Annotated in this window: 104 protein-coding genes, 2 tRNA genes and 2 pseudogenes (1 of these 108 only partly in view); 54 read left to right on the top strand and 54 right to left on the bottom strand. The window is 63.0% G+C overall.

The features are described 5' to 3' along the window. The 12 genes from hscB to der form a co-directional block, all read left to right on the top strand. Positions 1-524, top strand: the 3' portion of a protein-coding gene (gene hscB, locus ECTHA_RS0103165) for a Fe-S protein assembly co-chaperone HscB (RefSeq protein ID WP_035369086.1). The gene continues 22 nt to the left of window position 1, outside the view; 524 of the gene's 546 nt are visible here — the last part of the coding sequence; its start codon lies beyond the left edge, outside the window; it ends in the stop codon at positions 522-524. A gap of 51 nt (positions 525-575) precedes the next feature. Continuing rightward, a complete protein-coding gene (gene hscA, locus ECTHA_RS0103160; RefSeq protein WP_025282030.1) occupies positions 576-2,447 on the top strand; it encodes a Fe-S protein assembly chaperone HscA in 1,872 nt (623 codons plus the stop codon). A 22-nt stretch (positions 2,448-2,469) separates the two neighbouring features. Continuing rightward, entirely contained in the window at positions 2,470-2,808 is a 339-nt protein-coding gene (gene fdx / locus ECTHA_RS0103155; protein ID WP_025282029.1) for an ISC system 2Fe-2S type ferredoxin, read from the top strand. 21 nt (positions 2,809-2,829) lie between these two features. Continuing rightward, positions 2,830-3,024 carry a Fe-S cluster assembly protein IscX gene (gene iscX / locus ECTHA_RS0103150; protein ID WP_025282028.1) on the top strand — a complete coding sequence of 65 codons (195 nt, stop codon included), beginning with the start codon at positions 2,830-2,832 and terminating at the stop codon, positions 3,022-3,024. A gap of 133 nt (positions 3,025-3,157) precedes the next feature. Then, positions 3,158-3,589: a nucleoside-diphosphate kinase gene (gene ndk / locus ECTHA_RS0103145; RefSeq protein WP_025282027.1), complete on the top strand. Its 432-nt coding sequence runs from the start codon at positions 3,158-3,160 to the stop codon at positions 3,587-3,589. Positions 3,590-3,704: 115 nt separating this feature from the next. Continuing rightward, positions 3,705-4,823: a dual-specificity RNA methyltransferase RlmN gene (gene rlmN, locus ECTHA_RS0103140; protein ID WP_025282026.1), complete on the top strand. Its 1,119-nt coding sequence runs from the start codon at positions 3,705-3,707 to the stop codon at positions 4,821-4,823. Beyond that, the gene (gene pilW / locus ECTHA_RS0103135) at positions 4,820-5,587 is read left to right on the top strand and encodes a type IV pilus biogenesis/stability protein PilW (RefSeq protein ID WP_025282025.1); all 768 of its coding nucleotides are present in this window, start codon (positions 4,820-4,822) and stop codon (positions 5,585-5,587) included. The genes rlmN and pilW overlap by 4 nt, the downstream gene beginning before the upstream one ends. Further along, positions 5,574-6,572 (top strand): helix-turn-helix domain-containing protein, encoded by a 999-nt coding sequence (locus ECTHA_RS0103130; protein ID WP_025282024.1) that lies wholly within the window; start codon positions 5,574-5,576, stop codon positions 6,570-6,572. The genes pilW and ECTHA_RS0103130 overlap by 14 nt, the downstream gene beginning before the upstream one ends. A gap of 68 nt (positions 6,573-6,640) precedes the next feature. Then, positions 6,641-7,951, top strand: a complete 1,311-nt coding sequence (gene hisS / locus ECTHA_RS0103125; RefSeq protein ID WP_025282023.1) for a histidine--tRNA ligase — start codon at positions 6,641-6,643, stop codon at positions 7,949-7,951. Then, a complete protein-coding gene (locus tag ECTHA_RS0103120; RefSeq protein ID WP_025282022.1) occupies positions 7,951-8,586 on the top strand; it encodes a YfgM family protein in 636 nt (211 codons plus the stop codon). Before hisS ends, ECTHA_RS0103120 begins: the two co-directional genes overlap by 1 nt. A 17-nt stretch (positions 8,587-8,603) precedes the next feature. After that, positions 8,604-9,761, top strand: a complete 1,158-nt coding sequence (gene bamB / locus ECTHA_RS0103115) for an outer membrane protein assembly factor BamB (protein WP_026623496.1) — start codon at positions 8,604-8,606, stop codon at positions 9,759-9,761. Between the two features lies 1 nt (position 9,762). After that, complete coding sequence (gene der, locus ECTHA_RS0103110) at positions 9,763-11,163, top strand: ribosome biogenesis GTPase Der (RefSeq protein ID WP_026623495.1); 1,401 nt, start codon at positions 9,763-9,765, stop codon at positions 11,161-11,163. 6 nt (positions 11,164-11,169) lie between these two features. On the opposite strand, the gene ECTHA_RS20010 is transcribed toward der, so the two are convergent. Both ECTHA_RS20010 and ygfZ read right to left on the bottom strand, forming a co-directional pair. Continuing rightward, positions 11,170-11,325, bottom strand: coding sequence for a hypothetical protein (locus ECTHA_RS20010; RefSeq protein ID WP_169738270.1), 156 nt, complete (start codon positions 11,323-11,325; stop codon positions 11,170-11,172). 19 nt (positions 11,326-11,344) lie between these two features. Continuing rightward, a complete protein-coding gene (ygfZ, locus tag ECTHA_RS0103100) occupies positions 11,345-12,403 on the bottom strand; it encodes a CAF17-like 4Fe-4S cluster assembly/insertion protein YgfZ (RefSeq protein ID WP_025282019.1) in 1,059 nt (352 codons plus the stop codon). Positions 12,404-12,635: 232 nt separating this feature from the next. On the opposite strand from ygfZ, the gene ECTHA_RS16935 reads away from it, so the two are divergent. Then, a complete protein-coding gene (locus ECTHA_RS16935; protein ID WP_025282018.1) occupies positions 12,636-13,076 on the top strand; it encodes a GNAT family N-acetyltransferase in 441 nt (146 codons plus the stop codon). 86 nt (positions 13,077-13,162) lie between these two features. On the opposite strand, the gene ECTHA_RS18860 is transcribed toward ECTHA_RS16935, so the two are convergent. Further along, complete coding sequence (locus tag ECTHA_RS18860; protein ID WP_158407557.1) at positions 13,163-14,206, bottom strand: Z-ring associated ZapG family protein; 1,044 nt, start codon at positions 14,204-14,206, stop codon at positions 13,163-13,165. A gap of 434 nt (positions 14,207-14,640) precedes the next feature. Here ECTHA_RS18860 and ECTHA_RS19295 point away from each other — a divergent pair. After that, a pseudogene (locus ECTHA_RS19295) lies at positions 14,641-15,481 on the top strand (protein YgfX). Between the two features lie 165 nt (positions 15,482-15,646). On the opposite strand, the gene ECTHA_RS0103075 reads toward ECTHA_RS19295, so the two are convergent. The 6 genes from ECTHA_RS0103075 to ECTHA_RS0103050 form a co-directional block, all read right to left on the bottom strand. Then, entirely contained in the window at positions 15,647-15,892 is a 246-nt protein-coding gene (locus ECTHA_RS0103075; RefSeq protein WP_025282015.1) for an FAD assembly factor SdhE, read from the bottom strand. 7 nt (positions 15,893-15,899) lie between these two features. Beyond that, positions 15,900-16,682 (bottom strand): succinate dehydrogenase iron-sulfur subunit, encoded by a 783-nt coding sequence (locus ECTHA_RS0103070; RefSeq protein ID WP_025282014.1) that lies wholly within the window; start codon positions 16,680-16,682, stop codon positions 15,900-15,902. Between the two features lie 27 nt (positions 16,683-16,709). After that, positions 16,710-18,500, bottom strand: a complete 1,791-nt coding sequence (gene sdhA, locus ECTHA_RS0103065) for a succinate dehydrogenase flavoprotein subunit (RefSeq protein WP_025282013.1) — start codon at positions 18,498-18,500, stop codon at positions 16,710-16,712. A gap of 3 nt (positions 18,501-18,503) precedes the next feature. Next, positions 18,504-18,884, bottom strand: coding sequence for a succinate dehydrogenase, hydrophobic membrane anchor protein (gene sdhD / locus ECTHA_RS0103060; RefSeq protein WP_025282012.1), 381 nt, complete (start codon positions 18,882-18,884; stop codon positions 18,504-18,506). Between the two features lie 14 nt (positions 18,885-18,898). Further along, on the bottom strand, positions 18,899-19,279 hold the full coding sequence (gene sdhC / locus ECTHA_RS0103055) for a succinate dehydrogenase, cytochrome b556 subunit (RefSeq protein ID WP_025282011.1): 381 nt from the start codon (positions 19,277-19,279) through the stop codon (positions 18,899-18,901). A 282-nt stretch (positions 19,280-19,561) separates the two neighbouring features. Beyond that, a complete protein-coding gene (locus ECTHA_RS0103050) occupies positions 19,562-21,196 on the bottom strand; it encodes an alpha-D-glucose phosphate-specific phosphoglucomutase (protein WP_025282010.1) in 1,635 nt (544 codons plus the stop codon). A gap of 80 nt (positions 21,197-21,276) precedes the next feature. Between ECTHA_RS0103050 and ECTHA_RS0103045 the strand changes: the two genes are divergently transcribed. The 4 genes from ECTHA_RS0103045 to iscU all read left to right on the top strand — a co-directional run bounded on the left by ECTHA_RS0103045 (position 21,277) and on the right by iscU (position 24,036). After that, positions 21,277-21,729: a DUF1249 domain-containing protein gene (locus ECTHA_RS0103045; protein ID WP_025282009.1), complete on the top strand. Its 453-nt coding sequence runs from the start codon at positions 21,277-21,279 to the stop codon at positions 21,727-21,729. Positions 21,730-21,852: 123 nt separating this feature from the next. Next, positions 21,853-22,335, top strand: coding sequence for a Fe-S cluster assembly transcription factor (locus tag ECTHA_RS0103040; protein WP_025282008.1), 483 nt, complete (start codon positions 21,853-21,855; stop codon positions 22,333-22,335). A gap of 6 nt (positions 22,336-22,341) precedes the next feature. After that, entirely contained in the window at positions 22,342-23,565 is a 1,224-nt protein-coding gene (locus ECTHA_RS0103035) for an IscS subfamily cysteine desulfurase (protein WP_128571919.1), read from the top strand. Positions 23,566-23,601: 36 nt separating this feature from the next. After that, positions 23,602-24,036: a Fe-S cluster assembly scaffold IscU gene (gene iscU / locus ECTHA_RS16915; protein ID WP_025282006.1), complete on the top strand. Its 435-nt coding sequence runs from the start codon at positions 23,602-23,604 to the stop codon at positions 24,034-24,036. A gap of 108 nt (positions 24,037-24,144) precedes the next feature. Here the strand turns inward: iscU and ECTHA_RS0103025 are convergent, their stop codons facing one another. Genes ECTHA_RS0103025 through ECTHA_RS0103010 form a run of 4 tightly spaced genes read right to left on the bottom strand, consistent with a single transcriptional unit; the run spans position 24,145 to position 28,768 of the window. Continuing rightward, the gene (locus ECTHA_RS0103025) at positions 24,145-26,172 is read right to left on the bottom strand and encodes a transglutaminase TgpA family protein (RefSeq protein ID WP_244875612.1); all 2,028 of its coding nucleotides are present in this window, start codon (positions 26,170-26,172) and stop codon (positions 24,145-24,147) included. Then, the gene (locus tag ECTHA_RS0103020) at positions 26,169-27,167 is read right to left on the bottom strand and encodes a DUF58 domain-containing protein (RefSeq protein WP_025282005.1); all 999 of its coding nucleotides are present in this window, start codon (positions 27,165-27,167) and stop codon (positions 26,169-26,171) included. The genes ECTHA_RS0103025 and ECTHA_RS0103020 overlap by 4 nt, the downstream gene beginning before the upstream one ends. Before the next feature lies 1 nt (position 27,168). Continuing rightward, positions 27,169-28,110, bottom strand: coding sequence for an AAA family ATPase (locus tag ECTHA_RS0103015; protein ID WP_051582556.1), 942 nt, complete (start codon positions 28,108-28,110; stop codon positions 27,169-27,171). A 55-nt stretch (positions 28,111-28,165) separates the two neighbouring features. Next, positions 28,166-28,768 (bottom strand): GNAT family N-acetyltransferase, encoded by a 603-nt coding sequence (locus ECTHA_RS0103010; RefSeq protein WP_025282003.1) that lies wholly within the window; start codon positions 28,766-28,768, stop codon positions 28,166-28,168. A gap of 104 nt (positions 28,769-28,872) precedes the next feature. Between ECTHA_RS0103010 and acuI the strand changes: the two genes are divergently transcribed. Next, positions 28,873-29,856 (top strand): acrylyl-CoA reductase (NADPH), encoded by a 984-nt coding sequence (gene acuI, locus ECTHA_RS0103005; RefSeq protein ID WP_025282002.1) that lies wholly within the window; start codon positions 28,873-28,875, stop codon positions 29,854-29,856. A gap of 21 nt (positions 29,857-29,877) precedes the next feature. Here acuI and ECTHA_RS0103000 read toward each other — a convergent pair whose 3' ends face one another. The 7 genes from ECTHA_RS0103000 to ECTHA_RS0102970 all read right to left on the bottom strand — a co-directional run bounded on the left by ECTHA_RS0103000 (position 29,878) and on the right by ECTHA_RS0102970 (position 33,709). Continuing rightward, a complete protein-coding gene (locus ECTHA_RS0103000; protein ID WP_128571918.1) occupies positions 29,878-30,807 on the bottom strand; it encodes an ATP-binding protein in 930 nt (309 codons plus the stop codon). Positions 30,808-30,936: 129 nt separating this feature from the next. Further along, a complete protein-coding gene (locus tag ECTHA_RS16910; protein WP_128571917.1) occupies positions 30,937-31,245 on the bottom strand; it encodes a hypothetical protein in 309 nt (102 codons plus the stop codon). Between the two features lie 177 nt (positions 31,246-31,422). After that, a tRNA-Cys gene (locus ECTHA_RS0102990) sits at positions 31,423-31,496 on the bottom strand. A 77-nt stretch (positions 31,497-31,573) separates the two neighbouring features. Continuing rightward, a tRNA-Gly gene (locus tag ECTHA_RS0102985) sits at positions 31,574-31,649 on the bottom strand. 123 nt (positions 31,650-31,772) lie between these two features. Beyond that, positions 31,773-32,120: a hypothetical protein gene (locus tag ECTHA_RS0102980; RefSeq protein ID WP_025281999.1), complete on the bottom strand. Its 348-nt coding sequence runs from the start codon at positions 32,118-32,120 to the stop codon at positions 31,773-31,775. A 66-nt stretch (positions 32,121-32,186) separates the two neighbouring features. Next, positions 32,187-32,984 carry a type II secretion system protein N gene (locus tag ECTHA_RS0102975; protein ID WP_025281998.1) on the bottom strand — a complete coding sequence of 266 codons (798 nt, stop codon included), beginning with the start codon at positions 32,982-32,984 and terminating at the stop codon, positions 32,187-32,189. 41 nt (positions 32,985-33,025) lie between these two features. After that, the gene (locus ECTHA_RS0102970) at positions 33,026-33,709 is read right to left on the bottom strand and encodes a pirin family protein (protein WP_025281997.1); all 684 of its coding nucleotides are present in this window, start codon (positions 33,707-33,709) and stop codon (positions 33,026-33,028) included. 236 nt (positions 33,710-33,945) lie between these two features. Here ECTHA_RS0102970 and ECTHA_RS0102965 point away from each other — a divergent pair, with 236 nt between their 5' ends. From ECTHA_RS0102965 to pufB, 3 genes are all read left to right on the top strand, one after another. After that, positions 33,946-34,965, top strand: a complete 1,020-nt coding sequence (locus tag ECTHA_RS0102965; RefSeq protein ID WP_026623493.1) for an esterase/lipase family protein — start codon at positions 33,946-33,948, stop codon at positions 34,963-34,965. An 852-nt stretch (positions 34,966-35,817) separates the two neighbouring features. After that, complete coding sequence (gene pufA / locus ECTHA_RS19290) at positions 35,818-36,003, top strand: light-harvesting antenna LH1, alpha subunit (RefSeq protein ID WP_084306670.1); 186 nt, start codon at positions 35,818-35,820, stop codon at positions 36,001-36,003. A gap of 61 nt (positions 36,004-36,064) precedes the next feature. Next, complete coding sequence (gene pufB, locus ECTHA_RS0102960) at positions 36,065-36,202, top strand: light-harvesting antenna LH1, beta subunit (RefSeq protein ID WP_025282887.1); 138 nt, start codon at positions 36,065-36,067, stop codon at positions 36,200-36,202. 145 nt (positions 36,203-36,347) lie between these two features. On the opposite strand, the gene ECTHA_RS0102955 is transcribed toward pufB, so the two are convergent. Beyond that, complete coding sequence (locus ECTHA_RS0102955; RefSeq protein ID WP_025282888.1) at positions 36,348-38,375, bottom strand: CocE/NonD family hydrolase; 2,028 nt, start codon at positions 38,373-38,375, stop codon at positions 36,348-36,350. Further along, the gene (locus ECTHA_RS0102950) at positions 38,372-39,715 is read right to left on the bottom strand and encodes an ATP-grasp domain-containing protein (RefSeq protein WP_025282889.1); all 1,344 of its coding nucleotides are present in this window, start codon (positions 39,713-39,715) and stop codon (positions 38,372-38,374) included. The genes ECTHA_RS0102955 and ECTHA_RS0102950 overlap by 4 nt, the downstream gene beginning before the upstream one ends. 227 nt (positions 39,716-39,942) lie before the next feature. Between ECTHA_RS0102950 and ECTHA_RS0102945 the strand changes: the two genes are divergently transcribed. Continuing rightward, positions 39,943-40,896, top strand: coding sequence for a histone deacetylase family protein (locus ECTHA_RS0102945; protein WP_025282890.1), 954 nt, complete (start codon positions 39,943-39,945; stop codon positions 40,894-40,896). 25 nt (positions 40,897-40,921) lie between these two features. Here ECTHA_RS0102945 and ECTHA_RS0102940 read toward each other — a convergent pair whose 3' ends face one another. Further along, positions 40,922-41,728 carry an inositol monophosphatase family protein gene (locus ECTHA_RS0102940; protein WP_035369075.1) on the bottom strand — a complete coding sequence of 269 codons (807 nt, stop codon included), beginning with the start codon at positions 41,726-41,728 and terminating at the stop codon, positions 40,922-40,924. A gap of 55 nt (positions 41,729-41,783) precedes the next feature. On the opposite strand from ECTHA_RS0102940, the gene ECTHA_RS0102935 reads away from it, so the two are divergent. Next, a complete protein-coding gene (locus ECTHA_RS0102935; protein WP_238984783.1) occupies positions 41,784-42,485 on the top strand; it encodes a hypothetical protein in 702 nt (233 codons plus the stop codon). 15 nt (positions 42,486-42,500) lie between these two features. On the opposite strand, the gene ECTHA_RS0102930 is transcribed toward ECTHA_RS0102935, so the two are convergent. Together ECTHA_RS0102930 and ECTHA_RS0102925 are read right to left on the bottom strand one after the other, a co-directional pair. Further along, positions 42,501-43,433: an AEC family transporter gene (locus ECTHA_RS0102930; RefSeq protein WP_025282892.1), complete on the bottom strand. Its 933-nt coding sequence runs from the start codon at positions 43,431-43,433 to the stop codon at positions 42,501-42,503. A gap of 114 nt (positions 43,434-43,547) precedes the next feature. Continuing rightward, positions 43,548-45,548: an acetoacetate--CoA ligase gene (locus ECTHA_RS0102925; RefSeq protein WP_025282893.1), complete on the bottom strand. Its 2,001-nt coding sequence runs from the start codon at positions 45,546-45,548 to the stop codon at positions 43,548-43,550. A 200-nt stretch (positions 45,549-45,748) separates the two neighbouring features. Here ECTHA_RS0102925 and ECTHA_RS0102920 point away from each other — a divergent pair, with 200 nt between their 5' ends. Both ECTHA_RS0102920 and ECTHA_RS16905 read left to right on the top strand, forming a co-directional pair. Next, positions 45,749-47,026, top strand: a complete 1,278-nt coding sequence (locus ECTHA_RS0102920; RefSeq protein ID WP_128571965.1) for a hypothetical protein — start codon at positions 45,749-45,751, stop codon at positions 47,024-47,026. A gap of 64 nt (positions 47,027-47,090) precedes the next feature. After that, positions 47,091-47,945, top strand: a complete 855-nt coding sequence (locus ECTHA_RS16905) for a class I SAM-dependent methyltransferase (protein WP_025282895.1) — start codon at positions 47,091-47,093, stop codon at positions 47,943-47,945. Between the two features lie 10 nt (positions 47,946-47,955). Here the strand turns inward: ECTHA_RS16905 and ECTHA_RS0102910 are convergent, their stop codons facing one another. The 7 genes from ECTHA_RS0102910 to ECTHA_RS16900 form a co-directional block, all read right to left on the bottom strand. Beyond that, positions 47,956-48,852 carry a hydroxymethylglutaryl-CoA lyase gene (locus tag ECTHA_RS0102910; protein ID WP_025282896.1) on the bottom strand — a complete coding sequence of 299 codons (897 nt, stop codon included), beginning with the start codon at positions 48,850-48,852 and terminating at the stop codon, positions 47,956-47,958. Between the two features lie 10 nt (positions 48,853-48,862). Next, positions 48,863-49,342: a MaoC family dehydratase gene (locus ECTHA_RS0102905; RefSeq protein WP_025282897.1), complete on the bottom strand. Its 480-nt coding sequence runs from the start codon at positions 49,340-49,342 to the stop codon at positions 48,863-48,865. Continuing rightward, positions 49,339-51,351, bottom strand: coding sequence for an acetyl/propionyl/methylcrotonyl-CoA carboxylase subunit alpha (locus ECTHA_RS0102900; protein WP_025282898.1), 2,013 nt, complete (start codon positions 51,349-51,351; stop codon positions 49,339-49,341). Before ECTHA_RS0102900 ends, ECTHA_RS0102905 begins: the two co-directional genes overlap by 4 nt. A gap of 62 nt (positions 51,352-51,413) precedes the next feature. Next, entirely contained in the window at positions 51,414-52,214 is an 801-nt protein-coding gene (locus ECTHA_RS0102895; protein ID WP_025282899.1) for an enoyl-CoA hydratase/isomerase family protein, read from the bottom strand. A 14-nt stretch (positions 52,215-52,228) separates the two neighbouring features. After that, positions 52,229-53,836: a carboxyl transferase domain-containing protein gene (locus ECTHA_RS0102890; protein ID WP_025282900.1), complete on the bottom strand. Its 1,608-nt coding sequence runs from the start codon at positions 53,834-53,836 to the stop codon at positions 52,229-52,231. Positions 53,837-53,890: 54 nt separating this feature from the next. Next, on the bottom strand, positions 53,891-55,057 hold the full coding sequence (locus ECTHA_RS0102885; protein ID WP_025282901.1) for an isovaleryl-CoA dehydrogenase: 1,167 nt from the start codon (positions 55,055-55,057) through the stop codon (positions 53,891-53,893). 139 nt (positions 55,058-55,196) lie between these two features. Further along, positions 55,197-55,712 (bottom strand): MerR family transcriptional regulator, encoded by a 516-nt coding sequence (locus ECTHA_RS16900; RefSeq protein WP_025282902.1) that lies wholly within the window; start codon positions 55,710-55,712, stop codon positions 55,197-55,199. Positions 55,713-56,123: 411 nt separating this feature from the next. Here ECTHA_RS16900 and ECTHA_RS0102875 point away from each other — a divergent pair, with 411 nt between their 5' ends. The 11 genes from ECTHA_RS0102875 (at position 56,124) to ECTHA_RS0102825 (ending at position 69,199) form a co-directional block, all read left to right on the top strand. Beyond that, the gene (locus tag ECTHA_RS0102875; RefSeq protein ID WP_025282903.1) at positions 56,124-57,821 is read left to right on the top strand and encodes an AMP-binding protein; all 1,698 of its coding nucleotides are present in this window, start codon (positions 56,124-56,126) and stop codon (positions 57,819-57,821) included. Between the two features lie 194 nt (positions 57,822-58,015). Next, a complete protein-coding gene (locus tag ECTHA_RS0102870) occupies positions 58,016-58,819 on the top strand; it encodes an ABC transporter ATP-binding protein (RefSeq protein WP_025282904.1) in 804 nt (267 codons plus the stop codon). After that, positions 58,809-60,788: an AMP-dependent synthetase/ligase gene (locus tag ECTHA_RS0102865; RefSeq protein WP_025282905.1), complete on the top strand. Its 1,980-nt coding sequence runs from the start codon at positions 58,809-58,811 to the stop codon at positions 60,786-60,788. The genes ECTHA_RS0102870 and ECTHA_RS0102865 overlap by 11 nt, the downstream gene beginning before the upstream one ends. A gap of 3 nt (positions 60,789-60,791) precedes the next feature. Next, a complete protein-coding gene (locus tag ECTHA_RS0102860) occupies positions 60,792-61,679 on the top strand; it encodes a branched-chain amino acid ABC transporter permease (protein WP_035369072.1) in 888 nt (295 codons plus the stop codon). Between the two features lie 5 nt (positions 61,680-61,684). Then, entirely contained in the window at positions 61,685-62,758 is a 1,074-nt protein-coding gene (locus tag ECTHA_RS0102855; protein ID WP_025282907.1) for a branched-chain amino acid ABC transporter permease, read from the top strand. A 47-nt stretch (positions 62,759-62,805) separates the two neighbouring features. Continuing rightward, a complete protein-coding gene (locus ECTHA_RS0102850) occupies positions 62,806-64,053 on the top strand; it encodes an ABC transporter substrate-binding protein (protein ID WP_025282908.1) in 1,248 nt (415 codons plus the stop codon). A gap of 73 nt (positions 64,054-64,126) precedes the next feature. After that, positions 64,127-64,963: an ABC transporter ATP-binding protein gene (locus ECTHA_RS0102845; protein WP_051582555.1), complete on the top strand. Its 837-nt coding sequence runs from the start codon at positions 64,127-64,129 to the stop codon at positions 64,961-64,963. Between the two features lie 35 nt (positions 64,964-64,998). Further along, a complete protein-coding gene (locus tag ECTHA_RS0102840) occupies positions 64,999-65,820 on the top strand; it encodes a universal stress protein (protein WP_025282910.1) in 822 nt (273 codons plus the stop codon). A 27-nt stretch (positions 65,821-65,847) separates the two neighbouring features. After that, positions 65,848-66,597, top strand: a complete 750-nt coding sequence (locus ECTHA_RS0102835; protein WP_025282911.1) for an electron transfer flavoprotein subunit beta/FixA family protein — start codon at positions 65,848-65,850, stop codon at positions 66,595-66,597. A 1-nt stretch (position 66,598) separates the two neighbouring features. Further along, positions 66,599-67,540, top strand: a complete 942-nt coding sequence (locus tag ECTHA_RS0102830) for an electron transfer flavoprotein subunit alpha/FixB family protein (protein WP_025282912.1) — start codon at positions 66,599-66,601, stop codon at positions 67,538-67,540. 21 nt (positions 67,541-67,561) lie between these two features. Continuing rightward, positions 67,562-69,199 carry an electron transfer flavoprotein-ubiquinone oxidoreductase gene (locus ECTHA_RS0102825; RefSeq protein WP_025282913.1) on the top strand — a complete coding sequence of 546 codons (1,638 nt, stop codon included), beginning with the start codon at positions 67,562-67,564 and terminating at the stop codon, positions 69,197-69,199. Positions 69,200-69,362: 163 nt separating this feature from the next. On the opposite strand, the gene ECTHA_RS0102820 is transcribed toward ECTHA_RS0102825, so the two are convergent. The 3 genes from ECTHA_RS0102820 to ECTHA_RS0102805 form a co-directional block, all read right to left on the bottom strand. Beyond that, on the bottom strand, positions 69,363-70,115 hold the full coding sequence (locus ECTHA_RS0102820; RefSeq protein ID WP_025282914.1) for an MBL fold metallo-hydrolase: 753 nt from the start codon (positions 70,113-70,115) through the stop codon (positions 69,363-69,365). Between the two features lie 276 nt (positions 70,116-70,391). Continuing rightward, positions 70,392-72,083, bottom strand: coding sequence for a dihydroxy-acid dehydratase (ilvD, locus tag ECTHA_RS0102810; protein ID WP_025282915.1), 1,692 nt, complete (start codon positions 72,081-72,083; stop codon positions 70,392-70,394). A gap of 116 nt (positions 72,084-72,199) precedes the next feature. Further along, on the bottom strand, positions 72,200-74,845 hold the full coding sequence (locus ECTHA_RS0102805; RefSeq protein WP_025282916.1) for an AMP-binding protein: 2,646 nt from the start codon (positions 74,843-74,845) through the stop codon (positions 72,200-72,202). A gap of 189 nt (positions 74,846-75,034) precedes the next feature. Between ECTHA_RS0102805 and ECTHA_RS0102800 the strand changes: the two genes are divergently transcribed. From ECTHA_RS0102800 to ECTHA_RS0102760, 9 genes are all read left to right on the top strand, one after another. Continuing rightward, entirely contained in the window at positions 75,035-75,493 is a 459-nt protein-coding gene (locus ECTHA_RS0102800; protein WP_025282917.1) for a small multi-drug export protein, read from the top strand. A gap of 127 nt (positions 75,494-75,620) precedes the next feature. Continuing rightward, the gene (locus tag ECTHA_RS0102795) at positions 75,621-76,148 is read left to right on the top strand and encodes a hypothetical protein (protein WP_128571966.1); all 528 of its coding nucleotides are present in this window, start codon (positions 75,621-75,623) and stop codon (positions 76,146-76,148) included. A gap of 398 nt (positions 76,149-76,546) precedes the next feature. Next, complete coding sequence (locus ECTHA_RS0102790; protein WP_025282919.1) at positions 76,547-77,464, top strand: hypothetical protein; 918 nt, start codon at positions 76,547-76,549, stop codon at positions 77,462-77,464. A 70-nt stretch (positions 77,465-77,534) separates the two neighbouring features. Next, the gene (locus tag ECTHA_RS0102785) at positions 77,535-79,298 is read left to right on the top strand and encodes a hypothetical protein (protein WP_128571967.1); all 1,764 of its coding nucleotides are present in this window, start codon (positions 77,535-77,537) and stop codon (positions 79,296-79,298) included. Next, positions 79,298-79,729, top strand: coding sequence for a hypothetical protein (locus ECTHA_RS0102780; RefSeq protein ID WP_026623488.1), 432 nt, complete (start codon positions 79,298-79,300; stop codon positions 79,727-79,729). The genes ECTHA_RS0102785 and ECTHA_RS0102780 overlap by 1 nt, the downstream gene beginning before the upstream one ends. After that, positions 79,726-80,433 (top strand): C39 family peptidase, encoded by a 708-nt coding sequence (locus ECTHA_RS16895; RefSeq protein WP_025282922.1) that lies wholly within the window; start codon positions 79,726-79,728, stop codon positions 80,431-80,433. The genes ECTHA_RS0102780 and ECTHA_RS16895 overlap by 4 nt, the downstream gene beginning before the upstream one ends. A gap of 38 nt (positions 80,434-80,471) precedes the next feature. Further along, entirely contained in the window at positions 80,472-81,623 is a 1,152-nt protein-coding gene (locus tag ECTHA_RS0102770; protein WP_025282923.1) for a transporter, read from the top strand. A 219-nt stretch (positions 81,624-81,842) separates the two neighbouring features. Continuing rightward, the gene (locus tag ECTHA_RS16890; RefSeq protein ID WP_025282924.1) at positions 81,843-82,553 is read left to right on the top strand and encodes a hypothetical protein; all 711 of its coding nucleotides are present in this window, start codon (positions 81,843-81,845) and stop codon (positions 82,551-82,553) included. 82 nt (positions 82,554-82,635) lie between these two features. Then, complete coding sequence (locus ECTHA_RS0102760) at positions 82,636-83,298, top strand: MOSC domain-containing protein (protein ID WP_025282925.1); 663 nt, start codon at positions 82,636-82,638, stop codon at positions 83,296-83,298. Between the two features lie 463 nt (positions 83,299-83,761). Here the strand turns inward: ECTHA_RS0102760 and ECTHA_RS19285 are convergent, their stop codons facing one another. From ECTHA_RS19285 to ECTHA_RS16880, 3 genes are all read right to left on the bottom strand, one after another. Beyond that, positions 83,762-84,490: a rhodanese-like domain-containing protein gene (locus ECTHA_RS19285; protein WP_035369069.1), complete on the bottom strand. Its 729-nt coding sequence runs from the start codon at positions 84,488-84,490 to the stop codon at positions 83,762-83,764. Between the two features lie 807 nt (positions 84,491-85,297). Next, positions 85,298-86,071: a hypothetical protein gene (locus ECTHA_RS0102750; protein ID WP_026623486.1), complete on the bottom strand. Its 774-nt coding sequence runs from the start codon at positions 86,069-86,071 to the stop codon at positions 85,298-85,300. 11 nt (positions 86,072-86,082) lie between these two features. Then, positions 86,083-87,000: a YiaD family glycine zipper/OmpA-like lipoprotein gene (locus ECTHA_RS16880; RefSeq protein WP_084306664.1), complete on the bottom strand. Its 918-nt coding sequence runs from the start codon at positions 86,998-87,000 to the stop codon at positions 86,083-86,085. A 1,255-nt stretch (positions 87,001-88,255) separates the two neighbouring features. Between ECTHA_RS16880 and ECTHA_RS0102735 the strand changes: the two genes are divergently transcribed. Beyond that, on the top strand, positions 88,256-88,951 hold the full coding sequence (locus tag ECTHA_RS0102735) for a hypothetical protein (protein WP_026623485.1): 696 nt from the start codon (positions 88,256-88,258) through the stop codon (positions 88,949-88,951). A gap of 139 nt (positions 88,952-89,090) precedes the next feature. Further along, positions 89,091-89,306 (top strand): hypothetical protein, encoded by a 216-nt coding sequence (locus tag ECTHA_RS0102730; RefSeq protein WP_025280999.1) that lies wholly within the window; start codon positions 89,091-89,093, stop codon positions 89,304-89,306. 227 nt (positions 89,307-89,533) lie between these two features. On the opposite strand, the gene ECTHA_RS0102725 is transcribed toward ECTHA_RS0102730, so the two are convergent. The 6 genes and pseudogenes from ECTHA_RS0102725 to ECTHA_RS0102695 all read right to left on the bottom strand — a co-directional run bounded on the left by ECTHA_RS0102725 (position 89,534) and on the right by ECTHA_RS0102695 (position 94,010). After that, positions 89,534-89,773, bottom strand: a complete 240-nt coding sequence (locus tag ECTHA_RS0102725; protein WP_128571859.1) for a hypothetical protein — start codon at positions 89,771-89,773, stop codon at positions 89,534-89,536. Positions 89,774-89,795: 22 nt separating this feature from the next. After that, the gene (locus ECTHA_RS18840; protein WP_051582554.1) at positions 89,796-90,440 is read right to left on the bottom strand and encodes a DUF1826 domain-containing protein; all 645 of its coding nucleotides are present in this window, start codon (positions 90,438-90,440) and stop codon (positions 89,796-89,798) included. Positions 90,441-90,526: 86 nt separating this feature from the next. Further along, positions 90,527-90,811: pseudogene (locus ECTHA_RS0102715) on the bottom strand (GTP-binding protein); the annotation flags it as partial. A 46-nt stretch (positions 90,812-90,857) separates the two neighbouring features. After that, positions 90,858-91,262 carry an RNA polymerase-binding protein DksA gene (gene dksA / locus ECTHA_RS0102710; RefSeq protein WP_025281003.1) on the bottom strand — a complete coding sequence of 135 codons (405 nt, stop codon included), beginning with the start codon at positions 91,260-91,262 and terminating at the stop codon, positions 90,858-90,860. Between the two features lie 278 nt (positions 91,263-91,540). Beyond that, entirely contained in the window at positions 91,541-92,782 is a 1,242-nt protein-coding gene (locus tag ECTHA_RS16865) for an SAM-dependent methyltransferase (protein ID WP_051582553.1), read from the bottom strand. 103 nt (positions 92,783-92,885) lie between these two features. Then, complete coding sequence (locus ECTHA_RS0102695) at positions 92,886-94,010, bottom strand: acyl-CoA desaturase (RefSeq protein WP_156946805.1); 1,125 nt, start codon at positions 94,008-94,010, stop codon at positions 92,886-92,888. A gap of 41 nt (positions 94,011-94,051) precedes the next feature. On the opposite strand from ECTHA_RS0102695, the gene ECTHA_RS20195 reads away from it, so the two are divergent. After that, complete coding sequence (locus tag ECTHA_RS20195) at positions 94,052-94,234, top strand: hypothetical protein (RefSeq protein WP_156946803.1); 183 nt, start codon at positions 94,052-94,054, stop codon at positions 94,232-94,234. A 49-nt stretch (positions 94,235-94,283) separates the two neighbouring features. Here ECTHA_RS20195 and ECTHA_RS0102685 read toward each other — a convergent pair whose 3' ends face one another. Continuing rightward, positions 94,284-95,054 (bottom strand): ceramidase domain-containing protein, encoded by a 771-nt coding sequence (locus ECTHA_RS0102685; protein WP_025281005.1) that lies wholly within the window; start codon positions 95,052-95,054, stop codon positions 94,284-94,286. 193 nt (positions 95,055-95,247) lie between these two features. Between ECTHA_RS0102685 and ECTHA_RS0102680 the strand changes: the two genes are divergently transcribed. Next, positions 95,248-99,894, top strand: coding sequence for an acyl-CoA dehydratase activase-related protein (locus ECTHA_RS0102680; protein ID WP_025281006.1), 4,647 nt, complete (start codon positions 95,248-95,250; stop codon positions 99,892-99,894). Between the two features lie 414 nt (positions 99,895-100,308). After that, entirely contained in the window at positions 100,309-100,443 is a 135-nt protein-coding gene (locus ECTHA_RS20500) for a hypothetical protein (RefSeq protein ID WP_274520788.1), read from the top strand. 232 nt (positions 100,444-100,675) lie between these two features. On the opposite strand, the gene ECTHA_RS0102665 is transcribed toward ECTHA_RS20500, so the two are convergent. The 3 genes from ECTHA_RS0102665 to ECTHA_RS0102655 form a co-directional block, all read right to left on the bottom strand. Beyond that, positions 100,676-102,772, bottom strand: a complete 2,097-nt coding sequence (locus ECTHA_RS0102665; RefSeq protein ID WP_025281007.1) for a hypothetical protein — start codon at positions 102,770-102,772, stop codon at positions 100,676-100,678. After that, complete coding sequence (locus tag ECTHA_RS0102660; RefSeq protein WP_025281008.1) at positions 102,769-105,189, bottom strand: hypothetical protein; 2,421 nt, start codon at positions 105,187-105,189, stop codon at positions 102,769-102,771. Before ECTHA_RS0102660 ends, ECTHA_RS0102665 begins: the two co-directional genes overlap by 4 nt. Before the next feature lie 467 nt (positions 105,190-105,656). Then, on the bottom strand, positions 105,657-107,081 hold the full coding sequence (locus tag ECTHA_RS0102655; RefSeq protein WP_025281009.1) for a dihydrolipoyl dehydrogenase family protein: 1,425 nt from the start codon (positions 107,079-107,081) through the stop codon (positions 105,657-105,659). Positions 107,082-107,319: 238 nt separating this feature from the next. Between ECTHA_RS0102655 and ECTHA_RS0102650 the strand changes: the two genes are divergently transcribed. Beyond that, on the top strand, positions 107,320-107,676 hold the full coding sequence (locus ECTHA_RS0102650; protein ID WP_025281010.1) for a hypothetical protein: 357 nt from the start codon (positions 107,320-107,322) through the stop codon (positions 107,674-107,676). An 82-nt stretch (positions 107,677-107,758) separates the two neighbouring features. Here the strand turns inward: ECTHA_RS0102650 and pgl are convergent, their stop codons facing one another. The 6 genes from pgl to ECTHA_RS18835 form a co-directional block, all read right to left on the bottom strand. Continuing rightward, a complete protein-coding gene (gene pgl, locus ECTHA_RS0102645; RefSeq protein ID WP_169738269.1) occupies positions 107,759-108,541 on the bottom strand; it encodes a 6-phosphogluconolactonase in 783 nt (260 codons plus the stop codon). Next, positions 108,513-110,033: a glucose-6-phosphate dehydrogenase gene (gene zwf / locus ECTHA_RS0102640; RefSeq protein ID WP_025281012.1), complete on the bottom strand. Its 1,521-nt coding sequence runs from the start codon at positions 110,031-110,033 to the stop codon at positions 108,513-108,515. The genes pgl and zwf overlap by 29 nt, the downstream gene beginning before the upstream one ends. A gap of 35 nt (positions 110,034-110,068) precedes the next feature. Continuing rightward, complete coding sequence (gene gnd, locus ECTHA_RS0102635) at positions 110,069-111,046, bottom strand: phosphogluconate dehydrogenase (NAD(+)-dependent, decarboxylating) (protein WP_025281013.1); 978 nt, start codon at positions 111,044-111,046, stop codon at positions 110,069-110,071. Continuing rightward, positions 111,031-112,197 carry a transaldolase gene (gene tal, locus ECTHA_RS16860; RefSeq protein WP_025281014.1) on the bottom strand — a complete coding sequence of 389 codons (1,167 nt, stop codon included), beginning with the start codon at positions 112,195-112,197 and terminating at the stop codon, positions 111,031-111,033. Before tal ends, gnd begins: the two co-directional genes overlap by 16 nt. After that, positions 112,194-113,558: an NAD(P)/FAD-dependent oxidoreductase gene (locus tag ECTHA_RS16855; RefSeq protein ID WP_025281015.1), complete on the bottom strand. Its 1,365-nt coding sequence runs from the start codon at positions 113,556-113,558 to the stop codon at positions 112,194-112,196. Before ECTHA_RS16855 ends, tal begins: the two co-directional genes overlap by 4 nt. 74 nt (positions 113,559-113,632) lie before the next feature. Continuing rightward, complete coding sequence (locus ECTHA_RS18835) at positions 113,633-114,079, bottom strand: DoxX family protein (RefSeq protein ID WP_025281016.1); 447 nt, start codon at positions 114,077-114,079, stop codon at positions 113,633-113,635. Between the two features lie 341 nt (positions 114,080-114,420). Here ECTHA_RS18835 and ECTHA_RS0102615 point away from each other — a divergent pair, with 341 nt between their 5' ends. Next, on the top strand, positions 114,421-114,708 hold the full coding sequence (locus ECTHA_RS0102615) for a transposase (RefSeq protein WP_025280892.1): 288 nt from the start codon (positions 114,421-114,423) through the stop codon (positions 114,706-114,708). A gap of 50 nt (positions 114,709-114,758) precedes the next feature. After that, positions 114,759-115,060 (top strand): IS3 family transposase (locus tag ECTHA_RS20005; protein ID WP_169738268.1); only part of this gene is annotated, 302 nt, incomplete at its 3' end.

Below are 115,060 nucleotides of genomic sequence, written 5' to 3'. Positions count from 1 at the left end.
ATTATTTTGAGCTGTTTGGTCTTCCTCAGCGGTTTCGGGTGGATCAGCAGGCCTTGATGTCGGCCTATCGCGAGTTGCAGTCTGCGCTGCACCCGGACCGTTTTGCCCACTCGGACGACCAGGCTCGTCGGCTGGCGGTGCAGGGAGCCTCCCATGTGAACGAGGCCTACGCCACGCTCAAGGATGACGGGCTGCGGGCCCGTTACCTGCTCGGTCTCAAGGGCGCGGGTGTGGACGTGGAAAAGGAATCTGCCCATGACCCTCAGTTTCTCCTGGAGCAGATGGAACTGCGCGAGGCTCTGGAGGAAGTGGACCAGGCCGCCGATCCTCTGGCAGCGCTGGACGCCCTGAGCTCGGACATCGAAACGCGCTACACGCAGATGCTGGACGCCTTCGAGGCCGCCTTTGAAGCCAACGACCTGGAGGCCGCCCGGCAGGAAGTCCTGAAGCTCCGCTTTTTCGACCGCCTGCGCGAAGAAGTTGCGCGCATCTCCGAGCGGCTTGAAGACCAACTGCTGGGCTGAGCCCACGTAGGTCCCGGGCCGCGACGCACTCCAATCACGGGTTCTATCGCCATGGCGCTATTGCAGATTTCCGAACCGGGTATGTCTCCCGACCCACACCAGCATCGACTGGCGGTGGGTATCGACCTGGGGACCACAAACTCCCTGGTGGCCACCGTGCGCAACGGCGTGGCCGAGACCCTGCCCGACGAAAAGGGTCGCCACCTCATGCCCTCGGTGGTGCACTACCCCGACCAGGGGCCGCCCCAGGTGGGGCAGGAGGCCCGTGGCTACTCGGCCCTGGATCCGCTGAACACCCTCTCCTCCGTCAAGCGCCTGATGGGGCGTGGCGTGGGTGACCTCAAGACCGTGGCCGGGCATATTCCTTACGACTTCGTGCCCGGCGATGGCGGCGTACCACGTATCCGCACCCGCCAGGGTGATGTCACCCCCGTGGAAGTCTCGGGCGAGATTCTCAAGGCCCTGCGCGCCCGGGCCGAGGCCTCCCTGGGTGGCGACCTGGAAGGGGCAGTGATCACCGTGCCTGCTTATTTTGACGATGCCCAGCGTCAGGCCACCAAGGATGCCGCCCGCCTGGCCGGTCTGAACGTTTACCGCCTGCTCAACGAACCCACCGCCGCCGCCATCGCCTATGGGCTCGACAAGGGACAGGAAGGCGTGATTGCCGTCTTCGACCTGGGTGGCGGCACCTTCGATGTGTCCATACTGCGCCTCAACAAGGGCGTTTTCGAGGTGCTGGCCACCGGTGGCGACAGTGCCCTGGGTGGTGATGATTTCGATAGGGCCATTGCTGGCTGGATGATGCAGGAGGCCGGCATCGAGGGTGATACCGGCCACCACCGCATGCGTCAGATCATGATGGATGCCTGCGCGGTCAAGGAGGCCCTCTCCGAGCGGGACGAGGCCAGGCTCAAGGTGGCGGTGTCGGATTCCGACTACTGGTCCGGCTGCATCACCTGCGAACAAATGAACTGCCTCATCGATCCCCTCATCAACAAGACCCTGGCCGCCTGCCGCCGCGCCATGCGCGACGCCAAGGTGAAGCCCGAAGAGATACTGGACGTGGTCATGGTGGGCGGTTCCACCCGGGTGCCGCGGGTACGCGAACGGGTGGGCGAGTTCTTTGGCCGTACCCCTCGACTGGACATCGACCCGGACAAGGTGGTGGCCGTGGGTGCCGCCCTGCAGGCAGATATCCTGGCCGGCAACAAGCCGGGTGACGACATGCTGCTGCTGGACGTGATCCCCTTGTCCCTGGGCATCGAAACCATGGGCGGTCTGGTGGAGCACATCATTCCGCGCAATACCACCATCCCCGTGAGTCGTGCCCAGGAATTCACCACTTTCAAGGACGGGCAGAACGCCATGGCCCTGCATGTGGTGCAGGGTGAGCGGGACCTGGTGGATCACAACCGCTCCCTGGCCCGGTTCACCCTCTCCGGTATCCCCGCCATGGTGGCCGGGGCCGCCCGTGTACGGGTGACCTACCAGGTGGATGCCGACGGCCTGCTCAGTGTCGACGCCCGGGAAATGGTCAGCGGTGTCCGGTCCAGTATTGAGGTCAAGCCCTCCTATGGGCTCACCGACAACGAAATCGAGACCATGCTCACCGACTCCCGCAGCCATGCCCAGGAAGACATGCTGGCGCGGCGCCTGCGCGAACAGCAGGTGGAGGCCGATCGTGTCCTGGAAGCCCTGGACTCCGCCCTGGGGGCCGATAGCGAACTGCTCAGCCAGGAAGAGCTCAAGGACATCCGCAAAGCGCGCGAACAATTGGTGACCGCTCGCGAGGGCGATGACCACGAGGCGATCGCCAGGGCCATCAAGGGCCTGGAGAAGGCCAGTGAGGATTTCGTGGCCAAGCGCATGAATCAAAGCGTGCGCAAGGCCATGTCAGGCCATCGCGTCGAAGAATTCGAATAAACCACCCGGAGCCGAGCATCACATGCCCAACATCATCTTCCTGCCCCATGAGGAGATCTGCCCCGAAGGGGCATCCGTCGAGGCCGAGGCCGGTACCAGCATCTGCGACGCGGCCCTGGCCAATGGCATCGAGATCGAGCACGCCTGCGAAAAATCCTGTGCCTGCACCACCTGCCATGTCTACGTGCGCGAGGGCATGGACTCCCTGGAGGACCCCACCGAGGACGAGGAGGACCTGCTGGACAAGGCCTGGGGCCTGGAGCCCGACTCCCGCCTGTCCTGCCAGGCACGGGTGGCCGACAAGGACCTGGTGGTGGAAATCCCCAAATACACCCTCAATCAGGTGTCCGAACACCACTAAGGGAGGAATGCTGCCATGTCGCTGAAATGGACCGACACCCTGGACCTCGCCATCGCTCTGCAGGACGCCCACCCGGACGTGGACCCCAGGAACGTGAACTTCGTGGATTTGCGCAACTGGATCATGGCCCTGCCCGAGTTCGACGACGACCCCGATCGCTGCGGCGAACGCATCCTGGAAGCCGTGCAACTGGCCTGGATGGAAGAGGAAGACTAGAAAGCCCCACCCATGAACCGCATTGTCTGAACACCCCCCCACAGGGTAATATTCGCTCTCTACATCCTCTCCCGGCGGAGGCCCCGTGGCCCCCGCCGCCTTCGTGTTTCCATATCATCGCTGGAGTTGCCGAATGGCCGTTGAACAAACCCTTTCCATCATCAAGCCCGATGCCGTTGCCAAGAACGTGATTGGCGAGATCTACAGCCGTTTCGAGAAGGCTGGCCTGACCATCGTCGCCGCCCGCATGATGCAACTCAGCCGTGAACAGGCCGAAGGCTTCTATGCCGTGCACAAGGATCGCCCGTTCTTCAACGACCTGGTCAGCTTCATGATCAGCGGCCCGGTCATGGTGCAGGCACTGGAAGGTGAAGACGCCATCGCCAAGAACCGCGAACTGATGGGCGCCACCAACCCCAAGGAAGCCGCCCCCGGCACCATCCGCGCCGATTTCGCCGTCAGCATCGATGAAAATGCCGTGCACGGCTCCGACGGTGCCGACACGGCCAAGCAGGAAATCGCCTACTTCTTCAAGCCCGAGGAAGTCTGCAAGCGCATCCGCTGAAGTCAGCGAAACGCAAGCAGTCAAAGCCGCGGGTACCCCTGGGGTGGCCGCAGGCCCCGGGGGCCGGGACCCGGCCCCCGACCACAACCCCGGCCCGATGCCGGTGGATCGAGCCATGACCGAAAAGGCCAAAATCAATCTGCTGGGCATGACCCGGCAGGAACTGACCGACTTCTTCGCCCAGCGGGGCGAAAAACCGTTTCGTGCCGTGCAGGTGCTCAAGTGGATCCACCAGCGCGACTGCACCGATTTTGCCGCCATGACCGACCTCTCCAAGGCCGTGCGTGGCTGGCTGGCCGACGAGGCCGAAATCCGCACCCCCGAAATCGTCCTGGAACAGTGTGCCGCCGATGGCACCTACAAATGGCTGCTGCGCCTGGATGACGGCAACTGCATCGAGACCGTGTTCATCCCCGAGGATGGCCGCGGCACCCTTTGCGTATCCTCCCAGGTGGGCTGCGCCCTGGACTGCAGCTTCTGCTCCACCGCCCGGCAAGGCTTCAACCGCAACCTCACCTCCGCCGAGATCATCGGCCAGTTGCAGGTGGCGCGCGGCCGACTGCAGCCGGAAGAGGGACAGAGCCGGGTGATCAGCAACGTGGTACTCATGGGCATGGGTGAGCCCCTGCTCAATTTCGAGCCCGTCGTGGCCGCCGTGTCTCTCATGGTGGAAGACAACGCCTACGGCCTGAGTCGACGTCGGGTGACCGTGAGTACCTCGGGCATCATTCCCGCCATGGACCGCCTGCACGAGACCCTGCACGTGGCCCTGGCGCTGAGCCTGCATGCCCCCAACGACGCCCTGCGTAACGAATTGGTGCCCATCAACCGCAAGTATCCCCTGGGACCCCTGATGGATGCCTGCCGCCGCTATGTGGGCAAGGGCGGCCACCACAGTCGGATCACCATGGAATACGTCATGATCGATGGGGTGAACGACACGCCCGGACATGCCCGCGAACTGGTGCGCTTGCTGCGGGACGTGCCCTGCAAGATCAACCTGATCCCCTTCAATCCCTTTCCGGACGCTGGCTACCGCCGTTCCAGCGAGGCGGCGCTGAGCCGCTTCCGGGGTATCCTTATTCAGGCCGGCTACACCACCATCACCCGCCGCCCCCGCGGGGATGACATCGATGCGGCCTGTGGCCAGTTGGTGGGGCGGGTGGAAGATCGCACTCGGCGTGCCCTGCGCTACGCCAGGGTGCCGAATGCCTCCGGAGTGACCCCGCCATGATCGCCTCACGCACCATCCTGGCCATTGCCCTGCTGGCGACCCTTGTGCTCTCCGGGTGTGCCACGGCGCCAGAAGTGCGTGACCAGCAGCGCCGTGCGGCCGGCGTGAATGTGGAACTGGGCCTGCACTACATGCGGCAGAATCAGCTCCAGCAGGCCAAATCCAACCTGGATCGGGCCCTGCAGCAGGACCCGGGTTCTGCCCAGGTGCATGCCGCCTATGCGTTGCTGCAGGAGCGCCTGCGCGAACCCGAACTGGCCGATCGGCATTTCCGCCGGGCTCTGGAACTGGAGCCCGACAACGCCGTGGCGCGCAACAACTATGGTACCTTCCTGTGCCGTCAGGACCGTCTCAAAGAGGCCGAGGAGGCTTTCACCAGGGCGGCCGATGACCCTCTGTATCCCACGCCGGAAGTGGCCTGGACCAATGCGGGCATCTGCGCTCTCAAGTACCCGGATGAGGAACTGGCCGAGCAGTATTTTCGGCGTGCCCTGCAACAAAACCCCAACCATGCCGGCGCCTTGTACGAGATGATGCGCCTGGCGGACGAGAATGACCGTCACCTGCAGGCACGTGCCTACGTGCAGCGACTCATGGAAGTGGTGGATCCCACGGCGGAGATCCTCTGGGTCTGTTATCGTGCCGAACTGGCGCTGGGTAACCGCGATGCCTCGGGACGGTGCGCCCTGCGCCTGAAGAACGATTTCCCGGATGCCGAAGAAACCCAAAGAGTGCTGGAACGCGAAGCCCGTGGCAGACGATAAGATGCAGGACAACTCCAAGGTGTCACAGCCACACGAACAGGCCAGCCCCGGTGAACTGCTGCGGCGTGCCCGCGAGGCGGCCGGGATGACCCGGGACGACCTGGGTGGCCGCCTGCAGCTCCACCCCAGAACCATGGCCGCACTGGAGGAGGATCATTTCGATGCGCTCCCCGAGCCACCCTTCGTGCGTGGGTATCTGCGTGGTCTGGCCAAGGTGCTGGAGATTGACCCGACACCCCTGGTGGAAGCCTACGAGAGCAGTGTTCGTGGCGGTGTTGAACCGTCTGCCGAGAAGCCCCGGGCCGTGACCCGGTCGACTGCCCAGGGGGCGCCCGAACGTCACGCTCAGGCCAACCCGAAGACCGCGCCAGCATCGGCTCGACAGGTGCCCCTGGGCCCGCTCTGGATCGTCCTGGGGGCGGTGCTTCTGGTGGGCGTGCTTGCCGCGGTGGTCTGGTATGTGAATACCCTGGAGGAAACCGAAGCCCCGGATGCGACGGCCTCCGCGCCATCGAACCTGCAGGAGGCGCCGGGTGATGAGCTGGAGGTCATCGCGTCGTCGCCCTCATTACCGGAAGCGCCGCCGCAGCCCGCCAATGCCCGGCCTGAATCCCCGGAGCAGCGTGCCTCCGCGGAAGCCCAGGAGGCGCCTGTTCCCGCTGACCCCGAACCTGCGCCGGCGCCCCCGGAGCCAGTGTCCGATGCGCAGGAGCGCTCACCGCTGGACCTGCCAGCCGGACAGGGGCGGCTGGAACTGCGCTTCGAGGAAGACTCCTGGGTGGAAATCTCGGGTGCCGATGGTGGGCGCCTGCTGGTGGGCCTCATGCGCCAGGGCAGTGAACGCCGTATCGAGGGCGCCACGCCCATCCGGGTCTTTCTGGGCAACGCACCGGGCGTGCGCCTGGAATACAATCACGAGCCCGTGGACCTTGAAGGCCGGGTGCGTGGCGACAACACCGCCCGCTTCACCGTAGGGGACTCCTGAAGCCCCCCGAACGCCCCGGTTCCCCACCCATCCCCAATTTCTTGATCCATCCAGTTTTCGGACAGTGAATGAGTAGGCAGATCAAATCCATCCGCGGGATGCACGACATCCTGCCGGAACAAACAGGCGCCTGGCAGTGGTTCGAGGCTCAGGTGCGTGAGACCTTGAGCGGCTACGGCTACCAGGAAATCCGTATGCCCATCGTCGAGCAGACGGACCTGTTCGCCCGGTCCATCGGCGAGGTGACGGATATCGTCGAGAAGGAGATGTATACCTTCGAGGACCGCAACGGCGACAGCCTGACCCTGCGCCCCGAGGGCACCGCGGGCTGCGTGCGCGCTGGCGTGGAAAACGGACTGCTGCATAACCAGCAGCAACGCCTGTGGTATGCCGGCCCCATGTTCCGCCATGAGCGGCCTCAAAAGGGCCGCTATCGGCAGTTCCACCAGATCGGTGTGGAAGCCTTTGGCATGGAAGGACCGGACATCGATGCCGAATTGATCCTCCTGACCGCCCGCTTGTGGCGGCGCCTCGGTCTTCGCAATGTGCGCCTGGAGATCAACACCCTGGGTTCCAGCGAGGCGCGCGCCGCCTATCGCAACCAGTTGGTGGATTACTTCAAGGCCCATGGCCAGGTGCTCGACGATGATGCGCGGCAGCGCCTCGAGACCAATCCGTTGCGCATCCTGGACAGCAAGAACCCCGACATGCGGGAGATGATCCAGGGTGCCCCGAGCCTGCTGGACCATCTGGATGATCAGTCGCGGGAACACTTCGACCAGTTGCAGGACTTGCTGCGCGCCGCCGGGGTGGACTTCACCATCAATCCACGGCTGGTGAGGGGGCTGGATTATTACTGCCGCACCGTATTCGAGTGGATCACCGATGCCCTGGGTGCCCAGGGTACCGTCTGCGCCGGCGGCCGTTACGATGGCCTGGTGGAACAACTGGGTGGGCGCCATACCCCGGCAGCGGGTTTCGCCATGGGTATCGAACGGTTGCTGAGTCTGCTGGAAGCCGATGGCGGCCTGCCACTGGCTCCCGTGCCTCACGCCTACCTGATGCTGGCCGGGGCAGGCACGGGCTCGGCCGGGGTTGAACTGTCCGAGCAATTGCGTGACCAAGTCCCCGGGCTGCGTCTGCAGGTGAACTGCGGCGGCGGGGGCTTCAAGGCCCAGATGCGCCGCGCGGATCGCAGCGGTGCCCGATTGGCCCTGATCCTGGGCGAGACCGAGCTGGCCGAGGGCCAGGTCACGGTCAAGCCGCTCCGGGAAGGACAGACCGAACAGCATACCGTGGCCATGGGCGAACTGGCACACCATCTGGCCCGGATCCTGGATCTGACCACGGCTGAACCTAGAACGATGGAGAATGACTGATGGCACTACCCACCGATGAGGACCGCATTGAGGCCATCAAGAAATGGTGGAGCGAGAACGGCACGGCAGTCATCCTGGGCCTGATACTGGGCATCGGCAGCCTTGTGGGATGGCGGATGTGGACCGGCTATGTGGAGAACCAGTCCATCCAGGCCTCCGAGATCTATCTGTCCATGCAGGGCCTGGCGCGGATGAATTCCGAGGCAGCGGTGGAGCAGGGCCAGATCCTGATGGATGACTTCCGGCGCACGCCCTATGCCACCCTGGCGGCCCTGGATCTGGCCCGCATGGCGGCTGAGGCGGATGATCTGGAGCGGGCCGAGGAACACCTGCGCTGGGTGATTGACCGCACCCGGCACGAGGACCAGAAGCATCTGGCTCACGCGCGACTGGCACGGGTGCTTATCGCCGGCGGCCGCTATGAGGACGCTCTGGATACCCTGAAAGGGGACATCCCGGAGGGTTTTCTGGCGATCGTGGAAGAACTGCGCGGCGATGCCCATCGGGGGCTGGGTGAGACCAGCGAGGCAAGGGCGGCCTATGACCGGGCCATTCTCGCCTCCGCGGGCGTGGCCGATTATCTGCGCATGAAGCGGGATGATTTGAGTGAGTCCGATGCAACAGGTGCCCAGTGAGCATTGAGATGGTCGGTATGAAAGCCTGGAAACAAACCCTGGTCATGCTGCTGGCCGTCTCGCTGCTTGCCGGTTGTGGCCTATGGACTCGCGACACGGCGGAGCCGCCGGCGCCGCTGCCGGACTTCGAGGCAGAAGTGGAGCCACAAGTTCTCTGGTCCCGCAATACCGGGGCCGGATCGGATGGACAGTATCTGCAACTGTCCCCGTTCCTGGGTCCGGAGTCCGTGGTGGTGGTTGATGCCCGTGGACGTGTGAGCGCCCATGCCCTGGACGACGGCGATCGCCTCTGGCGGGTGAACCTGAATGAACGCATGACCGCCGGTGTGAGCGGTGGAGGTGAGCGGATCATGGTGGGCACGGGCAAGGGGCACGCCATTGCCCTGAGCCTTGAGACCGGCGAGGAATTGTGGCGGCGCACCCTCACCAGCGAGGTCAAGGGCATTTCCCGGGTTGAACAGGGCGCCGTGGTCTTTCGCACCAATGATGGACGCTTGCATGCCCTGGACGCCCGCACCGGCGAAACCGGCTGGACGGCGGGGCGAACCACGCCTGCACTGAGCCTGCGGGGCGCCGGAAGGCCGCTGATGCTTTCCGGTCGCGTGGCGGCCGGTTTTGATAACGGTCGGGTGTTGATGCTGGGCCTGGGTCGGGGCAATGTCCTCTGGGAGGCCACCGTATCCACCCCCAGTGGTCGCTCCGAGCTTGAACGCATGGCAGATGTGGATGGTGAACTGGCCGTGGCCGATGGCGTGCTCTATGCCGCTGGTTACCAGGGGCAGGTCATGGCGCTCTCCCTATCCGATGGGCGCGTCCTCTGGCAACGGGATCTGTCCTCCTATCGGGGCGTGTCGGTGGCCGGTCAAATGCTCTTCGTCACCGATAGCGAAGGTCATGTGTGGGCTCTGGATCGCCGCAATGGTGCCACCCTGTGGCAGCAGGACCAGCTTCGCCTGCGCAATGTCACCCTGCCCGTGATCCTGGACCAATATGTGGTGGTGGGGGATTACGAAGGGTATCTGCACTGGATCTCTCCCGAGGATGGCGCCCTGGTGGGGCGTGCCCGGGGAGATCGTCAAGGCATCATGGGCGTGCCCCAGGTGCGCGACGGGGTGATGTATACCCTGGGCCGGGGAGGGCGCCTGAGCGCCTTCACCCTGCCATTGGAGGAATGAAATGAAACCCGTCATCGCCCTGGTGGGGCGTCCCAATGTGGGTAAATCCACCCTGTTCAATCAACTCACCCGTTCCCGGGATGCCCTGGTGGCCGATATGCCGGGGCTGACCCGGGATCGCCAATATGGTGTGGGCCGCGTAGGTGAATTCGGCTACATGGTGGTGGACACGGGGGGACTGAGCGGCGAGGCCGAGACCCTGGACACCCTCATGGCCAGGCAAACCCTGCAGGCCATCCAGGAGGCCGATGTGGTGCTGTTCCTGGTGGACGCCCGGGACGGCCTGAGCGCGGCCGATCAGACCATTGCCGAGGAGTTGCGCGGCTTCAACAAGCAGTTGCTGCTGGTGCTGAACAAGACCGACGGCATTGATGCCAACAGTGCCGCCACCGACTTTTTCTCTCTGGGCCTGGGTACACCGGTGCCCATTGCAGCCGCCCATGGGCGGGGTGTCAACCGCCTGATGGATCGGGTGAGGGAACTGCTGCCGGAAGCGGAAGACCGGGACGAAGATGAGGAGCGCTGGCCGGGTATCCGCATTGCCTTTGTCGGCCGCCCCAATGCCGGCAAGTCCACCCTGATCAATCGCATACTGGGAGAGGAAAGGGTGCTGGCCACGGATCTGCCAGGCACCACGCGGGACAGCGTTTACGTGCCCTTCGAGCGTGACGAGCAGATTTACACGCTGATCGACACCGCCGGTGTGCGGCGTCGCTCCCGGGTGCACGAGGCGGTGGAGAAATTTTCCGTCGTCAAGACCTTGCAGGCCGTGGAGGCTGCGCATGTGGTGATTTTCCTGCTGGATGCCCGTCAGGGTATTGCCGAGCAGGATGCTCATCTGTTGGGCATGGTGATGGAGGCCGGTCGTTCCCTGGTGCTGGCCATCAATAAATGGGATGGGCTGACGCCGGATGACCGCGACCAGGTGCGAATGGAGCTATCACTGAAGCTGCCGTTTCTGGATTTTGCCGAGAGGCGTTTCATCTCGGCCCTGCACGGCAGCGGTGTGGGGGATCTGTTCGGGGCAGTGCAACGCGCCCACGAATCCGCCAGTGCAGACGTGAGCACCTCATTGCTGACCCGCCTGCTGGAAAGGGCCATCGCCGAACATCAACCGCCTCTGGTGCGGGGGCGCCGCATCAAGCTGCGTTACGCCCACCAGGGTGGGCGTAACCCGCCGGTGATCGTCATTCATGGCAATCAGACGGATCAGCTTCCGGGTAGCTACAAACGCTATCTGACCAACTATTTTCGCCAGCACCTGCAATTGGTGGGCACACCCATCCGCATGGAATTCCGTACCGGGGAAAATCCGTACAAGGACAAGCGCAACACCCTCACGCCCCGCCAGCAGCACAAGCGCAAGCGCATGATGCGCCATGTGAAGAAGAAGGGGCGTTGAGGCCCCTCAGACGAATCGTAGATAGCCCGCCACGAACAGCACCGCCAGAAACGCTGCCGTTCCGTAAAGCGCATTGGAGATCTTGCGGTTGTTGGGGCGGCTGTAGAAGGCCGCCCACAGCAGCAGCAGGATGAAGACGAACAGAAAGAAGAGGAATCTCACGGTCTACTCCGACCCGGTCTCAAGTGGCCGCAGCCAGATCGAATGAATAGGGCAGGGGCTGGACCCGGGCGACGGGGCCGTCTGTGGAGTCCAGGTGGGGTTCACCTGCCTCGGCACTGGCCACCTGTAACACCGCCAGGGCCTCGATGCCGCCATCGGGGTGGGGGTAGGCCTCGACGATACGTCCCACCGGTTGCGTGGCGTCCACGGAGGCGTCGTGCAGCGTGGCTCCCGGGGGCGGAGCCTCGTTCACGGGCAGGTGCAGTCGGTACATGCGGCGCTTGAGTTTGCCCAGGTGCTGGGTGCGGGCCACCACCTCCTGGCCCGGGAAACAGCCCTTGTTGAAACTGACACCTCCCAGAAGCTGCAGGTTCGCCATTTGAGGCAGGAATGCCTCAGCGGTCTGCGGGTATACATTCGGCACCCCGGACATCACGTCCAGCAGCCCCCAGCGGTCGGCCCCCACGGGTGCCGAGCGCACGTTCAGGTTTTGCCATAGGCGCGTCATGGCATCCAGTTCCCCATAGACCTCGAAGCGCGGATGCAGGCCTGGCACCCTCAGCACCGTGACCCCCCGTTCGTGGATCACCTGATCCACCGCCTCAGGTGGGGCCTTGCCCAGAGTTGCCTGGAGTTGTTCCACCGCATGCGGGCCGGACACCCCGACACGCACCAGGGCGTCACCCGCATCCTCCAGCGTGACCTTGGCGCGCAGGATGAACATGGACAGGCGCTTGAGCGTGGATTCCACCTGTTCCCGTGGCAGGCGCAGGTAATAGGTTTCACCGCGCTTGAACAGACGGAAGCTGGCCAGCATCCGGCCCTTGGGGCTGCAATAGGCGCCCAGGCGGCTGGTATGTTCGTTCACATCCGGCACATTGGTGCTGAACTGGCCCTGCAGGAACTGAACGGCTTCTTCACCATAGGCCCCGATCAGCCCGTGATGTGACAGGTCACAGATCACGTCGCCGGTGATTGCCACGCTCATTTCCCGCTCAGGGTTGCCAAAATCCGAGACGCGCTGGTCGTCCATCTCGGCACCCGCCTGCAACAGGAAGTCCTTCCACTCGGGTTTCATCGGAGTCTATGCCTCGTTGACAGGGTTCAATTGACAGCCGTCATCTTACTAAGGAGCCCCAGGGTAAAGCCACCACCAAGCCTCATATCTTGAAGACCCGCCAGTCTTGAAGACCCGCCAGTGGGTCGGCCGACGGGTGGCAGTGGTGCCGGACTCCCCGATACACTGTTACGACCAAGTCACACAGGTCATCGTTCAGAATCGCGAGGACTTATCTCGCGGGAGATCATCCATGATTCGTGAAGCAACCGCAGACGACTTTGCCCGCATCAGGCAAATCCGCGTGGAAGCCGCTGCCCAGGCGCACTGGTTTCTGCCAAGGGAGTTCTGGGAGCAGCAGGTGGAGCAGATGCCCGAGGTGCCGCCGGAAGGGGCGGAGATCTGGGTGCTGGAGCAAAGTGGCGAGCTGCGAGGATTTTGCTGGTTGCAGGACTCACGGCTGGAGGTGATGGTGGCCACCTGCTGCCAGGGCGTGGGGCTGGGGAGCCGGCTGCTGGATTTCGTGAAGGATCGTCGGCCGGCCCTGAAAGCTGTCGTGTTCGCCGACAATGATCGCGCCGTGGCCTTCCTGCGCCATCACGGCTTTGAGGTGCTCGAACGCCATGAGCACGCTGATACCGGCAAGGATGAACTGACCATGCAATGGCGCTCCCGTCAACCGGCCTCAGCGTAAACGATACGATCCCTCAACGAGACGAGGCCCCGACAATGCGGGGCCTCGCTTGCAAGGGCCGGAATGGCCCGGTCAGACCTTTCTGATTACTTTCTGCGGCCTCTGCCGCCCTTCACGCGGATGCGATCGGGCTGGCCCGGCTCCTTCAGGACGCCGGTGGCGCCAGGAATGGTGCCTGGTTTGCCGGCTGGTCTGAAGGTCATGGTGCTGCGTTGCGCAGGACGGCTGGCCTGGGCTGCGGCCGGCTTGGGTGCGGCAGCAGCAGGCTTGGGTGCCGGCTTGGCGGCGGCGGGTCGGACCGGTTGCGGCTTGGTCGCTGCTTTTTGAGCCTCGGGCTTGAAGGCCGTGGCGCCGCGCGGATCAGGCTTGCCAGCCGCACCAGGCTTCTGGGACATCCGGGCAGCGGCGGCTGCCGGTTGTCTGGCAGCCGCAGCAGCAGGCTTGGCGGCCGCTGCGGGCTTGGCGGGGGCCGGCTGTCTTGCGGCAGCGGCAGCCGGTTTGGCAGCTGCAGGTTTGGCAGCCGCGGGCTTGGCGGCGGCCTGTTGCTCAGGCTTGAACGCCGTGGCACCACGCGGATCCGCTGCCTTGGCTGTGGCGGCCGGCTTCTGCGGCGGCTTGGCTTGAGCCTGAGCGGACGGCTGGGGCTGCGGCTTGGCCGGCTGCGCAGCAGCGGCTGGCTTGGCCTCGGGCTTTGCTTCCGGCTTGGCTGCCGGCTTGGCCTCGGGCTGGGTGGCGCGAGCGGTGCCAGGGATGGCGCGGCGTTGTTCCTCGCGGGACAGTTCCAGCAGGGCCGAAGCGCGACGCGGCAGGAACTGTTGTGACGGGCCCTCGCCCAGGCGGTCGTAGCTATCCACCAGGTGCTCGTAAAGATCGCGGTAGGAGCGGGCCATTCCCGTGAACAGGGTGGCGGTCTTCTCGAAGTGCCTGTTCACCTGTGATCGGTAGCTTTCCAGTTTGCGGCGCTGATTTTCCACCTCGGACTGCAGTTCCAGCACACGGCCGGCATCCCCCTGCTGACGCCCGAACCAGAAGCCCAGTAGACCAGCGCCAACAAACCCGGCCACGGTGAGGACGTTTCCACCGAGTGTAATGAAGTCGCGTAAATTCGCGGCTATCTCTGATGATGACATAGATATCTCCTGCAAATAGGCCGCCGATGGCCCCGCGCCCAGACGGGGATCCGCAGCGGCGGTTAGCCCGCGGCGTCCTTGGACGACCGCACGTTGATTGCTCCACTGAGTCGCAGTTTTTATGATGCTATCCGGCATGCACATTATGCACAAGAATCGCCACTTATGCTGCACCCTGATTCACTTTAACTGGTTGTTGGCCCAGTAAAAAGATAAGGTATGGTGCATCCCCCTCAGTGCATTCTTGCGGGTGTTCATGCCGGCCGAAACCGGCTGCCCCATGATGGCTGGGTTGCCGGACTCCGCATGGGGACATTGCGCGGGGGGGCTCCGAGTGTCAACAGGGATGATTGATCATGGACAGGAAGCAGGAGAATAAAGCCCTTTGCGTGACTGTGGGTCGCTCGCTGTGGGTGAGGATGGTGATGGGTGCCATGTATGCGGCGGCTTCAGGAGCGGTGCTCATCAGTGGCACCCCAGGTTCTGTGAAGGCAGCACTTGTGCTGTTTCTGGTGGGCAGCATCCTCAGCGCCTGGATCGGGCATCGCCAGGGACGTGCTGGAACGATCGAGGTGCTGGGGTGTCATGGCGATGGGCAATGGTGGATGAGGCAGGCTGGCGATCAGCCGATTCGGGTGTGCATACTGCCAGACACGGTGGTGCTTCCCTGGCTGGTGTTGTTGTCCATGCGCTGTGAGCGGGGCCGTTATCACCGTCTGCCGCTGATGGCAGACGCTGTGGATGCAGACGACCTTCGACGACTCAGGGTTCGACTCAGGGCCGGGGTTGCCAGTCCGTCAGCGGTGGCGCCAAGGCGGCGCGTGGTGGTGATATTGAATCGACTGACAAGCCGGTGGGCCCGGCGGGAGGGTGTTGATGGCGGATGATCCCAAGCCCCTGGAGGCTTTGCTGCATTCGGATCCCGGTCACGTTTACACGGAAGCTGAACTGGACGCCATCGAAGAGGTGGATGCTGAGCTGGCCCTGCGCCTGGATCGCGCCCAGACCATCGCAGCACGGGAGCGGGAAGTCCTGCCCGCCGAGGGGCCTGTGGAGCCTGAGCAGGTGGCCCAGGCAGTGGAGGAGGCGCGGCGCATCCTCATGCAGGATGGTGGCGATATCGAACTGGTGGGCATTGAGGAGCGCATCGTACGGGTGCGTCTCAAGGGCGCCTGCGTGGGTTGCCCACGGTCTGCTCTGGACCTCAAACAGGTGGTGGAGCGCCTGGTGCGTGCCCGCGTCCCCGGCGTGGCTCAGGTGGTCAACACCTTCTGAACCGTCTGGTCTTGCTCCCTTGTGGGAGCGGCCCTGGCTGCGAAGGAGTTCTCAGGCCCGGCGCTGCTGTCGCGGCGATTCGCCGGCAGGCCGGCTCCCACGGGGCGTTTTTTTGTGGGAGCGGCCCTTGGCCGCGAATGCCCGGGCCCCGGAAAGCCCGGGAGCTCAGCGGTTCAGGAATTGCTCCCGAACCCGCTGAATCATTCCCCGGATCGCTTCCACCTCCACCGGCTCGCCATACAGCAACCAGCGCTGCAGATCATCATCCTGCTGGTCCAGCACCTGCTCGAAGAGGGCCAGTTCCTCGCTGGACAGGCTCTTCCCCTGGCTGAGCACGAAGCCCTCGAGCATCAGGTCCAGTTCCTTGGTGCCGCGCCGGCAGCGCCAGCGCAGTCGTGACAGTTCGCTCATGCCTGCATCACTTGCGCAAGACCATTTTCTTCTTGATCTCCGCAATGGCCTGGCCCGGGTTCAGGTCCTTGGGGCAGGTGCGGGCGCAGTTCATGATGGTGTGGCAGCGATAGAGCTTGAAGGGATCTTCCAGTTCGTCCAGGCGCTCGCCGGTGGCCTCGTCGCGGCTATCCACGATCCAGCGCTGCGCCTGCAGCAGGATGGCCGGGCCCAGGTAGCGGTCGCCGTTCCACCAGTAGCTGGGGCAGGAGGTGGAGCAGCAGGCGCACAGGATGCATTCGTACAGACCATCCAGCTTGGCCCGATCCTCCACTGACTGCAGGCGCTCCTTGTCCGGGGGCGGCGGGGTCTGAGTGCGGATCCAGGGTTTGATTGAGGCGTACTGGGCATAGAAGTGGGTCATGTCCGGGATCAGGTCCTTGACCACGTTCATGTGTGGCAGCGGGTAGATGCGCACATCGCCCTTGATGTCCTCAATGGCCTTGGTACAGGCCAGGGTGTTGGTGCCATCGATGTTCATGGCACAGGAGCCGCAGATGCCCTCACGGCAGGAACGGCGGAAGGACAGGGTGGGGTCGATCTCGTCCTTGATCTTGATGATGGCGTCCAGAACCATCGGTCCACAGGCATCCAGATCCACCTCGTAGGTGTCCAGGCGCGGGTTCTCGTCGTTATCCGGGTTCCAGCGATAGATCACGAAGCGCTTGATGTTGGTGCTGGAGGCACCCTCGGCCTTGAAGGTCTTGCCCTTCTGCACCCGGGATTTGATGGGCAGTATGAACTGAGCCATGGTCTTGCGTTCTCCTGAATCCGGGAATCAGTAGACCCGTGCCTTGGGGGGCACGACGTCCACATCGTCGCTGAGGGTGTACAGATGCACCGGGCGGTAGTCGAGGCGAACCTTGCCCTGTTCGTCCACCCAGGACAGGGTGTGCTTCATCCAGTTCTCGTCGTCCCGGTCGGGACAGTCCTCGCGGGCGTGGGCACCACGGCTCTCCGGGCGATTCACCGCGGAGCGGATGGTACTCACGGCGCAGCCCAGCAGGTTTTCCAGCTCCAGGGTTTCCACCAGGTCCGAGTTCCAGATCAGGGAGCGGTCGGTGACGCGCACATCGCCAAATGAGGTGAAGACCTCGTCCATGCGATCACAGCCCTGCTGCAGGGTTTCGCCGGTGCGGAACACGGCGGCGTAGCGCTGCATGCACTGCTGCATGTCATCGCGGATGGAGGCGGTGGAGCGTGCACCGTCGGCGTAGCGCAGGCGGTCCAGGCGTTCCAGGGCCTTGTCGGCGGCACCGTCAGGCAGGGGTTTGACGGCGGCGCCGATATCGCTGACGATCTCGCTGGCGCGGATGGCGGCGGCACGACCGAACACCACCAGGTCCAGCAGGGAGTTGGAACCCAGGCGGTTGGCGCCATGCACCGAGACGCAGGCCGCTTCGCCGATGGCCATGAGGCCTGGCACGATATGGTCCGGGTTGCCATCCTTGAGGGTGACCACCTCGCCACGGTAGTTGGTGGGGATGCCACCCATGTTGTAGTGCACCGTGGGCAGCACCGGGATGGGTTCCTTGGTCACGTCCACGCCGGCAAAGATGCGTGCGGTCTCGGCGATGCCCGGCAGGCGCTCGTTGATGACTTCCGGCCCAAGGTGTTCCAGGTGCAGGTGAATGTGATCCTGTTTGGCGCCCACGCCGCGGCCTTCGTTGATCTCCACGGTCATGGAGCGGGAGACCACGTCGCGGGAGGCCAGGTCCTTGGCGTTGGGGGCATAGCGCTCCATGAACCGCTCGCCCTTGGAATTGGTGAGATAACCCCCTTCGCCGCGCACGCCTTCGGTGATCAGGCAGCCGGCGCCATAGACGCCGGTGGGATGAAACTGCACGAACTCCATATCCTGCATGGGCAGCCCGGCGCGCAGCGCCATGCCCATGCCGTCGCCGGTGCAGGTGTGAGCCGAGGTGCAGGAGAAATAGCTACGCCCATAGCCGCCCGTGGCCAGCACCACCAGGTGGGCGTTGAAGCGGTGCAGGGTGCCGTTCACCAGATCCAGCGAGAGCACGCCACGACAGGTGTCACCGTCCATGATCAGGTCGGTGGCGAAGTGTTCGATGTAGAACTCGGCCTGATGGGCCAGGGCCTGCTGATAAAGGGTGTGCAGGATCGCGTGGCCCGTCCGGTCGGCGGCAGCACAGGTGCGCTGGGCGCGACCTTCACCGAAGCGGGTGGTCATGCCGCCGAAAGGGCGCTGATAGATCTTGCCGTCCTCCGTGCGGGAGAAGGGCACGCCGTAGTGCTCCAGCTCGATGATGGCCGGGGCGGCCTCGCGGCACATGTATTCGATGGCGTCCTGATCACCGAGCCAGTCGGAACCCTTGACCGTGTCATACATATGCCAGCGCCAGTCGTCCTCGCCCATGTTGCCCAGGGCTGCGGAAATGCCCCCCTGGGCGGCCACCGTGTGGCTGCGGGTGGGGAAAACCTTGGTGACGCAGGCGGTCTTGAGGCCCTTTTCCGCCATGCCGAAGGTGGCCCGCAGGCCGGCCCCGCCGGCACCGACCACCACCACGTCATAGGCATGGTCGATAATCTTGTAGTCGCCCTTCATCAATCAGCTCCCGAAAGCAATGCGCAGTATGGCGACGATCCCGGTGACCGCCAGCAGCAACATGAGGAATTGCATGGCAATGAGGCTCGCGAACTTTTTGCCCTCACCGTGCACGTAGTCCTCGATGATCACCTGCAGTCCCAAGTAGGCATGGTGGAACAAGGCCCCCACGGTCAGGATCAGCAGAACAGTATTGAGGGGGTTTGCGACCCAGGCAGAGGTGGCTTCAAAGCCGGCGCCGGCCAGGCTGCCCAGGCTGAAGATCAGCCAGAGCATCAGCGGTACCATGGCGATGGAGCTCACGCGCATGACGAACCAATGGTGGGTGCCGTCCTTTGCCGAACCCAGGCCGCGCGCCTGGCTCAATGGTGTGCGAAGACTCATGATGCTCTCCCCGATCAGATGAGTACGAAGATCCAGAAGATCGCCGTGAGAATGAGGGTGGCCACCAGGGCGAGGATGCCGCTCAGGTAGACCTGCTTGATCTCCAGGCCGCGGCCGGTGTCCCAGATCAGGTGCCGGATGCCGGTGCCCAGGTGGTAGAACAGGGAGAGGGTTACACCGAACAGGACAAAAAGCCCAAGGCCGCTATGCAGCAGGCCCTCGGCACGGGCAAAGGCCTCCGGGCCCGCGGCCAGGGAGACGAGCCAGTAGATGAGCAGAAGACTGGCCAGGCTGAGAATGACACCGGTGGCGCGGTGCAGGATCGAGAGGACCGATGTCAACTGCGGCTTGTACACCTGCAGATGGGGTGATAACGGTCGGTTATCGTTTGGCATGGATCGACGGCTCCGCCTGGGTGCGCCCGATCAGGGGGCGGTTAACGGTGAATGGCTGTCCGCCCGTAGCGGCATGGCCGGGAGCGGGCGGGGCACAGCGTTCGCTTGAAGGTACTGAAGGGGTGGATGTCACCCGGCCCGGGGAGAAGTCCACGGGCGGGTATCCAGAATGTCGCGCTGCATCAAATCCGCTTATAGATAGCAGGTCTGCCGGCGCGCTGCAAGGCGGGGTTATAAAATTCCCTTGGATTATATGCTTTTAGCCAAGCCTGCGGCGTTGGCTCAGGTGATGACAGTGGGTGCATCGCGGCCCGTATGGGTCCGGATGCCGGCAATCTCCTCGGCAATGTCGATCAGGGGAGCCAGTGCCTCCTGGGTGTCCTGATCGTGGCGTTCCGGATCGGCCTCGTAGCGCTCCACATACAGGCGCAGCGTGGCACCCGCCGTGCCGGTGCCGGAAAGCCGGAACACCAGCCGCGCGCCATCGTTGAACAGCACCCGCAGGCCCTGACCCTCGGCCACCAAGCCGTCCACCGGATCCGTGTAGGCAAAATCATCGGCCAAGGCTACGGTGAAGTTGCCGAAACGGCGGCCCTTGAGGGAGTCGAGTTGTTCGCGCACCTGATTCATGGCCGCCTCGGCCTGAGCCACATCCACGCCCTCATAGTCGTGACGGGTGTAGAAGTTGCGCCCGAACTGGCGCCAGTGATCACGCACGATATCCGCCACCGACTCACCGCGCACTGCCAGCAGATTGAGCCAGAACAGCACGGCCCACAGGCCGTCCTTTTCCCTCACATGGTCCGACGACGTGCCAAAGCTCTCCTCGCCGCACAGGGTGGCCCGGCCAGCATCCAGCAGGTTGCCGAAGTACTTCCAGCCTGTGGGGGTCTCGAAGCACTCGATACCCATCTTCTCGGCCACCCGGTCTGCCGCCTGGCTGGTGGGCATGGAACGGGCGATGCCGCGGATGCCCTTCGCGTAGCCGGGCACATGATGGGCATTGGCAGCCAGCACCGCCAGGCTGTCGCTGGGGGTGACGAAGAATTGCCGCCCCAGGATCATGTTGCGGTCGCCGTCCCCATCGGAGGCGGCGCCGAAGTCGGGGCCGTCATCCGTGTACAAGGCATCCACCAGGTCCTTGGCATGGACCAGATTGGGATCGGGATGTCCCTTGCCGAAATCTTCCAGGGGCTGGCCGTTCATCACCGTGCCGGCTGGCGCACCCAGCATGTCCTCGAGGATGCGTCGTGCGTAAGGGCCGGTCACCGCGTGCATGGCGTCAAAGCGCATGGAAAACCGGCCATCCTGGAACAGGGCCTTCATGCGGTCGAAATCGAACCGGGACTGCATCAGTTCGGCATAGTCGTTCACCGAATCCACTACCGACACCACCATGGGGCCCACAGTGGTGCGCCCGGGTGTGTCCAGGTCGATATCCGGGATGTCGGCGATGCGGTAGTGGGTGATCTCGCAGGCCCGCTCATGGATCTCGCCGGTGACTTTTTCCGGAGCCGGGCCGCCGTTGGGGGTGTTGAACTTGATGCCGAAGTCCTCGTCCGGCCCACCGGGGTTGTGGCTGGCGGAGAGAATGAGGCCGCCCTGCGTGGTGTATTTTCGGATCAGGCAGGAGGCCGCGGGCGTGGACAGGATACCGCCCTGACCGACGATGACCCGGGCCACTCCATTGGCCACGGCCATGCGCAGGATGATCTGGATGGCCTCGCGGTTGAAATAACGGCCGTCACCCCCCAGGACCAGCACGCCGCCCTTGAGGCTGGGGCGCACGTCGAACACCGCCTGGACGAAGTTTTCCAGATAATGGGGCTGCCTGAAGACCTTCACTTTCTTGCGCAGACCGGAGGTGCCCGGTTTCTGGTCGGAGAAGGGGGTGGTTTGCACACGATGGATCTTCATGGACACGGGCCTTCCTGCATGAAATGTGGGGATAAAGTTAGCAAATACTGGGCGCCCTGTCCCTGTGCTAACATCCCGCCATGTTGCTCGAAGCCTCCAAACCCGCCTATCTGGATCCCATGCCCCGCAGCTTTGCGGCGCTGATGGATCTGTATGAGGTGAATTACATTCGCCTGCGGCAGTTATGCCCCGAGCCCCAGTCGCTGGATTGCCCCAGGGTGTCCAGCGTGCCCGGCGTCATGGATCTGCACCTGGAGGTGCTGGAGTGCTGCCCTTATACCACCACGCTGCTGCTGACCTATCACTTTGACGTGGAGGGTGACCGGTCCACTCGCCGCAGTCCCAACCTGCGGGTGAGGGTGTATCACGATGCGCGGCAGGTGGAGGTGCTGGGTCGCCACAGCCGGCGTACCGGTGAGGAGGTGAGCCTGGGCGATCATCCGGACTGGCAGGCCCTGCAGTGCCGCTGGCGTTTCAATCGCTTCCTCTACAAATGGCTGGGTTACTGTCTGCGCCAGGGGCATCGGTTCTGATGCCCGGCTGATTTTTTTCGCCTTAATTCTTGACTGTCTGACTTGGTTATTGTAAAACCATTCTAAATCCTGACTATGCAGCTCAGGAATTATGAAGCCTGACAACCGAGGAAGGGGCCAGTCATGAAACTCTCGACGAAAAGCCGCTATGCAGTGACCGCCATGCTGGACCTGGCCATCCACGACAAGATTGGCCCGGTGACACTGGCGGATATTTCCCAATCCCAGGGGATCTCCCTGTCCTACCTGGAGCAACTCTTCGCCAAGCTGCGCAAGAACGGCTTGGTGGAGGGGGTTCGTGGCCCGGGCGGTGGTTACCGACTGTCGCGGCCATCGGACGAAATCACCGTGGCGCGCATCATCACCGCCGTTGACGAAAACGTGACCATGACGCGCTGCGCCGGCAAGGGAACCTGCCAGGATGGTGAGCGTTGCCTCACCCACCAACTGTGGGATGACCTGAGTGAGCAGCTGTACAGCTTCCTCGACGGCATCACGCTGGATCAGTTCTCCAATCGTCCGGAAGTGCAGCAGGTGGCGCAACGTCAGGATGCCCAGCACCAGCGCGCCCACCACCACTTCATCTTCCGCCGCACCGCTGCTTGAGGAGGAATCATGGCCTTGCAACTGCCCATCTATCTGGATTACGCCGCCACCACACCCATGGACGAGCGAGTGGCGGAGACCATGAGTCGTTTTCTCACTCGCGAGGGGACCTTCGGCAACCCGGCCTCTCGCTCCCACAGCTTTGGCTGGGAGTCTGAGCAGGCCGTGGAGCAGGCCCGGGAACATGTAGCCGCCCTGGTGGGGGCCGACCCCCGGGAAATCATCTGGACCAGCGGCGCTACCGAGGCCGACAACCTGGCCATCAAGGGGGCTGCGCACTTCTACCAGAAAAAGGGTCGCCATATCGTCACCCTGAAGACCGAACACAAGGCCGTGCTGGATTCCTGTCGCCAACTGGAACGTGAGGGCTTCGAGGTGACTTACCTGGAGCCTGAGCCCAGCGGCCTGCTGGATCTGGACAAGCTGGAGGCTGCCCTTCGTGATGACACGGTGCTGGTTTCCATCATGCATGTGAACAACGAGATCGGCGTCATCCAGGATCTGGAGGCGATTGGCAATCTCACCCGGTCGCGGGGCATCGTCTTCCATGTGGACGCCGCTCAGTCCACCGGCAAGGTGGAGCTGGACCTTTCCAGATTGCCTGTGGACCTGATGAGCTTCTCGGCCCACAAGACCTATGGTCCCAAGGGCGTGGGCGCCTTGTATGTCTCCCGCAAGCCGCGAGTGCGTCTCGAGGCCCAGATGCATGGTGGCGGTCACGAACGGGGTCTGCGCTCCGGCACCCTGGCCACCCATCAGATCGTGGGCATGGGGGAGGCTTTCCGTATCGCTCGCGAGGAGATGGGCGCTGAGAACGAGCGTTTGCGCATGCTGCGCGATCGCCTCTGGGCAGGTCTGTCGGAGATGGATGAGGTGTATCTCAACGGCGATCTGGAAAGCCGCGTGGCGGGCAACCTGAACGTCTCCTTCAATTTTGTGGAGGGGGAGAGCCTGATCATGGCCCTCAAGGATATCGCCGTGTCTTCGGGTTCGGCCTGTACCAGCGCCAGTCTGGAGCCGTCTTATGTGTTGCGCGCCCTGGGACGGGATGATGAGTTGGCGCACAGTTCCATCCGCTTCTCCGTGGGGCGTTACACCACCGTGGAGGAAGTGGACCACACGATCTCGCTGGTCAAGTCGGCGGTGCAAAAACTGCGCGACCTGTCTCCCTTGTGGGAGATGCACCAGGAGGGGATCGACCTGAAATCCGTGGAGTGGGTGGCCCATTGAGGCCTGATACACGCACGAACGAAGAGGTGAAATGACATGGCCTACAGTGACAAAGTGCTTGACCACTACGAGAATCCCCGCAACGTGGGGGCAATGGACAAGAGCGATACCTCCGTGGGCACCGGCATGGTGGGTGCCCCCGCCTGCGGCGACGTGATGAAATTGCAGATCAAGGTGAATGATGTCGGCGTGATCGAGGACGCCAAGTTCAAGACCTACGGCTGTGGCTCGGCGATTGCCAGTTCCAGCCTGCTCACCGAGTGGGTGAAGGGCAAGACCCTGGAGGAGGCGGGATCCATCAAGAACACGCAGATCGCCGAGGAACTGGCCCTGCCACCGGTGAAGATCCATTGCTCTGTGCTGGCTGAGGATGCCATCAAGGCGGCTATCGATGATTACCGCCGCAAGGGGGGGCCGGCCGTCGGGGTGGGTGAACCCGTCGCACCGGAGGGGGAGCGGATTCCGGCGTAGGGGGTGGTTGTCTGCTGTTGCGCCCCTCACCCCAGCCCCTCTCCCCCCGGGGAGAGGGGTTTTCCCTACCCAGCGTGAAAGCGCCCTCTCTCCCCAAATGCCATGGCGCTATTGCAATGTTCGCCGTGGACGCACTTCCCTCAACAGCCGTCGCAGACGACGGAACCGCTCAGGATCCGGCCGGCTGCCATACCTCAGTGCCACATATTCCTGTGTGAATGCCATCACCGGTTCTGCCAGATCGGGACGCTCGCGGCCCACCCGCTGTGCAAAGGCCATCGGTGGCTCATGGGCAGAGCGGGTCAGCCCCCAGCGACCCAGGCGACGACAGAATCGGCGATAGACCAGCGATAACGGATCGGCCACCGGCAAGCGGTTGCGCCACAGGAAGATGGCCGCGAACACCAGCACCACCAGGCCGATCAACACCACCATCAGGGTGATCATGCCGCGCCAGTCCAAGCGGCCCAGGCCGAGGCGTTCCAGCAGTTCCGCCTGTCGCTCCGGCCCGAACGCCAGCACCCAGCCACTCCAGTAGTAATCGAGACTGTCCCGCCACAACTCGAACTGCAGGCGGATGGCCCCCCAGTCCAGGCTGCGCAGCATGTAGTCCGGCAGGCCTGCGTCGTCGGACAGGGCAGCGCGCACCCCCTGCTCAATGCGGTCCGGCGCCACGGCGGCCGTGGGGTCCACACGCACCCAGCCCCGATCCTCCAGCCATACCTCCGCCCAGGCATGGGCATCCGATTGGCGGATCAGCAGATAATCCCCCATGCGGTTGTATTCCCCGCCTTGATAGCCCGTGACCACCCGCGCCGGAATGCCGGCAGCGCGCATCAGCACCACAAAGGCGCTGGCATAGTGCTCACAAAAGCCCGCCCGTGACTCGAACAGGAATTGATCCACCGGGTCCCTGGGGAGGCTCGGCGGCGACAGGGTGTAGAAGAAAGGCTCCTGGTTGAAGTGACTCAGGGCCGCCCCCACCACGGCACCGTCGTCCTCGTGGGCCTCCCGCCAGCTCCGGGCCAGCGCCCGCGCCCGGGGTGCCGTGCCATCGGGCAGCGCCAGGGCCGCACTGCGACGGTGGTCACTCAATACGGGTTCCAGGGGCATGTTGGGCAGGGAAGACACGCTGTACTGGATCAGACTGCGCACCGGGCGCCGCGACACCAGGTCGTGGTCAGCGGTCATGCGGGCGTCCTGGGGCGTGGTCAGGGGAATATCCAGGGCCAGCAGCCAGCGTCCGTCATGGGGCTCCAGATTGACCGTGTAGGTGAAGATGTCGTCTTCATCGATGGTCACGGGCTGGGGCGTCGCCTCGCCCCGGTCACGACCGAAGCGCCAGGTGCGGCCGTCATACTCCCAGAATACCGGGCCGCGCCAATAGCGCAGATTCTGATCCGGGATGTCTCCGGCAAAGGACACCCGAAAGGCCGGAGCATCGGATTGCAGCAGTTCGCTGATGGAGCCGGGCGACATGCTGTCGGACAGCCCGGTGATGCCAGCAGACTCATCCTGGGGCATGCCCCACAGCGGCCCGGGCAGGCGTGGAAACAGCAGGAACAGGATGATCATCAGTGGCAGGGCCTGGGCCAGCATCAAACCGGCCAGGGAGAGGGATTCCCGCCAGGGCTGGGCCCCGTCACCGGCATTGAGCCGCACCAGGGCCGCCGTGGTGGCGAAGACCGCCGCCACCATGTACAGGGCCAGCGGGATCTCCTGGGAGTAGAAGAAGTTGGTGATCACCACGAAATAGCCCAGGAACACCCCCAGCATGGCGTCCCGGAAGCCGCGCGTCTCCAGCAGCTTCAGGCCCGTCATGAGGATCAGCAGGGCCACTCCCGCATCGCGGCCGAACAGGGTGCCATACTGGGTGACCACCAGGCCGGTGGCCACCAGGGTGAGCAGCACCAGCAGCCAGCGACCCGGCATGGGCATGCGCCCCCAATGGGCCAGGGCTCGCCAGCCCATGGCCAGCGCCGCCATGGCCACCACCCAGGGTGGCTGGTTGAACAGGTGCGGCAGCATGGCGAAACACAGGGCGAAAATCAGCCAGGGCAGCGCATTGGAGCGTTGCGGCAGGCGTTCCTCCCGGGGCAGGGCGCCCATGGCGGGAGCGGGCGTGAACAGTCTCATGGACTTTCCCCCGCAGGCAGTGCGAAGCAGGCCAATTGCTCCAGGCAGCGTTGCCGATGACGCTCGCCCGTGGCCGGCTCGATCTCCACCCCGGGCATGCGCAGACCAAAGCGCAGTTTCTTGCCGTGAGCCTCCAGTACCAGATGACAAAGCATGGAGAGGCGTGTCTCCACGTCGGCGGCGGGCAGGTGTTCCCAGTCCAGCCAGGTCTGGCCACCCTGAAGCTCGTGGAACTCCTTGGTGTACATGTCGCCGGTGCGGGCCAGGGCCTTCCAGTCCAGTCGCCGGGGAGAATCCCCGGGTGCATACGCCCGCACCCCGGTGAACTCCTCGCCTGCCCGGTTGCGTGTGGCTTGGGGTTCGGTGTCCTCACCGTCGCCGCTGGGTGTCTGTTCCACCGGGATCGGCTGCGGGTAGATCAGTACGGATTCGTCAAAATTGAGCCATGACCAGGCCCGAAACAGCCCCAGGGGGTAGCGGGTATGCAGCCGCAGTCGACCCGGTCGCAGTACACCCCGCCGCCGTGCCCGCAGGTTCAATGTGACCGGGGTGTTCTCCCGGGCCCCGACCGAGAACTCGGTGGGCGATTGTTCCGGGGCCTCCAGCAGCAGCCCGCGCCGCGATACCCGGCTGGGGTTGTCCACCGTGTAGGTGAACTGCGCGGTCTGCCCGGCAAAGACCGGTGTGGCCGGCTGACGGGTGATGCGCAGGCCGAGCAGATTGCGGTGGGTGTGCCACATGGAATTGGCCCCCAGGGCGGCCAGCAGGAAGGTGAGCATGAAGGCCATGCTGTTGCTGTAGTTGATGGCCCCCAGGAGCATCACCACCAGCACCAGGGCAAACGTGTAACCCTGACGGGTGGGCAGGATGTAGATGCAGCGCCTATCCAGAGTGAGTTGCCTGCCCTCGGGGCGCTGGCCCCGGGTGATCCAGCGGATTGCCCTCTCTCTAAGGCCCTGATGAGTGCGACCAAGCCAGGCAGTGGCAGTCTTCATGTCAGGGTACCGGAACCGCCTCGATCAGGCCCTGTATCACCTGCGCCGGGGCCATGGTGGGGGATTCCACTAGGCGCAGCCGGTGTCCGGCCACCGAGGGCAGGATGGCCTGCACGTCCTCAGGCACAACATGGTCCCGGTGATTCACCAGCGCCCAGGCCTGACAGGCCCTCATCAGTGCCAGGCCCGCCCTCGGGGATAGACCCATTTGGTAAAGGCCTGGTTGACGGGAATGGGCGATCAGGGCCTGGACGTAATCCAGCAGGGCGTCGGAGACGTGAACCTGCGTCACCTGTTCCTGAAGTTGCACCAGTTGGCCGTCTTCCAGTTGCGCCGGCAACTCTTCCAGCAGTTCGCGCCGGTCCCGCCCCCTCAGCAGGGCCCGCTCCGCCCGGGCATCGGGATAGCCCACATGAATCCGCATGAGGAACCGATCCATCTGGGACTCGGGCAGGGGGAACGTGCCGATCTGCTCCTGGGGGTTCTGTGTGGCGATGACGAAAAAGGGTTCCGGCAAACGCCGCGTCACCCCTTCCACAGTGACCTGCTGTTCCTCCATGGCCTCCAGCAGGGCGCTTTGTGACTTGGGCGTGGCCCGGTTGATCTCGTCGGCGAGGATCAGTTGGGAGAACACCGGGCCAGGGTGAAACTCGAACCGCTGGCGCTCGCTGCTGAACATGGACACCCCCAGGATATCTGCCGGCAGCAGATCGCTGGTGAACTGGATCCGCTGGAACTGCAGCCCCAGGGTGCGGGCCAGGCCATGGGCCAGGGTGGTCTTGCCCACGCCGGGCAAGTCTTCCACCAGCAGGTGCCCACGGGCCAGCAGGCAGGCCAGGGACAGGCGCACGGGGGTGGCCTTGCCGTAGATGACCGTGTTGAGTTGATCCAGAACGGCGTCGATGCGCTGCGCCAGGTCCGTTTGTGTTTGGTGGTCGGTCACTGTGTGTCCTTCCTCATGGCGTCTTCATCAAGTGCTCTGCGGTGAGGACGCGGTATCAGCGTCTCAGTTCCTTCACCCAGAAGGTCATGGGCTTGGTGGTCTCTTCGGCTTCGTCCAGGTCCTTCCAGGAAAAATGGGCCACCAGCTCCGGATCCTTGCGGTAGCCGCGTTTCTCCCAGAAGCTATCCAGTGGAACGTAGTGCGCGGGCCGCTGCGGATGGTCTGCCGGGCGCTGTACGGCGCAGAACGCCGCCCGATCGAAACGGCCCAGACTATGGGCATGGGCCTCGCGCTCCTGGAAGAATCGCACCCCCACGCCCTGGCCGCGATATTCCGGCAGCAGCACAGATTCGCCCAGGTAGAATACCCGCTCCGGTGCCATGCCACGCTGTCGGAAGGGCGCAATCACGTTGTCGGTCTCATATTCCAGCGGCAGGGCGGTGGAGGCCCCGACGATCTGATCACCGTCCCGGGCGAGGATCACCACGCTCTCGGCACAACTGAAGTAGGTTGCAAGGTATTCGGTCTCGTAGGCGGCATCGCCGTCATAAAGGTAGGGAAAATCCCTGAATACCCGTATACGCAGTCTTGCCAGCGATCCCAGATAGGGCTCTGCCTTGGGGCCGGGTACGCGTTCCAGGCGCGGGGGCTGGGTCATGGGGAAGGCCTCAGGGGTGTTTCACATCGGGACAGTCTGGCAAGCTGACACGCAGGGTTCAATGCCCCGCTTCGCACACCCGCAGCCTCGGAGAATGAATCGCCATGCATCAAGCCATTGTGTTGCACAAGAACGATGAGGAGGTCACTGCCGGTATCGAGTCTCTGACGGATGCCGACTTGCCCGACGGAGATGTGACCGTGCGGGTGGCCTATTCCACCCTGAACTACAAGGATGGCCTGGCCATCACCGGCAAGGCACCCGTGGTGAGGAAATACCCCATGGTGCCGGGGGTCGATTTTTCCGGGACCGTGGAATCCAGTGATCATCCGGACTTCAAGCCCGGTGACGAGGTGATCCTCAATGGCTGGGGGGTTGGCGAGGGGCATCCCGGTGGCATGAGTCAGAAGGCCCGGGTGAAGGGCGAATGGCTGGTGCCGCTGCCCTCTGCGTTGTCCCTGCGCTGGGCCATGGCCGTGGGGACCGCCGGTTACACCGCCATGCTCTGCGTGCTGGCGCTGGTGCGCCAGGGCGTCACGCCGGACAAGGGGGATGTGCTGGTGACCGGTGCCAATGGCGGTGTGGGCAGCGTGGCAGTGGCACTACTGGCAGGCCGCGGCTTCAACGTGGTGGCATCCACCGGTCGCACCGAAGAGACGGATCACCTCAAGGCCCTGGGGGCGTCTGACGTGATCCACCGGGATGAACTCTCAGGCCGCGGGAAGCCGCTGGGGAAGACCCGCTGGGCGGCGGCGGTGGATACAGTGGGAAGCCAGACCCTGGCCAATGTACTTTCCACCACCCAGTACGGGGGCAGCGTGGCCGCCTGCGGTCTGGCCCAGGGAATGGATCTGCCCACTACCGTGGCCCCGTTCATCCTGCGTGGCGTGAATCTGCTGGGCGTGGATAGCGTCTATGCGCCCATGGAGCGTCGCCTGGAGGCCTGGGAGTGTCTGGCCACGGAATTGGACACTGACAAGCTGGAGGCCATGACCAGCGACGTGGGTCTGGGTGACGTGATTCCCCTGGCAGAGAAGATCCTGGCGGGCCAGGTACGCGGTCGTACCGTCATCGACGTGAACCGCTGATCCTCCCTTCGGGGTTCATGTTCAAGCAGCAGGGGTTGGCTGGGGTGGGGCAGTCTGAGGCCTGGGTCGGGGCAGGATGATCTCGATGCAGGTGCCGACTCCCAGGTCGGAGTGGATCCACATGCGCCCATTGCAATGGCGCACCACCCAATAGGCTTTGGTGAGGCCGAAGCCACCGCCCCGCGTGGGTCTGTCACGGACGTTTTCACCACGTACGCCGAACTCCACGATACCCTCGATCTGGTGGGGAGGAATGCCCATGCCCGTGTCGTCCACCACGAAACGGATTTCGCGCTCTGTTTCCTTCAGCCCGGCCAGGATACGTCCGCCGGGTGACGTGTATTTGCGGGCGTTGGCCAACAGGTCACGCATCACATCCTGAAAGATGGCGGGCACATAAAGGTGGTCGCCCTCCAGGCTATCAATGTCCACCTTGATCAGGTAATCGTCCGGCTGTTGCTCGGCGATGTTCTGAGTGATGCGATAGCGTCCCTTGCTGTTCTTTTCGATGGCGAGCAGCAGTTGCCAGAAGTCTGACCGTAATGGGGCGACTTCCAGCCAGGCCCAGCCCAGTGGAGCCCCTGAGCGGGCCTCGAGTTCGCGCACGCGAGTGCCAAGGACCGCCAGGATGGATTCTATATTGTCAGTGGACGCATGCAATTCCTCATCCAGGGCGACACCTTCCAGGGCCTGGCTGAGGAGGGCGTGGATGCGGGTTTGCAGAGACTGTGGGTCGGCCAACCACGAAGCCGCTTGCTCCGGGGTCTGCAGGGCGTCGGCGAACGCATGGACCAGCGCGAGGGCTTCCTGAAGGGGCGGGGAGTCCCCCAGGCCGTAGGCCATGAGATCCATTTCGCAGGCCAATACGTTGAGCACATTCAAAAAACTGTGCATGTCGATCAGGGCTTCCTGCTCTGCGTTCAGATTCAAGGCCCTGGTAATTTCGACCACAGCACACTCCCGCGAAAGGAAAGTAGAACAGCCGTGGGATTGTAAACGATCAAAAAAAATGTGTGACGCGCAGCACGATCCAAATGGGGGATACCGGAGTACCCCCCACGATATGGCCGACGAACGGTATCAGTCTTCCATCAATTTTTCGCCAGCCTCTTCCACTTCCTCGATGGCGTCATCCACCTCGCGCCCAGCCTCTTCGGCCGGGCCGGGCTCGTCCACCATGTCGCTAACAGCCTCGGCGGCCTCATCAGCGGCATCCTGCACAGCATCCACCGCATCGTCGAACTGATCCTGAGCTTCTTCCATGGTTTCGTCCACGGACTCGCCGGCCTCTTCCGCCGGACCGGGGTCGGAGCAGCCCACCAGGATGGCAAAGGGCAGGGCGGTGACCATGGCCGTGGCGACAGCCGGAAGTAATTTGCGATATATCATGATGATCTCCTTGATCGGCTCATCCACCGACGATTCAGGAAATGGGTTTCAGGGCAAATGAATTGTATGCCCGCTGTCTGGCAAAAGGCAGAGCCTTTGGTCACATTTTTCACGGCCGGCTGGCGCCCAAACAAAAAGCCCGACGACCCCAAGGGATCGTCGGGCTTTTTGTGAATATGGAGGCTGGGGTCGGAATCGAACCGGCGTACACGGCTTTGCAGGCCGCTGCATAACCACTCTGCCACCCAGCCTTTGAACGATCGGGGAAGTACAGCATCCCCGATGGTCAAACAAAAAACCCCGGCAGCGCCGAGGTTCTGGAAAACTTTGGAGCGGGAAACGAGACTCGAACTCGCGACCCCAACCTTGGCAAGGTTGTGCTCTACCAACTGAGCTATTCCCGCGTCGCTGATGGGTGCGTATTCTACAGACCCGCGCGCCACTGTCAACCTTTTTTCATCTTCTTGAATCAAAAGAGTTTGTGGGGGGGACCAAAAACCACGCGTCGACAACTGACAAGGGCGCCGTCATGGAGGCGTAGGCGGGGTTTGCGTCTGATTGATGTTCAGCCCGTAGAGTTGATCCACGGGGAGCGTCAACGCCAGGCCCTGACGGGGGGAGTCCAGATTGAGCTCGTCGCGCAGTTGCAGGGCGGTGCGATTGGCGACCTCCGTATCGGCGATCCAGAACATGAGGGTCATCGCGCTTTGAAAGGTCAGGCCGAAAAAGGTCTTGATGGGGGGCGACCCGATGCCACTGGCGGGTACCATCGTGGCCCCCGAGATACCGGAACGATCGGCGATGTCCAGCGCCTTGTCCGACACATCGTCGGTGACGATGGCGATGAGCAGGGAAGTGGTGGCGGATTGTTCCATGAAGTCTCTCCTTCAGTTGCTCGCCGGCACGCTCCAACCATAGCACGCTGCAGAACCTCTCGAGGCTCACGGTCTTTGCAGGCGGATCTCGTAGTCGTTGCCGCGCCGTTCCCCCACTTCCGAAAGGGCCTGTGCCAGCGCCGGATCGTCAGGGTCTCGGGGAGAGGCCGTGGCATCAAGACGCACGCGGCCCTGGGTCAGGTGGCCGGCGACTTTCCCTTGCAGGGCCAGTGGCCCCCCCTGGTCGGTGAATGCCCCGCTGAACTCATTCCCCTTGGCGGTGAAGTCGCCGCTCAGATCTCCCAACGGGACGGATTGGTCTGCCTGGATGACGGCATTGCGCCAGTGGAACCGGCCACTGGCGGATCGAATCTCCCCCTCGTCGGTCATGTCGAGCCGATGCAGATCCAGTGACAGGGTGCCGCCCAGCCCGGCATCATTCAGGCCTGCACCCTGCAGCATCCGCCCCAGGGTGGCAGCGGGCATGTGGCCACGACCGTCGGCAACACGCCAACCCGAAACGCCGCGGCTGGCGACTCCCTGGAACCGACCGTCCGCCGTGGTGGCCTCGACATCTGCCACCATGCGCCCTGTGATCGCCTGCATGGGGCGCAGTTCCCATTGAATATCGGTCGGTCCCAGGTCCACACCGGCGACTGGCGGCAGGTTCACTTGCCTGACCTGTCCGCGACCCAAAGACCCCTCCACATCCATCCTGGCCAGGGCGGCCGGCACCGGCAGGTGCCGGTTGGCAGCCTCCTGCAAGGTGGTCATGGGAGTTTGTGCCAGCACCCAGGCCGCTGAGGTCAGCAGCAGGGCCAGCAGGAAAAGGGCGATGAGGAAGAACAGGAAGAGTCGGCGCATCACGCCATTATAGTGCGAGGGAACACAGGCCCAAAGACCTTTCAGGGCAGATCGAACAGCAGCGCCTCGGCATCTTCGCTTTCCAGCACAATGGCCAGTTCATCCTGGATGACAGCGGCATCGCCCTCGTTCAGTATTTCACCGTTCACCGTCAAGCTGCCTCGAGCCACATGGATGTACTGATTGCGATGGCGGTCGGGCTCATAGGTGATGGGGGCACTCTCCAGCGTGGCGCGAAAGAGCCGAGCGTCCTGGTGGATGGTGAGTGAGTCCTGATCACCGTCGGGCGAGACCAGCAGGCACAGCCCCGGGGAGGTTGGAAAGGCTCGCTGTGCATAACCCGGCGCCACCCGTTTTGTGTGGGGCAGTATCCAGATCTGCAGCAGGTGCAGGGGCTCCTCGCTGGAGGCGTTGACCTCGCTGTGGACGATGCCTCTGCCGGCACTCATCACCTGCACCTCACCGGTACGGAGCACGCAGTGCCCGCCGGTGTTGTCCCGATGCTCAATGGCCCCCTCAAGCATGTAGGTGATGATTTCCATGTCCCGATGGGGATGGGGCGGGAAGCCGGCGCCGGGCGCCACGCGATCGTCGTTGATCACCCTCAGGGCCGAGACCCCCATCTGTTCCGGATCGTAATAGTCCCCGAATGAGAAGCTGTGCCGACTGTCCAGCCAGTCGATGTGGGTGTGTCCTCTTTCTTCCGCCGGACGGATCGTGATCATCGTTTTGGGTCCTTGGCGGGAACGCCCGCCGAAAGCACTGGTGATGTGTGCAACTTTAGATTGATTCCATTGGCTCGAGTTTCAATGTGTCCGGGTTGCCCCGTCGGATGTTCGGTGCCGGCCTGGTACGTTACCCTTTTGACCTCTCATCATCGGGACTGGCTCACCGCCGTGATGCATGAGATTTGGCTTGTAGAATGATATGGCTCATACGTTTCTCATGGCCGGAGGTATTCATGCGCCGATTTGTGCTGATTCTGCTGCTTGGTCCGGGGCTGCTCGCCGTGGCGGCGGTGGCCGGGTGGATCTTCTGGTCGGAACGCCATCCGGAGTTGGAGCGGGATCTGCGGGTCGAGACTCAGGAACGACTGGAGACCTGGTTTCCCGAGGCCATGTCGCTGCCACCCGAGCAGGTGGGGTTCGTGCCCAGAGGCGGCCCGGAGGGCAAGTCGGGCCCAGAGGTGGTACTGATCCATGGCCTGGACGAACCCGGGGGAATCTGGGACGACCTGGTGCCCGAGCTGTCCCAGCATTGGGTGACCTGGGAGTTTCGTTATCCCAACGATCAGGCCATTGATCACAGCGCCGACCTGCTGGCCGCGCACTGGGAGGAACTGGAGGTGTCGGGTCCGGTGGTCCTGATCGGTCATAGCATGGGCGGCCTGATCATCCGCGATTTCGTCACGCGCTGGCGCCACCCGGAGGACGAGTCTGCTTCGGTGGCCGGGCCCAGGGTCGGGGGCGCCATCATGGTGGGAACACCCAACCAGGGCTCGGAATGGGCCCGGCTGCGTGCCTGGCTGGAGGTGCGCGAGTGGTTCGCCGATATTCAGGAGGGTCGCTTCTCCCTGTGGGCAGGCCTGCGCGACGGTACCGGCGCCGCCAAGATTGACCTACGCCCGGGCAGTGACTTTTTGCGTGATCTGAATGCGCGCACCTGGCCGGAGGAGATCCCTGTGCACTTGATTGGCGGTCGGATCACCGAGCCTACACCCGCGATGCGCGCCAGCATCGATGCCTTGTCGGAGGATCTGGGAATCGAGGACCTGGATGAACGGGTCGAGGCCTGGTGGTCATCCACCGGTGAGTCGGTGGGTGACGGCGCCGTGCCGGTAAATTCGTTGCACTTTGAAGGGGCTCCTGAGCCGCAAATCCTGCAGGCCTCCCATCGAGGCCTGCTGGTGCGCATGCCCCTGACGGATGAGGTGCCGCCGGCCGTTGAGGTGATTGTCGACCAACTTCGTGCCTGGCGGTAAGCCAGGCCGGGTTCCCGTGTCGCCGATAAAGACCTACCGTAGAACTCAAGTATTATGATGGGGTCACATCTTTGTGGGCCCGCCTTCCAACCGTGGAATCGGGTCTCCACTTGCCAATTCACGTCACGGGAGGTTCCGTCATGCAGGCTGTCAGAGGGTTTTCCTACGGGTTGTTCGCCTTGGCCGGGGTTATTCTGGCCTATTGTGTGTGGGTGTAACCATTCGGGTCCTGGCCGCGTGAGATCTGGCCAAGGCTATCGCTGAAACCTCATTGCACGCGCGGTCATGGATCGCGCGTGCACTGGCTGTTGTCGCCAGACACGGATAGTCTTTCTTCCCCCCCCCCGTTTCCTTTTCGCAGCCCCAGCCTGGGTGTTCGAACAGATCCTTGCTGCGTTGTGGGGGATTGCTGATCAGTAGTTTTATCCCATCATGTTTTTCGATGTCATAGTGAAAAACCGGGAGGTGGCTCCGGCGGTTATTTACTTTCATCTATCAGATACTCAGGGAGTATAGGTATTGATCTTTACTCTCCCGTTGGAACGTGAATTCAGCAAATGACGAGGGCTGGTTTTATTTTTAAGTGCATGGTTTGCAAGGAGTAAATATTTTATTTTCCCGAATGTTGGATAATTTGCGAAAAACTGCTTGACCTGTCTTTCCTTTTGTCTAGACTTAGAAACCATGAAAACAGTGATGTTAATTGTTTGCCTGGACTCAATCCTCGTTCGGGTAATCGGCGGCATCGCACCCTCAAGAGGGGTAAAGGTTTAGATCGCACTACGCGACTAATAAGGGCTTGAGTCATGGCCCAATTTCACTGAAAGCCTTACTTTACAGGGGAAGACAGTAATGAGTGAATACAGACCGAGCAGACCAAGCAACCCCAGAGATGACTGGAAACTGTGGCTGGTAGTCAACCCGGGTACTTGGTTGATCCCCCTCTTGATCACTTTCCTTGCTACGGCGTTGATTGTGCATTCCTTCGTGTTCACTCACGAAGCGTACAACCCGCTGACCTATGAAGTGTCTGAATAAGCATTCGGGCGCTCAATCTTAATTCTGATTGACTGAATTCAATTTTTAGAGGTGAACAGGCATGGAAAACAGTATCTCGGGTCTCACTGAAGAACAGGCGAAAGAGTTTCACGAACAGTTCAAGGTCGTGTTCACCACGTTCGTGGTGCTGGCTGCTGCTGCTCACTTCCTCGTCTTCCTGTGGCGGCCCTGGTTCTGAACCGGGCCAAGCATCAATTTTGCGAACATGAAGGGTTAGAGCCCTCAACCAAGAGCCCTCTTGGTGTGTTCCACGCGGCTTTGCCGCCATAGCCGACACGCCCCCACGTATGCTCGCACGTGGGGGCGTGTCATTTGTTCCAGCGTTAAACCAGGTCGCGGGGGATCGATATATCCCAGTTGCGGGAATACACGCGCATTTCCCCCTCGAAGGCATCGAGTTCGGCGTGTATGTGAAATTCATGGATGGTGGAGGTCAGTACTGTTCGCGTGACGGTGCGAATCTGCCAGTCATCCCGACGAAGGCCTCTTTCCCAGAGTGTTTCACCGCGTGTGGAATTGAAATCGTCGCCCCGGTAGCTATACCACTCCAGCGCCTTGCGCTGCATCTCCAAGCCCAGTGTGCTCAGCAGCACCGTACCCTGATCGTTGACAACCTCCAACGTGGAGCGGTCGATCGCAAGGTCCCGGACGACGCGCCAGTCGTGGGCCTGGGCGGTGATGGGCCGAATCTCCGTGGAGAGCGGGCTCATCTGGGGTTCTCCAAACTTGATGCGGGCATCCTCGTCATGGCAAGGGGTTCGCGCCGGCAGGACGATGCGGCTGGCACCCGCATGGACGCATAGCCGGACCGGCTCCGGTGCTGGCCAGGCCAGGGGCCAGTAAGAGGTGGAGAGTGACACACGAAGGCGATGGCCTGCAGGAAAGTGCTGGGCTACATCATTGAATTTCAGACGTACGTGATAGTTCTTGCCTGGCTCCAGGGGTTCTGGGGTCGCCGAACCGTCGCGATGGGTCAGGTTGAGCAGCCCATAGGTGATGCGCGTAGCCTTATCATCGGGCGCCACGTCGGAGAGTCGGGCCGCCACCATGGCCACTGGGCGGTCCACGCTCAGTTCCAGTTCCAACCATGCCGCTCCCAGAATCTCCAACGGCTCATCCAGGGCAGCGCTGGTGAAGACCATGGCCCCACCATCCTCTTCGCGCTGGTCATGTGGCAGATCGGGGGTGGCCGCGTAGGAGCACCATTTGCCCGCGAACAGGCCAACGCTCAGCGGTGATTGCACCGTCATGGGGCGCCTTGGCACCTTTGACTGCTCCATCTCCAGGGTGCCCGGCCAGGCCAGCGTCCACGCCTTCAGGTGAATCCTGGGCGAAGGCCACCGGGACTCACCGACCCAGCGCCCGGGACGTTCGTCGTAATAAGTGGTGGGCGGTACGCTCTCCTGCATCCAGGCACGCAGCATGGGTTCTTCCATGATGCCGTTTTCCTGCCCCTTGAGCCAGTAGTCCCACCAGCGCAGGCATTCCTGCAGAAACCCGATGGCCGGTCCCGGCACGCCTTGATGGGGGTACTTATGGCTCCAGGGACCCACCAGGCCAAGCCGCGGCACCCTGAGATGGCGTAGCAGACGAAACACCGCGTTTGAATAACCGTCAGCCCAGCCGCTGACGGCCATCACCGGACATCGGATCGCGGTCCAGTCCTCGCAGATGGAGCCATGCCGCCAGTAGGCATCACGCCGCTGGTGTCGCAGCCATTGTTCCAGCCAGAGGCCGCTGCCCTCCAGTCGCTGGAACCACATATCACGCCATGAGCTCCCCACCAACTCCGGATCCGGGGGCAGGGAGTTGTAGGCAAACATGGTGGAGGCCCAGGAGAGGTTGTCACCCAGCAGGCAACCGCCCATATGGTGCACGTCGTCAGCGTACCGGTCATCCGTCGAGCAGGCGCTGATGATTGCCTTGAGGGCTGACGGGCGCATCGCTGCGATCTGCAAGCCATTGAATCCTCCCCACGAGATACCGATCATGCCCACCGCGCCGCTGCACCAGGGCTGTTCGCTGATCCACTGGATGATTTCAACGCCATCGTCCAGCTCCTGCTGAAGGTATTCGTCCTTGAGCACCCCCTCGGAATCGCCGCTGCCGCGCAGATCGACACGCAGGCAGGCGTAGCCGTGTCCGGCCACATAGTGATGCATGCGGTCGTCACGGGCTCGGGTGGAATCGCGCTTGCGGTAGGGGATGTATTCCAGCACTGCTGGCACAGGGTACTCCAGTGCGTTCTCTGGCCGCCAAAGACGCGCAGCCAGCCGGGTGCCATCGGAGAGGGTGATCCACAAGTGTTCCTCGATGCGTACCGGATGAGGGTATTCGGTGACAACGTTCATGGCATCCTCCCAGGGTTGCCGCGGGGTGCGGTTTCGATGGGTACGAGCACCAGCGGCAGGCGGGCCAGCACGCATTCATACTTGCGCTGCAGTTCCTCATGATTGGCCGCGCCCACGAACACCACGGCCACCTCATAGGTGTAGCTGTCCTGGAAACGCAGTTCCGAGAGCTGCGTGCCTTGCCCTATGTCGATCTCGATGAGTACACCGGGGATCTCTGCCTCGATGGTCGCGATCTCACTTGGGGTCGGCACGCGCGCCACTCTGGCGTCCTGGTGATGGCGCAGCATGAACTTGGCAGCACAGGCGAATGCCCCCTGTCGATATGGCATGGATGGTTCCTGCCCCAGACCGAGATCGATCATCACCTGGTGGTGATAACAGCCATCCACCATATGGAACAGCGGAGCATGGGACTTCGAAATGCGGCAGTTGATCTCCAGCAACCAAATGCGATTCGTATCCTCCTCCCAGAAGAACTCGATGTTGAATGGTGCGTCGTCATAACCCACCTGCTGGATCACGCGCCGCGCCATGTCCGTCATGCGCACCTGCACAGGCTCGGGGAGTGTTGAGGGGTAGGCGTAGCGGCAGAACGACGAACCTGCCACCCCCTCGCGCAGGGAGTCGATCAGGCCATAGATACGCACATCGCCGCGCCAGGCGTAGCCTTCCAGCGTGCATTGCCGACCGGATGAAATAAGTGTTTCAGCAATGCAGTGGTTGCCGTCTATCGTGGCCACCTCCGCAGGGATGTGGGCATGGCTCATGATCTCGTTGAAGGGGTCACCAAAGCGCCGGATACCCCTGCGGGTTGCGGCGATCGCCCGATTGAAATCGTGAACATCCTCGACCAGAAATCCCAGATGGGACAGTACTGACTTGACCGGTTTCATCCAGAACGGGAAACTCAGCGTTACGCCACGAAGGGGGTCGGGCGCGAATGGATCAACGGCGCAAAAGATGGGGAGGTGTCCGGGAATCACCCGTTTCTGTTCCAGACGGCTCCAGTACTTGTGTTCACACTTGAGCACAGCCTCCAGGGTGGGTCCGGGCAGATGGAAGTCTCTACGCAGCAGGGGTAGTGTCGTGCTGACCGGAAAGTCCCAGTAGCCCACCACCGCATCCACCTGGCCATGAAATGCGTGCAACTTTCGGGGGGCGTCATTCAGTAACTCCCGAACCGGGAATCGCTCACCACATTTCAATTCCGCGCGAGTGAACAACGGATGGAAGGCGTAGCCATTGGCCCTTGGCAGTGCGCACAGCTGCCGTAGATGAAAGTCATCCAGCCCAACCACGAAGATGTTGCGCGGTCCGGCGGTATCGGCAACGCCCATGGCCTGCACCTCAGTGATTTGGACTGGCCAAAAAAAGCTTGTGACTCCGAATATAGACCCTTTGGGCCGGGGTGACTGCCAATCGCATGGCGACGTTACAGGGTTTATTCTGGGGGGCAGGCTGGTTCCGTGGGCTGATTCCGTGATCTCGCAATCCACCCGCGGGAAGTTGAAGATACCCAGAGCCTGATCACCATGACCGAGAACCGTCGCCCGGAGGCAAGGCCATGACGCTTGACTACATATCCCACGAGACCTGCCTGCTGCATCGGGCACCATCGGCGCATCCCGAGTGCCCTGAACGCCTGCAGGCCATCGAGCAGGCCCTGGCCAACTCGCCACTCGAATCCAGGGTCAAGCGTATCCAGGCGCAGCCAGTTGAACGTGAGGCCCTCCTGCGGGTTCACGATGCCGCGTACCTGGATCAGGTGGCGGCTGCGATCCCGGCCCCGGGTGGCTGGAGTATTCTGGACACCGGAGATACCTACCTATGCGAGCACAGCCTGGAAGCGGCGCGGCTGGCCGCAGGCAGCATGGTGATGGCGGTGGATCGGGTCATGAAAGCGCCCGGACGGCGGGCCTTCTGTGCCGTGCGTCCCCCAGGGCATCACGCCGGGCGGGCCTTCGGGATGGGGTTTTGCCTGTTCAACAACGTCGCCGTGGGGGCTGCCCATGCCCTGGCAGCTCACGGCCTGTCGCGCGTTGCCATTGTGGATTTCGATGTGCATCACGGCAATGGCACGGAGGATATCTTTCGGGACGAGCCCCGGGTGCTGTTCTGCTCCAGCTTTCAGCATCCCCACTATCCAGGCAGCGGCACTGATACGCGCAGCGACCACATCCTGAACCTGCCACTCCACGCGGGCACCGACGGCCAGGCCCTTCGGGCCGCTGTGGAAGCGCATTGGCTGCCGGCTCTTGAAGCCTTCAGGCCCCAACTGCTGCTGATCTCCGCTGGCTTCGATGGTCATGCAGACGACCCCCTCGCCAACTTCCGGCTGCGGGAGGTCGACTATGTGTGGCTGACCCAGATGGTGGTGGACCTGGCCGACCAATATGCCGAAGGTCGCGTGGTATCCACGCTGGAAGGCGGGTACGACCTGCCCGCTCTGGGTCGCAGTGCAGTGGCGCATCTTGCCGTGCTGGCGGGATACGAGCCGGGGGCGGATGTGGGCGGGTAGTAAACCTCCAAGGCAATCGGAGGGCTTATACCTGCAGAGCCTGCCCCCACGCATCCAGCAGCTCCCGGGACATGGCGCATACGGCCGAACGTGGTTCCAGATCCAGCGCGGCGGGTGCCTGGCCCTGAAGCGTGATGTGGTGGCCACCGGCCTCGGTGAGGATGAGCTGTCCGGCGGCGTAATCCCAGAGGTTTTGCTTGCCATGCACGTACACGGCAAACCGACCGGCTGCCACCCAGCACCACTCCAGGGCGACGGAGCCGATGGATCGCTGTGAGGCGTAGGGAGGTTCGGTGGCCAGTTTAATGGCCAGTGGGCGGGGCAGGCGCTTGAAATCCACCGCAGCCACCGCCCGGGACAGCTCGGGGACGTCAGCCGGATGGATGGTGAGAGGCCCCCCATTGAGCCATGCCCCCTCGCCGCGAACGGCCGTGAAGGTCTCACGGCGACAGGGATCATGGACCAGTCCGAATACCACCCGACCTTGATCCATCAGCGCCAGGGCGGTGGCATAGGCGGGCAGGCCCGCACGGAAGTTGCTGGTGCCGTCCAGGGGATCCAGCACCCATAAAGGGCGGCCCGCCTTCAGGGTGTCCTGCTGGGCCTGCGGCGTCATCTCCTCGCCGAGAAACCCGATCCCGGGGTGAAGCTCCGCCAGCCAGTTCTGCAACTGGCGTTGAATGGCAAGGTCTGTATCGGTCACCCACGAACCATCGGTCTTCAGGCGCCCGGATCGGTCGGCCTGCTTCAGTATCTGGTTGACCCGCTGGCATACACCCTGGGTGATGGAATGCCAGTCCAACGACTGTATGGTGAGGGAATCATCTGACATTCCCGAATCATAGACGATAATCCACCATCATCCCCCTTTTGGAAGGAGTTCGATCTTGAATATTGCCGCCCCCGCCTGGCTGAGCCGGCTCCGCCCAACGCCCGTCGTCGATGACACCACCCGTGCCTGGATTCGGGACGTGCATGACTGGGCGCTGTCGCAACAGGATGATCTGCGCCCCCTGGACCAGGCGAAATTGGTGATGCCCATCCGTGATCATTTCCCGGCCGAAGTGCAAGACCCCAACGGGGCCGCCGTGGCCACGTTCGAATCCATCCGCCAACATGCCGGGTTTGGCAGTGTGCCGATGCAACTGGTGCCGGCAGGTACCGGTGCGCGTTTCCCGAGTCAACCCAGTGAAGCAGAACCGTTGGTCCTGGAGTACGATCCACGCCTGTGGACCAATCGACAGGCCCTGGTGGCGCAATTGGCCCGGGATCTGGCCGCCTGGTGGGTTTTTACACGCCCCCAACCAGCGCCTGCCCAGCAGGGCAATGAAGCCCATGTGGCGGAACTGGTGGCCGTATGGATGGGGTTTGGCATCTTCATGGCCAACACCGCCTTCATCGCCCGGGTGGGCGGCTGCGGCAAATGCGCTGGCCCGGCGATGGATCGGTCCGCGTCCCTGGGGCGACCGGAGATCGCCTACGCCCTGGCGTGCTTTTGTCGTGACCAGGGCATCGCGCCCCGCGAGGCACGGTATTTTCTCGAGGCCCCCCTCAAGGGGCTGTTCCGCCAGGCGAGGCGGTTGAGTTAGTTGGATGGTGGCAGGTTACCCCAGGCCCTGCGGCATCCACCAGGTCACCATCACCGGGATGAAGGCCAAGGCAAACAGGGTACTGAGCAGGGTGGTGCCGGCGGCCTGCTGGGGATGGGTTTTAAGGATGCTGGCGATGACCACCGTGTTGGCGGCAACGGGGGTGATGGAGAGCAGGAAGAGGGCCTGGTGGACTGCCAGGTCGTAGATTCCCAGCCAGTGTGCATCCATCCACGCAAATGTCAGAGCCAGCACCGGCCAACTGATGAACTTGCCCGCAAAGGCCAGGAGGGTGAAGCGACCACTGCCCACCAGTCCCCGGAAGCTCAGGATGCTCATGCCGATGATCATCATCCCCAGGATGCTGTAGGCCCCGCGCAGGTTGTCGAAAAGGGGCTGCAGGGCATCGGCGATGCCGATGTCGTTCAGATTGAGCATCACGCCCAGCAAGAAGGCGTACAGCGATGGCAGGCGCGCCACCTTGATCATGCAGTCGCGGATACCGAAACGCCCCCGCGCCGCCAGGTAAAAGCCCACCGAAGTCTCGAACAGGGTGGTCCCCAGCATGCAAAGGATGTAAATGCTCAAGCCTTCGGTGCCGAACAGCAGCAGGGCCACGGGGATGCCGAAATAGCCGCTGTTGCCCGTGCCCACCGACAGGGGGATGAGCGAGGCGGTGCTGTCCCTGAGCCAGCGCCGGGCGACGTACAAATGGCTCAGCGCAATCAGGGTGCAGAATCCGAACACCATCACCGGCAGCAGGATCACGCTCGGCGATAGCGGGGCATGCATCACCCCGGCAAAGATCACCGACGGGGTGATGATGTAGAGCATGATCCCGGCGATATGCCCCCCGCTGGCGTTCAGGTAACGCCCGGCCACCCAGCCAAGGGCAATGGTGATGTACAGGGGGAGGAGTTGGGTAAAGAGAGAGAGGGTGGTGGTCATGGGGGCATGATAAGGCCCGCTGACCCTCCCATGTTCGCCATATGGCTCATGCCTGATGCGAGACCGTTGCATCGGGTTGTGACGAAGGGCGGGCTGAATACCCGCCCTGACTGATCATGGGCGTGCCGGGCGGCTTTTGTCCCGGCCCGCCAATGTCAGGCATCGTGCAATCTCCTGCAGGGATTCCGGGTTGGCCAACGCACCCAGGTTCTCCGCATCCGTTTCGCCCTGAAGCATGCGGGCGACGGCAAGCTCCACCTTCTTGCCGCTGCGCGTATAGGGAATCTGGCCGACGGCATGGATCCTGGCCGGCACGTGGCGCGGGCTGGCGTTGGCGCGGATGCGCGAGCGGATGCGCTTCTCCAGTTCCGGTGTGAGGGTCTGATCCGGCGCCATGACCACGAACAGCACCACCTCCACATCACCATCCTCATGGGGAGCCCCCACCACCAGGCTGTCGGCCACTTCCGCAATGGTTTCCACCTGCCGGTAGATTTCCGCAGTGCCGATGCGTACGCCACCAGGATTGAGTGTGGCATCGGAGCGCCCGTAGATGACGGCGCCGCCGTGCGGTGTGAACTGGATGAAGTCACCATGGGCCCAGATGCCGGGGTAGGTGGCGAAGTAGGATTTGCGGTAACGGGCCCCGTCCGGATCGTTCCAGAATCTCACGGGCATGGCCGGGAAGGGGGTCACGCAGACCAGTTCGCCCCGGTCATGTCCCGCGTCCCGACCATCCGGGGTGTAGGCCCTTGCATCCACACCCAGCATGCGACACTGGATTTCGCCCCGCCGCACCGGCAGCAGGGGGGTGCCACCCACGAAGCAACCGCAGATATCGGTCCCGCCGGAGATGGAACTGAGCATCAGGTCCGCCTTCACGCTGTGGTACACCCAGTCGAAATCCTCCGGCAGCAGGGGAGAGCCGGTGGAAAAGAGGGCGCGCAAGGCCGACAGGTCATGGGTATTGCCGGGTTCCAGACCGGCCTTGCGACAGTTACCCAGATATTTGGCGCTGGTGCCGAAATGGGTGACCCGTTCCCGGGAAATCAGGGACCACAGGCAATCCAGGTCCGGGTGCGCAGGTGACCCGTCGAAAAGGACCAGGCGTGCACCGGTGAGCAATCCGGAGGCGAGCCAGTTCCACATCATCCAGCCGGTGGTGGTGAAATAGAAGAACGTGTCTCCCGCCCCCAGATCGGCATGCAGCAGCAATTCCTTGCTGTGATTGAGCAGCATTCCGCCGGCTCCATGGACGATGCACTTGGGTACGCCCGTGGTGCCGGAGGAATAGAGGATGTAGACGGGGTGATCCGGCGGGAGTTGCTCGAATACCGGCGTGGCCTGGGGATGGGCGTCCAGGGCAGTTTCCCAGTCCACGAATCGAGGATCGTCCGGGTGACCGAGTTCGGGCAGCATGGGCAGGCTCAGCACCCGTTGAAGTCCCGGTATCTGCCGCGCCAGTTCAAGGTTCTGTTCCGCACGATCAAAAACCTTGCCGTTATAGCGATAGCCGTTGGCCAGGAGCAGGACCTTGGGTTCGATCTGCCCGAAGCGGTCGACGATGGCGGAGACGCCGAAATCCGGTGATGCCGAACTCCAGATGGCGCCCAGGCCGGTGGCGGCCAGCATGCCCACCAGGGCCTCGTGGGTGTTGCCCACGACGGCCGCCACACGATCGCCCTGGGTCACACCCTGTTCCCGCAGCCAGGCCTGCAGGGAGGCCACCCGAGCCAGCAGCGTGGCGCCATCCAGTCGCACATCCTCGCGGGATTCACTTACTTCCAGCACGGCCTCTTCATTGGGGTTGCCATCGATGGCGTGGCGCAGCAGGTTTTCGGCGAAATTCAGTCGGGCACCCACAAACCAGCGGGCTCCAGGCATGGTGGTCGATTCGAGCACCGTCTCCGGATCGCGACTGGCACGCACTCCGGTATGGCGCCAGATGCTGTCCCAGAACGCCGCAGGGTGACTCACGGACCAGCGATGCAGCTCGTGATAGTCCTGGAAGGGCCCGTGGCCCTGCTGCACCAGCCAGTCCCGGTAGCGGGCCATGGCGCTTTGGGTGAGTTCCCGGGGGCCCGGTCGCCAAAGAATCTCCGCCTGTGTGCTCATGCTCGCCTCCCCGTTCTGATTGAGATGGGTCCATGCCCGCCGCGCCTTGGGCCGACACGGAGAACTAACGTTTACGTTTAAGGAATATAAAAATTGACGTTAGCGTAAACGTAATCTAGCCTTATCCAGGTCTCGACGCAATGGGCGTGGGGGCTCGTGAAGGGCATAACGACGACAATCACCATCGGGAGGAAACATTCATGGGTATCAAACCCGGATATCTGGCGCTGGCCGGCCTGTTGGCCGTGCCCAGCGCCTGGGCGGTTGAGTATGACTTCAGCGGCGACATCGATGTACGCGCCTTCGGCCGTCTGCCGGCCGCGGGGAGTTACGAAAACGGCTTCGAGCAGCGCCTGCGGGTGCAGTCGGACATTCGCCTGCAGGATGGAGTGAGTGTTCACGCGGGTGTGAACCTCATCAACGACACCTGGCGCGGGGATGGCTCGGGGGATGTGAATGCGCTGCAGCAGAGTCAGCCATTCACCCTGGGCCGTGACCATCGCACGGTGACCCTGGACTATGGGTACGTGCAGATCCCCCTGGGTGACTGGAACCTGCGTGCCGGTCGCCAGATCGCCAACTGGAACTTCGGCATCACCGTGGCGGACGACCGCCGTGATCGGATCATGATCCTGGGGCCGGTGGCCGAGGGCGTGACCTTCCTGGCGGGGGGAGACCAGCGTCAGAAGGGCACCCTGGATGATCGCAAGGATGATGGCTACCTGCTGTTCGCCGGTTTCGTGGGCAATACCAATGATTGGTCATGGGGGGCACTGCTGGGGCATTACGTGGGGGACGACGAAAAGGATGGCGCCGGTGATTATGAAGGCGGTCGGTTCTATGCCCCGCGGGACGGCACGCTCATCTCTCCCTGGGCACAGGGTGAGTTCGGGCAGGTCAAGGTCACCACGGGCGCCCATTACCTGGGAGGCGGTGATGCGGTCTACACCAACGATACCTTCGCCGGTTTCCTGCGGGGTGGCTTCGAACTGTCCGATAGCTTCAATCTGGAAGCCCAGTATTTCTTCAACATCGGCGGTTCGCTCATCGAGCCGGGTTTCGACGCCTTCTCCAGCCTGATTCACAGCAGCCCACGACATGATGCCACCGCGACCTACATCGGGGCCCTGGACATGCGTGGACTTGGCAAGGTGTCACGGGAGTTCAGCGGGATGGGTGACCAGGACATCGACCGGCATCTGCTGGCCGTGCGTGGCACGTACAGCCCCCATGCCAGCTGGCAGCTGAAACTGGCCGCTGGCTGGGTACGCTATGACGGCATGGCGCCGAATCTGGGTCAGACGAGTGATGATCCGGATCGGACCGAGGATGTGGTTTTCGGTGACATGCAGTTGCACTACGACGTGACGCCGTCCACCAGTCTGTGGGCCACTTATGGCTATGCCGATACCGCGAACCTGATCGATGGGCGTGACAGCGTGGATGCGGTGAGCCTGAATCTCAGAACCCGTTTCTGAGGCACTGGCCTGGTCCCTATCGGGAAGATGGGGACCAGTTCCCGATGCTTGCGAGGAGTTGTCGATGCCCTCTGATGTGCGTGCCCTGGCACGCCGGTACGCCGAGCCGGATCTGCTCGATCGCCTTCGCCGGGCGCTGACCACGCGCGGGCTCGATCCCGACCGGCTCTCCTGTGACGATATCGCCGCCATCGACCAGTTGCATGTGGGCGGACGCGCCGCGAGTCGTGCCTTGGCGGCGCGGGCCGGGCTTGAGACGGGGATGCGGGTGCTTGATCTGGGCTGCGGCACCGGTGGCACCAGCCGCTTGCTGGCGGCAGAGCATGGCGCGCAGGTGATCGGCGTGGACGTCACCGGTCCGTATCTGGAGGTGGCCCGTTGGCTGAGCAAGGCCACCGGGCTTGAGGATCGCACGGGTTTCCTGTGCGCGGACGCCCAGCACCTGCCGTTTGCCCCGGCCACCTTCGATGGGGTGTGGTCACAGCACACATTGATGAATGTACCGTATCCGGCCGGCGCCCTGAGCGAGGTGTGCCGTGTGCTGGTGCCCGGTGGTCGGTTGTGGCTCCACGAGGTGGTGCAGGGTCCGTCCTCCACCCCCCCCATTTTCCCGGTGCCCTGGGCGGATGATCCGGCCCACAGTCATCTGTTGACCCTGGAGGCCCTCCAGGACCTGATGGGCGCGGCGGGTCTGCGCCCCGTGCATGTGGAGGATGTGAGCGAGGTCGCATTGCAATGGCGGCGCAAGCACACCCGGCGCGAGGCGGGGCGCCAGGACAACGGCCCCGGTGCGTGGGCGCCCCTGTCCCCCGCACTGATCTTTGGTCAGAGATTCCTGGAAATGGGGCGCAACGTGATGCGCAATCTGGAGGCGGAAAGGATTCGGGTGGTCATGGGAACCTGGGTGCGAACAGGCTGACCCGGATCCCTCAGCCGGCCATGGCGCGCGCCACCCGGGACTGCACAGGGCGCCCCAATTGCTGGTGGATCCAGTGCACCGTATCCACCAGGGCACGCAGATCCACGCCTGTCTCGATGCCCATGCCCTGGAGCATGTAGACCACTTCTTCGGTGGCCACGTTGCCGGAGGCCCCACGCGCGTACGGGCAGCCCCCCAGGCCGCCCACGGAACTGTCCACCGTGGCAATGCCCAGTTCCAGCACGGCGAACAGATTGGCCAGGGCCTGCCCATAGGTATCGTGAAAATGGGCGGCCAGATTCGCCAGCGGCACCTGTTCCGCCACGGCTTCCACCATGCGCCGTGCCTTCAGGGGGGTGCCGGTGCCCACGGTGTCGCCGAGTGAGATCTGGTGGCACCCCATGTCATGCAGGCGCCTGGCCACCCGGGCCACCGCCTCGGGAGCGATGTCGCCCTCGTAGGGGCAGCCCAGGGTGCAGGACAGATAGCCTCTCACCGGGATCTCCCGCTCCCGGGCCTGGACCAGGATCGGCTCGAAACGCTCCAGGCTCTCGGCGATGCTGCAATTGATGTTATTGCGCGAGAAGGACTCCGAGGCCGCCGCGAAGACCGCCACCTCCCGGGCACCGGCGGCCACGGCATTCTCGAAACCCTTGAGATTGGGGGTGAGCACGGGAAAGCGGATGCCCGGCCGGCTGGGTAGCCCGGCCATGACCTGGGTGTGGTCCGCCATCTGCGGCACCCAGCGTGGCGAGACGAATGCGGTCGCCTCCACCTGACGCAGGCCGGCCTCCACCAGGCGGCGGATGAGCTCCAGCTTCACATCCGTGTCAATGCTGCCGGGCTCGTTCTGCAGTCCGTCCCGGGGGCCCACCTCGACGATGTTGACGGCATGGGGCAGGGGCATGATGCTCTCCTTATTCGGCGGCACTGGCCAAGGATGGAGCGACGCGCTCACGCGCTTTCACCAGGATGCTGGGTTGCAGTTCGAGCACGGGCTCACCGGCCTGATTGATTGCGGTCCACAGGACCTTGATCACCCCCCAGCCTGGACGCGACTCGGAGGCCTTGACCTCGCGGATTTCCATGTGCAGAGTAATCCGGTCGCCGGGGCGCACGGCCTTGATGAAGCGGATCCCCTCCACCGCGATGCCGATCTGGCCTTCGGCCATGCGCAGGTCCGAGCGGATGGCCATGGCCGTCATCACCGAGATGGTGTGCCAGCCGCTGGCCACCAGCCCACGAAAAAAGGTGTTGCGGGCCGCCACCGGATCCACATGATGGGGCTGAGGGTCGTACTCCTCGCCAAAGCGGATGATGTCCGCCTCGGTCATCTCATGTGGGCCGGTGCTGAAGCGCATGCCCGGTTGCAGGTCTTCCAGGTAGTAGGTGCTCATGCTGCGTCCCCGGGACGAATGGCCAGAAGCGGGGACCCTTCGCTCACCTGATCGCCCTCGTTGAAGTAGACCGTTTCCACAACGCCGTCATTGAAGGCGCTCACCACGTATTCCATCTTCATGGCCTCCAGTACCATGAGGGCATCCCCTTCGGAGACGTGATCGCCCACCTTCACATTCACGGCCACCACCATGCCCGGCATGGGGGCCACCAGGCTGCCTTCCTTGACCTCGTCATCCATGCCGGCGGCCAATGGGTCATGCAGCATCAGCTCGCGGGTTTCGGCACTCATGGCCACCGTGAGCCGTTGTCCGTCCCGCAATACCCAGGCATCCAGATGCACGCCGTCCAGTTGCATGCGCAGCCGCCCGTCGGCATGCAGGTGTCCGCGGGCCCGGTGACGATGACCGGCCCATTCGATCACAAAGCCGTCATCCCGATAGTGGGCAATCACCTTGAGATCAAGATCCTGGGCGGTGTCCAGGAAGTGCAGGGTGCGATGGCTGTCGCCGTTGAGTTGCCAGCCGGAGGTGCCATGCCAGGGGGAATGGGGATCCGCCGACGTGCGCGCCCGCTCCAGGTTCTCGCGATCCACCCGCAGCAGCTCATGCAGCGTGGCCGCGGCCAGCAGGGCCGGGCTGATCTCCCGGGGGGCCGGTAGCAGGGCGCCCCGGTGCGTCTCGATGAAACCGGTGTCGATGCGCGCCGCCCGAAAATCCGGGTGAGCCGCCAGGCGGGCGAGGAAATTCACGTTGGTGGTGGTGCCCACCACGATGAATTCACTCAGGGCTGTCTGCAGGCGGTTGAGGGCGGTTTCACGGTCCTGATCCCAGACCACCAGCTTGGCGATCATGGGATCGTAGTGCACGGAGATTTCATCCCCCTCCTGAACCCCCGTGTCGATGCGCACGTGGGGTGATTCCTCGGGGGTGCGCAGGTGGCGGATCGCGCCAGTGGCGGGCAGGAACTCCCGGTCGGCATCCTCGGCATAAATGCGTGCCTCGAAGGCGTGACCGTTGAAGCTCAGACGCGACTGTTCGCAGGGCAGGGACTGGCCGGCGGCCACCTGCAGTTGCCAGGCCACCAGATCCTGACCCGTGATCATTTCCGTGACCGGGTGTTCCACCTGCAGCCGGGTGTTCATTTCCATGAAATAGAAGTCGCCCCGGCCATCCATGATGAATTCCACGGTGCCAGCGCCCACATAGCCGATGGCCCGGGCAGCGGCCACTGCGGTTTCCCCGAAATGCCGGCGACGCACCTCGTCCAGGCCCGGCGCCGGGGCCTCCTCGATCACCTTCTGATGGCGCCGTTGCACCGAGCAATCCCGTTCGAACAGGTGCACGACCTGACCGTGACTGTCCGCGAAGACCTGGACTTCCACATGGCGGGGCTGCAGCAGGTATTTCTCGATGAGCACGCGGGCGTCGCCAAAGGCCGCCGCCGCCTCCCGCTGCGCCCCCTTGAGAGCCTCGGCCAGATCCTCGGGGCGGTCCACACGGCGCATGCCCTTGCCGCCACCGCCAGCGGAGGCCTTGATGAGCACCGGATAACCGATCTCTTCCGCCACGGCGGCCAGGTGCTGGAGCGACTGATCCTCGCCATGGTAACCGGGTACCAGGGGAACGCCGGCCTCCGCCATGATGGCCTTGGCGGCGCTCTTGGAACCCATGGCCTCGATGGCCTCCGGGGGCGGGCCGATGAACACGATGCCGGCATCCCGGCAGGCTCGGGCGAATTCGGCGTTTTCCGAGAGGAAGCCGTAGCCCGGGTGAATGGCCTGGGCGCCGCTCTCCCGGGCCACCTCGATGATCCGCGCCTGGTTCAGGTAGCTTTCCCGTGCTGCGGCGGGGCCGATGGGCCAGGCTTCATCACAGGCCTTCACGTGCATGGCCTGACTGTCCGGCTCGGAGTACACCGCAACGGTGCGGATTCCCAGTCGCCGGCAGGTCCGCTCGACCCGGCAGGCGATTTCCCCCCGGTTGGCGATCAGTATCTTGTCGAACATGCTCCAGTCCCTGTCAGGTGAATCGCATGGTGCCTCACATGGAGGCAATGAAAGGGGTCCACTCAAGCCGCACCGGGCATGGGCCAGACCGGCGAGCGCTTTTCAAGAAAGGCGCCCAGCCCCTCCTGGCCTTCCCCGCTGACGCGGATCCGGGCGATCCGGGTCGCGGTCTCCTCAAGCAGCCCGGCATCAATGGGTTGGCCTGCCACGTCCCGCACCAGGGCCTTGGCGGCGGACATGGCCTGGGGGCCGTTCTGGGTCAGCTGCTCCAGAAGTCGTGCCAGTATCTGGTCCAGGTCTGCCTCGTCCACGGCCACTTCATGCACCAGGCCCATCTGCCGGGCACACTCCGCATCGAACAACTCCGCTGTGGTGAAGTAGCGCCGTGCCTGACGCTCGCCCATGGCCGCGATCACATAGGGGGAAATGGTGGCCGGGATGAGGCCCAGACGAACCTCCGAGAGGCAGAATCGGGCTCGGGGGGCCGCCAGGGCCACATCACAGGCCGCCACCAGGCCCACGCCACCCCCCATGGCGGCACCGTTGACGCATGCCACGGTGGGCTTGTCGAGCCGATAGAGGGTGTCCATCAGCTGTCCCAGGGCCAGGGCGTCGCGATGGTTTTCCTCTTCGCTGTAGTCGACCATGCGCTTCATCCAGTGGATGTCGGCGCCAGCGGAAAAGCTCTTGCCCGCCCCGGTGAGCACCACGGCCCTGACCGCCAGATCCTGCTCCAGCGTCACAAGGGTGCGGGTCAGTTCCCCAATCAGCGCATCGTCAAAGGCATTGTGACGATCCGGGCGGTTCAGGGTGATGGTGGCAACGCCGGCTTCGGCATGGACCAGCAACATATCGTTCGCCATGATCTTCCTCCAGGTCACATGCGGAAGAGCCCGAAACGGGTCTCCTCGATGGGGGCGTTGAGGCTGGCGGAAATGCCCAGCGCCAGCACCATGCGGGTGTCTGTGGGATCAATGACGCCGTCGTCCCAGAGGCGTGCCGTGGCATAGTAGGGGTGACCCTGGTGCTCGTACTGTGCACGTATGGGGGCCTTGAAGGCTTCCTCTTCCTCGCTGGACCAGGCCTTGCCCTGGCGTTCCAGGGTGTCTCGCCTCACCTGCGCCATCACGCCCGCCGCCTGCTCGCCGCCCATCACCGAGATGCGGGCGTTGGGCCACATCCACAGGAAGCGCGGCGAATAGGCGCGTCCGCACATCCCGTAATTGCCGGCCCCGAAGCTGCCCCCGATGATGACGGTGAACTTGGGCACCCGGGCACAGGCCACCGCCGTGACCATCTTGGCCCCATCCTTGGCGATGCCACCGGACTCGTACCGGCGACCCACCATGAAGCCCGTGATGTTCTGCAGGAACACCAGGGGAATGCCGCGCTGGCTGCACATCTCGATGAAATGGGCCCCCTTGAGGGCGGATTCGGAGAAGAGGACGCCGTTGTTGGCCACGATACCCACCGGGTAGCCATGAATGTGGGCAAAGCCGCACACCAGGGTGGTGCCGTACAAGGCCTTGAATTCATCCAGTTCGGAGCCGTCGACGATGCGCGCGATGACTTCGCGGACATCGAAGGGTTTGCGGGTGTCGGTGGGGATGATGCCGCCCATTTCCTCCGGGCTGTAGCGCGGTGGCCGCGAGGGTCGCAGGTCCAGACTCACCTGCTTGTCACCATTGAGGCGACTGACGCAGCGACGGGCCAGGCCCAGGGCATGGGCATCATTGAGGGCGTAATGGTCAGCCACCCCGGAGACCTTGGCATGCACATCGGCACCCCCCAGTTCCTCGGCGGTGACCACCTCGCCGGTGGCCGCCTTCACCAGCGGCGGTCCGGCCAGGAAGATGGTGCCCTGTTCCTTGACGATGATGCTTTCCTCGGCCATGGCCGGCACGTAGGCGCCGCCTGCCGTGCAGGAGCCCATGACCACCGCGATCTGCGGGATGCCCTGGGACGACATGACCGCCTGATTGTAGAAGATGCGCCCAAAGTGATCCCGGTCCGGGAACACCTCGTCCTGGTTGGGCAGGTTGGCGCCGCCGGAGTCCACCAGATAGATGCAGGGCAGGCGGTTCTGCTGGGCGATTTCCTGTGCCCGCAGGTGTTTCTTGACGGTGATGGGATAGTAGGTGCCGCCCTTGACCGTCGCATCGTTGGCCACAATCATGCATTCGCGACCTGACACCCGGCCGATGCCGGCGATGACCCCCGCGGAGGGCACCTCGTCGTCGTACAGCCCGCAGGCGGCCAGCTGGGAGATCTCGAGGAAGGGGGAGCCGGGATCCAGCAGTACCCGTATGCGTTCCCGGGGCAGCAATTTGCCCCGGGACAGATGGCGTTCACGGGCCCCTTCACTGCCGCCGGCGCTGACCTGTGCCACACGCTGGCGCAGATCCTCCACCAGGGTCGACATGGCCGCCCGGTTGGCGGTGAACTCCTCGGATCTTGTGTTGATCTTGCTTTTGATGACGCTCATCGGTTTCCCTGCCCACCAGTTTGCTCATTGGGTGCCGGGCGCACTGGGACGGCCTCAGCGGGTTTCCTTGAACAGTTCCCGTCCGATCAGCATGCGCCGGATCTCGGAGGTGCCGGCTCCGATTTCGTAGAGCTTGGCATCACGCAGCAGTCGACCGGTGGGGTATTCATTGATGTAGCCGTTGCCCCCCAGGCACTGGATGGCCTCCAGGGCCATGGCGGTGGCCTTCTCGGCGGCAAACAGGATGGCCCCGGCCGCATCCTTGCGCGTGGTCTGCCCCCGGTCGCAGGCGCGACCGACGCTATAGACATAGGCCCGGGAGGCATTCAGGCCCACATACATGTCCGCCAGCTTGCCCTGCATCAACTGGAACTCCCCGATGGCCTGATTGAACTGCTTGCGTTCATGCACATAGGGCAGGACCACGTCCAGGCAGGCGGCCATGATGCCCAGTGGGCCAGCGGCCAGCACTGCGCGCTCATAGTCCAGGCCGGACATGAGCACCTTCACGCCTTCGCCCTCACGGCCCAGGATGTTCTCCGCGGGCACCTCGCAGTGGTCGAAAATCAGCTCGCAGGTGTTCGAGCCGCGCATGCCCAGCTTGTCCAGCTTCTGGGCGGTGGAGAACCCGGGGGTACCCTTTTCGACCAGAAAGGCCGTGATGCCCTTGGGGCCGGCGTCGGGATCGGTCTTGGCATAGACCACATAGGTGCTGGCCTCGGGGCCGTTGGTGATCCACATCTTGTTGCCGTTGAGCACGTAGCGATCACCTTCCCGCCGCGCCCGCAGACGCATGCCCACCACATCGGAGCCCGCGCCCGGTTCGGACATGGCCAGAGCGCCCACGTGCTCGCCGGTGATCAGCTTGGGCAGGTAGCGCTGCTTTTGTTCCTCGCTACCGTTGAGCTTGATCTGGTTGACGCAGAGGTTGGAGTGCGCGCCATAGGAGAGAGCCACCGACGCGGAGGCGCGGGAGATCTCCTCCATGGCGACCATGTGGGCCAGGTAGCCCATGCCACTGCCGCCGTATTCTTCGCTGACGGTGATCCCCAGCAACCCCATCTCGCCCAGCTTGGGCCACAGATCCTGAGGAAACTCGTTGTTCTGGTCGATTTCGGCCGCCCGTGGCGCGATTTCGGCGGCGGCAAATTCCGCGACTGCATCACGCAGCATGTTGATTTCATCGCCCAGGTCGAAGTCGAGGGTAGGGTGGTGGCTCATGGCGCGGTCCTTTCAATGGTTTTCCGGAAGCCTATATTCAGTTCACGTAAACGTCAATACAGTATTACGTTAACGTAAACGGCATTAATTGTCCGGGCGTGAAGGGTATGTCGGCAAGGCGCCATCCCTTGTGATGGCCTCAGGAGCCTGTCTTGAGTCTGGCCTCGCCGCCATCGGGCCTGTCGATGTCGCCGGGAGGCTCGGGGTTGGCCGTATCCGCTTTGCGGTCCTGTTTCGCCTTCTCCTGGGCTGAGAGTAACTGCTCGCAGTGAGCATAGGAGTGCTCCAGTTCCTTGAGGGTCTCTTCCAGGTCCTCCCGTTGACGGAGGAGATGCTCGCGCTTTTCGTCCAGCACCTTCAGGTAATAGCGCAGTTGCCGGGACTCCCCGTGGGCATCGTCGTAGAGGTCGAATGCCTCGCGCATCTCGCTCAGCGTGAATCCCAGTCGTTTGCCACGCAGGATCAACTTCAGGCGCGCACGATCCCGGCGGCGGTACAGGCGCTTGGTGCCCATGCGCAAGGGGGAGAGCAGGCCCTCATCCTCGTAGAAACGAATGGCGCGGGTGGTGATGCCGAACTCCCGGGCCAGTTCACCGATCGTGAACGTGGTGCCATGGGCATCGCTTTCCTTAAAGGCGGGCTGGGGTTGAGTCATGTATGAACCTCCGTCGGCTCTTGCCGGCCACTCCGGGGGAGGGGGCTTGGGGAAATGCCGCAAACGTCAACGTCACTTCGGTGGGTCCGGAAAGGGGGGATTCATCCGAAGTGCTTTCATTGTACGTGAAACCTGGGGCGGGTGAAGCGCTGCATGCTGCATTGCAGCGATCTTTTTTTATCGATCACGCCGGTCTCTCTGGCCGCTACCCATGGTTTTCCGTCATGCACCGGGATGGTGCGTTGTGAAGCGGTTGTCAGCGGCCTGGTGGAAAAGCCCGTACAGAATACAGCAAAAAAGGGTTGACGTGGACGTAAACGGTAACTAAATTGCCTATAACCTTATTACAGATAACCCCATAATCAGACCGGGATCAACCGGCGCCAAACCAAAGGCAGGAGGTCAGTCCTGATGTCAGGTCAGAGACTTAGTTATGTGTGCGGTGCGGGCACCGAGCCCTTGTGGGGCGTCACCGTGGGTGAGCAACTCCATCATCTGGCCACGGTATGGCCCGAGGGGCTGGCCCTGGTGGATTGCCAGCAAGGCAGGCGCTGGACATGGTCTGAACTGGATCAGCAGGTGGATGCGCTGGCCGCCGCCTATCTGGAGCTTGGGCTGGAGCCGGGCGATCGGGTGGCCATCTGGATGATGAACCGGAGCGAGTGGGCACTGGCCATGTTTGCCGCTGCGCGGATCGGCATGGTTTCCGTTAACGTAAACCCGGGTGCTCGCAAGGCGGAATTAGAGCGGTCCCTCAATCGGGTGCAAGCGCGCGCACTGATCATCCAGGACCAGTTCAAGAGCAGCGATTACCTGAAGATGGTGAACGAACTCTTCCCGGAGCTGGCCAGCGCGGGGGAAGGGGCGCTTCGTTGCGAGGCGGTACCGAGTCTTGAGCGGGTGATCCGGGTGGGGTCGGCGTCCACGCCCGGGATGATCAACTTCTCCGAGTTGCTGCGGGCGCCCAATGCCGACACCCTGGAGCGCGTGCGCTCCCTGAGCGCCCTGGTGGACTTTGATGCGCCGGCCAATATCCAGTTCAGCAATGCCATGGGCGGCGAGCCGGCCGGCACGACGCTGACCCACCACAACATCATCAATAATGGTCTGACGGTGGGTCGCACGCTTCGCCTGAGCGAAGAGGACCGCGTTTGCATCCCGGTGCCGCTGTTTCACTGCTTCGGTCTGGTGATGGGCAACATGGCCTGCCTGACCCATGGCAGTGCCATGATCTACCCCGGAGAAGCCTTCGAGCCACTGGACACCCTGCAAGCGGTGCAGAAGGAAGGGTGCACCGCTTTGTATGGTGTGCCGGCCATGTTCAAGGCCATGCTGGACCACGAGGAGTTTGCCGGCTTCGATCTGTCCACGCTGCGCACCGGCATCATGGCGGGGGCCCCGTGTCCGCCGGACACCATGGACCAGGTGATGAACCGCATGCACATGACCGAAGTGACCATCGGTTATGGCATGACCGAGTCTTCGCCCATCTCCTTCATGAGCGACGTGGACGATGCAGTCGAGCACCGACTGTCCACCGTGGGCACCATTCGACCGCATCAGGAAGCCAAGATCATCGACAGTGAGGGCCGCATCGTGCCGCTGGGCGAGGTGGGCGAGCTGTGCGTGCGTGGCTACAACGTCATGCGGGGCTACTGGGGCGATCCCGATCTGACCACTCGCGTCGTGGATACGGCACGCTGGCTGCACACCGGCGACCTGGCCCGGCTGGACGAGGCGGGCTATTGCCGGATCGTGGGCGGCGTCAAGGACGTGATCATTCGCGGGGGCGAGAACATCTATCCCCAGGAGATCGAGGATTATCTGCGTGGCCATCCGCGGGTTCGCGACGCGGTGGTGGTGGGCGTCCCGGACGAACGCTTGGGCGAGGTGGTCTGCGCCTGCATGGAACTCCAGAGCGGTGAGGAAACGCTCACCGCACAAATGCTGCAGGACTACTGCCGCGAGCAGATCGCCCATTTCAAGATCCCGCGCTACGTGCGGTTTTACGCATCCTTCCCCAGCAGCACCGGGCGAGCACTCAAATTCATGCTGCGTGACGAGAGCCTGAAGGATCTTGGGCTTCGGGATCCTGGCGGGGGACATTGAGCCAGCGCCGGTCCCGGTGCGAGGCAGGGCATTCAGGAACCACAAGAACAACAGGGCGCGCATCGCCTCCGGGTGATGCGCGACGGAGGGGTGCGCGCCCCGCGTGCGTGACCCGACCTTGGGGACGGGAACAGCCACAACGGTGCGTTGGCCCGGCACGGGAAAACCACATCAGGTACTTGGAGGAACGAGGCATGACGAAAACGCAGGAAATCGTCGGCCAGCAGACCGTACTGGAATGCGAGGAGGTATGCCGTTGGTTCGGTGGCCTCCAGGCACTGAAAGGCATCTCCCTGACGGTGAGGGAGGGTGAGATCTTTGGCCTGGTGGGGCCGAATGGCTCGGGCAAGACAACTCTCGTCAATGCTGTCACCGGCTTCTATCCGCCCCAGCAGGGTTCGATTCGCTTTCTTGGCGAGCCCATCAACGGTTTGCGGCCTCATCGGATTGCCCAGAAGGGCATTGCCCGCACATTCCAGAACGTGGCCCTGTTCAAGGGGCTGAGCGTGCTGGACAACATCCTGCTGGGACGACACATCTTCATGCGTCCCAGCTCTCTGGCCTCACTGTTCTACTGGTGGTGGGCGCAGAAGGAGGAAGTGGCGCACCGGGTCAAGGTGGAGGAGGTCATCGACCTGCTGCAGCTGGAGAGCGTGCGTGACGAGCCCGTGGACGTGATCCCCCTGGGCATGCAAAAGCGCGTCGAACTGGCCCGGGCACTGTGCGCCGAGCCCCGCTTCCTGGTCCTGGACGAGCCCATGGCCGGCATGAACCAGGAAGAGAAGGAATACATGGTGCGCTTCATCCTGGATGCCCGCGATGCCATGGGCGTCACCATGCTTCTCATCGAGCACCACATGGATGTGGTCACCGCTATCTGCAATCGGGCGGTGGTGCTCAACAACGGGGAGAAGATCGCCGAGGGCCCCACTCGCGAGGCCATCAATGATCCTGCCGTGGTCGCGGCCTACATCGGGAAGACTCAAGATGCAGCCTGAGAGACAATACCGCGAAGATCCGCCTGTGGACGCCCTGCATCCAGACTGGCGGGAAGACGATCATCTGATCCAGTTGCTGGTTCACAACGCCCGGGAGCACGCGGGCGAAGTCGCCCTGCGTGAACGTCACCGAGGCATCTGGCACGAGTACACCTGGCAAGACTATCTGGATCATGTCATGAACCTGGCCGCCGGGCTGGAGGCCCGTGGGGTGCGCGCCGGCGACCGTATCCTGGTGGTGGGCGATAACCGACCGGCCCTCTACTTCGGCATGCTGGCCGCCGTGTGCCTCAAGGCCATTCCCTCGCCGGCCTACCCGGACACCAATCCCGCCGAGCTCCAGGGTCAGATGGAAGCGGAGGCCATCCGCTGTGCCCTGGTGGAGGATCAGGAGCAGGTGGACAAGCTGCTGTCCATCCGCGAGAGCGGCTACGACAATCTGCACCTGATCGTCTTCGACGACGACCGGGGCCTGAAGGGAGAAGAGCCCGAGGGGGCGGTGAGTGCCCTGGATCTGATGGCCCAGGGCCGGCAGGAAAGGGAGAACCGTCCGGGCCTGGACGAGGATCTGCAAAGCCGCGCATCGGTGCATGACATCGCCGTGCTGCTGCACTCATCGGGCACCACCGGCGCGCCGAAGGGCGTGCCGCTCAAGCATGGCCATATCCTCTCGGGGGTGCGCAATGCCTCGGCCGCGGGCTATTTCCGCGAGGGTGAGGTGCACATGGCCTACCTGCCCATGGCCTGGGTGGGAGACTTCATCTTCACCGTGGGGGCGGCGCTGGCACTGCGCTTTTGCGTCAACATCCCCGAGAAGCAGGAAACCGCGCTGCACGACCTGCGGGAGATCGCCCCGACACTGTACTTCAGCTCGCCACGGGCCTGGTCCAACATGCTCACCCGCATTCAGGTGGGCATCAATGAGTCCTCGCCGCTCAAGCGGCGTCTTTACCATCACTTCATGCCCTTTGCGGTGGAACTGGAGCGCCGCCGCCTGGAAGGCCAGGCCCCCGGGACCCTGGAGCGCTTCTGGCGCGGGGTGGGGGAAGTGCTCATCTACGGCCCCATCAAGGATCACCTGGGACTGAGCCGGGTGGAACGGCCCTACACGGCCGGCGAGGCCATTGGCGAGGACGTGTTCCTGTTCTTCCGGGCCCTGGGCCTGAATCTGCGCCAGTTCTATGGCCAGACGGAAAACTGCGCCCTGTGCGTGGCCCAGCCGCCGGACTCCATCAGTCTGCACACCGCCGGCAAGCCGTTCCCCGGCGTGGATCTCAAGATCAACAGGGATGGCGAGATCCTGGTGCGCGCCGACAACATCTTCGACGGGTATTTCAACAACCCCGATGCCACACAGGAAACCCTGCAGGATGGCTGGATGCACACCGGCGATGCAGGCTATCTGGAGGAAGACGGACAGTTGGTGGTGCTGGGCCGGGTTTCCGAGGTGGTGTACACCGAGGCGGGCCACCGGTTCATTCCCACCTATGTGGAAAACCGCCTCAAGTTCAGCCAGTACATCAAGGATGCCTGCATCCTGGGCCGGGAACGGGCGTTCCTGGCGGCCTTGATCGTGATCGACATGGAGGCCGTGGGGCACTGGGCCGAGGAGCATGGCGTTGCCTACACCTCCTTTGCCGACCTGTCCCAGAAGCCGGAAGTGTACGGCCTGATCAATGGCGAGGTGGCCCATGTCAACACCGTCCTGCCAGAGGGCCTGCAGATCCGCCGTTTCGTCAATTTGCACAAGGAGTTCGATCCCGACGATGGCGAAGTGACGCGCACCCGCAAGCTCAAGCGCAAGGTCATCGACCAGCATTACGCACCCATCATCGAGGCCCTGTACGACGGTCGACAAGCCATCGAGTACGAGGCCCGGATCAGCTATGAAACCGGCGCATCGGGGACGCTCAAGCGCCACCTGATGGTCTCTGACGTCACCCCGGCCCATGTTGCAGAGGAGGCTTAAGCAGTGGATATCCAGTTCCTGATCGAATTGATCATCAACGGCGCCCTGACCGGCCTGATGTACAGCCTGGTCGCCCTGGGCATCGTGCTGATCTACAAATCCTCCGGGGTTCCCAACCTGGCCCAGGGGGCCATGGTGATGATCGCCGCCTACCTCATCTGGATGTTCGCCCACCTGCTGGGCATACCGATCGTGTTTGCCATCCTGCTGGCCATCGTCGGCATGTTTCTGTTCGGCATGGTCACCGAGCGCCTGCTGCTGCGCAAGATGGTGGGGCAGCCCATCATCATGGTGGTCATGCTCACCCTGGGCCTGGAAAGCCTGCTGCGAGGCCTCGGCCCCGGCCTGCTGGGGGCCTCCCCCAAGAGCCTGGACCTGGGTCTGGACATGATGCCCATCATCGTCGGCGATGTGTTCATCAATCGGGAATACCTGGTGGGCGGAATCATTGGCGGCCTGATGGTGGCCGGCGCCCTGCTGTTCTTCCGCACCCGCATCGGCACGAAGCTGCGGGCGGTCTCCGATGATCACGTTTCCAGCTGGTCTGTGGGTATCTCTGTGGAACGGGCCGTGGCCATCTCCTGGGGTCTGGCCGGCATCTCTGCCGTGGCCGCGGGCGCCATGTGGGGATCGGTGCAGGGGGTGGACTGGACCCTGACCGCTTTGCTCTTTCCGGCGGTGGCGGTGGTCATCCTCGGGGGACTGGACAGCATCTACGGCGTGTTCGTGGCGGGGCTGATCGTCGGCATCCTCGGTAGCGTCATTCCCGGGTATGTGGATCCACTGGTGGGGGGCGGCACGCGTGATGTGGTGACCTCCCTGATCATCCTGCTGACCATCATTTTCCGCCCCCACGGCATCTTCGGCCGTGAAGATATCGAGAGGGTCTGAGCGCCATGTTCTATCGACTGTCCGGAATCAAGCATACGCGCTATGCCTCGTCGCGGGCCCTGTGGCCGGTGACCGCCGACCGCCGCATCATGCAGTTACTGGTGGCACTGGCACTGCTGGCACCGTTCTTCCTGTCCGATCTCTATCTCACCAGCTACATGCTGCCATGGCTGATCTGGACCGCGGCCGCCCTGTCGCTGACCCTGTTGATGGGCATGGCGGGGCAACTGCACTTCGGCTTTGCCGCCGTGCTGGCCATCGGCGCCTATACCAGCATCCATCTCACGCGCGCCGGTGTTCCCTTCGAGTTCGCCCTGCTGGGGGCGGGCCTGATGTCGGCCTTCATCGGCGTGATCTTCGGGGCCGCGGCGCTACGGGTGAAGGGGCTCTATCTGGTGATGGCCACCCTCGCCATGCAATACCTGGTGGAGTGGGTGATCATCAATGTGCCCGCCATCTCCGGGGGCGCCCAGGCCACTCTGAGCACCCCCGATGTCACCTTCCTGTTCATGCCCCTGCAGAGTGACGCCTCGCTCTACTACATGGCACTGTTGTGGACCGTGGTGGTGACCCTGCTGCTGCTCAACATCAAGCGCACCAGCTTTGGTCGGGCGCTGGTGGCGGTGCGGGACAAGGATTTCGCCGCGGCGGTGATCGGGGTGGATCCGGTGAGATACAAGCTGCTGGCCTTCTTTGCCGCCTCCTTCCTGGGGGGGGTCACCGGCGCCATCCTGGCCTTCTGCTACTACCAGGCGGTCACGCCCGAGCAGTTCGGCTTCAATGTCTCCATCCAGCTGGTGGCCATGGTGCTGGTGGGTGGCCTGGGCAGCGTCATCGGCGCGTATCTGGGGGCCGGCTTCGTGCTCCTGCTGCCCATTGTGCTCACCAATGTACTGGCCTTCCTGGCCACCTACGAGTGGATTCCCATCTCGTTCAATCTGATCGCTCACATTCCGCTGATGGTCTACGGGGCATTGATCATCGGTGTGTTGCTGTATGAGCCCCTGGGATTGGCCAAGATCTACGACAACCTGCGCAAGTACTTCGTGGTCTGGCCTTTCCGTCATACCCAGAGCTGATACCTCCCCGTGGGGAGGGCATAGAAAACCTTGGAGGAGTGTGCGTCATGAAACCATTCACCCGATGGCTGGCCGGCATGGCCGGAGCCGCGGCCCTGGGCCTGAGCGGCACCGCCCAGGCCGAGAAGGAGCCCATCAAGTTCGCGCTGTTGCAGGACTTTACCGCCGTCTACACCTTTGTGACCGATGAGTATCATCAGGGCCAGAGGGACTATCTGCGGCTCGTGAACGAGACCGGTGGCATCGAAGGCCACATGATCGAGACCATCGTGCGGGACACCGCCAACGAACCCCAGCGGGGCCTGGAGGCCTATAACCGCGCCCGTCGGGAAGGTGCGGTGCTGGTGGATTTCTTCAGTACGCCGGTGTCCCGTGCCGCGGTGAACCGGGTGCTGAGTGACGAGGTGGTGATGATCACCGCGTTGCACGGTCGTGGTGATGCCAGCGAAGGTGAAACCTTCCCCTTCGTCTTCCCGATGATGGCCACTTACTGGTCACAGGCCACGGTGCTGGCGGACTACATTGATCAGCACCAGGGAGGTCTTGAAGGCAAGCGGATCGCGCTGGTGCATATCGATTCTCCCTTTGGCCGCGAGCCCATCCCCGTGCTGCGTGATCTGGCCGAGAAGAAGGACTTTGAACTGCGTGCCTTCGCTTATCCCAGCCCCGGCACCGAACAGTCGGCCACCTGGTCCGATTTGCGTCGCTACCGGCCTGACCACGTGATCATCTGGGGCGCCGGTGGCGGCCAGCAGGTGTCGGTGCGTGAAGCCATCCGCAACGGTATCCGTCAGGAGAACATCCTCTCGGTGGTATGGCTGGCGGAGACGGATGCGCGCAACGTGGGCGGTAACCACATGAACGGCGTCAAGCGCTTCGAGGCCGTGGGCACGGGCACCGATCACCCGATCATCCAGGACATCATGGAACACGTGATCGAACCGGGCCGCGGCCAGGGTTCCGCGAACAATGTGGGCACCACCTATTACAACATCGGCGTTGCCACCATGGCAGTGGCCGTGGAGGCCGCGCGCCTGGCCATGCAGGAGTTCGGGGCTCCGCTGACCGGTGAAAAACTGCGTGATGGCTTCCGCATGATCGAGAACTTCGATGCCAGAGGCATGATGCCGCCCATCACCATCACCGCGGATGATCATCAAGGGGGTGGTTACGGTCGCGTGTCCGCCTGGAATGGCGAGGCCTGGGAACCGCTGACCGACTGGTACGCGGCTCACCAGGATATCGTCTGGGAAGAGATCGAGAAGGACGCCGCCGGCTTCCGCGAAGGCCGCTGAGCCCCCATGTCGCCGGGGCGGACGAGCGCCCCGGCGGCCCGACGGGTATCCATGACAGGAAAGGGGTGATCCCATGCAGAATACTGCCAGTCAAACCGCGCCGGTCGCCGACGCCGGCCAGCCTCTGCTCGAACTGGCCAACGTGGAAGTGATCTACGACAAGGTCTTCCTGGCCATCAAGGGCGTTTCACTGAAGATCCACAAAGGGCAGATGATCGCCCTTCTGGGCAGCAACGGCGCCGGCAAGAGCACCACCCTCAAGGCCATCAGTGGCCTGCTGGCCCCGGAGCGCGGCTTGGTGACCCGGGGGGCGCTCAGCTTTCAGGGTCAGGACATGCTGTCGCTGTCGCCGCCAAAACGGGTTGCCCGCGGCCTGGTGCACGTCCTTGAGGGACGGCGCATCTTCGAGCACCTGTCACCGGAGGACAACCTGCTGGCCGCCTATGCCACCCGCGGCAGCCGCCAGCGCTATCAGGAACTCAAGGAGCAGGTGTTCAATTACTTTCCCCGGCTCAAGGAGCGGGCCCGCAGCAAGGCCGGCTACCTGTCGGGGGGTGAGCAGCAGATGCTCGCCATCGGCCGTGCCCTCATGACGGAGCCTGAACTGATCATGCTGGACGAGCCCAGCCTGGGCCTCTCGCCGCTGCTGGTGCAGGAGATCTTCCAGATCATCCGTGAGATCAACAAGGAGCAGGGGGTCAGCGTGCTGCTGGTGGAACAGAACGCCGCGGCCGCCCTGGAGGTGGTGGATTACGCTTACCTGCTGGAGAACGGCCACGTGGTGATGAGCGCCGATGCCGCCGTCATGCGGGAGAACCCCGATGTACAGGAGTTCTACCTGGGTGGGTCCGGCAAGGTGGATTACCTCAACGTCAAACATTACCGGCGTCGCAAGCGCTGGCTTGCCTGATGCCGGATTCGATTGCTGCTATCAAGGAGTGCGCCATGTCCGCCACTGTTACCATTCCCCTGGATTCCTCCGCCCGTTCCCAGGCGGCCCTCAAGCCCGGCCTCTCCCTGGCCGGTCAGTTGGGTGCCCGCGTCCGGCTGGTTTCGGTGGTGCCGCGCGAGGCGGACAGCACCGAACGCAAGGCCTTGCTGCAGAGCATTCTGGCCGCCCGTGGGCTCAACGATGCCCAGGTGGAAGTCGTCGTCCACGCTTCGGTGACCGACGGACTGATGCAGGCCATGAGTGCCGAGCCGGACAGCCCCCTGGTCATGTCCACACACGCCCGGGGGGCCGTGGGCGAGGCGGTGGTGGGCAGTGTCGCCGGGCATGTGCTGCGTCAGTCGCGTCGGCCGCTGCTGCTGGCCGGCCCGGATCTATCCGAGGAGTGGACGGGGCCCATCCGCACGGTGCTGATCTGCCTGGATGGATCCCCGCTCTCCGAGGCCGTGTTACCGTCGGCGGTGGCTTTTGCACGCTCGATCGGCGCGGATGTGCGCCTGATCCAGGTGCTCAAGCCCAGCTTTGGCCATGGCGGTCCCGGCGCGGACTCGGGGGAGTGGGTCTACCTGCGCCGCATGGCGGACCACATGCCAGAAAAATACGGGGTGCAGGCCAACTGGGACGTGCTTCACGGCAAGGACGTTGCCCGGGCCGTGGTGGAGTACTCGGCACTGATACAGGGGGCGGTGATCGCCATGACCACCCACGGGCGTACGGGGCTGCAGCGCGTGATCATGGGCAGCTTTGCCCGTGAGGTGGTGCACTCGGCCCGTTCGCCGGTGCTGGTGCTGCGCCCCGACGAAAACGGTAACGCCTGACATATCTTTCTTATTGAGGAGTGGCCCATGAAGGTACTCGTACCGGTCAAGCGCGTGGTGGATTACACCGTTCGGGTGCGCCCACGCTCCGATGGCAGCGGTGTGGACATTGCCAACCTGAAGATGTCCATGAACCCCTTCGACGAAATCGCCATGGAGGAGGCGGTGCGGCTTCGCGAGGCCGGCGTGGCCACCGAGGTGGTGGCAGTCAGCATCGGCCCGGCCGCGGCCCAGGACACACTGCGCACGGCCCTGGCATTCGGCGCCGACCGGGCGCTGCTGCTGGAAACGGAGGAAAGCCTGGCGCCGGTGGTGATCAGTCGCGCCCTGGCTGCCGTGGTGGGGGAAGAGTCCCCCGATCTCGTGCTGATGGGTAAGCAGGCCATCGATGATGACTGCAACCAGACGGCGCAGATGCTCGCTGCACGTGTGGGCTGGGGGCAGGGTACCTTCGCCTGTCGGCTGGAGATGGGCGACGGCGAGGTGATCGTCACCCGGGAAGTGGATGGAGGCACCCGCACCGTGGCCCTGGGGCTGCCGGCGGTGGTGAGCACTGATCTGCGACTCAACGAGCCTCGCTATCTCAAGCTCCCCAATATCATGAAGGCAAAGAAAAAACCCCTGGATCGCCGTCCCCTGGACAGCCTCGGGGTGGATACCCGCAGCGGCATCCGCATGGTCAGCGTGGCCGAACCGCCCGCGCGCAAGCCGGGTGTGCGCGTCGCCGACGTGGGGGAATTGCTGGACAAGCTCAAGAATGAAGCACAGGTGATCTGACATGACAGTGCTGGTAGTGGCGGAACATGATCATCGACATCTGGCCGATGTCACCCGCAGGACGGTGAGTGCTGCGCTTGCCCTGGGTGATGCCGTGGATGTCCTGGTGGCCGGGCAGGACTGCCAGGCCGTGGGTGAAGCGGCGGCGGCACTGGAGGGTGTGAGCCGTGTACTGCTCTGTGACGACCCGACCTATGCTCACCAGCTGGCCGAACCCCTGGCTGAGCTGGTCATCTCGCTGGCCTCTGACTACTCGGCAGTACTGGCCGCGGCCACCACCCAGGGCAAGGACTTCATGCCCCGGGTGGCGGCCCGTCTGGATGTAGCCCAGGTGTCGGACATCACCGGAATCGAGGGTCCGACCACCTTCGAGCGGCCCATCTATGCCGGCAATGTCATGGCGCGGGTGATTTGCGAGGATCCGATCAGGGTCATCACGGTACGTCCCACGGCCTTTGACCCGGTGGGCGAGGGCGGCTCGGCGTCGATCGAGACGGTGCCGGCGGCCCAGGATCCGGGGCTGTCACGCTTCGTGGAGGAATCGCTCACCGAGTCGGAACGCCCGGAACTGGGGGCGGCCAGGGTGGTGGTCTCCGGTGGGCGCGGTGTTGGCAGTGCCGAGGGCTTCCAGCTGCTGGAGTCCCTGGCCGACGAGCTCAATGCTGCCATCGGCGCCTCCCGTGCGGCCGTGGATGCCGGGTTCGTGCCCAACGACTACCAGGTGGGGCAGACCGGCAAGGTGGTTGCGCCCGAGCTGTACATCGCCGTGGGGATCTCCGGAGCCATCCAGCATTGGGCCGGCATGAAGGACAGCAAGGTGGTGGTGGCCATCAACCGTGACGAGGAGGCCCCCATGGTCCAGATGGCCGACTACGCCCTGGTGGGTGACCTGTTCGAGGTGCTGCCCGCCCTGCGGGACGGGCTTCGCGCCCTCAAATCCTGAACCCAACGCCGGAGGTGCCCTGTGGAACGTGAGAGCATGGAATTCGACGTGGTCATCGTTGGTGCCGGTCCAGCCGGGCTGGCGGCGGCCATCCGTCTGCGTCAGCAGGCCAAGCAGACAGGACAGGATCTGTCAGTCTGTGTGCTGGAAAAGGGCTCCGAGGTGGGTGCCCATATCCTCTCGGGCGCGGTGTTCGCGCCCCGGGCCCTGCATGAACTGCTGCCGGACTGGCGAGAACGGGGCGCCCCCCTGAACACCGCCGTCAGCGAGGACCAGTTCCTGCTGCTGACCCAGGGCCGTGCCCTGCGACTGCCCACGCCACCACAGATGCACAACCAGGGCAATTACATCATCAGCCTGGGCAATCTCTGTCGCTGGCTGGCGGAACAGGCCGAGGCCCTGGGCGTGGAAGTGCTGCCCGGATTTCCGGCAGCCGAGGTGCTCCATGACGAGCAGGGGGCGGTCAAGGGCGTGGCCACCGCGGACATGGGCCGCAACCCGGATGGCAGCGAGGGCCCACGCTTCGAGCCCGGCGTGGAACTCCATGCCCGCCAGACGCTTTTTTGCGAGGGCTGTCATGGCTCCCTGACCAAGACGCTCATCGACCGCTTCCGTCTGCGCGAAGGGGTGGGACCACAGACCTACGGACTGGGCATCAAGGAAGTCTGGGAAGTGGACCCGACCCGGCACCGGCCTGGTCAGGTGATCCACTCCGTGGGCTGGCCACTGGATACCCGCACCTATGGCGGCGGGTTTCTTTACCATCTGGAGGACAATCGGGTGGCGGTGGGCTTCATTGTGGGGCTGGACTACGAAAATCCCTACCTGAGCCCCTTCGAGGAAATGCAGCGCTTCAAGACCCATCCGGCCATCCGGCCCGTATTCGAAGGTGGCAAACGCATCGCCTATGGGGCCCGGGCGCTGGTGGAGGGGGGGCTGCAGGGCCTGCCGAAACTCAGCTTCCCCGGCGGCCTGCTGGTGGGGGACACGGCGGGCTTTCTCGACGTGCCACGCATCAAGGGCAGCGACAATGCCATGAAGAGTGGCATCACGGCGGCAGAGACCGTTTTCGATCTGCTGACCTCGTCACCGGCCGGCGGTGCCGAAGCCAGCGATTTCCGTAGCCGCCTCGACAATACCTGGGTGATCCGGGAACTCCACCGAGCCCGTAACATCCGCCCCGGTTTTCGCTGGGGTCTCTGGGCTGGACTGGCCCACGCGGCGGTGGATACCTATGTCTTTCGTGGTCGCGCTCCCTGGACCCTGCGCCATCACGCCGACCATGAGCGCCTGCGTCCCGCCAGGGATTGCCAGCCCATCGATTATCCCCGTCCTGATGGGGCCATCACCTTCGACCGCCTCTCTTCGGTTTTTCTTTCCAACACGAACCACGAAGAGGGTCAACCGATCCACCTCAAGCTGAGAGACGAAAATCGGCCTACTGCTCTGAATCTCCCGGTTTACGCGGGGCCGGAAGCCCGCTATTGCCCCGCGGGCGTATATGAATATGTGGAGACCGGGGATGCCAATGGGTCGCGTCTGCAGATCAACGCCCAGAACTGCGTGCACTGCAAGACCTGTGATATCAAGGATCCGGACCAGAATATCGACTGGGTGGTGCCTCAAGGTGGAGATGGACCCAACTATCCTGGCATGTGAGACAGTGCCAAGCACCGCACCCAACCCTGCCGTTTTGCTGACCAAGCCGTGCTCAAGGCCTCCAGGCAGCTAGGGGGGCGGTATTTCTTTGATCGCCGGACTTCACCCTAGCTCGACGCGCTGATCGGGTTGCCTGCTGCGGAACAAGGTTTCTTGTTCCGCACTACCCCTGCCGACTCGCCTCGCACAAGCCGCGCATCTCTTCGGGTACGTTGTCCGGGCAGGCGCCGCATTGTTCGTTGCCGGGGACCGCGAAATCGATCTTGCGGGGGTAGGGCAGGTCCATGTCGTGCATGATCTTCACGAACTCGGCCTCGCTGCGGCCTTTCCCCAGGCGGGGGTTGCGCAGCTTTTCCTGGCCGATGGTGGTGATGCGCCGTTCCTCGTAATCGTGGGCGGGGTAGACCAGGGTTTCGTCAGGCAGGCTGAAGAATTTGTCCTGGATGCTGTGGTAGAGCACGTGGGCGTCGCCGGACTGAAAATCGGTGCGTCCGCAGCTCTCGATCAGCAGGGCATCGCCCGAGAACAGCAGCTTGAGACCGTGGTGATCCAGCAGGTAGGCGTGGTGGGTGTCGGTGTGCCCGGGGGTGAACAGCGGGTTCAGGGTGATGCTGCCCAGCTTGAATGGCTCGCCCTCGCGCAGACCTACATCACGGCAGGGGATTTCGTCCAGCGCCGGCCCCGCGATCTGGCAGCCGGTGGCTTGCTTGAGGCGCTGCGCCCCGGTGATGTGGTCCGCGTGGATATGGGTTTCCACCGCAAAATCCAGGGTCAGTCCCATGGACTGCAGCACTTCCAGATCCCTGTCCACGGTTTCCAGCACGGGATCGATCAGCGCCGTGACCCCGGTATCGGGGCAGGCCAGCAGGTAGGTGAAAGTGGAAGAGTCCGGTTCAAAGAGCTGTCGGAAGTGCATGGGAGAATCCTCATGATGGGGAACAAGCCACGCAGGCAGTCTCAACGTTGCGGGAGCCTGCGGGCTCGGGTCAAGTGCTGCTTTCGTTCGCGCCCAGCGCCGCCACTTCGTCTGTATCGAAGCCGGGATCCCGGACTCCATCACCCAGGACGAAGTCTCCCTGGCCAGGCTTCTTTCGGGCCAGATCCGTGGCCTCTTCCGTCCACTTCCCGTGTGGTGACTTCCAGATAGACCCCATCCGGCAGGCAGATGGCTGGCTGCGTCAACGCATTCGCCTTAGACTTCCAGATCCCGGTCGGTCACGGCGCCTTGGCTGGCCGAGGAAACCAGCTTGGCATACTTAGCCAGCACGCCGCGCCGGTAACGTGGTTCGGGCTTTCGCCACCGTTGCCGCCGCTTGGCCAGCTCAGCATCAGGGACATTGAGTTGCAGCAGGTTCTGCTCAGCATCAATGGTGATGGTGTCGCCTTCCTCGACCAGGCCGATGGTACCCCCTACATAGGCCTCCGGTGCCACATGGCCCACCACCATGCCGTAGGTTCCACCGGAAAAGCGCCCGTCGGTGATCAGGCCCACCTCATCGCCCAGGCCGGCGCCGATGATGGCCGAGGTGGGAGAGAGCATCTCACGCATTCCCGGGCCCCCCTTGGGCCCCTCGTACCGGATGACCAGGATGTCGCCGGACCTGATTTTGTCATTGACGATGGCCTCCATGGACTCCTCTTCGGAGTTGAAAACCCGCGCAGGACCGGTGATGGCGGTCTTTTTCAGCCCCGTGATCTTTGCCACGGCACCTTCTTCGGCCAGGTTGCCCTTGAGCACGGCCAGATGACCCTGACTGTATAGCGGGGTATCAATGGGGCGGATGATGTCCTGATGTGCCGGCGGTGTCGCGGGGACCGTTGCCAGGGTTTCGGCCAGGGTCTGGCCGGTGATGGTGAGGCAGTCACCGTGAATCAGCCCGGCCTCCAGCAACATCTTCATGACCACGGGCGTGCCCCCCACGGCGTGGAACTGGCTGGTAACGTATGTACCTGAGGGCTTGAGGTCGCATAGCACCGGCACCTTGCGGCGGATCACTTCGACGTCGTCGATGGAGAAGTCCACTTCTGCTGCATTGGCAATGGCCAGCAGATGCAGGACGGCATTGGTGGAACCGCCCTGGGCCATGGTCACGGCAAAGGCGTTCTCGAAGGCCTTTCGGGTCATGATGTGTCGGGGTCTGCGATCCGCCTTGATGGCTTCGAGCAACACCTCGGCGGAACGCGCGGCGGAATCGCCCTTCTCCTTGTCCTCCGCGGACTGGGTGGAGGAACCCAGGAGGCTCATGCCCATGGCCTCGAAGGCGCTGGACATGGTGTTGGCGGTGTACATGCCGCCACAGGAGCCCGCCCCGGGGCATGCATTTTTCTCCACCCCTAGCAGATCCGCATCGCTCAGGTTACCCGCGGCGTACTGGCCCACCGCTTCAAAAACACTGACGATGGTCAGGTCCTGGCCCTTGTACTTGCCCGGCTTGATGGTGCCACCGTAGACGAAAATGCCCGGGACGTTGATGCGGGCCAGGGCGATCATGGCGCCCGGCATGTTCTTGTCGCAGCCGCCGGTGGCGAGGATGCCATCCATGCTCTGCCCCTGGACCACCGTCTCGATGGCGTCGGCGATCACCTCTCGAGACACCAGCGAATACTTCATCCCCTCTGTGCCCATGGAGATGCCATCGGAGATGGTGATGGTGCCAAACTGCTGCGGCATGGCGCCGGCGGCGCGCAGGGCCTCGTCGGCCCGCTGCGCCAGGGCATCGATACCGATGTTGCAGGGAGTAATGGTGCTATGGGCGTTGCCCACACCGACAATGGGCTTGTCGAAATCCCCATCCTCAAAGCCGACCGCCCGCAACATGGCCCGATTGGGGGCGCGCTGAAAGCCTTCGGTGACCGCTTTGCTTCGTCTATTGTTTGCCATCATGGTTGCCCTTGGGGGTGCCCGGATCAGGCCCTGCATCAACTCAGGAATGGACTCACGATATTACGGATTCGGTGCACTGAAAAGTGAGTGACTGGCCTGGCCGCGCTTCCTTTTTGTCAACGCGTGTCGCCGGGTTCGCCCAGGGCGGCCACCGCATCCTGAAGGTGCCGGGCAATCTCCCGAGGTTCGCTGCCCAGGCTGCCGGGTTCCAGCGGCTCACCGATGACGATGCGCAACCGTCCCGGTCGGGGCCAGCGCCGCCCGGGGGGTAACGCCTTGCCTGTGCCTTCGATGTGCACGGGAATCACCGGTGCTGGTCGCGCCAGCAGCAGACTGCCGATCCCGGGCCGAAAAGGTTGCAACCGACCATCTCGGGAACGGCGTCCCTCCGGAAACCAAACCAGGCTATGCCCGCGCTCAAGAGAGGTGACCGCCAATGCCAGACTGCGTCGAGGGGATCTCCCCGGGTCGATGGGCAGGATCCCGACGATCCGACTGAAGGTCCGGGCGAGACGGCTGGAGAACATCATCCCGGTCCATCCGGCCCAATACAACGTGCGTATCTGCCGCCAGGTGAGAACCCGGGTGAGCACCAGCGGATCCAGGGCACTCAGGTGTCGCGGGGCCAGCACGTAAGGGCCTCCTTGACGGGGGATGCGCCCCTCCACCTCCAGACGATACAGGAGCCGGATTCCCAATCGAGTGATGCCCAGCAGAATCAGGCCGATGAACTGGCGTATGGATCCGCGAGGTGCCAGCCAGCGCCGCGCCGCGTCGTCCAGGTGTTGCTCGGGGTCTTTGAGGGCGGTTTGCAGATCCTGCTCGTCACCCTGCTCGGCTTCGCCGGCCGCAGCCACCTCACGTAGCAGATCCCGTACGCTCTGTACCCGTGAGATGGCCTCATCCTCCATTTCCACGCCGATGCGGTCACGCAGCGCCAGGGTTAAATCCACCCAGGCCAGGGAGTCCAGCCCCAGGTCCTGGTACAGGCCGCTGTCCGGCGTGAGCCGCCGGTCATGGAAACGCTCGGCCAGATACTGCCAGGCCTTCTCCACGCTGGGATCCGACAGCAATTGCTGATCCTCCGGGCCCATGGCCTCGGGATCAATCGGCTTGGCTTCACCCTTTGGGGCTGCGCCCTCGCCCAGGTCCTCGAAGCGTTCTTCCAGCTTGTGGCGACGCAGCTTACCCAGCCGTGTGCGGGGCAGGGGATCGAGGCTGATCTTCAATGTGCCGGGACGGTGGTGAGTGGGTAGATCCTGAGTGGCCGTTTCCATGGCGCTCTTGAGGCGTTTGTTGAGTTCATCCCCCTCGACTTCGCGCAGGAGTTCCGGTTCGGGCACCACCACCGCTGCCAGGCGGTCGTCATGGGCCAGCACCCCTGCTTCACGGATCTCAGGGGCCTTCTCCATCTGTTTTTCCACTTTCTCGGGATCCACGTTCTCGCCTCCGGAGAGCAGGATCATGGCCGAAGTGCGGCCTCCCAAGTGGAGAAAACCGTCTTCATCAATCCAGCCGGTGTCACCGGTGCGGAACCATCCATCATCGTCCAGCACCTCCCGGCTCTTCTCGGGCAGGTTGAGATAACCGGCAAACACATTCGGTCCACGGGCCATCACCTCGCCGGCATCCTCCTGGCCATCAATGGCCAGTTCCACCCCGGGCAGCGGCAGTCCGGCGCTTTCCAGACGAACCCGATCCGGTGGGTTATAGGTGAGGATCGGCGCCGTCTCGCTCAGCCCGTAACCCGTGGCCACCTCCCATCCCAGCGCCTGCAAGCGACGCCCGAGTCCCGGATCCAGGGCCGCTCCCCCGGCAACCACCAGACGTAGCCGCGGTGCCATGCGCCGATGCAGGCCGGCGAACAGGCGTCGCCCCAGACGCCATCCCGGCCCCCGGCGGGCCATCATGGAAACCCTTAGCATGCCGTGAAAGAGTCGGGCTGCGGTACGGCCGCGCCCGGTCACCCTTTGTTCCAGAGCAGTCCAGATGGCCTCGTAGAGCCTGGGCACACCGAGCATCACCGTGGCTTCACCGTCACGCAGGGCACGGACAATCTGCGGCCCTACCAGTGAATATGGAATGATCAGCGGTGCCCCCAGGGTGAGGGGGGTGAGAATCCCCACAGTAAAGGGATAGACATGATGAAAGGGCAGGGGGACCAGTACCCGATCCCGATCCTCTGCCAGGGACTGGTCGCACAGGGCCTGCACGTTGGTGGCCAGGTTGGCATGGGACAGGGGCACCCCCTTGGGTGGCCCTGTGGTGCCTGAGGTGTAGAAGATGGCTGCAGTGTCCTGGCTGCTCGCCCGGGTCGGCGCAGGACTGTCGGCCACGAGGTTCCGCCAGGAACGGTCATCGGTGGTGTCCTTGTCCAGAAGCCAAACGTCAGCCTCAATCTGTTTCGGCAACCGGGAAAGCAGCTTGTCAGTGGTCAGGATCGTGCCTGGCCGGCAGTCGTTGAGGGCATGGGCCAGGTCCTCGCCCGGCATTTGAGTGTCCAGGGGAACGAGTACGCCCCCCGCCCGCATGACACCCAACGCCACCGCTACCCAAGGGGCGCTATTGGGTGCCATCAGGGCCACTCGGTCACCGGTCTTCAGGCCGGCGGCGGTCAGACCTGCCGACAGCCTGCCAGCCATGTCCAGCAACTCTTCACGCCGCCAGCTGCGGGATCCATCGCGAGTCATCTCCAACAGCGCTTCCCGGGCTCCTGGTAATTCGCGGGACCCGAGCAACGCGTTGATATCGGATGCTGTCATGATCGCTGGCCTCCGTTTTCAGACGGAAAGGGGCACCGTTTGTCCGGCTATATGGAGTGTGGACCCGACCTCCAGGTGTTGCAATGCAGAACGGGCAAAGAGGCCAGGCCATTGAGATCGCGGGGACGTCCTGTTTCGTCTACACTGCGTGCCCCTTGTCCGTTCCCCCCGTGCATTCCTGATCACCCCATGCCCGATCTTCTTTGGCAATATTCCCTGGTTTTTCTTGCTGCAGCCACGCCCTGGCTCGAGATCATGGTCGTGATCCCGGTGGCCGTCGGTTTCGGGTTGTCTCCGGTGCCGGTGACGATCGTGAGTTTCGTTGGCAACGCCCTGCCAGTGTTCGGCATCATCGCCCTGTTCCGCTGGTGGGAGGGGCGCCGGGGACCCATTCGAAGGCGCTGGAGCCCAAGGGCGCAGCGTGTGTGGGACCGCTATGGTCTGCCAGGGGTCGCATTCGCGGGCCCGGTGCTCACCGGTATCCACCTGGCCGCGGTCATGGCGCTGGCCATGCACGCGGACCGACGTTTGACTGTGGTCTGGATGACCCTGAGTCTCGCAGTCTGGTCGTTGATTACCCTGGTGGCTACGGTGGTGGGATTCGAAAGCATGGGGTGGCTTCTGGGCGGTCAGCAGCCACAGCCCTGAGCTTGTCGGGTGAACCTCACGCGGAGTGTGAGTATTTTTCGCGCGCTGAGGCCATTGCTATCCTCCACCTCGTGCAGACCAGGATGAGGGGGATGTCATGGCCAGGCAAGACGTCGCGTTACCTACCATGCAAAGCGATTCTGAAGGAACGCTCTGGCCTTCCTCCCGCTACTACCGTTTGGTGGAGGATCTAAGATCCCGGATCGGCCAAAGTCTGTATGTGTCTTTTGTGTCCTTCAATGGGGCCTTCCGCAAGGAAGGTCAGCCCTACCGGCTGCTGGACATCATTTCTTATCCCGCGCCCCGGGCGCATCCTCATCCCCCCAAACGCGCCTATCCCCATTTGCTGGTGCTGGAGTCCGTGCCTTCGGAAGGGCAAACGGATATCCAATGGCGCAGTGGTTCGTTTCACGGCGGCGCAGTCAACCTGGCACACCTCGGGAGCATCAGCACCCGCCCCTTTCCCAGGGATCGGTCCGAGTTCGTATATGCGAATCTGGATTTGCTCAGCGCCTACTATGCTCGACCGGCATCGGACCTGCTCGAGCGGGGTATCGTGCCGGCCGAGGTCTGCGTTGTATCGCCATTGGAGAAAAAGCTTGACCTGGCCAGCCCTCACTCCTTGGGCAAAGCTGCGCTGTACTCACCGCGATGACTTAGGCGCCGAAAGACGCGATCGCATTTCATTGCGTTATGTCAATACTCTGCTATCTTCCGTTTGACGCGTTATGTTGAATTCTGGCGACGGGAGGGTGGGTTATGAGGCGCAGAACTGAGGGCTTGAGCAAGCAACGTTTTTTTCTCCACGCACCCCGGGTGCTCCCGGTGGCCGTGACGCTGGCGCTGGTCGGAGCAACCGCACCGGTTGTGGCTTCCCAATCCGGACCTTCCCAACTGAATCTGGAAGAGATGGATAACATTACGGCAGGGGTTGCCTCTGGTCACCCCCTCAGTGCCAGCGGAGGGGCCATCGTCGGAAACGACTCCTCGGCGACGCTGAACTCAACAGGTCATGTTGAGTTACTTGAGGGCGCTCAGGCCAACGCCCGGGCGATGAACCTGGTCACAGGGGCCGAGAGCACCATTGCCAACGGCATCAACGTCTTTGACGGGCGGGCCGAGACCACCGCCGACATCATGGACGGTGCGCACTTCAACGTGGCACAGATCAACGACATCGTCCAGGAACAGCGCCGCGTGGCATCAGTGCCATCCTACGAGCGAATCGAGGCCAATATCGACCGGGTAACGTCGGACAGCGGCTCCAGTTTTGAGTCCTCAGAGCTGGCGTCATCCGAGAACATTACCAACGTGGAGACGCATTCCTTCGCGCGCAGCAACGAGAGCAGTGGTCGCGTGAACGCCAAGTCGACGGTGCTGGGGCAGGAGATACAGGCCGGACGGGGTCTGTCGGGTGCCGGTGATCTCGGTGTGCACTTTGATGCCGGTGAGTTCACGTTCGAGTCAGGTGGAGGTGTCTCGCTGCCCGGGGATGTCTCCTTTGAAGGAGAGGTGAGGGTCAACCTCAGGCTGCCCGAGATGACGGTGGAATTCGAGGGGGCAGGGTGTGCGGTCCAGAACGGCTCCTGCCAGGCCGAGGGGCGCTTTGAAGAGGAGATCATGGACATGGTGGACCGCTCCACTGCTCAAAGCCACGAGAGCAGTGAGGTCAGCGAGCGCTCCTGGGACACGGCACTGGATGAACGAATCCGGGCACCCTTCGTGCTGCGAGACGCTCAGGCTGAGTACATCGTGGTGGACAGTTCAGATCTGACGGTGGAATCCAGCTACCTGGTGGTGCTGGCAGGCAATGCCCAGGCTGATGTGCGGGCAATGAATGTGGTCAATGCCGCCGGCAGCGCCGTGGCCAACGGCGTCAATGTGGCCACCCAACGCTCCGGAGCGCTCAATGCCGGCGGGGGGCAATCCCTCAATCTGACGCAGACCAACGTCATCAGCCACAGCCGCTGAGATCGCCGTCAAATAAGGGTGGCGGTGGGGCTGTGTCCCGCCGCCCTTGACCAACAGGGAGGCTCGGATCATGAGTGTGTCCCAGGGTCTACTGAGGGTACCCATCGGGATGGCGCTGGGCCTTGCGTTGACGCCGACCCTTGCGGCGGCACCCAGGGCGCTGGATGACTTGGCACTGGACCGGGTTCAGGCCTCGGGGATGCTGGTACAGCAGCCCGGCCAGAGCGCCATCGGACCTCCCGATCGTCCCCTTCCGGACCGGGCCCGCGCCGGGGTGCAGGGCGCTGCTTCCATGGAGGCAGGATTACCCCCGCCACCGGGCGACGTGTCTGGCGTGGTGGCTGGAGGCGCCGTGTTCGACCGGGAATCGCTGAATCAGGTCCAGTTGGGGGGCGCTGCCCAGTCCGGTCTGACCGGGTTGAATGTGGTTAACGTCGCCCGAGCCGACGCCATCACCGGCCTGAATGTCTTTGAGGGTGGGGCCGTTGGAGGGCCCATCTCCCGGGTGGATCAGACCAATCATTTTGTGCAGGAGGGCGCGGACGGGGCTCAACTTGGTGCCACCACCAGTGGTCAGGACAGCCGCCGCTGGGAAGCGACCCAGTTACGGCAAGGCATTGGGGATCGCCAATCACGCATGGATACGCGCGTGGACCAGGAACTGAGTCAGGTCCGCACCCGTGCCCATTACAACGCTGCCGTACCCGGCGACAGCCTGGGGCGTGATTGGGAGGTGGGGCTGGATCTGTGCGGTGCCCCCACCTGCACGCTGCCCTCACTGACACTCCCCGCCGTCTCATTTGACTGGTTTACCGGAGAAGAACCCGCAAGGTTCGGTCTCGGTGCCGAGTTTTCGGGTCTGCAAATCCAGGGTGCCCAGGTGACGCCGGCCTCGATTCGGGGGGAGGGAGATGATCTGGTGGTGAACCTGGGGCAAATCAGCCTCCCCCCTCCAGATCTTCCCACCGTGCGTGGAGAGCTATGTTTGGGCGGCTGCGTCCGCGCCGACCTTGACTTCAATGTGGGCAATCGCACCACCGCGTCGTTGGATGTGGGCGAGATCCGCCTCGCAGGCGCCAACCCGCTCCAGGACCTGGATATCAAGCTGGGCCAAGGGATCGCGGCCGTGGGCAGTGGTCGTTTCGAGATGCAGACACCCCAGACGGGGGTTGATCTCAATCTGGGCCTCTCGCTGCCAGGCATCACTGAATCCTTCGTCCTGGATCTGGAACCCGTTGCCGGCATATTGACCTCCGCAGCCCTGGAGCTGCTGCCCGGTCGCCCGCTGCAGTCCCTGGAACTGGATCTGTCACTTCCCGATGCCCGCTTTGAAATCTCCCTGGGAGACTGGTTTGACCCGGGCGGTGAGCAGGGTCCGCCCTGGTCGACAGAATTCGGCATGCGGGCTGACCTGACCGATGGCATCCTCTGTCTAACCCGATCCGCGCAGTCCTGCGGCACCCAATCCATCGAGCGCCTGGAGTCATTCGAGCGCGTGCTGGAGAAGCAAACCCACACCTGGGAGCATCAATGGGAGCAGGATCGGTGGTCCCGGAGGGAACAGACAGAGCAGACGACCGGCGGTGAATTGGTCGGAGCCCGGGCGGACCTGATCACCCTGTCCGGAAGTCAGTCCCGGGTGGAGACCTACCATGTCGTTCAGGTGCACGGGGGCGCTCAGCAGACTTTGCGAGCGTTGAATGCTGCCAACGTCACCACCTCGCTCATGGGAGGGGCCACCAACGTGGCGCGCACCCCCGCCCACGTACGTGCCACGCAAGGGAATCCCTTGGCCGTGAGCCAAAGCAACACCTTTGTGCAGGGGTTTCAATGATGCCCATCCAATCTCGCAAGACATGGCTGCTGGCTTGCACCCTCTGGATGGCGGGAACCGCGCATGCCCAGTCGCCTCGACTGATGGATGATGCCTGGCTGGATCGCGTGGTGGCCGGTGCGGTGATGGGGGATTCCCAGGAGCTGGCCCGGTTCGAGGCAGCAAGAACCACCCGGCGGGGCAGTCACATCCATGTTCAAGGTCAGGCTGCGCTTCTGGACGGCCGCTCCAACCCCCAGGCCCTGCTGATACTGGGAGACAATGCTCAGCAGAACCTTTCCTCGCTGATCAACATCAACGCGGTCAACTCACCCGTGAATGTCTTGCTGAATCTGAACGTCAATATCGACTCCGTGGTCGGTCAGATGCAGCAGATCAATCTCCAGAGGGAGTTGGCAACGTCCCCAGCGGCGCTGGGAGGCCCCAGATGAAAGCCGTCGCCCCCGCGCTGCTGATATCGGTGCTTGCGACAGCAAGCCCGGTGGTGGATGGGGGCACGCCACTTCCGACCGCAGCGGGTCGCGTTTCCACCGACGTGATGCCCCTCAAGCAGTTGCGTGAGGCAGGATTGGTGCGCCAGGGGTGGGATGTCAGCTGTGGATCGGCTGCCTTGAGCACCATTCTCACCTACCATTTTGGCGACCCCTTCAGTGAGGCCACGATTGCCGTCAGTATCCTGGCCAACACAGACCCGGAGAGGGTCAGGGCACGTGGCGGATTCTCCCTTCTCGATCTCAAGCGCTTCGCCGAGGCCGTGGGCTATCAGGCAGAGGGCTACGCACAATTGACCCTGGAGGATCTGGAACACAGCCCGGTGCCTGCGATTCTCCCCATTCGCTATCGGGACCTGGATCATTTCGTGGTGTTCCGGGGCCGCGCCGGAAACCGTGTCCTGATTGGTGATCCGGCCTTCGGCAACCTCACCCTGTCGCTGGCACAGTTTGACGAGGCCTGGTCCAGTCGTATCGGGTTCTTCGTGCGGGAGGTGGGCCAATCGCCATGGGACCCGGGACAAGGACCGCTGGCTCCCAATGCGCTGAACACGCCACTACCCAACCTGGACTATGTTCACCGCCTGCTGAGGGCGGGTGGACCAGTGCCACCGGCCATACGCCATCTCCCGGTGACCCCGTGAGGGTGCCTCCGACCAGGAGGGGGATGTCCAGGCGGGGGATGTCGTGGCTATGCATCGTGGCGGTGAGCGGTGTGCCTGCCACCATGGCCATGGCCGATGAACGCATCGATCAATTGCAGGAGGAGTTGCGGGAACTGCGACGGGCCATCGTCGTGCGTGATGACGTCATCCGGCATCTTATCGACCGTCTTGACGAACTGGAATCCCATCTGCACCCATCTGCGCCGGGCCCGGCACAGATCAGGGAACCCGATCCGCAACAGGAGGCCCTGGAACAGGCCGTCCAGGAAGCCGCGGAGGAAGAGCGTCGTGAACAGGAACGCCTGATTCGGGCCGCGTTCGAACAAACCCTCATCGATCGTGGCGGTCTGCTGCTGCCGCCTGGAACCTTCGAAGCAGACCTGGGCTTCAGTTACATCAGCAGTTCCAGCGATCGTATCGTCATCGACGGCTTCACCATCCTGCCGGTTCTGGTGGTCGGGGACATTGTCAATGAGCGGGTCCGCACCGATATCGCCCAGACCACGTTCACCGGACGCATCGGGTTGCCTGAAGACTGGCAGCTGGAGGCGCGCATTCCCTGGGGATGGCAGCGCCGTCAGGTGGTCACTGCCGAAAACGAGGAGAGCACCCAGTCCGCTCAGGGGCTGGGTGATATCGAACTTGCCTTGTCTCATCAATTGATCAGGGGCTCGGAAAGGTGGCCCGATCTGCTGGGTAGCCTGCGTTGGAAGACCACGACCGGTGATAACCCCTTCGACCAGGAGCCGGGTCGACAGCTTTCCCTGGGCAGCGGTTTCAACAGTTATGCCGGCTCGCTGACCTTGGTGCATGTGACGGATCCGGCCGTTTTCTTTGGCGGACTGTCCTACACTTATAATGAGGGTGTGGACATCGAGGCGGGTCGGTTTCGCAGCGGTAATACCGTCGGTGCGCAGGTGGGTCTGGCGCTGGCGCTGAACCTGGACACGTCCATCAGCTTCGGATTTTCCCAGCAGGTGTCTGCCAGTAGCCGGATTGACGATGCGCGTATCCCCGGATCCTCCCTGGTGACCTCGACGTTCAATGTGGGTGCGTCCTACTCCACGTCTCCGGATTTCACAGTGGATTTCGGTCTGGGCATTGGCGTAACCGCGGATTCGCCGGACCTGCAGTTCACGGTGGGTATGCCGTTGCGGCTACGCCAGTGATGACGCATATTCCGCGATCCCGTGGCCGCCTTCTGGTGCAGGAAGTGAGCGCATGCCACAGACCTTGCCCAACAACCGGAATCCGCACGCTACGCCGAATATGAGTATTTTTTCCCTGAGACTTCGGTATTTCGCCGCGATGACCTAAGCTTTGAGAGGTGGAATCACATAGCAACGCATTCAGACCACCCGCAAACTAACGCTAGCCACGCCCAATCCATGTCGACCGATCGCGTCACCTTCAGCTTTTTCCGTTATCCGCTCGGCTACAGCCCGGCAGCCTTTCTCTTCATGGGTTTTCGCCGCCTGTTCATCGGCCCCGATGTGCCCGCTGGCGACATCAGGCTCATGGGCTGCGGCGGGGGCGATGGTTTTTCGATCCTGCCCGATCCGCGCACCTACTGCCTGCTAAGCGGGTTGCCAGACGCTGCCGATGATCAGCGACTGCGGCAAAGCCGTTTCTATCGGCGCATCGCCGGGCCCAGCGAGGCACAACTGCATATCGAGTTGCGACCCCTCTCGGGCCATGGCACCTGGGCCGGGCGCGAGCCGTTCGAGTACAGCGGCGAGCGCGCAACGGATGGACCCGTGGCGGTCCTCACCCACGCGCGTGTGCGTCGTAACCGGGTTCGATCCTTTTGGAGCGCCGTGCCCGCGATCCGCCAGCACCTGCACCAGGTCCCCGGCTGCTGGTTCCATATCGGCTTTGGTGAGACGCCCCTGCGCACGCTGGCCACCTTCACTCTGTGGCAGGACACTGAACAAATGCGCGCCTTCGCCTACCACAAGAGCCCACACCATCGCACCCTGCGCGCAGCACGCCAGCAGGACTGGCTCTCGGAATCGATCTTCGTGCGTTTTCGGGTGGTGAATGTCACCGGCGATCTCAGCGCATGGTCGCCGCACCTGGCGGCGGGTGCGGCGGCATAGCATCGATCAGCATCACGGCTCGAAATGCAGTCTGCAGGCTCACTCTATAAGGTATTGCGGCTGCATTACCCTGGGGAGATACATGAACGAAATCTGGCCCGCTCGAGGCCCGTTCCTGCGTGACCGCCCGCTGATCGTGGAAGCCAGTGGTCGCCCCTCTGCCATGGACAAGCAGGCGGCTGATGTGCCCGCATGGCTGGATTGGGAGGGTTTCCAGGGTGATGGGGTGGTGAACCGGAAGCATCATGGTGGGCCGAACCGCACGGTGTGCCATTACCCGGCGGAGCACTATGCCCTTTGGGTCAAGCATTATCCCTTCCTGGAAGGTGAGCTGGTGCCCGGATCCTTTGGCGAGAATCTCAGTACCGACGGCCTTTCGGAGGGGGAGGTCTGCATTGGTGATTGCTTTCGCTGGGGGGAAGCGGTGATCCAGGTGAGCCAGCCCCGCTCCCCCTGCAGCACCCTGGAGGCCCGTCATGAGGCACCGAGGCTGACACGTCGCATGTCCGACAGCGGTGCCATCGGTTGGTTGTATCGCACCCTGGAGCCAGGATGGGTCGCGCCGTATGCATCGCTGGAGCGGATTGAGTCCCATCCCGATCGAGTCAGCATTGCCCGGATCTGGGCCGCTCACGTGAATCATCATGCCGACATCGGCACGCTCGAGGCCCTGGCGGATCTGAAGCCGTTGTCGAACCTGTACAGGAACCGGTTTCGGCAGCGGCTGGACTATAGACGGGGCTAGGGCGGGTGACTATTGAAAATCTCAATTACCTATCGGATAGAAGGATTAAAAATGGCCCCAGTCGGGGCGTGATGCTGGCCGGCGTCTCGATCTGATGGACACCTGTCATGCAATTGGATTCTTTGACCCGGATGTCCCGGATGTCCCGGATTGAAGGCCAGGATGCGCTCTAACAGGCCCTCAAGGAGCCAGGGATGAGGAGGCGGTGGTAAGAGGGATCAGTGCGGGACGTAACAAAGGGGCGCGGATCGAAACCTCCCTCACTGGGCCGGGGGCTGCTGGTCTTGGTCTTGTGGTCTATCCAGCCAATAGGCCAACCTCGTGCAGAAATTGCCTGCCGGCCGGGGCCATGACCATGCTGGCCTTGGACGGTTACAGAATCAAACCACGATGGGGCGCCCATGCGCCCCACCGCCATCAAGCACAGCGAAATTTTTCTGGGTTTTTCAGAGCGGGAAAACGATTAGTCCCACCAATACATATAAGCCACATCCCTATAGATAAGTTGCGGCCGCAGCCGAGTCACATATGGGAGTCCATAGTGGTAACGCCAACCATTTTTATCCCTGTCATCGATGACACCGTCATGGTTTAGATCAACGATGAGGTTTTCTCGAATAGCATTGCCGTCGGCATCAAAATCGATCACCTTGGGGGCTGTCAAGTGAATGCCTACAAAGCCCTCCCAAATGTTCCTCACATGGGTATAACCCGCGTCGGTCAGGAGATTTGCAGCACCCACGCTGCGTACGCCGGTTCTGCACAAGGTGTAGATGGGTGTATCCTTTCGGGGAATGATGCGCTGGACATATTGCACGAAAGCAACATCGTCTTGAGGAATCCGCTCGCCGGATGAAGCACAAGCACCATCAGGATGCCGTATCTCGCATGTTTGATAAATGAACGGATATGGCACGTTATAGGCCCCTTCAGGATGACCCGCCTTGTACTCAGGTATACTCCTCACATCAAGGATGACTGGCCGCTGCAAGGGGTTACTCCAACGACCTTGCGGTAAAACCGCCTTGATATAGGCCTCGGAGGGACTTATCTGTGAATGGTAGTAGCCACAGAGTCCCGACCTGCTTTCGTCGAACGGGCACGGCGGTTCCTCAGCCTTTGATGTGCTGGCTGAAGCAACAAACAACAGGACAACTAGAGACAGAAGTGATCTCTTGGTCGGCGTATACATGACTCCTCTCCTCAACTTATTAGTATTTTACCAGCCCAGGATTGGGAACCACGCCAATAGTCTCTGGCGTGGAATAAATCCTTAGTTCAATACTCGGTTGTAGTCAAGGACCTGAAAGATATCCGCCGACTCTAATATGAGAGCCGATTAATATTTACATATTCTCACTTATCAACGTTTCCTCAGGAGTCTCTTCCAGCACTCGCCGGGAATGCCCTTTTTCCTGAATCCGTGATGAAATCATTGCCGAATGACCCTGACAAAGCCCTGCCTCGAGCAGTCGCCACGCCGGATTCCCTGCCCGCTTTGCCTGGCGCGGTGATGACGAACTGATCGGCGGCGCCAACCGCCCGCGCAGTGACGGAGGTGGCGGCAACGGAGGAGCTGGCGCTTGGAAGCAGCCCGTCGTTGAGGGGATGGGCACAGGAAAGACAATGATCAAGGGTGCTGCACCCACTCCCCGGAGCGCACGAAAAAGTGCGACTTTGCCGGTATGTTGACCATATCCTCCGACGACAGCGGGTAGTGAGGCCATGGTCGCTGGAAAGAAGTCTGTTCTGGATCCGAAAACCCCTACTGGAGGGCATGCTCGTCAATGCTCATCGCAATTCAGAGAGCGTGGGACGGGTGAAGTGGCCTCATCGGATAGGGTGGCACGTAACAGCGCGACATTGCAGCAGTCCAGAATCGGTTCGCCGACGTCCACACCCCGCAACAACCCTCCTCCCGACCCCGTGCCGCAACCTTGAGGCAGAGCGGCCACGGTGATCGGGGTAAGTTACTCACGCCGCACGCCGATTCGCCCGCTCAACTCGAGAGGAAGTCCTCAACATCAGCGTCGATGGCTCCTCTGCCCTCCCGCTCGATGATCTCGTCCGCGGAGCGGACCGAGATGTCGCCGCTGTCGTAGGCCCGGAGGTAAGAGTCAATGTCGCTGGCGACGGTGGCCACCGTGTCAAGGGTATCCTGGACCTCCTGGGACGCAGCATTAGCCTCAGCGATCACGATGGTGGTGCCGATGTCGGCCAATCCACCCCTCAGCTTGGCGCGCTTCTCATACATGTCGCGTATAGCCCTGCTGATGCCCTCGTCCGCGGACTTCATGTCTTGGATACGGCGCTCGGCCAGCTTGGACTCGCTCAAAATGATGGCCGTCTGGCGCATGAAATCCTCGCGGCTATACCGGGCACCGGCGAAGTCGACCGGATACTCGCGCGCGCCCGCCTCGGCCTCCTGATACACAGTCTTGGCGCGGTTAAGCAGCTCCTGATATTGACCGTGGTCGCTGCGTAGGCGGGTCTTTTCCTGACGCAGCCGAAGGGCTTTTGCCTCAAGGTCGCGGATGATGCTCCCGATACGATCCAGGTTTTGCTGCATCTCGCCCCGTGCGTGCTCCAGATAGCCCACCGGGTCGGCGCGCCGAGCCTCCTCAGTCCAGCCAACCGTGTCGCGGTATACATTCTCGACCTTGGTCCATAAGCCGGGGGCGAATTCCCGGACAACAAACAGCCCGACCACGATCAGCGCGATCAGGCCAAGTACGCTGCCAATGGCACTACCGTTATGCTTTCTCATGCTCATGACATTACCCCTCATAGATGCTTAACCAATTCGGATGCCGACCGAATCGGCGATAGTGGTTCGGTTTCCTCCGAGCCCCGGACTTCTTGCTGCTGGCGCTGAGCCAAGGCTCTATCTTCATCTGTGAAGGCGTACGCGGCCTCAGGGCGCTGATGCGGCGGCCCCGATTGTGGCTGATGGGTGGCCACACGCGGCTCGGTCGAACGCGGCTCTGTGTCATGTGTGTAGACCAACCGAACCTCTGGCGGCGGCACGCTCGCTGGATAAAACACCAAATCGACCCGGCGGTTTTGGCTGCGACCACGGGCAGTGTTGTTGTTAGCCACCGGCGCGAGTTCGCCCGCCCCTCGGGTGTATAGATTGCGGTATGGTACTCCGCGCTTGACAAGATATAGGGCAACGTTCTCGGCTCGCCGCGCGCTCAGATCGCGGTTGAATTCGAGTGGACCAACATTGTCCGTGTGACCGGTAATAATAATGTTGAGGTCAGGGTTATCGTGCCAAGCCCGGGCGAGGCGGTTTAGCGAGTCGTAGGCGGTTGGACTCACACTTGCGCTACCCGTGCCGAATAACACGTTGCCCCGCATCGACAACACCATTGCCTCGTTGCCTCCCGTGCGCTCCAGCGAAACGCTCCCATCGCTCATCTGCTGACCCAGTTCGTTGCGCAGGGCAGCTTCCTGCTCGTCCAAGTGCCGGCCAATCAGGTAGCCCGCTCCGCCACCTATGATAGCTCCCACAGCGGCGCCCCTCTTCCCGTCAAGCTGACTGCCGACTATCGCGCCGCCAAGGGCTCCAATGACGGTGCCTTGGCCCTGCCTATCCATAGTTGCCATGCAGCCGCTGAGCAGCACCGCCAGGCTGGTGATCATTGCTACCCGCTTCAGCCATGCTCGACTCCGCGCGCCGGATTGGATTGCCTTAGTCATGCCTCTTCCCCCCAAATTGACCGTGCATCTGGCTCGAGCCGATGCCAGAACTTCTTCTAAACTGGTCGTACCTCCTGCCTCGGTTCCGATCCCGGACCCAGGACTACGCCGCGACCTCCTAGAGTTGCCGCTGCCCACGTTTCACTAGGATCCAGACGTCGAGTATTGACGGCGTTTCTGGGCTTGTCAAAATACTTTTATGGCGGTCTTGGTAATGGGGTATCGAAGAATTCTACAAATCCCTCAAGGCTTGGCTCGGAATGGAGCGATTTCGAACCCGCGACCGGTGGAACGTGTACCAGGAAATCTACGCCCGCTTCCTGACGCTCATCCTGGCCGCCATAAGTGTTGCTCGGTCTCAGCCGGTGGCCCGGCAGATGACGGCCCACCGCTTTCGAGATTACTGCATCAACTTCCGGGCGACGATCCTAAGGTTCCGTGAGCAGTTCCATGCGCTCCGGCGATCCCAGGACCCCTTGGCTTCAATCCTTGAGCTCCTGGCCTGGATCGTCCGGGATCAGGAAATGATTCGGCCTGGTCGCTCCAATCCGAGAAAGTCGAAATACGTCAACCCATTACCTGGGATGGCGGCCTAAATTGACGACATTGGAATAAAGCCTTATTACCTGATACCGATCCTGATTATGAGCTTAAGATAAAATCCGGCGATCTTTTACCTGAATCCGTGGCCAACCTCGTCTGCCCGACCGGAAATCCGCCCTGGCAGGGGCGCGATCTGCGAAGGATGCTGTGATCGGTGGCCAACCAGCGTTCAGGGTACCTGATGGCGTTCATCCATGAAATTTGAGCCTTTCCAAGCAGCAGTTGGGGGTGATTCCCGGGGCCAGAGCCACGGGAATCCACACCGCCTGTGTCCAGGCCCTGCGCGAGGGCTCAGGATGTGAGCCGCGTTTCCCGCTATCCGGAAGCGCAAGCCTGAAGCTGTGTGAACACTCGATTGAAGGCAGCAAAGCCGGGGCAGTTATGTCGAGAAGATCATACTGGATGAGCGCCGAAGATTACTGGTTGGTTCGCCAGACCAGGCACCGACCCTGCGATTCGTCCCGCACGGCGTATAGACCTACTACCGGGATGGCGAGATCGATAAATCAATATGAGTTCGAGCGTGGCCTTAAAACCGGTGTGCTGGTAGAACGACCGCCGTCTCAGGGGGTGAGAAATCCATTTGGCGGCTGGGGGCCCAGTATTGACTGAAGATGGTCACGCCACAAACACAAGGGCTGGATAGAGAATCATGAAAGACAGTACCACCATGACCCGAGACGCCGCCGATGGGTCACCAGATTCAGTCGGCCCCAGCGTCGAGAGAGTTTCGGAAAACATCACCCGGCGCGGCAAGGAGTACCGATGGCTCCATGATGTCAGTCTATGGCGGGATACCGTCATCCCCATGATGCTTCTCAAAATCATCCTGCTGGCGGCCCTGATGCCGGCCCTGCTGCTCCTGGTGATCGAGACCCTGGAAGGGTCATTCATGCCGGGTTTACGGGCCTTTGGCCAGGTCTATGCGATCGTTGCCGGCATCATGCTCTGTCTGATGATCATCGCTTATCCGATCTACGTTCTGATGAGCGGCGGACGCTATTCCATCCTGTTTGAGATGGATGACAAGGGTATCGATCACATCGAGATGCCATCCAGGGGAGTCAAGCGCACGGATCTGATGGCGCGGGTAGGTTTCCTGGCAGGGCTGGCCTCCGGCAACCCTTCAGCCGCCGGCGCGAGCCTGCTCGCCTTGTCCCGCAAGAGCATGCACACCCCGTTCAAACGTATCCGTAAGGTCGTGGTCTACGAGCGCAAGCGCGTGATCAAGCTGATTGCAAGCAAAATGACACGAAACCTGATCTATGCCCAGGCTGCCGATTTCAGCCTGATCCGGGACCTTGTACTTGAACGCTGCCCGAAGGGAGTGACTGTCATTCGCCGGTGACGTATGGCCGAGCGAGGCCCGTTGGAGAATGACAGGTATCGAAAACACAAGCTTTGCCGGGTGCGCCACCTGCTTCACGGACTATCAAGGTGCTGCATGTGCTTTCCACGGTAGTGCTCCCTGAGGTGCCATCGGTTGGTTGTATCGCACCCTGGAGCCAGGATGGGTCGCGCCGTATGCATCGCTGGAGCGGATTGAGTCCCATCCCGATCGAGTCAGCATTGCCCGGATCTGGGCCGCTCACGTGAATCACCGTGCCGACATCGGCACGCTCCAGGCCCTGGCGGATCTGAAGCCGCTGTCGAACCTGTACAGGAACCGGTTTCGGCAGCGGCTGGACTATAGACGGGGCTAGGGCGGGTGACTATTGAAAATCTCAATGCCTAAAGGGTCTGAAATGAACACCGAAAACCACTCACGGCGCGCAGATCACGCCCACTGGGGTCCTGTGGTAGAGCGCCTTCAGTGACAGAGGCTGGGCCTTGATGGGATAGGCGGCAGGGCCGGGGGCAGAGCGATGGGGATCAAGCCCAGGCAGAGCAGGATGGCCACCAGGGCAAAACTGGCCAGGTGGCCCGGCCCCTAGATCAGCACCAAAAACTGTCCCACGCCCAGCATCACCAGGCAGATCATCATGTAGAAGGCAAAGATCACGATTTCCGGATCAATGTCGTACAACTCCCACAACTTGCGGCTGACATAGGGCATGCGCGTGCTGCCATCCGGGCGACGCTCGAACTGGTGGATGCCCCCCGGCACCGCCTGGGCGATCCGGCGCAGACGCTCCCGGTTGTCGATCTTGAACATTCCGCTGGCTTGCACGGATCGCATCCAAAAGGCTTGGTCACGATGCACCATCGATTCGCAGTCGCAGACGCTCGGGCTGCCCAGGAGATGGCTCGGGGGACCGATGCACCTGGGCTCGGTCTGATGGCCCTGGGTAAGTGCGCCCCTTCATGAGAAGGACATCCATGGGCGCGGCCTGATGAGGTTGATTGCCACAGCAGACCTTCTCGTTCTCGCCCTGTCCCAACCAGTCTCTATCCGCTTGACTGTCGTCCAGGTATTCTGTGCCTGTCCCCAGATAGGTGCATACCAGCCGTAAATCCATATTATCTATATGAAAATAGGGGCACTCCTGACGGCTGATGGTGTCCAGGCTGATATCCAGGAGCGTATGTCCCGACACGCGCTGAAAATGACTCGCCAGCAGTTGGATGTCGGCCGCAAGCCATTGCATCGCTCTGGAAGCACCCAATTGGCCCTTCAGCAGGTCATGCAATGCGTCCAGCACCACGACGCTCTTGAGCCTGGGTGATTCTGGAGCGGCGAGGCGAATCAATTCTTGCTCGTGTTCAACCGGCCGCCGCTGCCATCGCACCATGCTGCAATCAAGCCGGTGAATCAGCGAGAAGTCTTGCGGCTGTTCCGTGGTCAGAATGCCGGCAACGGGCGCCAACGGCATATCTGCGGTGTCTGCCACGCTCATGGGGCTTCCCCGGTATGGGCCTTGGTCTCGGGAGTATGGATCCCCATCATTTCCTGGACCCACCCCGGCGCCTGGCTGGCCTTTTGGAAATCAAAGCGCCCTTCTTCGGCGAGTCGGCGGACCTCCAGCAACAGATCTTCGCGCAAGGTGCAGCAGATGCACCCATTGGTCATCTCCACCATCTGCTCTTCAGTCCGGGAGAGATTCGTGTCGCCTGATCTGACGAGAGCCGCATCAATGTTGACCTCACTCATGTCGTTGACGATCACGGCCACCCGCATGCCGCATCGGTTGCGCAATACGTGATTGAGCAATGTGGTTTTTCCTGCACCGAGGAATCCGGACAGAACGGTCACGGGAAGCGGCTTCATGGACTGCACTCCATGGGATATTGAATGGAAGAGGTGGAGGAAGAACTCAAGGGCTTCGGTAACTCCTTTCCCGGGTTTCCGCCTGTTGCTTGGCCTCAATGCTGAGGGTGGCGGTAGGTCTGGCCAGAAGGCGCCTCAGGCCGATGGGCTCTCCGGTCACATCGCAGTAGCCATAGGTTCCATCCTGGATGCGTTTCATGGCCTGATCGATCTTGCGCAACAAGGTGGCCTCGCGCTCTCGCAAACGGATTTCCAGACTCTGCTCCTCCTCCCTTGCGGCACGGTCCAGTTCGTCCGCTGCTCGCGGGGTCTCGCGCAAGTGATCTGTGGTGATGCGAATATCATTGATGATTTCAGCGCGCATCTTCTGTAACTCGGCGCGGAAATAGGCGAGTTGCGCCTCGTTCATGTACTCGCTGTCTGGCATCTGGAGCAGTTCGCGGGTCGTCAGCATGCGGGCGCCTCTATCCGAGTGCTAGAGTCAGGTAATACGGGGTGGTTATAACATAACCTATCCTGGGTGATCCAACCACGAAACGCTGAACGCTCATGGGCGTTTTCCGTCAACTGGATGTTGATCGCAGCATCCAAGGCTGATGCTTTTGGATGAGCCTTCCGCCGCGCTGGACCTGCCCAGCCGCCGTCGGCTGTTCCTGGCGTACGACCTTTGAGGACAGAGCAACGAGCACGCCTTTGCCGGCCGTCTTCGTGTCGCCCATGTGCCTCAATTCAGGCAATCGCCTTGCCTGTATCTGCGTCCTCTTCGGCGTGCCTGATGTTGTGGGCGGGCTCCGACTGGTACAGATAATCCCGGGTTTCGGGAATCACCCCATGGATTCTGGCCAACTGGACCTGGAACACCACCTGGCCCCAGTAACGGAAACTGCCCTCGCAGGTGGCCAGATAGAACTCCCACATGCGGCAGAAGCGCTCATCGAAATGTTCGGCGGCCTCGTCGCGAATGGCCTGGAAACGCCGATACCACTCGGCCAGGGTCTCGGCATAGTGCAGGCGCCATACGTCCACGTCGGTGGCCATCAGCGGGGTTTTTTCCACCGCGGCTGCCACTTCTGACAGCGCAGGCGTGTAGCCACCGGGAAAGATGTTCTTGGCCAGCCAGGCGTTGGTCTTGCCCGGTGGGTCCACGCGACCGATGGTGTGCAGCAGCGCCACGCCCTCGGGCTTGAGCAGATCGTGAACCTGCTGGAAGTAGCGCCGGTAGTAGGGCTGCCCCACATGCTCGAACATGCCCACGCTGACGATACGATCGTACTGCCCACGGTGTTCCCGATAGTCCTGGAGATGGAAATGCACCCGGTCCGACAGCCCGCGGCGCTCGGCCTCGGCACTGGCGGCGCGCAACTGCTCGCGGGAGAGGGTGACACCGTCCACCTGGACATCCGCATGTTCTGCCAGATGGAACGCCATGCTGCCCCAACCACTGCCGATGTCCAGAACGCGCATGCCGGGCTGCAGCAGCAGCTTGCGCCGAATCATGTCTGCCTTGGCCTGCTGGGCTTCCTCCAGGGTCATGTCCGGACGGCGGAAATAGGCACAGGAGTAGTACATGTCCCGGTCCAGAAAGCGCCGGAACAACCACTCTTCCAGATCGTAGTGATGGGAAATATTCCCGTAGCTGCGGGTGATGCGGTTACCCTGCTCCCATAGCCTGCGCAGGACGACCAGAGGCAGGCTGCGACGTTTTCGGAACGCGGGGGCAAAATTGCGCATGACCTGGTGCACCAAGGGCCGCAGACCTTCGGGCCCTGGATCCCAGCCGCCTTCCATGTAGGTTTCACCGAAGTTCAGCGCCGGGTCCCAGGCCAAGCGTTGCAATACCTTGCGGTCATGTACATGCAGGTTGACCTGGGGTTCCCCGTCACCGAACCGTTTGCTGGAGCCATCGGGCAGGTGCAAAGCAAGGCAGCCTTCGCGTACCTGCCGCCGGAGTTGTCGATCGAGCCACATCATCTCCGCCCCCCAAGTTGACCCACGGTTGGCTTCTAGCTGAGTCTAGTGCTAATTGGCATAAGATCAACCGGGGAATTCGCTTCCGGGGGGGCATTGAGCCTGTTCATTGGGAGAGAGCTGCATGCAGTACCCGCAGACGCTGGCGCTGCATCCGCAGGCGATACTCCAGTTCCTTGTAGGCCGTTCGCATTTCGATGCGTGTCCAGCGGTCGCGTAGCGCCTCTCGCCCGACCTGTACCCGGCGTGCCTGCCACTGCTGCCACTGGGTTACGGTCTCTTTGAACTGATGATATTCCCTGTCCAGGGCCTCACTCCAGCTAGGGGCCACACCCGTGACCTCAAGTCGCGCCCGAAGCCTTGCAAACTGGGTGGAAATGCGGGCCCGCTGGATCCTGAAGCGGGGGACGCGCCGACGGTCGTGCGCCAACCCCACCCAGGCGCACAGGTTGATGAACCACTTGGAGGGATCGTACTGCCACCAGTGAATTCCATTGCGGTAGTCCGACTGAAAGGCATGGTGATAGTTGTGGTAGCCCTCACCCCAGGTCACCAGAGCCACCAGGGCATTGTCCACGGCCGTATTGTCATCGCTATAGGGGCGTTTGCCCCAGGTATGGGCCAGAGAGTTGATGAAAAAGGTGAAATGGTGGCTGACCACCAGCCGCAAAACCCCCGCCAGCAGCAGCATGCCGACCACATCCCCGAGCATCAAGCCCAGGGTCAGGGGGAACAGCAGATTGGTGGACCAGGCCAGCAGCCAGTAGTACCGGTGCTGAAAGCGCGCAATCGGGTCTCGGGTGAGGTCCTTCACGGTGCTGAAATCGGGCTGGCTCGCGGGCCACTCCCGCAACATCCAGCCTATGTGTGCGTGCCAGAATCCAGACCGAACGGAGTGGGGGTCGCGATCCACATCATCCACGTACCGGTGATGATTGCGATGCCGGGCCGCCCAATTGTAGATGCTGTTCTGCAATGCCATGGCGCCGAACACAGCCAGCAACATTCGCAGGGGCCAGCGGGCCTTGAAGGTTCGGTGGGCCCAGAGGCGATGATACCCCACGGTGATACTCATACCCCCCAGGGCCAGCAGCACCCCGAAGGCCAGCCAGGCCCATCCGCTGTACCCTTGGGTGAATCCCCACCAGGGCACCACGGTCAACGCCAACAGATTGGTGAACGCAAAAAACAGTGAAGTGGACCAGGCCACGGGGGGATTGATTCTGGGCACGGGAAATACCTGCATGGACAAGAAGAGAGCGGGGCACCAGGATGAATACGCCTTACACCCGCCTACTAGGACAGCCGAACTCCAGCAAAATGCCGCGTGCCGCCGTATTTTTTGGCCTGCATGTACTTGGTCACCAGTACCGAGTGGTGTGGAGCCAGGCCATGGGGGTGGAATGGGGGTTGCGCCACTGGCTGGCCCGCCCCCTGTACCGGGCGGCAGGATGATCGCTGCCGGAGAGCATGGTACAGGCGCTGACCCGGTCAGGGCGATTGATCAAGCCCGCGGGCGCCATTGGCGTCGGCGCAGCATGCGCAGGATCCAGTAGACGCTCAGGGCGGCTAGCAGGTGCTTGAGGGTGTGGCCGCTCAGGAGGCCGCCCGTGAGGTCGTGGATGGGATGGTCGAGTCGATCGGCCCCCAGCGCCAGTAGGTACCAGACCACCGCCACCGGTAAATCCTTGTCGCGTGTGTAAATACTGGGATGAAGCAGTACCATCAGCGGACCCAATACCAGGGGCAGGGCCTGGGTGAGCATGTACAGGCGCAGATCGCCGGTTCCCTGAAGTTCGCTCCAGTACCAATGAATGGCGCCGAGGGCGCCGACCAGCAGCAAGGCCGGCAGGACGACAGTACCCCGACAGGCACCGACCCGGTCCGACAGGATCGCCGCCAGGATGGCCATGAAAGCCAGGCTCATGGCCAGGCGGTCCCAGAACAGCCGCCCATGATCCGGGGCCCAGTGGTAATAAGCCGATCCGATCCCTACCAGTATCACAGCGCCGAAAAACGTCAGATAGGGCCAGTACTGGTGCGCTTCGCGAAACCGGTGAGGGTGGCGGGTCACCCAGATCACTCCCAGCAGACCGACCCACACAAAGGCCAGATTGGAGACCACGTCGGCGACATTGGGGATCCCCAGCCACGCCCCGTCGGCCGCGAAGTCATGGTAACTCTCGGGCTGAGGCAAGGGCGGCAGTGCGAGAACACCCAGCAGGACCAGGAGCGTCACCGCCAACAACAGACCGGTTTGCCAGTGCATCCTCATGGGGGTAGCTTAATCCATCCCACCCGGCTTTGGCCTGGGACTGGCGATCGTGCGCGAACTGGTAGATGACCCCCGGCATCGCCTGGGCGATCCGGCGCAGACGCTCCTCGCTGTCCATGATTTGCTGGATCAAGATTGTGGTTTCACACCAGTGAGCGTTCACACCGCTCTCAAGATGCACCACACTTGGAGCATGTCGCGAAAAGATTCGACCAGGCTCTACATCGACGCCGGCGTCAGCCAGGTCAGGGCCGTGTTGTATGTCCAGGGGGCACCAGCGCGTGAATGGCAGCTGGAGACCGGTCACCATCTGCCCAGGCAGGTACGCGAGAGTGGACTGCAGGAAGCGAGTCAACGGGCTGCAGTGCGCCTCACGGGAAAACTCGCCGAGCCGGTGCGTCAGTTGCTGGGGCACGGTTCCTCGGTCCTGCCCGCCGCCGCCCTGTGGGCCGCCCTGCGGGTGCGCCAGCAGCGTGACTACCCCGGGCAGAGGCTGGGTCTCCTGGAAATCTCCGCTTCCGGCTATCTGGCCCTGCGTCTGGACCTCGATGGTGGCGCCGGGGACGCCGGGCTGGTGACGCACCCACGCTGTGGTGCCGGCTCGGGCACGAACCTCAGCCGTGTTCTGCAAAAACTGGATGTCCCCGCCCAAGCTGTGGATACGGTGCTTGCCGAGTATCTGGGCGAGACGGGCCGGGAGCGGCGCATGGCCCTGCCGGTGCGAGCCGATCGTTGTGGCGTGTTCGGGGCGTCGGCCACCATCTCCGACAAGAATCAGGGTATCCCGGTGGCCCACGCCCTGGCGGTCACACTGAAATCCGAGGTCAACAAGGCCTGTCGACGGCTGCCCCTGCCCGTGGACCGGGTGCTGCTGAGTGGCGGTCTGTTCCGCTGGGCCTTTGCCCGGGATTGCGCCCGGGATGCCCTCGGCGACGCCGGTGTGCGCCATATCACCCACCTCGCTGACGCCAACCTGTCCCTGGAAGGTCTGCGGGCCCTGGATGAATCGGAACCGGACCCGATGATCCCGTCAGCACCGCCCGATCCGGTGAGGCTGGTCTTCGACCATCCGGCCTTTCACACCCTGGAAGCAGAACTCCAGGAACGGCAACAGTTGCACCGCCAGACCGCACCGGCCCTGGATCCGCAGGGCTGGCCCCCGGGTCATCCGGTGAACATCGGCCTGGACGTGGGCTCCACCATGGCCAAGATGGTGGTCAGGGCCGCCGACGATGGCCGCCTGCTGCACGCCGCGTCGCAGAGCAATGCCGGCGAGACCATCGCCACATTGAAGGCCCTGTTCACCGCCCTGTGCGACGCCGGTCACCGTGAACTCAACGTGGGGCGCATCGGCATCACCGGCAGTGCCCGCTACCAGGTACGCGAAGCACTCACCCGGCTCTACCCGGCGCTGGATGGACGGGTGTCGGTGATGGTGGAAAATTATGCCCACGCACGGGGCTCCCTGGAGGCGGCTCGCGAGCACGTGCGCCACCTGGCCGAGGCCGGGCATGACGTGGACACCCGTTGGTGCATCCTGGTGGACATCGGCGGGGAGGACACGAAGATCTCCACCCTGCTGCTGGAAGGTGGCGACCTGTTCGACAATGCCATGAACATCAAGTGCTCCGCCGGCACCGGCAGCCTGATGGACACGCTGGCCAGCCTGTTTGGTCTGTCTTCCGCCTCCGAGGCTTATACACAGGCCCTATCGGCCCCGGGCGCCCACCACCTGGATGCCACCTGTTCGGTGTTCCTCCTGGAGCACGCCCGTACCCTGCAGGCGCGTGGCGTGGGCAATGACGTGATCCTGGCCTCCGCCTGCTGGGCGGTGGTGGAGAACATGGCCCGCACGCTATGGAACCAGATCCACCTGCCGCCGCGTTCCGTGGTGCTGCTGCACGGCCAGCCGATGCTGGGCCACCCCCTGCCCACGGCGGTGATCAGTCGCCTGCAGCGTCTGATCGGGGAGAAGGTTTACGGCCTGATCCCGCCCTTGCCTGGCCACCGGGCCTGTCTGGGCTTGTTGCCGGCAGCGGATGAGACCGCTGATGCCGTCACCCTGGACCTGGACACCTTCATCCAGCGGGAGTACGACAAGCACATCATCACCTGCAAGGGGGCCGTGTGCGGGGATCCCGATGCCCGCTGCCATCGCACCCTTCTCAAGACCCTGGACCCGCAACAGGGCATGCTGCGCCTCACCCTTGGCGGCTGCAGCGCCATCAACGAGGCCACGGGACGCAAGAAGGACCGGGACACAGCCCGGGTGGCCGACCCCTACCAGTCGCTCTGGCGGCAAAGCCATGAGCGGTTGCCGCAAAGTCAGGCGCCGGATCGCCTGATCATTCCCCGCGCGTTCGCCGTGTCCGAGTGGGCGGGGTTTTTCGCCGAACTGTTCAGTCAACTGGGCGTGCCGGTACAGGTGGACACGCCGCGGACCGAGGATGTACTGGCCGGGCAGTCGCGATTCCGCGTCGATACCTGCGCCCCGCATCTGGGGGTGGTGGGCCAGCTGATCCGGCTGGCCGCCGAGCCCCACGGATACATCCTGGCGCCGCAGATCGAGTTCCTGCCGCTCAATGGGGCTGGCCTTGGGCGCAGTTGCACCATCAACCAGGGGGGACTGGCCACTGCACGGGCCATGGCTCAGGAGGCGCAGCCCGGGGCACGGATCCAGCTGTTCCACCTGAACCTGCGCCATCCCGATCCTGCCGCGCTGGCGGCGCAGTTGCTGCCGCAGCTGCGAACCGTATTCACGCACTATCGCCTCGAGGTGGATCTGGCACGCCTTGAAACGGCCATCGCGCAGGCACTGGCCGGTCAGCGGGCCTGGCGCCAGACACTTCAGGATAGCCTGGCCGACCAGCTGGAAGAGGCCGTGGGGCAGGGGCAGGAGGTTGCGCTGGTCCTGGGCCGGGAATACATCCTCACCCCGGGGCTTTACGACAGTCATGCCGGCCGCCTGCTGCGTGACCGCGGACTGGTCCCCGTGCCCGCGCATGCCCTGGATGTGACGGTGGATGACGATCTGACCCACCTCTACTGGCGCAATCCCCAGGTCATGGCCACCCTGGTGAGGGCGGTCAGTCGGGGCCAGCTGCATGCCCGGCTGCGTCATCGGCGATTGCGGCGCTTGTTCCGGCAACTGGAGGCCCCGGGCCGCCAGCCGCTGGCCCTGGTCTTCGTCTCCACCTTCCTCTGCGGGCCCGATAGCGTCAGCCTGCCGCTGATGTCGGAATTTGCGCGGCAAAGGCCCTTTCTGCTGATTCAGTCGGATGCGGCCATCCAGGAACTCGCCCACCTGGAAAACCGGGTCAACACCCATGCCCAGCAGGTGCGGCAGTACCTGTCCCAGGGTGTATGGCAGGCTCCGGAAGAAGGCTTCGAGGTGCGTACCCTGCAACGGCTCACGGACCTGTCCGACGGTATCGATCCGACCCGCGACGTGCTGGCACTGCCGACCCTGGCCGACAATCGTTTCGTGACTTCAGTGCTGCAGAGCACCCCGCTGACCTGCCTGGACAACTACGACGACACCTACGATCTGGAGGCCACCATCCGCCATGGCCGCGCCGCGGCGGGCGAGTCGGTGTGTGCCCCGCTGGCCGCCGTCTATGGAGACACACTCGCCCTGGTGGAACGGTTCCGCCGTTTGCGCGAGGATCCAGAATCCCCGCTTTACGGCAAGCGCCGCCTGCTGGTGTTCAACAACAAGGGGATGGGCCCCTGTCGCCAGGGTCAGTATGTGGAAACCCACAAGCTCCTGTTCCACCGGGATACGGGCCCGCTGCGCGATCAGGTCGGCGAGGACGAGGCGGAAGATCTGCTGAGGTTTCTGGTGGGGCTGGAAGATCAGAGGTTTGACGTGGGCCTGGGCAGGACGGTGTTGCTGCGTTGCATGCAGGGCGCGGTGCTGCAGGGGGTCTGTCACCAGCTGCTCTTCGAGGCGGCGGCTTGCTGCCCCGACACCGACGCCCTGGCGGGTTTGCGAGGGGAATATCGGGCGTTGACGGCGACCCTCTTCCAGATCCAGCGTGAGTGCAAGGCGCCGGAGGGGGCGTTGACCTGGTGGCCGGCATGGCGCCGTCACCGGCGTTCGCTGCAGCGGCCACTGCGGGATTTTGCCCGGCGCTGGGTGACGCATCCACCGCCTGCGGCATCACTGTTGAAGATCCACGTGGAAGGCGAGACGTACATGCGGGTGGCCCAGGTGGAGGCCCTGTTCGACTGTCTGCTCAGGCTGCTTGGCCCAGGCCGTTTCCACCTGACCTACACGCCCGTGTGGTCCTATCTGGACTACAAGAATGCGAGTCGGCGTTGGCGCAGTCTGGAGACGGTCCGCGAGAGCCATGTACGCTTGTCCCGGGCCACTGATCCGGGCACACGGTCATCGCTGCGGCGCCTGCGCAACGCCCGTGCCGGCCGTTTCCTCGGGGCCCTGGGGGTGGAATGGGGGTTCCGCCACTGGCTGGCTCGCCCCCTGTACCGGGCGGCAGGATTACCGCTGCCGGAGAGCATGGCGCAGGCACTGGATCGGTCACGTCGATTGATCCCAACCGGCCGGCCCGGTGGAGAGTTATCCCCCTATGTGGGTGAGGCCCTGGGTAAACTGGAGGCTGGTTACGACATCGTTTTCAATGTGGCCCCGGAGGGCTGCATGGTGTCCAGCATGGGAGATGCCATGAGCGGTCGTCTCATGGAGGAAGCCGGCGGTCAGGGCCGCATCCAGCCCCTGTTTTCTGCCCAAGGTAACCTGGACGAAGACCAGGTCTCCCGGATCCTGCTCCAGAAACTGGGCCCGGAACGTTTCTACGGTGGTGCCTCTCCCCCAGGGTGATTGAGGCTCACCGACCGCGTGCTGAACGATCGTCGCCATGGTAGCCGCATCCGCTGGCTGACACCCGGGCGGGCCATCGGGCGATTGCTGCTGGCACCGTTTCGTCAACGAAACATCATTGCCCCCCATTCAGGTGCCGGGCCAGGATGCCCATGCCCAGAAGCAGGCTGGAGACGGATGTGAGGGTTGGAAACACGGGCGATGTCGGTGACAGGATCAGTCCTGCATCCTAACGCTTTGAGCCAATTGGTCCACCCCTGGCCCGAACCCTAGGGCATTCGCGGCATGAGCGTGTTCTGCTTCGCCAGGCGCAGGATTTCATCTCGCCGTGATGGCCTGCTTCGGTGTGGGGTTGGCCAATGGTGCCTTCGGCACCCTCGCGCCCGTGTATGCCAGCAGCATCGGTCTGCCCCCGTGGCTGAACCGCAACCGGCCTTCGTGGGCCTGGAGGCCATTCAGGGCCTCACCCAGGAGACCCTGCATCTGGATCCCCGCGTGAATGAGTTTGATGAGGACGAGAGGGTGAACTCGACCCCGGACCGCCGATGATCCTCCTGAGACAGAAAGGTGGGGCCGGAAGGCAGGTCGACGAGGATCACCCGACGAACCCGGCGCTGATCGACTCCAGATAGCCGATCACATCCTCGGTCCGCCCTTCCTGCACCAGTTGCAGCAGGGTCTTGTGACGGAACGCAGGAACGGGCTCGTTCCTGACCAGGAAGATGGCCCGCTGTGGGTCCGTTATGCCGGGATTTCCTCTCGAAGCGGCGGCTGATATCCCCTATTGCCCCTGCCGCGCGTCTCTGCGCGCCTCAGCCACGGTCAGCGCCAGCCCATGCTCGCGGATCCATGACTCGACGGCTTCCGGTTGCCGGGCATAGGCCCGCAGCAGGCGTTTTTCGGTGGATCGGCTGAACTGGCAGCGCTCGGGGAGACTTTCCCACACCACGCTGCTGAACGCCGTCAGGGTCTGCATGCTGATCTCGTCGGGACCGATCAGTTCGGCCCGCTGTCCAGCGTAGGCGGCATCCTTGAGCCGTTTTTCGGCGGCCCGACGCCAGTCGTCGATGGCCAGGGATGTCCCCGCGTCTCCCACGTTTCTCAGAAGTTCCTCCACATCGGCATCGGTCATGCGCCGGTCGTTGGCCAGGGGAAAGTAGTAGGCGGCCTCCATCAGCCGATCCCGCGTGCGCTGATCGATGTAGATGGGATCGGCATCGGCCCTGGGGAGCAGCACATAGGGCCTGTCGATACCCCGCTGCCCCCCTCCCGGTTGGTGGATATAGGCGGAAAGCCCCGCCTGGCGGAACAGGTAGTCATCCCGGTCCAGGCTGGCATTGGGATGCGCCTCGCCGAATCGGCGCATGGCCTCGGTCTGGGCCTGGGTGCCGGAGATATCTGCCATCACATCGTGTCGATCGACCAGCTCCCGCATCATCTGATCCACCTGACCGGGCAGCGCCAGGGCCTCGGCATAGAACTGTGACATCTCGCTGATACCGGGCGGCAGGCGGCCGGCGGCGCGCCTGGAGAGATCACTCATGACGTTGAAGGCGTTGAGCATGCGAGCCTGTGCCTCGGTGTAGCGACCGGAAGCCGCCATCCGGTCAGCCTCGGCCCGCAGCCTCTTGTAGTCCTGATAGGCATCGTAGGCATAGGCGCCCCACTTACCCGCCTTCAGGGCGGTGCTCACGCCGGAAAGTGCGGTGTTGATCACCTGTTCATTCTCGATGATCTGCTCAAACCGCCGGGCATCCTCCGGGCTCAGCCCCTGCGCAGCCATGTCCCGCCATTGCCGGGCTGCCGCACCGGTGCTTTTCTGGTACTTCTTGAAGTACTTTTCCACCAGGTCGGTCGTGTCGATGAGGGCCTGGCCCATCTGTCGCGGATCCCCGGAGGTGGCATCGGAGAAGATGCCCGGCAGCTTGTGGGCATCCTGCGCGGCCCCCAGCCCGGTGAGCAGGGTTTCAATCCTGGCGCCTTCCTGCTCGGCCCGGTTCAGTCGTGACTGCAGGACAATGATCTGGCCTTGATCCCCGTTCGAAGCCTTCTGCAAGTCTTCGAGTTCTTTGCTCAGTTCCTGCTGGGCGGTCTTGTTGACGGCCCGCGCCAGTTCGGCGATCGCCGTGTGGGTATGCTTGTGGGTGATCAGCTCCTTGCCCAGTTCCTGCACGAGGCTGACTTCCAGTTCCTTCTCCACCCGCTGCTCGATCCGGGAGAGTCTGCGTTGCAGATCCTGACGGTCGTACTCGGCCTCGCGCTGCAGTTCCCGGGTTACGGACGACGGCGGCGGCAGTACCGGCACACCCTGGCTGGCCAGGTAGTCATAGCCGTACTGGAAGTCGCGGATGCTGTCGGGGCTTGTGCGCAGGGAGTGGTGTTCGCGGCACTCGTCCAATTTTTGTCCATAATCGATCCCTGCCTGGGGCAGCTCGGAAAGCGCCCCCAGCAGGTCCTCGAGGATGTCTTCACCGGCGTAGCCATCCCTCCCGGAACAGAAGCGCCATATACGGGGGTCGGAGGGAAGCGGATTTCTCCAGCAGCCAAACCCTCGGGTCATGCACGGCCCGCCCGGTCGGCCGCAGATGTACATGTCATCCCAGCCGGGCAGGGCTGCGGGGTGGTAAGAGGTGCTGGTGGTGCTTGACCCATACCTGGCGCGGCTGCAAAGGCAATGGTAAAAGTCATCCGAAACCGGGATGCCGATGCGTTCAAACACCTGTTTCTGGCGCTCGTAATCCATGCCGATGATCCTTTTCAGCGCCGGGTGGTCCTCCTTGTCCATGAACCGCTGATCGGCAGTGACAGGCAGGGCCATGCCCAGGGACAGCATCAGCAGCACGGGAAGCATGAATGAGAGGCGGGCCCGTGTGTTCATGGCAAGTCACTCCCGGGCCCGGACATCAGGGCCTTCAAATAGGCTTCAGGGTCGAAGTCATCCGGATCACGCAATTCCCAGTAATCGGCGGCAGACATGCCCATGGGGGTGACCCAGCCCGCCTCGATCTCACGCAGGACCATGCGCGCCGGTGCCATGCGGTCCCAGGAGGTGGTCTGGCCGCCTTCGGACATGGAGCGCACCGTCATGTGCCAGCGCGTGGAATCGGAAATGGAAAACCCCGTGCCGCGGAGGCTGAGCCCGCCCGGCAGGCTGACCTGCATGGAGTGCTCTCCCAGTTCGATATCCACCGTGCCGTCCCAATGGGCGCCCATCCAGGCCGCATCAATCTCGCGAAACCAGGAGGATCTTCCCTTCTTCAACTCCAGGACGTACTTCCCGGTCAATCGATTATGCCGATGCCTGACCAGGCTCACGCCCGGGGCATCGGCACCGGCGCCGGTGACCGGATCGTTGGCAAACAGGACCTGGAAGCCGTCCGTCCTGTCCGGATCGAACCTCAGCCGCACCCGGTAGGCCGTGCGATCCAGACGCCCATCCAGGTTGATCACCCGCTCGCTGGAAACGATGCCCGCACGACTGTTGCGGTAGCTCGCCGGCACGTCCACTTCCAGTCCGGCTTCGGTGTATCGGGCATAATCGTCAAACTCCATGCCGCTGCGGGCGTGATTGTCCCAGAGGGCATCTTCCTGGCCCGAAAAGAGGGCGGTCATGGGCAACTCCGACACACCCGGCTGGGGCACGCCGGCGTACATGCGGGGCCCCGGCGAGCGCTTGAGGGTGATCCGGTCGAGCGCCAGCGCCACCGGTGCGTCGTTTTCCTCGGCCCGGGAATACACGTACAGATACAGACCCTGGCCGGAGGCCAGCGCATCCCAGGGCGTCAGGGTATCGGGAAATCCGGGGGCCAGCAGGCGAACGCCCTCGGGGGTCAGCCTGAAGGTGAGGCTTTCGGGCATCGCCTCCGGTTCCGACTCCAGCAATGACGCGTTCCGGCGGGTCTGGACGTGGGCCTTGTATCCCTCCTGGCCGTCACGTCTCCAGTGCATGAGATAGAAGGGGTCTGAGGGTTCGCGGCGTTCGTTCCCCAACTCGGTGGTCAGGGCCACCACCAGCCCGGTGGTCTGTTCGGGGCGGAGGTGGAAGGTGAGGTCCTGGGTTGCCATACCCTGAAACCGGTCCAGCCAGAGCAGCGGATGCACCGAGCGGATGCCGGCCATCACCCGTCCCTGGTCCGCCGGGGCATCCACTCGCAAACCGCCCTCATGCATCGACAGGTATTGCAGATAGGCATGCCGTGTGGCGGCAAAGGTTTCCCAGTGTCGCCCCAGGATTTCGCCGCTGAACAGCACGGTCTTCGTCGGCGCCTCGACCAACGCATGGGGATCATGTGTCAGCAGCAGGTCCCTCTCCGCGATGGCCACGGAGCGCAGTGACAGTCGGCCCGGCGTATTGCTCTCGCGGGCAGAAGCCATGACCACCACATGCCATGGCTCAAGCGCCAGCAGATCCGGCGCCATGACCTCCAGCAAAAGACGTTCTTCATCGTCCAGGACCAGAACCTCACCCCCGGGTCGCAGGGCCAGCGTGACACGATCGGGTATCGGCCCATCCAGTTCGACCTCGGCCAGGCGGTGGTTCTGCCCCCCACCGGGCCTGGAGGTGAGACTCAGTTTGACAGGCTCCTCATCCGGTGTGGCCAGTGCGAGACGAAAGGCGTGTGCCCGGCCTTCGTTCTCGTCCAGTTGGTCCGGGGCAAGCAGCGACAGTACAGGATTGCTGGTGCCCTGTGGATCCACCGCCAGGGTGATACGCGCCTCGTGGGTGTCATGGGCGTACGGGGGATGGAAAAGGGGTTCGACGGACCGCATCCCGACAGCAATCCTCCTGGCATCCTGGGTGTCGATCTTCAGGGTCGCATCGGAAAAGGCCCCGTACTCATCAAGGAACTCCGGTCGGGGATTCAGGTTCGCGTTATAACCGAACGCTTCCCAGTACTCATCCATGTAACCAGAGAAGACCTTGGTGACCCGCTCCGGCGGCGTCTTGCCCAGATCGGCCATCAGACGGGCCAGAGTCTGCAGATCATCCCGGTGCCCCTCAAGCCCATCCTCGGTTCGGGCGCGCTCGGCCAGGGCGGCCACCTGCTTCCCATCCAGCCCGAGGATATCCAGGCCCTGGCCCTGCAGTTTCAGGAGCATGGGCATGTAGCGCTCCGGCAACGCCCCCCAGGCCCGCAGGGCACGCACCGTCAGGTCGCCCTCCGCCTGCAAGCGCATCAGGGCTTCCGACGTCTCCGGGGGCTCGGCCCGAACGGGCTGGGGCGCAAGGGCGGACCAGAACAGTATGAGGATCAAGCCGGCGGTCAGCAGGGGGCTGACGGGAAGCGCGCCCATGAAGGACCACGCCTTCCTGTGACCATACCAAGCCGGAACCGGTGTCATTGCAGACATGGCAGTGTCTCGCGCAGGTTCGTTTTGCTGGATGCATCCAGGATCCGCCCGCTTTCGCACTTGGGCAAGTCGACTCCTTGTCGACCAATAGACCCATGGGATATTGGCAGACACGATCCAAACAGCCTTGTGTGTCAAATTTTCGAGAAGCTCCGCTGCAAGATCCCTTCGTCCGCCGGATACCTGTCAAGTCCCAAGGGAGGCCCGTCCTGAGCAGCGGCGGCAGCGCATGCCACTGAAATCGGTCCGCAAGAGGGTGGCGAGACGGATTTTCCGTTGGGCGAGGCCTCATGGCAGGGCGGTACGAGCTTTCCGATGCATAATGGGAGCTGGTCAAGGAAATCGTATCGAAACCACAGCGCCCTTAGCGGGCCGGCTCTCCTTCAGGGCCTTCAGGTTTTGAGGCTGTTTCAAGGGAGTATCCGCTGGATCCAACGGACGAGGCTTCGCGTGCGCGGCGAGAAGAGCTTAGAAGCGTAAAGCGTATTGATCGCTCGTCGATGGACCTGCGCGCGGGTGGGGTAGGCGTGAATCGTGGCCGAGATCTGCCCGACCTTGAGGCGGGTTTGCATGGCCAGTACCAGTTCATGGATCAACTCACCGGCCTGTGCCCCCAGTAGGGTGGCGCCCACCAGCCGTTCCTTTTGGATGACCAGTTTGGCCGAGCCGGCCGTTTCACCATCACACACCGCCCGGTCCACGTCACGGAAGGAAAACCGGGCAACCTGGACGCCCATGCCCCTGGATCGGGCCTCGGCCTCGGTCAGTCCCACTCGCGCCAGTTCGGGCGCCGTGTAGGTGACCCAGGGCACCACTCGGTAGTCGGCGCGCTTGGGAAGGCGGAAGACGGCATTGGCGATGATGATGCCGGCCTGGTACTCGGCGACATGAGTAAAGGGATACGGCCCGCAGCAGTCACCGCAAGCAAAGATGTGGCGCTGGCTGGTCCGCATGCGTCGATCGACGCGGATCAGCCCGTTCTTCACCTTCACCCCGGCCGCTTCCAGGCCCAGATCGTCGATCTGGGCGCGTCGGCCAGCAGCGACAAGTACTGCGTCGGCTGTCACCTGAAAGCCACCCTCGGCATTTTGCCCCTGCAAGCAAATCTCGCCGTCTTCGGAGGCAACGGATTCCACCGTGCTGCCCGTGGCCACGGACAGGCCTTCATTGCTGAGTTGACGCTCAAGCGCTCGTGTCATTTCCGGGTCTTCCCGTGGCAGAAGCGAGGAGGGACGCTGCAGCACCGTGACCCGGCTACCCAGCCGAGAGAAGGCCTGAGCCAGTTCCACGCCCACGGGCCCCCCTCCCAGAACCGCTAGCCGCTCGGGTAGCTGGCGCTGGTCAAAGATGGTCTCGTTGGTCCAGTAATCGATTCCATCCAGGCCGGGAATGGGGGGCACCGCCGGTCGTGAGCCCGTGGCGATGACCAGGCGCCGTCCCCGAATCTGCTCGCCGTTGATCTGGACAGTGTGCGGGTCGACAAATCGGGCGGCCCCGAAGCGCACGGACACCCCATAGTTGCGAAACCGTTCCGGGTCGTCGTGCTCGCCCAGGGTGTTGATGGATGCTCGCACCCGATCCATCACGCGGCCCAGATCGACCTCCGACGCCACTGGTTCCAGACCGTATCGATCGGCGTGCCGTATCTGATGGGCCACCGCCGCCGAGCGGATCAGGGTCTTGCTCGGCACACAGCCGTAGTGGAGGCAGTCACCGCCAAGCCTCTCGCGACGTTCGATGAGCACGACGTCAAGGCCCAACTGCCCGGCAACGCTGGTAATGATGAGTCCGCCCACGCCGCCGCCGATGAGGATCAGGTCGTGTGAATGTTTCATATTGGTTCACGCTCCTCAGGGAAGCCCTGTTGCGAAGCCTGCCGAGTTGGGTGGTCTTAACCCATCAACTGAACGGACGTCTCAGTCATGATCAGGGGCGTGCCTAAGTATTAGCACTGTAGGTATTCATCCGAATGTTGGTCAGGGGTGACGCGGCCTATTCTGAAATCAAGCTCAAGGCACACGGCAACACCGCCTTGGGATGAGATCCGAAACCGCGATTGGAAGGAGAATGACCATGAAAATCCTGACCTTGAAAAACAGTCTCATTGCCGGCACCGCCACGATGATCATCGCCACCACGGGCCAGGCCATTGGCTCGGAGTGGGATCACCTGTTGCAGACCTATGTGCCGGCGGGCGCGGCATACCAGACCACCCTGACCACACCGCCCAGCGACGCGAAAGCCACCAAGGGCAATACGGTAGTGGGTTCAGTCTATGACCCCCACCTGCAGGCCTTTGTGGGCAAGGTCGAGGGCCAGCCGGTGGGTTCGCTCCGTTCACCCGCACCCTCCAGCCCTGCCGAGCCGGCCAACATTACGGGTAGTCACTACGATCCCCAGCTTCAGGCCTTCGTTCCCACGGTCGAGTGATGGTCGCCAAACCCCTGGAGGCGCCAGTGGGCGCTTTCAGGGGCGATTGGAGGTCCCTTCAAGATCTCGATCCGTTGAGAATTCATGATGGGATGACGGCCGTCCGATCGAGATACCAACGAGGCTGCGCCTGAGGTGTCAGACGCTGTATCGGTAGGGGCGTGGACAGGTTCTCCCCCCTCTGGATACGTGCCATCACCTCGCGTTTATCCGAACCTGCCACCAGGAACCAGAGATTCCGGGCATGATTGAAGACTGGATAGGTGAGGGTGATCCGCCATTCTTCCCCCTCCGGGGGGGGCACCGCGACGACGGGGCGGCGATCTTCACGCAGGGCATCCGAGTGCGGGAATAATGAGGCGACGTGACCGTCCGATCCCAAACCCATCAGGGCCAGATCAAAGATCGGCCAACACCCGTCAGCAGTCCTTGGCAATGATTGCAGGTGGGCCGCGTATGCTGCTGCGGCGTTTTCGGGATCGTTACCGGCGTTGAACATGATGTGTACCTGGGATGACGGGATCGGTACTCGAGAGAGCCAGGCCTTGCGGGCCATGCCCGCGTTGCTGCGGGGATGATCGGGGGGCACGCAGCGTTCGTCGCCGAAACAAATATGCCAGCGGGACCAGTCGGTCTCTTTGATACGGTCTGCCAGTTGTTCATACAAGCGCTGAGGCGTGCGACCACCGGAGAGGGCAATGTGGAAACGCCCCCGTTCGGTGATCATGTCGTTGGCCAATCTCAGGCAATCGATGGCGGCGGTGTTTGCCAGGCTGTCAAGGTCGTCGAAGACCCTGTTATGGTCTATTCGTGCAAGCATTGGACTCACCATCGGCTCAGGGTTGATTGTTCCACTGTCGGCCATCCTGTTGCATGAGACGATCGGCCGCCTCGGGGCCCCACGTGCCAGCAGCGTAGTTGGGGAAATCTCCGGGCGAGCTGTCATCCCAGACCCGAAGGATCGGGTCAATGACCGCCCAGCCGCCCTCGATACTGTCGGCCCTCTGAAACAGGGTGGCATCGGCACGCAATGCATCGAACAGCAGGGTCTCATACCCGGTACTGGGCCCCAGACCAAAGCGATCCCGATAGCAGAATTCCAGATCAGCGTCGGCGATGCGTATCGAGGGTCCGGGCCGCTTGGCGCCAAAGCTCAGGACGATGGCCTCTCTGGGCTGGATCCGCAACAGCAGTCGGTTCGGGGCCAGATCCTCCACGCCGGTGCTGCGGAACATCATGGAAGGTACCGACTTGAACTGAATCACGATCTCTGTTTGCCGCATGGGCATGCGTTTTCCGGTCCGCAGATAAAATGGCACACCGGCCCAGCGCCAGTTGTCGATCTCCAGACGCAGGGCGGCGAAGGTTTCCGTGGGGGAATCCGGTGCGATGCCTTCTTCTTCGCGGTAGCCGTGCACGTCCCCTTCCTCGGAAATCTGCCCGGGACCATACTGACCCCGAACCGTCCTCTGGGCGACCTGATCGGCGGTGAAGAGCGGGATAGCCCTGAGCACGTCCCCCTTGGCATTGCGCACGGCTTCGGCATTGAAAGAGGCGGGTGGCTCCATGGCAATCAAGGAGAGCAGTTGCATCATGTGGTTGGGGACCATGTCCCTGAGTGCCCCAGCGCCGTCGTAATAACCGGCGCGATGGCCGATCCCCAGGTCCTCGGCCACGGTGATTTGCACGTGGTCCACGTAGCGGCGATTCCAGATGGGCTCGAAGATGGCGTTGGCAAAGCGAAACACCATCAGATTCTGCACAGTCTCCTTGCCCAGATAGTGATCGATCCGGTAGATCTGGGCCTCGTCCAGGGTTTCCAGCAGACGTCTGTTCAGTGCGATGGCCGAATCCAGGTCATGGCCAAAGGGTTTTTCGATGATCACGCGTTCCCGTGCCTGCGGATCCCGCCTCAGGATGTTGGCTTCACAAAGATGTGCCACAAGGGACGCAAAGCGACTGGGGGGCGTGGCCAGATAGTGCGCGTGGTTGCTATCGGTCCCCCAGCGTGCGTCCATCTCGCGCACCTGCTGGGCCAGGCACTTGAAGTCGTCGGGATCCTCCCAGTCCACGGAAACATAGCTCACTCGTTTCAGGAGCCAGCGCCAGCTGGTCTCATCGAGTCCGCCCTCAAGATGCGGGCGGACGGTTTCATCCAGGTGATCGCGAAAGCCTTGTTCGGTGAAGGCCTTGGATGACACGCCGATCACCCCGAACTCATCCGTTAGCAAGCCGTCCCGGGCCAGGTGATGGAGGGCGGGGAAAAGTTTGCGCTGGGCAAGATCGCCCGACGCGCCGTAGATCACCATCAGCCCGGAGGCGGGGGATCGAGATACTGAAGGGGTTGGGCTGTGCATGGAACGGACTCCTGCAAGGGCATGATTTCAACTCATCAGGGCTCGGCATGGCCACCGAACTGATGACGCATGGCCGACAGGATCCTGTCGGAGAAACTCGATTCCTGGCGTGAACGAAAACGCGCGTACAGCGCCGCAGTGAGCACTTGGGCCGGCACGGCCTGTTCCACAGCGGTCAGGACGGTCCAGCGTCCCTCGCCTGAGTCCTGGACGTGGCCGGTAAAGCCATCCAGGTCCGGATCGGCATGAAGGGCGGCCGCCGTCAGGTCCAGAAGCCATGATTCCACCACGCTGCCGCGGCGCCACAGCTCGGCAATCGCAGCCACATCGAATTCATACCGATAGGGCTCGGGTGCCTCGGGCGTCCCCGCACTCTCAAGGATGTTGAAGCCCTCGGCATAGGCCTGCATGAGGCCATACTCGATGCCGTTATGAATCATCTTGGCGTAGTGCCCGGCCCCCGGTGGACCGCAGTGCAGATAACCCTTCTCCGCTGGCTCCACCGAGCCCTTGCGCCCTGGCGTGCGAGAACTGTGGTCGGTGCCGGGGGCCAGGGTTTCCAGCGCGGGCTCCAATTGCTGGAAGGCCGCCTCGGCGCCCCCCACCATGAGACAGTAGCCACGCTCCAGGCCCCAGACTCCGCCACTGGTCCCTGCATCCAGCAGAAAAATGCCCTTCTCGGCCAGCGCCTGTGAGCGGCGAACAGTGTCCTTGAAATAACTGTTGCCACCGTCCACGAGCACATCCTTCGGGCTCAGATACGGGGTCAGTGTCTCGATGACCGTGTCAGTGACGGCGCCGGCCGGGACCATCAGCCAGATGCTGCGAGGGGGACGCAAGGTTGCCGCAAGTTCGTCCAGGGATTCCGTCGGGTGCACCCCGGGTTGTTCCTGTGCCAGGGCATTGGCGACCTGCGGATCCCGGTTATAGACCACACACTCATGGCCATTGCGTGCCAGGCGTCGCGCCATGTTGGCGCCCATGCGCCCGAGTCCGATCATGCCAATTTGCATGGGTGTTCTCCTGTGGTGGGATGGGTATTTGCCTCAATCTTGCCTGCAACGGTTTCAAGTAACTGGGCGTAGGCCGATTTGAAGCCGTCGATCCCCTCTTGGCGCAGCCGCGCCGTAATACTATTCAGAGGAATACCCAACAGGCTCAGTCTCGTTAAAGCGTGTTCGGCCTTGGCCACGCCCTCCGATAATGTCGGGTTGACCTGGCCATGATCGCGGAATGCCCAGAAGGTTTCCGGGGGCATGGTGTTGACTGTCTGTGATCCGATCAGGGATTCCACATAATGCACGTCCGACATCACCTTGCTTTTGGTGCCGGTGCTGGCCCACAACAGGCGCTGCGGTCGTGCGCCCATTTCCGCCAGTGCCCTCCAGCGGGGCGTGGCCAGGATGCCAAGGTAATCCCGGTAAGCCAGGCGGGCATTGGCCACGGCGACCTGGCCCACGAGTTCTTTGGCCTGGCGGGCATTTTCGCCGGAAAGCCTCGTATCGAGCCTTTGCTGCAAGGTCGCGTCCACCGCCGTGTCGATGCGGCTGATGAAGAAACTGGCGACCGAAGAAATCGTGTTCAGGGGCTTGCCCGATACGGCACGACGTTCCAGACCACGCTGATACGACTCTGCCGCCCGCCGATACAGAGCCCGGTCAAATAACAAGGTCACATTCACGTTGATGCCATCGGCGATCAGGTCTTCGACAGCCTCGAGGCCCTCGCGGGTCCCGGGGATCTTGATCATGACATTGGGGCGTTCCAGTGCCTTCCAGAGTCGGTGCGCCTCCTGGTAGGTCTCCCGGGCTGACTCCGCTAATGTGGGGGACACTTCCAGGCTCACATAACCATCCGCCCCCGAGGTCCTCGCATGCACGGGTGCCAGCAGATCGGCGGCCTCGCGAATATCCTTCAAAGCCAGTGACTCGTACACGCTGAGCGGATCAAGTTCACCCTGTTCCACTTTGCTCTCAATAGCCCGCTCATAACCATCGCCGGCGGCGAAGGCCTTCTGAAAGATGGCCGGATTGGAGGTGATACCGCATAACCCGTCTTCCCGGATAAGGCGTTCCAGGGTGCCGTCGGCGATCATGGTGCGGTCAATGGCGTCCAGCCACGGCGATTGCCCGGCAGTTTGTAGTTGATGCAATGCGTGTGTCATGACGAGCCTCCTGGGCCGGCTGATTTTGCCGTTGGCGTGTGTCTTGAGGATGGAGGATGCGCAGTCTCTCGAGTCGATATTGCGATGGATGGCATATCGCCGGTGATGAGGCGGACGCCGCGGCCGAAGGTGAGATAGGACCAGAACCAGTTGGCTGCCACCATCAGGCGATTGCGAAAGCCGATCAGGAAATAGATATGAGCCAGACCCCACAGCCACCAGCCTGGATAGCCCGAGACCTTCAAGCGGCCGAAATGGCCCAGTGCCGAGTGGCGACCGATGGTGGCCAGTTGGCCCGGATTACGAAAACGGAAGGGGCCGGGAGCAGGACGGTCCCTGAGGCGCGAGGCAATGTGACGCGCCGCATAACGCCCCATTTGCTTGGCGGCGGGCGCCACGCCCGGGGTATGGGATCCGTCCGGGTTGCGGTGGCTGGCGACGTCGCCCAATACGTAGATGGTCGGGTCCTGGGGCAGACGCAGTGTCTCGTCGACCGGTATTCGTCCCGCCGGGTCGGTTTCCACCTTGAGCCATCGTCCGGCAGGGGAGGCGCGAACCCCGGCGCTCCAGATGACCGTGTGTGTCGGGAGCACGCGCGACCCGATCCTGACGCAGTTTGCATCCATCCCGTCCACCCGGGCATTCAGGATCAGTTCCACGCCCAACCGACCGAGGGTCTTGGCGGCCTTTCGCGACAAGGAGGGTGGAAAGGGGCGAAGCAGGCGTTCGTTGGCATCCACCAGGACGACTCGGGCGTTCTCAGGCTGAATATTCCGAAAATCCCTTGCCAGAGTGAACCGGGCCAGTTCGGCCACGGCCCCGGCCATTTCTACGCCAGCAGGGCCGCCTCCCACGACCACAAAGGTCATCAGGGCCTCCCGTGTGGCGATGTCCTCTTCCATTTCCGCCTGCTCGAAGGCCAGCAGGATGCGTCGGCGCAGTTCGATGGCATCTTCGATGCGTTTGAGACCGGGTGCCCACTGCTGCCAGTGGTCCTTGCCGAAATAGTTGTGCGTGGCCCCGGTGGCCACGATGAGGTCGTCGTAGGGCACGTGGCGCCCACCTGCGGTGTAAACCCGACGTGTCCGTCGATCGACATCCTCGACGGTGTCAAGCAATACGCGGACGTTGGGAAACCGGCCGACAATGCCACGAATGGGCGCGGCGATGTCAGCCGGGGACAGGGCCGCGGTGGCCACCTGATAGAGCAGGGGTTGAAAAAGATGGTAGTTGTGACGATCGATGATGACGATATCCACCGGTGCCCGGGCGAGCTTCAGTGCTGCGCTCAGTCCGGCGAATCCGGCACCCAGGATCACCACGCGATGGCGGTGGTTGGCACTGTTCGAGATCAGGGTCATGACTCATGCTCCCCGGTGAGTGACCGGGGCCTGGCGAATCAGGCTTCGCCCAAGCCCCGATCAGTCGTGGTGACTCAGGATTGGTTGCCGCGCAGGATGAAGCTCAGTGCCAGCAACAAGAGCACCACCTGGAACTCCATGCCGCCCATGGGGTGACTGTCGCTGGCGACGAAACTCCACTGCCCCCAATGGACCATGGCGATGGCGCCAACCAACACCGGCGCGGCGGCCAGCCCCGCCAGTCGCGTGACGATGTCACCAAGGCGGTTACGCACGGTGGCACCGACAATGATGCCCACGCCCGCCAGCACCTCCGCCATAGCGACCAGGAAGGCGACCGTCACCGGCAGGTTCATCATGGCGGCAAAGCCGCCAATGCCCATGACGAACTTCTCCACCCCGTGAAACAAAAAGACACTGGCAAACCCGGCGCGCAGGAGCCAGTGGCTGTGGCGCGCAAGGAGGGCATTGACGTTTTGAGAGGTGGCTTCATAGTGATTTGTGTCGATACGGGTGTTCATGTCTGAATCCTCCGGATTGTCTGGATGCAGGCGCTTTCGCGCCCTACGGTGTAAAGGCTAGGCCTGCTGTATTGCCGCCGGTATCCGGTGTTCTACCTACGTATTCCCCCGCATGCGCGGGAGAGGGGGAGGGGGCTATGCTGTGCCCAGCAACCTGGCCCCCGTTTCGCTCCTGTGGAGGACGTTCACTGTGAATCCATCTAACAAACCGGCCGCATCGACTCAAAGCCATGGCCTGTGTGATCACCGCACAGACTCAGAGGCATCCGCCGACTGTGAGGTGGACCCCAAAATTCGGACCAGGGGTTAAGCTCTGATCATTCCGACAGGAGAATCTGATCATGAGCAGGAAACGCAAGCAATACAGTGCCGACTTCAAGGCCAAGGTGGCCCTTGAGGCCCTCAAAGGGGAGCAGACCACCTCGGAGCTGGCAGCCCGCTTCGAGATCCATCCGACCATGGTGAGTCAGTGGCGGCGTGAGTTGCTGGACAAGGCGACGGGGATCTTCGAGGGCAAGGGCGGCGGCAAAGCGGCCCAGAAGACCCAGGAGGAGATCGACACCCTGTACCGTGAGATCGGCAAGCTGACGGTGGAACGGGATTTTTTATCGCGCAGGCTCGGTCGTTGAGCCGGGCCCAGCGACAGGCCTTGGTGGAGCCACGGGCGGTTGATGTCAGCGTGCGGCGACAGTGTCAGTTGCTCGACATCAGTCGTTCCTCGGTCTACTACCGGCCCAAGCCAGCCCAGGATAGCGACTTGGAGTTGATGCGCCTGATTGACGAGGAATACCTGCGAAGGCCGTTCTATGGTTCACGGCGGATGAGGGCCTATCTCAACCGCTTGGGCCACCCGGTAAACCGCAAGCGAGTCCAGCGGCTGATGCGCCAGATGGGCCTGCACGCAGTGTATCCGAGGCCGCGCACCAGTCGACCGGGGGAGGGCCACCGGATCTATCCCTACCTGTTGCGGGATCTGGTGAT

The sequence above is a fragment of the Ectothiorhodospira haloalkaliphila ATCC 51935 genome, assembly GCF_000633935.1.
Taxonomy (GTDB): Bacteria; Pseudomonadota; Gammaproteobacteria; order Ectothiorhodospirales; family Ectothiorhodospiraceae; genus Ectothiorhodospira; species Ectothiorhodospira haloalkaliphila.
This window is presented reverse-complemented; position numbering and strand designations above follow the sequence as displayed.

Coding starts and splice junctions, on each gene's coding strand:
- hscA (WP_025282030.1), top strand. CDS start 576: ATGGCGCTATTGCAGATTTCCGAACCGGGTATGTCTCCCGACCCACAC.
- fdx (WP_025282029.1), top strand. CDS start 2,470: ATGCCCAACATCATCTTCCTGCCCCATGAGGAGATCTGCCCCGAAGGG.
- ndk (WP_025282027.1), top strand. CDS start 3,158: ATGGCCGTTGAACAAACCCTTTCCATCATCAAGCCCGATGCCGTTGCC.
- rlmN (WP_025282026.1), top strand. CDS start 3,705: ATGACCGAAAAGGCCAAAATCAATCTGCTGGGCATGACCCGGCAGGAA.
- pilW (WP_025282025.1), top strand. CDS start 4,820: ATGATCGCCTCACGCACCATCCTGGCCATTGCCCTGCTGGCGACCCTT.
- hisS (WP_025282023.1), top strand. CDS start 6,641: ATGAGTAGGCAGATCAAATCCATCCGCGGGATGCACGACATCCTGCCG.
- ECTHA_RS0103120 (WP_025282022.1), top strand. CDS start 7,951: ATGGCACTACCCACCGATGAGGACCGCATTGAGGCCATCAAGAAATGG.
- bamB (WP_026623496.1), top strand. CDS start 8,604: ATGAAAGCCTGGAAACAAACCCTGGTCATGCTGCTGGCCGTCTCGCTG.
- der (WP_026623495.1), top strand. CDS start 9,763: ATGAAACCCGTCATCGCCCTGGTGGGGCGTCCCAATGTGGGTAAATCC.
- ygfZ (WP_025282019.1), bottom strand. CDS start 12,403: ATGAAACCCGAGTGGAAGGACTTCCTGTTGCAGGCGGGTGCCGAGATG.
- ECTHA_RS16935 (WP_025282018.1), top strand. CDS start 12,636: ATGATTCGTGAAGCAACCGCAGACGACTTTGCCCGCATCAGGCAAATC.
- ECTHA_RS18860 (WP_158407557.1), bottom strand. CDS start 14,206: ATGTCATCATCAGAGATAGCCGCGAATTTACGCGACTTCATTACACTC.
- ECTHA_RS0103075 (WP_025282015.1), bottom strand. CDS start 15,892: ATGAGCGAACTGTCACGACTGCGCTGGCGCTGCCGGCGCGGCACCAAG.
- ECTHA_RS0103070 (WP_025282014.1), bottom strand. CDS start 16,682: ATGGCTCAGTTCATACTGCCCATCAAATCCCGGGTGCAGAAGGGCAAG.
- sdhA (WP_025282013.1), bottom strand. CDS start 18,500: ATGAAGGGCGACTACAAGATTATCGACCATGCCTATGACGTGGTGGTG.
- sdhD (WP_025282012.1), bottom strand. CDS start 18,884: ATGAGTCTTCGCACACCATTGAGCCAGGCGCGCGGCCTGGGTTCGGCA.
- sdhC (WP_025282011.1), bottom strand. CDS start 19,279: ATGCCAAACGATAACCGACCGTTATCACCCCATCTGCAGGTGTACAAG.
- ECTHA_RS0103050 (WP_025282010.1), bottom strand. CDS start 21,196: ATGAAGATCCATCGTGTGCAAACCACCCCCTTCTCCGACCAGAAACCG.
- ECTHA_RS0103045 (WP_025282009.1), top strand. CDS start 21,277: ATGTTGCTCGAAGCCTCCAAACCCGCCTATCTGGATCCCATGCCCCGC.
- ECTHA_RS0103040 (WP_025282008.1), top strand. CDS start 21,853: ATGAAACTCTCGACGAAAAGCCGCTATGCAGTGACCGCCATGCTGGAC.
- iscU (WP_025282006.1), top strand. CDS start 23,602: ATGGCCTACAGTGACAAAGTGCTTGACCACTACGAGAATCCCCGCAAC.
- ECTHA_RS0103025 (WP_244875612.1), bottom strand. CDS start 26,172: ATGAGACTGTTCACGCCCGCTCCCGCCATGGGCGCCCTGCCCCGGGAG.
- ECTHA_RS0103020 (WP_025282005.1), bottom strand. CDS start 27,167: ATGAAGACTGCCACTGCCTGGCTTGGTCGCACTCATCAGGGCCTTAGA.
- ECTHA_RS0103010 (WP_025282003.1), bottom strand. CDS start 28,768: ATGACCCAGCCCCCGCGCCTGGAACGCGTACCCGGCCCCAAGGCAGAG.
- acuI (WP_025282002.1), top strand. CDS start 28,873: ATGCATCAAGCCATTGTGTTGCACAAGAACGATGAGGAGGTCACTGCC.
- ECTHA_RS16910 (WP_128571917.1), bottom strand. CDS start 31,245: ATGATATATCGCAAATTACTTCCGGCTGTCGCCACGGCCATGGTCACC.
- ECTHA_RS0102980 (WP_025281999.1), bottom strand. CDS start 32,120: ATGGAACAATCCGCCACCACTTCCCTGCTCATCGCCATCGTCACCGAC.
- ECTHA_RS0102975 (WP_025281998.1), bottom strand. CDS start 32,984: ATGCGCCGACTCTTCCTGTTCTTCCTCATCGCCCTTTTCCTGCTGGCC.
- ECTHA_RS0102970 (WP_025281997.1), bottom strand. CDS start 33,709: ATGATCACGATCCGTCCGGCGGAAGAAAGAGGACACACCCACATCGAC.
- ECTHA_RS0102965 (WP_026623493.1), top strand. CDS start 33,946: ATGCGCCGATTTGTGCTGATTCTGCTGCTTGGTCCGGGGCTGCTCGCC.
- pufA (WP_084306670.1), top strand. CDS start 35,818: ATGAGTGAATACAGACCGAGCAGACCAAGCAACCCCAGAGATGACTGG.
- pufB (WP_025282887.1), top strand. CDS start 36,065: ATGGAAAACAGTATCTCGGGTCTCACTGAAGAACAGGCGAAAGAGTTT.
- ECTHA_RS0102955 (WP_025282888.1), bottom strand. CDS start 38,375: ATGAACGTTGTCACCGAATACCCTCATCCGGTACGCATCGAGGAACAC.
- ECTHA_RS0102950 (WP_025282889.1), bottom strand. CDS start 39,715: ATGGGCGTTGCCGATACCGCCGGACCGCGCAACATCTTCGTGGTTGGG.
- ECTHA_RS0102945 (WP_025282890.1), top strand. CDS start 39,943: ATGACGCTTGACTACATATCCCACGAGACCTGCCTGCTGCATCGGGCA.
- ECTHA_RS0102940 (WP_035369075.1), bottom strand. CDS start 41,728: ATGTCAGATGATTCCCTCACCATACAGTCGTTGGACTGGCATTCCATC.
- ECTHA_RS0102930 (WP_025282892.1), bottom strand. CDS start 43,433: ATGACCACCACCCTCTCTCTCTTTACCCAACTCCTCCCCCTGTACATC.
- ECTHA_RS0102925 (WP_025282893.1), bottom strand. CDS start 45,548: ATGAGCACACAGGCGGAGATTCTTTGGCGACCGGGCCCCCGGGAACTC.
- ECTHA_RS0102920 (WP_128571965.1), top strand. CDS start 45,749: ATGGGTATCAAACCCGGATATCTGGCGCTGGCCGGCCTGTTGGCCGTG.
- ECTHA_RS16905 (WP_025282895.1), top strand. CDS start 47,091: ATGCCCTCTGATGTGCGTGCCCTGGCACGCCGGTACGCCGAGCCGGAT.
- ECTHA_RS0102910 (WP_025282896.1), bottom strand. CDS start 48,852: ATGCCCCTGCCCCATGCCGTCAACATCGTCGAGGTGGGCCCCCGGGAC.
- ECTHA_RS0102905 (WP_025282897.1), bottom strand. CDS start 49,342: ATGAGCACCTACTACCTGGAAGACCTGCAACCGGGCATGCGCTTCAGC.
- ECTHA_RS0102900 (WP_025282898.1), bottom strand. CDS start 51,351: ATGTTCGACAAGATACTGATCGCCAACCGGGGGGAAATCGCCTGCCGG.
- ECTHA_RS0102895 (WP_025282899.1), bottom strand. CDS start 52,214: ATGGCGAACGATATGTTGCTGGTCCATGCCGAAGCCGGCGTTGCCACC.
- ECTHA_RS0102890 (WP_025282900.1), bottom strand. CDS start 53,836: ATGAGCGTCATCAAAAGCAAGATCAACACAAGATCCGAGGAGTTCACC.
- ECTHA_RS0102885 (WP_025282901.1), bottom strand. CDS start 55,057: ATGAGCCACCACCCTACCCTCGACTTCGACCTGGGCGATGAAATCAAC.
- ECTHA_RS16900 (WP_025282902.1), bottom strand. CDS start 55,712: ATGACTCAACCCCAGCCCGCCTTTAAGGAAAGCGATGCCCATGGCACC.
- ECTHA_RS0102875 (WP_025282903.1), top strand. CDS start 56,124: ATGTCAGGTCAGAGACTTAGTTATGTGTGCGGTGCGGGCACCGAGCCC.
- ECTHA_RS0102870 (WP_025282904.1), top strand. CDS start 58,016: ATGACGAAAACGCAGGAAATCGTCGGCCAGCAGACCGTACTGGAATGC.
- ECTHA_RS0102865 (WP_025282905.1), top strand. CDS start 58,809: ATGCAGCCTGAGAGACAATACCGCGAAGATCCGCCTGTGGACGCCCTG.
- ECTHA_RS0102855 (WP_025282907.1), top strand. CDS start 61,685: ATGTTCTATCGACTGTCCGGAATCAAGCATACGCGCTATGCCTCGTCG.
- ECTHA_RS0102850 (WP_025282908.1), top strand. CDS start 62,806: ATGAAACCATTCACCCGATGGCTGGCCGGCATGGCCGGAGCCGCGGCC.
- ECTHA_RS0102845 (WP_051582555.1), top strand. CDS start 64,127: ATGCAGAATACTGCCAGTCAAACCGCGCCGGTCGCCGACGCCGGCCAG.
- ECTHA_RS0102840 (WP_025282910.1), top strand. CDS start 64,999: ATGTCCGCCACTGTTACCATTCCCCTGGATTCCTCCGCCCGTTCCCAG.
- ECTHA_RS0102835 (WP_025282911.1), top strand. CDS start 65,848: ATGAAGGTACTCGTACCGGTCAAGCGCGTGGTGGATTACACCGTTCGG.
- ECTHA_RS0102830 (WP_025282912.1), top strand. CDS start 66,599: ATGACAGTGCTGGTAGTGGCGGAACATGATCATCGACATCTGGCCGAT.
- ECTHA_RS0102820 (WP_025282914.1), bottom strand. CDS start 70,115: ATGCACTTCCGACAGCTCTTTGAACCGGACTCTTCCACTTTCACCTAC.
- ilvD (WP_025282915.1), bottom strand. CDS start 72,083: ATGATGGCAAACAATAGACGAAGCAAAGCGGTCACCGAAGGCTTTCAG.
- ECTHA_RS0102805 (WP_025282916.1), bottom strand. CDS start 74,845: ATGACAGCATCCGATATCAACGCGTTGCTCGGGTCCCGCGAATTACCA.
- ECTHA_RS0102800 (WP_025282917.1), top strand. CDS start 75,035: ATGCCCGATCTTCTTTGGCAATATTCCCTGGTTTTTCTTGCTGCAGCC.
- ECTHA_RS0102795 (WP_128571966.1), top strand. CDS start 75,621: ATGCAAAGCGATTCTGAAGGAACGCTCTGGCCTTCCTCCCGCTACTAC.
- ECTHA_RS0102790 (WP_025282919.1), top strand. CDS start 76,547: ATGAACCTGGTCACAGGGGCCGAGAGCACCATTGCCAACGGCATCAAC.
- ECTHA_RS0102785 (WP_128571967.1), top strand. CDS start 77,535: ATGAGTGTGTCCCAGGGTCTACTGAGGGTACCCATCGGGATGGCGCTG.
- ECTHA_RS0102780 (WP_026623488.1), top strand. CDS start 79,298: ATGCCCATCCAATCTCGCAAGACATGGCTGCTGGCTTGCACCCTCTGG.
- ECTHA_RS16895 (WP_025282922.1), top strand. CDS start 79,726: ATGAAAGCCGTCGCCCCCGCGCTGCTGATATCGGTGCTTGCGACAGCA.
- ECTHA_RS0102770 (WP_025282923.1), top strand. CDS start 80,472: ATGTCGTGGCTATGCATCGTGGCGGTGAGCGGTGTGCCTGCCACCATG.
- ECTHA_RS16890 (WP_025282924.1), top strand. CDS start 81,843: ATGTCGACCGATCGCGTCACCTTCAGCTTTTTCCGTTATCCGCTCGGC.
- ECTHA_RS0102760 (WP_025282925.1), top strand. CDS start 82,636: ATGAACGAAATCTGGCCCGCTCGAGGCCCGTTCCTGCGTGACCGCCCG.
- ECTHA_RS19285 (WP_035369069.1), bottom strand. CDS start 84,490: ATGTATACGCCGACCAAGAGATCACTTCTGTCTCTAGTTGTCCTGTTG.
- ECTHA_RS0102750 (WP_026623486.1), bottom strand. CDS start 86,071: ATGAGCATGAGAAAGCATAACGGTAGTGCCATTGGCAGCGTACTTGGC.
- ECTHA_RS16880 (WP_084306664.1), bottom strand. CDS start 87,000: ATGACTAAGGCAATCCAATCCGGCGCGCGGAGTCGAGCATGGCTGAAG.
- ECTHA_RS0102735 (WP_026623485.1), top strand. CDS start 88,256: ATGAAAGACAGTACCACCATGACCCGAGACGCCGCCGATGGGTCACCA.
- ECTHA_RS18840 (WP_051582554.1), bottom strand. CDS start 90,440: ATGAGCGTGGCAGACACCGCAGATATGCCGTTGGCGCCCGTTGCCGGC.
- ECTHA_RS16865 (WP_051582553.1), bottom strand. CDS start 92,782: ATGATGTGGCTCGATCGACAACTCCGGCGGCAGGTACGCGAAGGCTGC.
- ECTHA_RS20195 (WP_156946803.1), top strand. CDS start 94,052: ATGAATACGCCTTACACCCGCCTACTAGGACAGCCGAACTCCAGCAAA.
- ECTHA_RS0102685 (WP_025281005.1), bottom strand. CDS start 95,054: ATGAGGATGCACTGGCAAACCGGTCTGTTGTTGGCGGTGACGCTCCTG.
- ECTHA_RS0102680 (WP_025281006.1), top strand. CDS start 95,248: ATGTCGCGAAAAGATTCGACCAGGCTCTACATCGACGCCGGCGTCAGC.
- ECTHA_RS0102665 (WP_025281007.1), bottom strand. CDS start 102,772: ATGAACACACGGGCCCGCCTCTCATTCATGCTTCCCGTGCTGCTGATG.
- ECTHA_RS0102660 (WP_025281008.1), bottom strand. CDS start 105,189: ATGGGCGCGCTTCCCGTCAGCCCCCTGCTGACCGCCGGCTTGATCCTC.
- ECTHA_RS0102655 (WP_025281009.1), bottom strand. CDS start 107,081: ATGAAACATTCACACGACCTGATCCTCATCGGCGGCGGCGTGGGCGGA.
- ECTHA_RS0102650 (WP_025281010.1), top strand. CDS start 107,320: ATGAAAATCCTGACCTTGAAAAACAGTCTCATTGCCGGCACCGCCACG.
- pgl (WP_169738269.1), bottom strand. CDS start 108,541: ATGGCCGACAGTGGAACAATCAACCCTGAGCCGATGGTGAGTCCAATG.
- zwf (WP_025281012.1), bottom strand. CDS start 110,033: ATGCACAGCCCAACCCCTTCAGTATCTCGATCCCCCGCCTCCGGGCTG.
- gnd (WP_025281013.1), bottom strand. CDS start 111,046: ATGCAAATTGGCATGATCGGACTCGGGCGCATGGGCGCCAACATGGCG.
- tal (WP_025281014.1), bottom strand. CDS start 112,197: ATGACACACGCATTGCATCAACTACAAACTGCCGGGCAATCGCCGTGG.
- ECTHA_RS16855 (WP_025281015.1), bottom strand. CDS start 113,558: ATGACCCTGATCTCGAACAGTGCCAACCACCGCCATCGCGTGGTGATC.
- ECTHA_RS18835 (WP_025281016.1), bottom strand. CDS start 114,079: ATGAACACCCGTATCGACACAAATCACTATGAAGCCACCTCTCAAAAC.
- ECTHA_RS0102615 (WP_025280892.1), top strand. CDS start 114,421: ATGAGCAGGAAACGCAAGCAATACAGTGCCGACTTCAAGGCCAAGGTG.